Raw genomic sequence first — 115,343 nt, forward strand, 5'->3', positions numbered from 1 at the left:
AACTTGAGTGACTCAAACCTTTTTCTGGCTCAAATTTCTCATTATTTACGCTTTCCTTGACCTCAAGCTTCTGCTGGGGAGCAGCTTTTACAAAGCTAACCATACGATTACGACTAGGATCGCCTGCTCTGATCATTGGAACATCAGCTCCTTTAACACCATAGCCTAAACCGTGTTCTTCTAATTTAGATATCCAATAATCCATCGAGCGGAAGTTTCTAGTTTCCTCCATCTCTTCTTTAACACTGACACCATTTACTGCATTAAAAATCATGTGGGCCATATGAGCCATGCTCATAGACTCATTATCAACTACATCATGATCAACTAATAAGAAACGTCCACCATCACGAAGAACACGTCTTACTTCTTCTAAAAAGTTATCAAGCTCCTCCTCAGGAAAATGATGCAGACCAACATAACAAGTGATCACATCAGCACTGTTATCTGCCAACTCTTTCAGGTTAGGTTTGCTATAATCCAGTTTCGCAAACTGATCATAAGGTCTTGGGAAACCCGTTTGGACATAATCTGTAATTGATGGTGCTTCGTAAACAGCCGCAATCTTTCCAGTTACTTTAAAATTCTTTTTGAAACCATCAACAAAACGCCCAGGGTATCCTATCTCAACCAAGCCATTAATTTCTGTAGTATCAGGCATTAATGCTTTAGCTTGGGCACCAAGATCTTCTTTAATACTGGCAAGAGAATTTAGAATACGACGAAACCCTCCTAACGCTGAGGGCATAACTTCAGGTAACCTATTACATAATTCTGTGTAAATCTCTTCATGCGAGTCATTGTATTTCATCACATCTTCAAGCAATTGATAGAATTTGTTTGTATCTACCCGTTGTAAGACATTTTCCAAAAAGCCAGCAAATTTCTTCTTAGTTTCCTTACTTTTCATTATTTCTTTAAAGTGATTAATCTTTTTTGGTTTTTGGGACAAGTACTTTTGATGAAAACCACTGGTAAACAATCCGTCAGGATCAACTTCATCCTTTGCAAGTTGAGCTTCTTTTGCCAAAGGATAAGCCGCTTCAAAATCTTCAGGTGAAGAAACATGTTGGTAAGGTAGATAATAAGTACCTCCATGTTCAATTGACATATGCTGGGCTTCTCTAAGCCATTTTCTAGCTTTAATAATTTCTGTAGGTTCTAGAGATTGATTGAAGCATAAGACCACTGCAAAACGATCGCCATCGTGAGCATAAGACAAAGGTGATTTATCATGCTTTTTGACAAAGCGTACTGATGCATTGAGAAGTACAACATCATTTTTCATTAAAAGCTTCCCTAAGTTATCTAGGAAAGCAGGCAATTTTTCTTCAGGGAGAAAAAATTCTTGCAACCATTCTGCTTCACTAACAGAGGGATTAAATAGCGCATTAATTGGCGGCTGCATAATTTCATTGGTCGTCATTGGGAGACTATCATTAGCAAGCAACCGATCTCGCTCTCCTTCCCAATATTTTTTTCTGACCCAACTGAACCTGCGTGCTACATTAACCATAACCCGATTAAAACGAGTCCCACCAGGTCCTTCCGCATCCAAATTTTCTGTCTTGCAGGGCTCGCTATCACCTTCTTTCACGTAATCAACAGCTACGCCCGAACCTAACAAATTATTAGGATCTAGCGATAAGCGATACAAATGCATGCGAATGTTAGCATTCGATTGTACGTTGTCACGAAAATGTTTTGCGTAGTCAGCAACAGGAATATCGGAGCCTTTTTCCTTTAATAATTCATTATCAGTTAATCTGATTTTGGCACTAACTATCACACCAAAAAGTCCTAAGCCTCCAGTAACCTGGTGAAACAAAGGATCTTCAGGAGTTAAAGTTTTTAGTTCTCCTTTTGGCGTCATAATATCTATTGAAAGTATCGTATTTGATAAAACACCATCAATATGATCCCAACCATGAATGTTGGTACCAATAGAACCGCCGACTGAAAATACATTAGATGCCTGCATAACGCGCAAGGCTAATTTATGTTCATCCGCCTGTTTTTGTAGATCTATCCAACGAACTCCTGCACCAACGTTAGCAGTTTTTTCTTTAGCGTCGATTTGAATTGTATTGAAATTACTCATATCAATAACAATGCTACCATTTCCCCCTTCAGGCAAAAACTGTTTTCCTTGACTACGGCCAGCGCCAACCGGCATTACTTTTTGGCCTTTACTAGCAGCTTCAAAAAGAATACCTTTCAAATCTTCTTCTGTATCAGGAGTCTTGAGCTCTGCGTTTTCATCACGATGATAACTGCCGCCTGCAGTCACCCCATTTTCTGAAATTTTTTCTGGTGTAAAATAAAACGCAATCAACTTAGGACTAAACAAGCCAAACACAAAAGCCATCAAAGCATAGAGGTTTTTACTAAAAATAGTGGCGTATTTTTTCTGTTGCTCCAGACGTTTATCTTGTAGAGAGTCTGTTGTGAAGAATGCACCAAATGCATAGCGAACACCTAAAGCACCTGCCACAAATAAATCAACAATTGCTAAAGGCAAGAACAATCCTAAATAAGTCAGCCTTATTTGAAAAAATCTCCAAGCCCTGCTAAAAACACCGCCTGATTTTTTAAGATACGCTCTATCTATCATAGCGGCAGGAATAGAAGTAAAACGACCAAGTTCTGGAAGACTATCAACAAATTTTCTAAATCTCGACATTTAATTCTATCCTCTAAAAATTGTGAATAAATTTAACTTTTACGTCAGACTCTGTCTCATTTACAGTCTCACCACAGCTATCAAAATCAGTTAATACTTCGGGTAGTTCCCTGACGGGTACGTCAAATAAACAGACTTTACGGTAGCTATGAATGCGATCGCCGTAGGCGTATAAGGGCTTAGCCTTTGAAACCCCCTTTAGTCTTTCCTCACGATCCTGTAAGGCATTTTCATCAGTCGTGTTAATAAAGCATTTAACCTGAACATGATCTTGACCTGCTATTTTTCTGAGTTTGATTCCATTTTCTGACAACTGGCGAATAGTAGGTTGAAAATCAGCATAACGAGATGTTTTTAATACGGCATAAACTGAGATATAGCTTTTGTTTTTTTCAGGATTCTTTTCCTTCACGTAAAGATGTTCAACAGCATCTTGCTGAACAATCGAAGCATGAAGATTTTCACCTAAATTACGTAATTTCTCTCTAAATTTCTCTTTAGCCAATTCAGGATCATCAATACCTTCAACATTAAGCTTCACTAGCACTTCTGTAGTTGCCTCAACCAGATTGCCCTCTTGATGAAACCAATAGCTCAGGGGTTTGGAGATCCAACGTCTCGCCCAGAGTTCTGCGGAAATACATTTCCAACTAAACCAGTCACCCCAAGTTTTATCTGGACAATCCTGGTATGCTTGAGCAAGTTTTTCGCGATTCTCTTTATATTTATGATCATAAAAAGGAATAGTCTGGAGATCTGCGGAGTATTCAGCATAATAATCTGCCAAATGCCGTTGCATAGTTGAGTTATTCTGTTTATTTAAAAATGGGTACAGGAACAAGGAGATAATTCCTTTAGGGATTAATTCGACCGTAGTGAAAAATCCTATAAAGAGATCCATCATCATGTATTCAGAAAAAAGGATTTGAAATGGACTATTGTATGTTCTGGCAGCAGAATAAGAACGATAAATCACTTTCCAGAGATCAAAGACTTGGCGGAAATAAGGGAATCGAAACATCGATTTTCCCTCTCGCAAAAACTCTGCATATTCTTCGGCCATTTCCACATTTCGCCACTCTGGACCAGTCATAAACGATTGATATTGCTCGCGCTTATAACCTGCCTTATCAACTAACTGAATCTTGCGATCTAGATCTTCAACAAACTTTCCCATCTAACCTCCTATAAATTAGCTGTGAATTATAGGTAATTGAGCGGGGTAATATATCACATAATTGTCTATAAATTAAACACTTTATTTTCTTTAGAATTATGTTGCGCCATTTTTACTCAAAAATATTATTGAAATGATGCTCTTCGAAGATCTTTTGTAAAATTTAATCTATCCTCGTCTATAATTGTGCTTTAGAGAGCTCTTTCACAAAATAAAGGATTATTTTGATAGTAAAAGCAGATCTTATTAAGACCTTTCAGGTCGTACGACAAAAAACAGAAGAGTTATGTCGCCCTCTTTTTGTAGAAGATTATGTCATTCAAGGAATGGCTGATGTAAGTCCGCCTAAATGGCATTTGGCTCATACCACCTGGTTTTTTGAAACTTTTGTGCTACAACCTCACTTGATTGACTACAAAGTATTTGATCTTTCGTTTAACTATCGTTTTAACTCCTATTATCAAACTATTGGAAAACCTTATTTGCGGGCCGCGCGTGGCCTATTATCCCGCCCTACTACAAAGACTATTTATGCCTATCGTGATTATGTTAATAGACATGTTTTGTCTTTAGTTGATCAATTATCTGCAGATAAATTGATAACTATTGAAAACTTAATTATTTGGGGATTGCAGCACGAACAGCAGCATCAAGAATTGCTCTTAATGGATATCAAATTCAATTTTTCACAAGACCCTGACTTCCCATGCTACCAAAACTCATCCCAAATCCTAGAGGAAATGGCCCACGTCAATGCTAATCATTCGATGCTTGAAGTAGCAGGTGGGATAGTAGAAATAGGTCATAATGGAGCAGAGTTTTGCTTTGATAATGAAAGACCTCGACATAAAAAAATTCTCATGCCTTATTTAATATCCCCTCGACTAGTAACCAATGGCGAATATTTAGAGTTTATTAGCGATAATGGCTATGAAGATCCTAGATGGTGGTTAGCTGATGGATGGGACTGGATTCATCAACATCAATGGAATGCTCCCTTGTATTGGCAAAAAAAAGATAACCAATGGCATATTTTTACTTTAAATGGACTAAAACCATTAAATTTCTCCGAAGCAGTTTCTCATGTCAGCTATTATGAAGCAGATGCCTATGCCAAATGGCGAGGTTGTCGCTTACCTACGGAGGAAGAATGGGAGTACTTTGTTAGGAATAATAGGATTTCCCCACAAGAAGGAAATTTTCTTGAGAGCCAGTTATATCATCCTCAAGTGAGCCTTTACTTGGACAAAGCACCTTCACAATTTTTTGGTGATCTTTGGGAGTGGACTGCAAGCCCATATTCCCCCTATCCTGGCTATAAAACTATGGAGGGGACCTTAGGAGAGTACAACGGTAAATTCATGAATAATCAAATGGTCTTAAGAGGTGGTTGTTGCGTTACACCCAAAGCTCATATTCGCGCCAGTTATCGTAATTTCTTTCAACCGGATAAACGCTGGCAATTTAGTGGAATTCGTTTAGCAGCAAACATAGAAGGAGAAGCTAAATGATTGCGAAAATAAAGAATTTGCAAAACCATACAGCCCCAACAGAAGATCAGCAACAATTTATACAGGACGTTTTAGCTGGCCTTTCTCATCCCAAGAAATACTTGTCTTCAAAATATTTTTATGATGAAACTGGATCCGATCTATTTAATCAAATCACTCATCATCCAGATTATTATTTAACCGGCTGTGAGTTGGAGATCCTTTCTCATTATAAAGAAGAATTCTCTCAGTTATTCAAAAATGAAGAGTTTAACCTTATTGAATTTGGGCCAGGTGAAGGTATAAAAACGAATATTCTAATTGATCAATTTATGAAAGATAATTTGTCCTTTACCTACTTTACAGTCGATATTTCAAAAAATTATTTAGTCCATCTCGTTGAAAAATTTAATGAACAAAAGCCTAATTTAAATGTCGTAGCCTTAAATTCAGATTATCTTAGTGGTATAAAGTGGTTAGGATTAAATTCAAGAAAGCAAAAATTTTTATTATTTCTGGGATCAAGTATCGGTAATTGCGACATCCCTACGGCTAGAAAATTTTTGCAAACTATTAGAGCCTCATTACATCAAGGAGATTATTTTTTAATTGGCTTTGATTTACGTAAAAATATTGATGTGCTATTACGAGCTTATAATGATAGTGACGGACTTACGCGTGCGTTTAATTTAAATCTTCTACACCGCATTAATAAAGAGTTAGATGCTGACTTTAATTTTAATTTATTTTGTCATTACGAAACATACAACGTTCATCTTGGAGCAATGGAAAGTTATTTAATAAGTCTTGACGATCAAAGCGTTTATATAGGTGCTCTAGAACAATCTTTCTTTTTCCAAAAATTCGAGCCTATTCATGTCGAGTCATCCTACAAATATGTAGAATCTCAAATAAAAATGTTAGCTCAAGACAGTAATTTTGAAATTATCAAAAATTATACAGACTCTAAAAACTATTTTGTCAGCTCTTTATGGCAAGTTTGTTAGCGACGAAATAGAGAAGACAAAATAAATCCTATACCGCCAGCAACTAATAATGAAATCAATGGTTTTTCATGAACTTTAGTAGCAATTGCATTTGAATATTCTTTAATATTATTTTGAGCTTCGTAAATCCTATTTTTCCCTTCCACATACAATTCATTCGCCATTTTTTTGCTATCGATGATTAAATCATTCGTAGCCTCACCAAGGTGGGACTCTCTTAAACTTTTAGGTCTTGAACTGAAACTGGGGGCACCCTTATTTTTAGCAATTGTTTCTGATTTTTTTGCGTCCATCATAGCCTCCCTTACTCCATGAAAAATTCTTTAAAAATACAACAATACATTACCGCAATAAATGGAGCCTCTATTCTTCTAAGTATAGCAAAATGCTAAATCACCAAAATATTCTATAATTATCTATGAGTTAAGTATTTTTAAATTGTCCTATCTATCTCGATAAATCCTCTCTTTAGCTTAGGGATACAATAAAGGAGAATTTGCATGACAGTAAGAAAAGAGCTTTTATTACATTGGTTACGAGACGCTCATGCCATGGAGAAACAATCTGAGCAAATGTTAAGAACTCAGATTTTTCGACTGGAAAACTACCCTCGTTTAAAAAAACACATGAAAATGCATTTGGAAGAAACCATTTTTCAAAAAGAGCAACTCGAAAAATGCATTAAGCGCTTAGGTAGTCACTACTCTATGCTTAAAGATTTCTCCGCAAAACTTATTGGTTTAAGTCAGGTTGCTGGTAATATGCTATCTTGTGATGAAGTCATTCAAGGAGCCATAGATAGCTATGTTTTTGAAAATCTTGAGATTGCCTCGTATACCATTTTGATTACAGCTGCTGAAAATGCTGACGAAATCGAAATCAAGCAAATTTGTCAACAAATCCTCCATCAAGAAAAAGAGATGGCAGCTTGGTTACTCGATAATTTCACCCCGCTTGCTAAAGCTTTTCTTGTACGCTCTGAATTATTTGTTGAAACAGCTAAGCGATAAAATTTAGCATTTTTATAATTGCTTTATTATGCGTCATGAAACCAATAATCAGCTAGAGCAGTATTTTGATAATGGGATAAATGTTTTGCAAAAAACTGCCCTGCTTTCTCTTGTTGATTGCACTTTAATAGGCTCAGTAAGTAAGTTTGAGTATAAAGTTCATTTTGTGCATCACTACCCCCCAGCTGAATGCAGTTATCTATAATCGGCGACATTAAATTGCAAGCTGACTTATAATCCTGTTGAGCAAATGCTTTAATTCCCTGACACATCGGCAAAGCTATTTTACCCCATAAATCACGGCTTGAGCCTACCGGAAGCACATTGATATAAGATTCCATGGCTTTTAATGATTTATCAGCAAGTTCTAACTCATCGGCCTTTGCTAGACAATAGATAAAGTGGGCGTTGTTAAAACCAATATAATGCTCAAAAGGATGCGTACCAATATGCGATAAAACCAATTTAAATATTTTATTTTGCGGCAATCCAGCCATATCCATTCGCCATAACAATGAAATGGCATCGAGTTGCTCAAGAGCTGTATCAGGTAAGGTACCAAAAATATCCGGGAAAAGTTTCATTGTTGTGGCTTCATCACGATTCGCCAAATGAAATAAGGCTAGGTGCCAGCTATTGTGTCCTCTCAATAAAGACAAAATATTGGCCCAGCTATCTTGTAAGTTTTGTAAACGATTGATGCCCCCTTCTATATCATTTTCTAAAAGATAGGTATGAGCTAAAGTGTGATGAGCCCAAGGGGTGACGCGCTCCATGGAAATTGCTTGCTCAGCCATTGCTTTTGCTTTCTCATACTGGCCACATAGTTCAAGAGCAAAAGAATGAATTGCTAAAAAATGAGATTCATCTTGATTATGTCGTGCGCAGCTTTCACAAAGAGCAAGGAACGTTTGGGCATGAAAAGCTTGTCCGCTGCAGTAAAAGAGCCATTCTGCAAATTTTAACGCCAAGGTATCGCGAGGAAATAGCTCAACAAGACTCGTCAACAAAGTCAATGCTGCTTCGTAATCCAAACGCTGCCAAGCCCGAACCGCTTGAAAGGTTAACTTTTCACGTAAATTTGCCTTTTGTAATTGTTTTTCGGCCTGTAATAGATAATTGGCAGCAATCTCAGTGGCTGCATCTTCCTGTGCATAGAGATAAAATGCAGCCGCATAGGTCTGCAGAAGCAAATTGTGAGGATTCTCATTTACAGCATCAAGTATGATGCTTGCATTATTACCAGAACCTAATATTTGCTGGTGAAAATAATTAATTTTATCAATAACTTGTATTGAGTTAGTTGTAACCTCTAATCCTCTTAGCGTCTCCATACTCTATCACCCAAAAAAACAATTTATAGATCAAATCTTAGCACACTATTTAGCTCCTCTTGTGCCCGTTTTTCCAGAGCTTCAGTTGTAGCCAGCTGCTAATGGTTAGCTATTTTTGATACCGGGATGAGACTCTTTTAATATAAACGTCGCTATGATTAAACTTGCCAAAAAACAAAGAGGCATAACTAGCAATGCTTTGTTGTAACTCTCAACTGAGTAAACTGGAACCCCATTAACCATCGACCAGCTGTTGCTATGGTGTAAAATTACTCCGACCAAGGGTTGGAAAATTGCTCCGCCAACAAGCACGGAAAGATTGTTAAAACCTGAGGCCGTACCCACTAATTCCAGTGGATTATTGTCTTTTACCACGGCAAAACTCACAGTTTGTCCACCAGCCCCAAAACCAAGCATGAACAAGACGACATACATCCAAGCAATTGATACACCAGGTAAGTACAATAATATAAGTGTTGAGCCTAACCCAAATATAGAACTTAAAGCTAATGCTAAGCGACGGCTGTAAAAACGATCACTCACCCAACCAAGTAAAGGACTACCGATACCAATTCCTAGCCATATCATGCTACATAAACCAGAAGCCACAATGACGCTAACTTGATATTTTTGCTGTAAATAAGGGACTCCCCATAATGCAGCAAAAACAGCTATTGGCGTCCAAATTGCAAAAGCATAAGCCCCAGTCAACCAGGTATAAGAACGACGACAGACACTAATAAGACGATGCCATTCATCAATGAATTGACGTTTTGGCGGACTTTGTGTGGGTTGATTTGGATAATCACGTATGACAAACCAAATTAATGCTGCCAGAGCTAGACCAATCAAAGCTAAAATGAAACTTGCATTTCGCCACCCCACCTGTTCAATAAGAGCAGCTAAAGGAACCTCACCAAACATAGCACCCACAGAACTCATCAATTGTGCAATACCTGCCAGAAAAGCAAATTGTTGCGGAGGAAACCAACGTGAGACTAAAACCAATACACCAATGAATGAGAATGCAGAGGCAATACCAATCAGAAAACGCCCCAATGCAGCAGTGAGTAAGCTATCCGTTGAAGCAAAAAAGAAAGAACCAACTGCACATAGTACCAACGCAAAAGTCATTAACTTGCGTGGACCATACCGATCAAATAACAATCCGGCGGGTAATTGCATTGGTGCATAAGCATAAAAATAAAACGCAGATACAATACCAAAACCCGCAGCACTAACCTTAAAAGTTTTCATCATAGACTCAGCCATGACGCTAGGCGCTACCTGTAAAACAAACTCATATAAATAAAAAGACGCGGACAATAAAAAAATCATGTACGCAGTAAATTTTCCAGGGTGTTGATAACTTGATTGATGTGCGTTCAAAATAATTTCTTGTTAAATTGAAACGCACATTACACCCTAAGCTAATTTCCTTTGTCAATGCCTGCAGGGTAGATTGTTCCTAATATTGTTAAACGCTTTGCGCCGGTAATTTGACTCATATCCAAAGGGGTATTTGTCAAGGTTTTTTCAGCGAGCCAGGCAAACATGGATGCTTCTATAAAATCAGGGCTAATGTCAAAGTCACCTGTGCTTTTTACTATCACATTAGGCAACTCCTCCCCTAAAGCGCGTAATAAAGCCTGATTATGCGCACCACCGCCACAAATCATGAGATGCTTAGGTAGATGCTCTTCACTCCTAATGGCTTCAGCAATCGATTTGGCTGTTAACATTAATAAGGTAGCCTGAATATCTGCTGAGGAGTATTCAGGTTGTAAGTAATTTTCAAGCCAAGTGTTTGAAAAATATTCTTTGCCTATACTTTTAGGCTTTGATTTCTTAAAAAAAGGATCTTGCAAAAGAGATTCTAACAAAGGTTCTATCACATGACCAGACACCGCCCAGTCACCATTGCTATCATAGTCATAGCCCAAATGTTGTTTTATCCAAAAATCCATCAGGCAGTTCCCTGGCCCTATATCATAGCCATGAACCCGTGACTCTTCGGCTAAATAGGTTAGATTTGCAATGCCACCAATATTAACAACCGCTAAAGGCAAGTTATAGTCCTTGAATAAAGCTTGATGATAAATTGGCGCAAAAGGAGCCCCCTGCCCACCAACAACTAAATCACGCGTCCTGAAATCAGCAACCACAGTCATGCCAGTCAATTCAGCAATTGTATGAGGACACCCTAACTGTATTGTATAAGGAATATCCGCAGCTGCATCATGGCAAAGCGTTTGGCCATGACTCCCAATAGATTTAATATGAGTTTTAGGGATATGTACTTTGTCCATTAGCTCAAATACTGCTTGAGCAAATTCGCGTCCTAAAATGGTATTTAACTGACTAAAGGTCTTTAAGGTGTGTAACTCGTCCCTCAGTACCCTTTCAAGAAAACATCTTGCATTTTCACTATAAGGCCGCGTAATGCCTGCAATAAATTGGTTTGACTCCAGATCAATGAGCGCTGCATCAATACCATCCATACTCGTCCCGGACATCAAGCCTATGTATAAATTTGCTGTGGATTTTGTACTTATTTCTGTCATACTTTCTTTTAATTCATTTTTTATTTGCAAGCCCTAATCTGCTTTAAGTAGCCTTGGATATCAATTGAAACAAAACCATTATGCAAAGTAAAACTACGAAAACAACACCCTTCTTATTTTTAGGCTCTCTTTCAGCGTTCTCTTTGCTTACTTTTGATTTATATCAACCAGCACTTCCCGCAATAACAACTTATTTTAATACAAGTTATGCACTGGGTCAGTTAACTTTAAGTTTATTTTTTTTCGTTTTTGGGTTCTCACAGTTAGTCTGGGGGCCTTTAATTGATCATTTTGGCCGTAGAAATACTTTACGCATTAGTCTAGTTCTTTTTTTATTGGCAACGTTAGGTTGTATTTTTTCAACAAACATCGAAATGTTGATTATAGCGCGGATTTTTCAGGGTTTTGCAGTATGTTGTTCTCATGTTGTTGCTTTTTCCTCATCAAGAGATGAGGAGGACAGTACAGCGCGTGCTCGTATCTTGTCCTATATCGCCATGATTGTTTCGGTATCACCTATCTTTGCGCCTCTCATAGGCTCGATTATCTTCATTCATTATGGCTGGCAAGCAACCTTTATTCTAATGGGTCTTAATAGCATCATCTTATTTATTCTTGCTGAAAAATTACTCCGAGAGTCACCCCATTGGTTAAAAAGCGATATTGGGTTTTTATGGCAAACCTCATTAAATAACTACAAAAAAATATTCACACATAGACGTTTGTGGTTGAGCATTGTACTAGTTACTGCCTCCTACTCCTGTGTCATGATAGTGATTGTCAATGCAGCTTATTTAATTATTGATAAGCTAAATTTTTCCCCCATCTATTTTTCAATTCTTTTTGGCAGCAATGGCATTATGCTCATCCTTGGGAATTATATTGGTATTAAGTTACGAGAAAAAAAATCTCTTCTTTGGAACATCCGCATAGGCAGTCTTGTGATGATCACAGGCTCTATTTTAATGGCTTTATTTTTTTATATTCAAGGTCTATCCCTAATTGGTCTAATCCCTACACTAATTATTAACTTAGGTGTTAGTTTATTAAATCCACCAGTTTTTGCCTTGGCTTTATCAGATTATCAACATCAGGCAGGCACTGCTACTGCGATTCTTAATACAGTAAGAATGACATGCTCTGCTATTATTGGTGGTGGTATAGGTATTTTAGTAATGAGGCATAGTAGCTTTTTAGTATGGGGCTTATTTTTTTGCTCATTCATTTGTTTGGTATTCAGCTTTTTTATTTGTAAGAGTGACGATTAAAGGCCCGCTTAAGCGAGCCTTTTTAAAAGGATTAAGCTAGGGAGGCGATTGTAACGACAGACTCTTCCAAATTATCAAGTTTTTGCGCACTATCCGTTTTCACGGGGAATAATCCTAATGCACCTTTCCCAGTCGCATAATTTACAATGCCTACACTTAGTACGGAAACGATAACGCTTGCTAAATTAGCAAAAAACTCTTTCCAACCGCGATGCTCTTCCAATTTAGGACGAGCAGCTTCAATAGCATCGCCACACTGTTTTTTAAACTTAGAACGGGAGTCGATACCATGAAAATATCCTTCTCCAGCTGCTTTGAGAGCTTTATATAGCTTCACCGCTTCACCCGCAGCTGACAGCTCATCCTGTTGTTCGCTTTCATCTTCGGTTATACCTTCCCTTGTGCATAATTCTGCAGCTTTCGTTTTGATGATCTCTAATTGCTCATCAAAAAGCATCTCTGCTTGAGACTTACGCTCTGCCGGCTTTTTAGTAGTCTGAGCAGTTTTTTTCTCTTCTTGCTTAACAGAGCTGTGCTCAGAACCATCATCGTTGGTGGACGTTGTAGATACTTCTGCTACATTGGTTTCTTTTGACTTTTTCTCGCCTACTACAAATGCAGTCCTCTTAAGCTCTTTTACTTTAATACCAGGATCTACTCCAATTAAAAGTTTACCCTCATAATCAGGTGTTGCTGCCTCAGCCATATCCTTAACTGTTTGGCGATAATCGGCATCGATAATCCCTGTCCCTTTAATTTCAAAAAGCGGAGTTACTTCTTCCCCACTGTAATGATTTAATTTTAAAGTTACATTTTTAGGAAGCATCTCAGGATTTTCAGAATAAAATTTATTCAACCATTCAAGAATGTCTTCTGTGCGACGAGCCCCCTTGCCCCTGTCATCGAAGAATTCAAATACAATTTCTTCATCAGGATTTTCTTGTGCAATTTTCTGCACCTGTGCATAAATAAGGCTAGCTTTAGTATCATCAAATTTCCATTCAACATGCTGATCCCAAGGGGTATCCGCGTCGATTGCACGATTAAAGGACTCACCCGCAGCTAGATTTCCATATAAATCAGCCATTAGGAATTTATCTAACTCAATTCCTAAATCTTCGACTATTTGCTGAATGGTTACAAAACAAGATTCTTTTCCATTAACCAAATCGATGCTCTTTGACTGTCTGTTTGAACCTACAAAACCAATATTCCTAGTATAATGGCCATTATCCTTTTTTATTGCATCTAAAAATTTACGGTTTGCTTCAAGGACATATTTCTCTTTATCGTTAAAATTATAAATATAACCGCGGTGATATAGACAACCATCAAAATCAAATGAAAGTACACGAATTGCCATAATTTTAGCTTCCTAAGTTAGACTGAAGGCAGTATATCAACAGAAGATTACCAAAATATTAAGCAAAAGCCAGACGGGTTAAATATTAACCTTTTTGTTTATTTAATTGCAGTTTCATTTTATCTTGACAGATTAAAGCAACGATAAAAATTGTCGGTAGTTTGTTGAGCTATTTCTTCATAACTAACCTGTCGCAATTCACTCAATGCCTTTGCGACATATTTAACCAAAGCAGGATGATTTTGTTTTCCACGATAAGGAACAGGAGCAAGATAAGGAGAGTCTGTTTCAATCAGTAGACGATCAATAGGTACTTTTTTGGCCACCTCGTTCAAATTAGTTGCATTTTTAAACGTGACAATACCTGATAAAGATATATAAAAGTTTAAATCCAAGGCACGTTGTGCAATATCCCAATCTTCCGCAAAACAATGCATGACACCACCTATTTCATGAGCTTTTTCTTCTTTCATGACCGATAGGGTGTCCTCTGCAGCTTGGCGAGTGTGGATAATTAATGGCTTAGAGGATTGCAATGCGGCACGAATATGAGTGCGAAAGCGTTCCCTTTGTTGCTCCTGAGCAACAAGACCTTCGACCCGATAATAGTCAAGTCCCGTTTCTCCAATAGCTATGCAGGCTGAGTGTTTAGCTAATTTACATAGTGTACTTACATCTGGCTCATTGAGTACTTCATTATTCGGATGAAGACCAACTGAAATGCTGATATCTGGATAATTTTCCGCAATTTTGCATAAAGCAGGATAATCATCAAGCTCTACACAAACACAAAGAAAATGCTCCACCGAATTTTCTTTCGCGGCAGCCATTACATTCACTAATTCATTATTAAATTCGGTTAAGTCAATAAAATTGAGGTGGCAATGTGAATCAACAAGCATAATTTTTACATCGTATCGGTAACATGTATTGATTTTAGCATGTCAGCTAATTTCGTCTCTATCTTATAACGAAAATCTTGATGATTTTCTCCAAGAAATTGTACGCCTACGCCGGCAGGTTTATTCCCTTGGGCTCCTATAGGTGTTAACCAAATTACTTTTGCCTCTACTTTGTCACTTCCATTTTCATTGTATAAATGAATTGTTAGAAGAACATGAGTACCGACTTTGATGTTTTGATAATTACGAATAAATAAACCACCATTTTTTACGAAAGGCATATAGGCGAGATAAAGAGAATTCTGATCATTGAAAGAACAATTTATTGTTTGCAGCTCTGCTATCATGAGTTTATCCATTAGAAAATCCGGCGTACATTCTATCTTGTTAGAGAGTCTTTGCAAGCCTTTCTTGCCCGTTAGGAGGTTAGGGAGCTCTTTAGCGTTATGCCGTAATGCAATATCCTAATAATAAATTTTCCAAGATCAACAAAGAGTTAACATTACTATTTTGATTTAATTTTCTCATTATATTATTCAATTCATCCAATTGATGGAATAATTGAGGCGGTTGAAAACACTGGGATAATTGATGTAATTGCTGTGTCCAATTCTTTTTATCATTGGAGCAACTAATTAGTTGGTAATGAAGCATTTGAGAATTGATTAAATATATTAGCCAAATCAAATTACTTAATTCATAAGTATTCCATTTTGCAGCCAGCTCACATATAGAAATCTTTTGATTTCGCAAATCTAGTAATTCCTGCAGAATGGTATTGTGTTGAGCAAAAATTTTTCCTCTTTCACTTTCTGCTGCGTACCCTTCCCCAATTGTTAGATAATCAACATTGACAATGTCCGCGTTCGCTAATCGCCATTGCTGACATCGACTTAAAATTGTCGGTAGCATTGTACTAATTTGCTCTGCAATCAAAATAAAATTAATGCATGCAGGAGGCTCTTCTAGAAGTTTTAACAAGGCATTTGCTGCAGCCACATTCATTTTTTCTGCAGGGCGAATAATAATCAGTCGCAGATCACCCAACTGTGGCGAAGTAAAGGCGACAGTTTGTAACTCTCGAATTTGATCAATTTTAATAGTGCTGCCTGATTTTTCAGGCTGCAAAAGATATAAATCAGGATGCTCTTTGGAGTTTAGTAATCGACAAGACTTACACTCGCCACAAGGCTTTATTTCGTGAGAGCAAAGTAATGTCGCAGCCATTTCATAAGTAAAATCAAGGATATCAGCGTGTTCAGGTCCAATCAATAAAAGGGCTTGAGGTAATCGTTGTTTGTCACTGATGGTACGAAACTGCTCCCACCATACCGCATGGGCAGACTTTGATTCATCAAAAGATTTAAGTGATTGCATTATGCGCTATGAAAGTTTTAAGTTGAGTAATTATTGATTTTTGCACCATTTCTATCGGCTGACTAGCCTCAATGCATACCACATTGTCTAGAGTTTTAATTATTTGTTGATAACTATTATAGACATCGGTAAAAAAGGTTAGGGATTCTTGCTCCATACGATCTGCAGCCCCTCTTTGTCTGGCTCGACTAAGGCCTTTTTCAGGTTCAATATCCAAGAAAATAATCAAATCTGGTTTAAAGCCCCGTAAACAAAAAGTAGACAAAGCTGAGATCATACCTTTATCAAGATGCCTTCCTCCGCCTTGATAAGCATATGTTGATAACTCGAAACGATCTGCAAGCACCCAACAGCCCTTATCTAAGGCCGGATAAATCACTTCCTCTAACAACTGGACTCTTGCTGCGTAGAGAAGCAATAATTCAGCACGAGCATCCAGATTTTCACCCTCAACTTTTTCTTTAATAATACTTCTAATCTTTTCTCCCACACGAGTCCCGCCAGGCTCTCTCGTTAGAAGAATTTCAGGCAAGACGCCTTCCAAATACTCTTTAATAGTTTGAATGGCTGTTGATTTTCCTGCGCCTTCGAGGCCCTCTACAACAATAAAACGTCCACGTTTTGTCATGATGATCCTTTGACTTTATAGAGAGATATTGCCTTTTTTTGCTCTTCATAACTGACCGAGAAATGGTGGGTACCATCACCTTTAGCAACAAAATAAAGAAAGTCAGTCATTTGTGGGTGAGCTGCGGCTTCAATGGCATCTTTACCAACCATTGCAATCGGGGTGGGCGGCAATCCGCGATAACGGTAGGTATTATAAGGAGAGGCTACTGCCATATCATCATGCGTTAATTTGCCCTGGTAATTTGGTCCTAATGCATAAATAACCGTAGGATCCATTTGTAAAGGCATGTTTTTCTTCAAACGATTAATGATTACACCTGAGATTAACTTTCTTTCCTCAGGAATTGAGCTTTCCTTCTCCAAAATGGATGCTGCAATGAGTAACTCATAAGGTGACTTATAGGGTAGGCCAGGCGTACGATTCTTCCAACATAAGTCTAGATATTGCCGTAAATTATAGTTAGCCAGTTGCAGTAACTGTTTTGCATCACTACCAGCATCATACTTGTAAGTATCAGCCAGTAAGAGTCCTTCTGCATTCGCGTAATTAGCTCGAATAATTTGCCAATCATAAGCGTCATGTTTTAGGTACTGAGCATTGATTAAATTTGCTTCTACCTGACTGAGGGTCGTCCCTTCAATAATGCTGAACGATTCAACAACTACCTCACCGCTAACTACCTTATCGAGAAATTGCAAAGCCGATTCTCCAGGAAGAATCGCATATATTCCTGCTTTCAAACGAGAAGATAAACCTTTCACCCTTATATATGCCAGAAATAAACGTTCAGATTCTATAAGGTGCTTTGACTTTAAGAGACGAACAAACGTGTAAGCAGAGGTATTTTTATTGATTGAAACAATGATGGGGTGACTCCCCTTGGCTACTAATGGTTTATTGAGTAAACAATAAGTACTATAGCCAATTATTGAGAAGCTCACTAAACTGAGAAGAACACACCCGAGTAAAATTAATTTAAGCGAGCGCCTCATCTACACTCGCTTAAATATTAAACTTCCATTTGTGCCGCCAAACCCAAGAGAATTACTTAACGCAATATTAATGCGTCTTTCTTGTGGGGTATGAGGAACATAATTTAAATCGCAACCTTCATCAGGATTATCTAAATTAATTGTTGGAGGTGCTATTTGATCTTTAATTGCAAGAATACTGAAAATAGCTTCTACAGAACCAGCTGCTCCCAATAAGTGACCAGTCATAGACTTTGTTGAGCTGATAGCTAAATCATAAGCATGATCTTTGAAAAGACGTTTTACTGCTTTAGTCTCATTAAGATCGTTTAAATAAGTTGATGTTCCGTGAGCATTAATATAGTCCACTTCACTAATATTAAGACCAGCATCATTAACTGCTGCGGCCATCGCACGAGTAGCTCCATCGGCATCCTCATCAGGAGCAGTGATGTGATAGGCATCACCAGACATACCAAACCCAATTAACTCAGCATAAATTTTAGCGCCTCGAGCTTTCGCATGCTCATACTCTTCAAGTACCAATATTCCAGCGCCTTCCCCCATCACAAATCCATCTCTGTCCCTATCCCAGGGACGTGAAGCTTTTTCAGGCTCATCATTTCGCTTTGATAATGAGCGAACCGCCGAAAATCCTGCTAGACACAACGGAGTTGTTGTCATTTCTGCACCGCCACACACCATAACATCAGCATCGCCATAGGCAATCATACGACCGGCTAGACCGATATTATGTGTTCCTGTTGTACAAGCAGTCACAATTGAAATATTAGGTCCTTTCAAATTGTGTTTAATAGAAATCTGCCCTGCGACCATATTGATAATTCCAGCAGGGATAAAAAATGGCGATACCTTACGCGGACCACCCGCCATCAGTCTTTCTTGGTTGTTGGTGATAGTCTCGATACCACCGATCCCAGCACCAACAGCAACGCCCGTTCGCAATGAAAGAACGTCATCAATAACCAACCCCGAATCAGCAAGCGCCTCATCTGCAGCCGCAATACCGTATTGGGTAAATACATCCATCTTTCGAGCTTCTTTAAGCGGCACGTGGTTTTCTATATTAAAGTTCTTAACCTTAGCCCAAATTTTTGTCGAATAATCAGTTGTGTCGAATTCTTCAACCATTCCGACACCACTTTTACCCTCTAAAATATTATGCCAAGTTTGCTCTACATTTAGACCGACAGGAGTAAGCATCCCCATGCCAGTAACAACAACACGCCGCTTAGTCAATGAAAACTCCTTGAAGTTATCAAGCTTCTTCTTTGTTAAGATTTGATTCGATATAGTCGATTGCTTCTTGAATTGTAGTGATTTTTTCAGCTTTCTCATCTGGAATTTCTGTCTCAAACTCTTCTTCCAGAGCCATCACTAATTCAACAGTATCAAGTGAGTCAGCACCTAAGTCATCTACAAACGATGCGTCATTTTTCAACTCTTCCTCTTTAACGCCCAATTGCTCAATAACAATCTTGCGAACTCGTTCTTCAACTGTACTCATAACTTGTATTTCCTCTTCGATTAAAAAAATTCCTGTAGGCTAGTTTATTCAATTATACAAAGAACGCAAGCCATTTAATCCATATACATACCACCATTCACGTGAATGGTTTCACCTGTAATATAATTTGCACTGTCAGAAGCCAAAAAAGCCACTGTCTCAGCAATATCCTCTGCCTTACCCAAACGCTTCATTGGGATTCGTTTAAGCATCTCCTCCTTTACCATTTCGGGTAAAGCGCTTGTCATATCCGTATCAATAAAACCAGGAGCAACAACATTGACAGTAATATTTCGACTACCGATTTCTTGTGCCAAGGATTTTGTAAATCCTACAACACCTGCTTTTGCTGCAGTGTAATTAGCTTGACCTGAGTTACCACTAGCTCCAACAACAGAGCCGATACTAATAATACGTCCCCATCGTGCACGAAACATGGGCTTAAGACAAGCCTTGCTTAATCGAAATATAGCACTTAAATTCGTTTCTATAACTTTATACCACTCTTCATCATCCATTCTTAAAAGTAAATTATCGCAGGTAATACCGGCATTATTGACCAAAATAGAAGGAGTTTTTTCCATATCTGCAAGTTGGGTCATTAAATTATCAACACCCTCTTTGCTTGTTACATCAAGAACTACCCCTTCCCCAGTCAAATTCTCTTGAGCAAACAAACTTGTAATATTTTCAGCGCCCGACATTGTGGTCGCTGTTCCAATTACATAAGCTCCTTTTTTTGCCAAGGTTAAAGCAATTGCTTTGCCAATTCCACGACTAGCGCCTGTAACCAGCGCAATTTTACCCTGTAAATTTGCCATGCAAGATCCTCAGTAAGATTTTTCAACCAATTGTGATAAAGCCTGATCCATGCTGGCACTATCATTAACACTCGTTACAGTTAAGGTCTTATCAATTCGTTTGACTAACCCACTTAGCACTTTGCCTGGCCCGCATTCAATAATACGTTCAATACCACGATTTTTTATTAGTTGGATAGTTTCAACCCATCGCACTGGACGATAAAGTTGCTCCTTAAGCATAGTACGAATTTGCACAGGTGACTTATAAATACTCAAATCCACATTCGAAATAACTGCTACTTTAGGGGTCTTGAAGTTCGCATTTGCAAGATATTCCTCAAAAGCATTGGCTGCATCAACTAATAAAGGGCAATGACAAGGAACACTCACTGGTATAATTTTTGCCATGCGCGCCTCAAGTTCTTCAGCGAGTTTTACAGCTTTTTCAACGGCGATAGAATGACCAGCGATAACAATTTGCCCTATCGCATTGTAGTTAGCAGGTGTTACTTGGTACTCTGCATCACTAGCTTGCTTACAAACAAATTCAACTTGGTCGTCTGTTAAGCCGACTATTGCAGCCATAGCACCTTGTCCCAATGGAACATGCTTTTGCATTAATTGGCCTCGTTTAGCAACTAGTTCTGCCGCATCAGCCAGCTCCAGTGCGCCAGAGCATACCAACGCTGCATATTCACCTAAACTATGCCCTGCCATCACCGCTGCTTGTGCGTTACCTAACTTTTCTAAAAGTTTAAATACAGCAACATCTCCCGTTAGCATAGCAACTTGAGTGTTTTCTGTCTGATTTAATTGTGATTCTGGTCCTTCTTGAGTTAATTGCCATAAATCGTATCCAACCTTGTCAGAAACGAGAGAAAATAAATCCTGAACTAAAGAGTAGCGCTCAGCCAAATCCGACAACATGCCGACAAATTGAGAGCCTTGACCAGGAAATACATATGCAGAATTAATCATTCGAAATAAGCTCCAACAAACAATAATACTTAGTAACGTATTACCATAGCACCCCAAGTCATCCCGCCGCCAAAAGACTCCAACAGGAGTAAATCGTCTCGTTTGATACGTTTCTCTCGTATGGAGTAGTCTAAAGCAAGGGGGATCGATGCTGCTGAAGTATTACCTTGTTTTTCAATGGTTACGATGACCTGTGACATAGGGAGGTTTAATTTTTTAGCAATGGCTTGAATGATACGAATATTTGCTTGATGAGGAATCAACCAATTAATGTCGGACTTCTGCAAATGGCAAGTTTGAAGAATCTCATCAACGATATCACCCATTATGTTTACTGCGATTTTAAAAACTTCATTACCACGCATACCTATATACGCTTTATCTTCCAAAGATGCGTAATTCGGGAAAGTTAATAAAGCATCAACATCGTGGGATGCATGAAGCGTACTTGCCAATATACCTGGCTTATCACTAGCACTTAAAACAACAGCTCCAGCACCGTCCCCGAATAGCACACAAGTAGTTCGATCAGTCCAATCCAGTGCGCGAGACATGCTTTCACTACCTACAACCAGAACATGCTTTGCATTACCAGCGTTAATATATTGCTTGGCAACATCCATTGCATAAACGAATCCACTACAGGCAGCACTTACATCAAATGCAGGGATAGGCCGGGTTATTTTTAATGCATGTTGCACATGGCAAGCCATGCTAGGGAAAAAATGATTAGGTGTACAAGTTGCTACTAAAATCAAATCTATATCATTGGCTTCAATATCAGAAGCTTCAATTGCTCTAATAGCAGCTTGAGAAGCCATAAATGAAGTTGTTTCATGCGGAGAAGCCACATGTCTACTACTAATACCGGTTCTTGAGTGAATCCATTCGTCACTTGTATCTAAGCTAACTTCCAAGTCTTTATTGGTAACAAAGCGCTCGGGTAAGTAACTGCCTGTTCCATTAATAACGGCATTTTTCATAGCAACAAACCTTGATTGATGAATTCAGTAATTTGGTGACGTACCAAATCAACCACATTATTTTTTACTTGAAGCATGGCCTCTTCAATAGCACATTGAAAAGCCAATTCACTGGCTCCGCCGTGGCTTTTAACCACAATACCATTTAAACCAAGCATACTTGCACCATTATAACGTGCAGGATCCATGCGATTTTTTAAATGCCCCAAAGCTGGCTTGGCAAGTAATCCAACTAATTTAGTGAGAAAATTTTGAGCAAACGACTCTTTTAGAACAGAAATCATAAGCTTTGCTAAGCCTTCACTTGCTTTTAAAGCAACATTTCCTACAAAACCATCACAAACTACCAAATCTACTTGTCCAGAATAGAATTGATCGCCTTCTACATAACCAACATAATTCATTAAATTACATTCAGCCAGCATATGTGCAGTACGCTTGACCTGATCATTTCCTTTAATTTCTTCAACACCTATATTTAGTAAAGCAATTTTTGGCTTAAGTTTCTTGTCAATTGCCTGAATAAGGGCTGACCCCATAACCGCAAATTGGAATAGGTGTTCTGCACACGAATCAACATTTGCACCAAGATCAATAACACGTGTCTTACCTTGCAGTGTTGGCAATTCAGCAATGATCGCCGGTCTATCAATACCGGGCAGCGTTTTTAAAACAAAACGCGCAGTAGCCATGAGGGCTCCGGTATTCCCAGCACTTACACATGCTTGAGCACGCCCGTCCTTGACCAGGTTAATCGCGACTCGCATTGATGAGTCTTTTTTATTACGCATTGCCTGCGATGGCAACTCATCCATAGCAACAATTTCTGAAGCATGAACCACAGAAAATTGGTTACTCTCAACAACGCCAAATTTTTTAAGATGCGCATTTACCTGACTTTGATCACCAACCAACAACAACTTCAAATCAGGGTTGTGTCGAGCAGCACGAACACAAGCAGGAATCACAATTTTTAAACCATGATCCCCACCCATCGCATCAACAGCAATGGTGATATTTTTCAAGAGATTACTCTTTATCTTCGTAAACGTTATCAGTATCTAAGACTTTTCTGCCACGATAATAACCATCTTCGGTCATGTGGTGACGGCGATGAGTTTCACCCGTAGTAGAGTCCACAGATAATGTGGGTTTAGTTAATGCATCGTGCGAACGACGCATATCACGTCGAGAACGTGATTTTTTATTTTGTTGTACAGCCATTGTATTACTCCTAAACAATTTGCATTCGTTGGGGCGGAATATTACCGATTTTTTAAAGGTAATCCAAGTGTTACAGCGAAAATTTACAATTTCATTGTGCTATCAGCCCCAAAAAAACGATTTATCTCACTATCACAATCGCTAATTTCAGGGTGTAATTCGGGAACATATAGATGTAATTCATCTGTGATTAATTCATTTAAGTTAACATGACCATCTTCAGAGATAACACATTCATATTGTTCCATTAATTTTTCAGCAATTTCATCGGAATGACAAATCGCTAAAGTAGTATTATTAACGTACTGATAGTTAAACTCTTTTAAACAACGTTGACACGTGATGGTTAACATTGAATTGACAGTTAAATTTAACAGATAATAATTGTTCTGGCTTTCAATAGAAAACTGACAATGAGTCACACAAGGCGGATTTATATGAGCAGGCAGTCTTTCATGCAATTCTAATGTTGCTTGTTCTACCCCTGTCTTCGCTGCACTATTTTTTAAATTGATTAACATAATTTTACTTATCACAATAATTCGATTTCTTTGTGTACTTAGCTCGCACCATAAAAACGCGAATAATAACCAAAATAATCATGAAATTATAGAAGGTGTAACCTTATTCGCTATATAAAGGATTTTAAAAATATTCTATTATAGCGTAAAATTAGATTTTTTTTTATACACATTGATAATATATGAAAGCCAAAGTCATTGTTGGTATGTCTGGTGGAGTTGACTCTTCTGTTGCAGCCTGGTTGTTGCGTGAGCAAGGTTACCAAGTTGAAGGTCTCTTCATGAAAAATTGGGAGCAAGATGATACTGACGGTTATTGTGCAGCGGCTGAAGATTTGGCAGACGCACAAGCAGTTTGCAATCAGTTGCGAATACCACTCCACAGCATTAACTTTTCAAAAGAGTATTGGGATCGTGTTTTTGCCCACTTCCTTAGCGAGTATCAACAAGGACGGACCCCCAATCCAGATGTGTTATGCAATAAAGAAATTAAATTTAATGCCTTTTTAAATCATGCTCTCACTTTAGGTGCTGATTATATTGCTACTGGACACTACGCAAGAGTTCGCTCCAATAACAACATCGGTGAACTGTTAAAAGCCAAAGATCGAGAAAAAGACCAAACTTATTTTTTGCACGCGGTCGATCCCAAAGCCCTTGCTAAAACACTCTTTCCTATAGGTGATTACTTTAAAACTGAAATTAGGGAATTTGCCAAACAATTGGGTTTAGTTACGCATAATAAAAAAGACTCGACAGGGATCTGCTTTATTGGCGAAAAGCGTTTTAAAACATTTCTTAAAGAATTTATTTTGGCCAAACCTGGTGACATTAAAAGTAGCATTGGTGAACTATTAGGTAAACATGATGGTCTTATGTTCTACACGTTAGGTCAACGACAAGGATTAGGAATTGGTGGCCGCCAGTCTGCGGCTGATGAGCCTTGGTATGTTGTTGATAAGGATGTAACAACCAATACTTTGGTGGTTGCCCAGGGTAATGATCACCCTATGCTGTACTCGCAAGGTTTGATCTGTGGCCCTATTCACTGGCTCAAGGATTGTAATGAGGAATTACCTCTCACCTGCTATGCAAAAACTCGCTATCGCCAGTTCGAACAGGCATGTGTGGTATCACCTCCTAGCAATAAACAACATTATGTGATGTTCTCAAATCCCCAACGCGCGATAACTCCCGGACAATACATTGTCTTTTACGAAAAAAATCAATGTTTAGGCGGAGCCACCATAGAACAAATTATTCGATAATATTGTACAATTAAGAGATAATTCATCTTAATATAAATTTTAGGGCGATGCCCAAGATCATTTTGGAGTAAATAATGGCTGCGATTAACGCTTCCCCTGCCGCATCGACTGGTATTCATTTTTCCGTGAGTGCAGCTGATAAGGTCGCTTCACTAATAGCCGAAGAAGAAAATCCTAATTTAAAATTGCGGGTTTTTGTGACTGGTGGTGGCTGTTCTGGATTTCAGTATGGTTTTACCTTTGATGAGAAAATTCAGGAAGATGATACAGTTATTGAACAAACCTGTTCAAATGGAGAGTCTTCGGTGCAATTGCTCGTTGACTCTATGAGTTATCAATATCTTCACTCAGCTGAAATTGATTATGTACAAAACATTCAGGGAGAGCAGTTCGTGATTCGCAATCCCAATGCTAAAACAACTTGTGGTTGTGGCTCGTCGTTTAGCGTTGAAGATGATGAAGAAGCCTAAGAATTAAATACAAGACTAGTCGTTAATTCTTCGATTAGCAGCTAGCCTTGCTATCAATAAGGTTGTACCACTACTTTAGTCCCAATTTTTATAAAATTACGATGTAGCCAAAGGGCGTCACCGGGTCTTACGCGAATGCAACCATGACTTGCATTGTAGTTAGGCACATCATAAGAACCATGTATTGCGTAATATTTGCTGAAAAACATGCAATAGGGCATTTTCGCCCCGCCATTTGGCAAAGGATAGCGGCTTGAGCGACAACTAGCACTTCCCTTACTAATAATGCTATAAGTACCCGAAGGAGTGCGACAAGAACGCTTAATATCATGGCAATATTTACTACCGCCAGAAGCTTTTCCTGTCCTGATAACTTTACCGTTTTGTACAGCTTTCCAAGTTAATGAACGCGGGTTAAAAATAAAAGTATTTGATGCGAGAGTTAAGTATGGACCTTGAGAGATTAAGTTAGTTGCATAAAGATCTTTTTCCGCTCCAAAATAAAAAAGAATCAAACCTAAAAAAGTAACAGGCCAATACTTGCGAGCTTTTACTTCTTCCATGATTGTCCTTAAAACTTTGAGTACGCCTGTTTCTAATATAGTTCAAATTTTAAACAATTTCCTCATCAAGGCTCCACAAATTAATCCCTGCCTTTTTTGTTAAAAAAACAATAAAATCTTCGTGCCTCTGGCGCTCTTCGTCTGTAGCAAAAATCACAGGCGAACGGCTTACTAAAGTCTCTAAATTAGTAACAGCACTTTGGCTTGTGGTTCTGACCAGCTCTTCCTCATCACCAAATAGCGTACCTTGACCACCCGTCATTGCTAGATAAACAGAAGCTAAAATCTCGGCGTCTAGTAAAGCACCATGGAGTGTGCGGTTGGAGTTGTCAATTTCATAGCGTTTACAAAGAGCATCAAGGCTATTTCGCTGGCCTGGATGCTTTTCTCTAGCAAGAATTAAAGTGTCACAAACAGAACAAAAATCATTGATAAGAGCAGGCCAATTAAGCAATTTTAATTCAGCATCGAGAAAGCCAACGTCGAAAACGGCATTATGGATAATTAACTCAGCCCCTTTGACAAACTCAACAAACTCATCAGCAATGTCTTTAAACAAGGGTTTGTCTTGCAAAAACTCATTACTTATCCCGTGTACCCGAAACGCTCCTTCATCAACAGCACGTTGCGGATTAATGTAAACATGAAAATGATTTCCCGTCAGTTTACGATCAAGTAATTCCACACAACCTATCTCGATAATTCGATGGCCTAACTCATGACCAATACCAGTAGTTTCAGTATCTAAAACAACTTGACGCATAGCGAGTCCGAAAAAGTAGAAACAGGCAAGATTCTATCGTAAATAGTTGTGAACTGTAACTCTTAAGGATTTCAAGTTAAGATTTTTCGATAACTCAAGCAATTATGAAGTCAACAGCTCAACAATTGCTTGATTCGCCAAGGCATCTGCCCGTTCATTCTCAGGATGCCCTGCATGTCCTTTTACCCAATGCCAATGGATGGTATGCCTTGTTGTTAAAATATCTAATTGTTGCCATAAGTCAGCATTTTTTACAGACTCCTTTTTTGAATTGCGCCAGCCATTTTTTTTCCACTGGGCAAGCCAAGTTGTCATACCAAGCCGCAAATATTGCGAATCTGTATATAAATTTACTTCACATGGGCGTTTTAAAGCCTCGAGGGCTTTAATAGCAGCAGTTAACTCCATACGGTTATTCGTGGTCTGAGGCTCTGCACCATAAAGTGTCTTTTCATGGCCATTATAGCGAAGTAAGGCTCCCCAACCACCCACGCCCGGGTTTCCCTTACAGGCACCATCCGTATAAATTTCAATGGTCATACAAATAAATCTTGATAAGGCTCAACTTTGGGGTCAATAGCATACCTTGAAAAATCTGTAATACCAGCTTTTAAGAGAATTTCTTCATCAATAAAAAATTGGCCTGTCACCATTTTTGCCGGCTGCGTCAAGATCCAATGCGCAGCATCAGCAACAATCTCAGGCTTTCTGCTTGCTTTGTAAATCGCCTCAGGGAAATTCACACGAATAGCAGCAGTACCAATCGTTGTGCGAGGCCACAATGAATTTGCAGCAATGCCGTATGGTTTTAACTCTTCGGAAAGACCTAAAGTACACATACTCATCCCATATTTGCTAATTGTATAAGCTAGATGAGGTGCAAACCATTTACTATTCATCGTTAAAGGAGGAGATAATGTTAAGATATGAGGATTCTTCGACTTTTTTAAGTGAGGAATAGCCGCTTGTGAACAAGCAAAAGTTGCTCTGGCATTCACAGCCTGCATTAAATCATAACGTTTCATTGGGGTTGAGACCGTATCACTTAAACTAATGGCGCTGGCATTATTAATTAAAACATCGAGTTGTCCAAAAGTGGCTACCGTTTTTTCTATAGCCTGATAAATTTGCTCATTATCCCTTACATCAACCATTAAGGGCAAAGCTTTGCCACCAAGTTGCTCAATTTCTTTAGCCACACTGTGTATCGTACCTTCTAGTGAAGGATGTGGTTCATTTGTTTTAGCAGCAATTGCAATACATGCTTTTTCATGAGCTAATCGATGCGCGATTGCCCTGCCTATCCCTCTGCTTCCGCCAGTAATAAATATTACGCTTGTCATCTCTTCTCCTTAAGCTTAATGCCAGCTACCCAACCCAACAGAAATTTAATTAGCTTGCCATGGGGCGGGTAAAACCATTGAACTGTCGTAAAACGCCTTTGCACAAACACCGGCTTCAATTTAGAAAAAATGTCAAATCCTTCTTGTCCATGATAATGCCCCATTCCACTTTGACCGACACCACCAAAGGGTAAGGAATCTATTGCAATATGGGTTAGAGTGTCATTGATTGTCAATGCTCCTGAAAGCGTCCTCTTTTCCAGTACCTCTTTCTCGCTCCTATCATTCCCAAAATAATAAATAACTAAAGGATTTGGTAAAGAATTAATTTTTTCAATAGCATGTGTTAAAGAACTGTAGCTTATAACAGGCAACAGGGGGCCAAATATCTCTTCCTGCATAACTTTCATGGTGTTATTTACATTAAAGAGCAAGTAAAAAGGCATTTTTCTATTTTCTTTCTCATCTTGGCCAATTTGCACAAGGCTGGCTCCTTTCTGGCAAGCATCATGAAGTATTGCATTCAGCCTTTCCTGATGAGCCGTTGAAATAATGCTCGAATAATCCTGGTTTACTGACAATTGTGGGTAGTGACAATTGATAAAATCTTTCACGAAATTTTCAATTCGCTTTTCCCACCCTTTAGGTATCAATAAGTAATCTGGCGCAATACAAGTTTGTCCAGCATTAACAATTTTACCCATAAAAAGACGCGAGAAATGATTCTCATTAATTGTTGTAGATATAAAAGCAGGTGATTTACCTCCTAACTCCAAGGTAACTGGTGTTAAATTTTCAGCAGCCCCCTTCATCACGAGTTTGCCTACTTTCGTTGAGCCAGTAAAAAGCAGATGACCAAACGGCAAAGATATAAATTTTTCCGCCACCTCAACTCCACCATTCACGACAACAATTTGATTATTCAGAGTTGAGTTCTTTATTAACTTACCTAAAATTTCACCCGTTTTGGGTGTCAATTCCGAATTTTTAATCATGACACGATCACCAGCCGCCAACGCATAGATTGATGGCCCAAGTGCGAGCAACACAGGATAATTCCAAGGAACAACCACTCCAACAACTCCTAAAGGCTGCGGCAATAAATAGGCAAAAGCAGGTTTAAAAAGCCAAGAAACATGGCGCTCTCGCGGTTTTGTCCATTTTTTGAGATTTTTTAAACAATAATTGATAGCATTAATCAGAGGAAAGACTTCCAATAACAGCGTTTCATAACGCGCGCGATGGGAAAAATCCTCGTTGACAGCTTTAGCAATATCCTCTGCATGATTTTGTAATAATTTTTTAAGAGTGAGGAGGCTTGTGCGTCGCTCTTTTACTGATGGATACGGGTGTTTTGAGAATTGCTCTTTCAATTGACTAAATACAAGGCTCAGTTCCATCTTTTGTACCTTTCATCCTATGAATTAATACTTGCTAGATATTGAAGCATGAACTTCACGACGTCAATTATTCAGAATTTCTCGTATTGCACGGCTGCAATGCCAGCAAATTTAAATAACATTTTGCATTTATATGAAGACATAAAGCATTCTTATGTCTTCATAGCAAACTCACATTAATACAAACTCCCCACGAAGAATCATTTGTTTAATTACAGCAATATCTGGGGCAAAGTAACGATCTCTATCATAGGGCTCAACTTGACTTCTCACCTTTGCATACATTTTTTGGAGGCGCGGCGAAGTTGTCAGTGGTTTATGAAACTCCAATCCTTGGCAAGCAGCTAAGAACTCTATAGCAAGTATTGTTGCGGTATTATCAATCATTGTTTGTAACCTTCTTGCCGCATTGGTTGCCATAGAGACATGATCTTCTTGATTAGCTGAAGTAGGAATACTGTCCACTGAATGCGGATGAGCAAGTGCTTTATTGTCACTAGCACAAGCCGCTGCAGTAACGTGGGCAATCATGAATCCTGAATTTAAACCTCCATCCTTAACCAAATATGCAGGCAAGCCACTGAAATTTTTATCAATTAATAAAGCAATTCGACGCTCTGCATTGGCTCCAATCTCAGCAATGGCAATAGCCAGATTGTCAGCTGCCATCGCCACAATCTCCCCATGGAAATTTCCGCCTGACAAAATATCCCCTTCTTCAACAAAAACCAGAGGATTATCAGAAACGGCATTTGCTTCAACTTGTAGTGTCTGCCCCACGAACTGCATTTGATGTAAGATTGCTCCCATAATTTGAGGTTGGCATCTTAATGAATAAGGATCTTGCACCCGCGAACAATCCCTGTGTGACTCGCGAATCGCACTTCCTATCAATAATTCTCTATACATCGCAGCTACATCGCGTTGCGTTTGGTGCCCTCGTGCTTTATGAATCCTATCATCAAACGGAATGTCACTACCGCAAGCCGCATCAACTGACAGGCCACCAGCGATAATAGCAGCCTCAAACAGAAGCTCGCTTGCAAAAAACGCGTCTATACACAAAGCAGTGGACGTCTGCAATCCATTCAATAGGGCTAATCCTTCTTTCGGTGCTAATTCTAAGGGCATTAATCCTGCGAGTTTTAAACCTTCTTTAGCACTAATAATTTCTCCTTGAACACGCACCTCTCCTTCGCCTAACAAAGGTAATGCTAAATGAGCAAGTGGTGCCAGGTCACCAGAAGCTCCTACCGAACCTTTTGCAGGAATACAAGGATAAATTTTCTGATTATAAAGGGCAGTTAAAGCATCAATAAGCACCCTCCTGACTCCGGAATAGCCTTGAGATAAATTGTTAATTTTCAATAATAAAATTAGAGCAACTTGTTGATCAGAAAGTAACTCTCCTGTACCACAAGCGTGTGATAGAACAATATTACGCTGTAATTGTTTTAAGTGCTCAGCACTGATTGACTGCTTAGCCAAAGAACCAAAACCCGTATTTACACCATAAACTGTTCGTTCATCATCAAGAACTTGCTGAATTACCTCACAAGATGACTGAATAAGGGGAAGAAAAACCTCATCTATTGCAAGTTCTTTTGACTCTTTGAGCTGAGTTCTAATTTCTTTTAGAGTTAGTTGGCCTGGAGTCAGCACAAATACTTCAGTCATTGTTAAGTCCTCCAATAGACTCCATAGGCAACCACAAGTGATTAGCTTTAGCGCATTGCTTTGCAAGCTCATAACCAGCATCCGCATGCCGCATTACACCCGTTGCCGGGTCGTTATGAAGAACCCGTTTCAGTCTAGCTGCCGCTTTATCAGTTCCATCAGCTACAATAACCACTCCAGCATGTTGCGAAAATCCTAAACCTACCCCACCACCATGATGAATGCTGACCCACGTTGCCCCACTAGCACAATTTAATAATGCATTTAACAAAGGCCAATCTGATACAGCATCACTTCCATCCAACATAGCTTCAGTTTCACGATTAGGACTAGCGACAGAGCCAGAATCTAAATGGTCACGACCAATAACTATAGGCGCCTTTACTTCCTTGTTCCTTACCATGTCATTAAAAGCCAAAGCCAAGCGTGCTCTATCTTTAAGGCCTACCCAACAAATTCGCGCAGGCAATCCCTGAAAAGCGATCTTATCTCGTGCCATATCTAGCCAACGGTGCAAATGCTTATCATCAGGTAGCAGCTCTTTAACTTTTCTATCTGTCTTGTAGATATCCTCAGGATCACCTGACAAAGCCACCCAACGAAACGGCCCAATACCCTCACAAAACAAAGGACGAATATACATAGGGACGAAACCCGGAATAGTAAATGCCCCGCTAACCCCCTCTTCATATGCCATCTGACGAATATTATTGCCATAATCAAAGACAGGAATTCCTTGCTGCTGAAAAGCTAACATTGATTCAACTTGCACAGCCATCGATTTTTTTGCAGCAGCAATCACTTTTTGGGGAGCTGTTTCCCTCATACTTTCAGCTTCTTCTAAAGACCAACCTAGAGGCAAGTAACCATTAAGAGGATCGTGTGCGCTCGTTTGATCAGTCACTAAAGAAGGCTTGACACCTCGCTTAATTAACTCGGGATATATTTCAGCAGCATTCCCAAGCAGTCCCACAGAGATGGGTTTTCTCTGCTGGCATGATTCGTTAATCCAACTCAATGCCTCATCCAGATTGTCTGTATATTTATCTAGATAACGTGTCTTTAAACGTTTCTCAAGGCGAGTTTTGTCACACTCTACAGCGAGAATACTGGCACCTGCCATAATGGCCGCTAAAGGCTGAGCTCCTCCCATCCCTCCTAAGCCAGCGGTCAAGACCCATCGTCCCGACATATCACCTTGATAGTGTTTTTTTGCAGCAGCAACGAAGGTTTCATAGGTACCTTGCACTATCCCCTGGGAGCCAATATAAATCCAGCTGCCAGCAGTCATTTGCCCATACATCATAAGTCCCTTTTTGTCGAGCTCATTAAAATGTTCCCAATTGGCCCAATGGGGTACTAAGTTAGAATTGGCGATTAATACACGCGGCGCATTTTCATGCGTGGTAAATACACCAACAGGCTTTCCTGACTGAATAAGTAGAGTTTGATTTTCTTCAAGATTTTTTAAGACATCTACTATCTTATCGAATGAAGGCCAGTTACGTGCAGCACGACCAATCCCACCGTAGACAATCAATGACTCTGGATCCTCAGCTACCTCCGGATCCAAATTGTTGCGTAACATACGCAGCGCTGCTTCAGTGAGCCAATTTTTAGCCTCCAATTGTGCCCCTCTTTGAGCTGAAATATGGCGCTTTTTATCGTTCATATTCATGATCTTACTCCATCCCAGGATTCCATTAAGTTGCTATCATACTGGCGTCAATGACTAAATGACAAGTCATACTGTCAAAAGAACTAGCAACATGTTAGACTGAAATGATATTTTGACCTTTTTAGAATTTTATCGTGGACCATATACAAGCAAAACATCCACCCTCTTTAGGTATCTTCTTCGCTACTGAAATGTGGGAAAGATACGGCTTTTATGTAGTGCAAACTTTATTAGCACTCTACCTGGCATTTCAGTTTAAGTGGGAAGATGAGCGCATTTATGCCTTAGTGGGTACTTTTACTGCCCTAACTTACCTTTCACCTGTTATTGGAGGTTGGGTAGCTGATCATTTACTAGGTCAAAAAAAAGCGGTGCTAACCGGAGCTGTTTTTTTATTTTTTAGTTACTTATCTCTTTTTTTATTAGCTTCAGATAATACGCTTACAGCCGCTTTAGCAGGAATTGCTGTAGGCACAGGTTTGTTAAAACCCAACATTTCTTCACTATTAGGGAATGAGTATCCTGAAAACTCTCCTAGACGTGAAAGCGGCTTCACTATTTTCTATATGGGAATAACCACAGGGATTATTCTAGGAACGACACTTCCAAGTCAACTTCATTATCACTTTGGTTGGTCAGTCGCTTTTGCAAGTGCAGCATTCGGGATGATCATCGCTTTCTCTGTTTTTGCATTCGGTATTCATCACTATAAAATAGCGGATTACCATCCTTCAGAATTAACTGTCCCAAAAGCTATTCAAGCTTTCTTTATGATGCTTTTGTTATGGGCTGCTGCATACACTATTCTTCATTACCCAGCCTTAGCTGATATCGCATTTGTAGCGGTCATTATTTTATCTTTTCTTTATCTAATTGACGTGATAAGACGAGAAACCTCCAAGCAAGCCAGACAAACCATAGTTATTGGTCTCCTATGTATTATTTCAGTGATGTTTTGGGCATTTTATTTTCAAATGTTCTTATCACTAACTTTATTTATTTCAAGAGTTGTTGAACCCAAGCTGTTTGGAATACTATTCCCACCGCCTTATTATGTGAGTATCCAAAGTATTGGTATGATTATTTTTGGATATTTTATTTCACGCAGTCGCCCACAGCTAAATTCAATCCATAGCGGTATTACAACAGGTAATAAATTTATCCTTGCCATGATTTTTATTACATTGGCCTATGTACTCATTACTTTGGTTTCTAAAAGTAGTCATGGTACAGCCTTGTTGTCACCGCTTTACTTTATCCCTGCGTATTTGTTGATTTCTATCGCTGAGTTACTTTTGTCTCCTGTAGGATTATCAGCAATTACCGTCCTTGCTAGTCGAAAAAAGGTTAGTACTATGATGGGAATTTTCTTCGTATCATTAGGAATTGGGGCATTCTTATCCGGCAAATTAGCTACTTTAACTGCTGTTAAGCCTAATGAAATGTCTATATTGCAATTAAAAGCGCACTATACCCATACCTTTACTCAGCTCTTATATATTCTCCTGGCAGCGACTTTTATTTGCTTTGTCTTAAATCGAATTATTAAGTCTCTCTTAGGATCGTCTTCTCAATAGAAATGCTACAATATTCACGGCCCAGCACCACCCTGACCAGGGTATGTTGGGCTTACACATCAAAATATGTAACACTGTGCTCATTTTGACCATAAAATTGACGCTTAAATGCAGATGTGACATGATCTTTTTACTTTATTTCAGGTTATTATCATGACTTACGCCAAATCTTTAAAATCAATCCTTCCTTTATTTTTAGTGCTGTTTATAGATGGGATGGGATTAGGCTTATTGTTTCCAATATTAAATACAATTTTGGTTGAACCAGACTCTGGCTTTTTGTCCGCCAGTACCAGCCTAGGTCTTCGCGATTTTTATTATGGTTTAACCATCGGTATATTTATGATTTGTTGGTTTTTTGGAGCTGCCATTTTAGGTGATTTGTCTGATAACGTCGGCCGCAAAAAATCATTAATGATCTGCTTAATTGGCTCTTTTTTAGGCTATTCCCTATCTGCTATTGCTATTCTTCTTCACAGTTTTTGGCTACTCATCTTAGGACGAATTATTGCAGGATTCACCTCCGGCAGTCAGCCCATTGCTCAAGCTGCAATTGTTGATGTCAGCACTGAAGAATATAAAGCAAGAAATATCGGGCTTATTTTATTAGCAGTCTCATTGGGATTTGTTTTTGGCCCTATCTTTGGTGGCCTCTTATCCGATAGTCATTTAGTAAGTTGGTTTGGTTTCCAAACGCCTCTTTACTTTGCTGCCTTTTTATCATTAATTAATGCGCTGTTATTACAGTGGTCTTTCGCAGAAACTTTTACTAAAGCTCATGATAAAATAAACATTAAATGGCATCATGCTATAAACATTTTTATCTCAGCCTTTAAACACCCTTCTATCGAAAAATATTCACTAGTACTACTCGTTATGATTTTTGGCTGGTCCAATTATTTTTCTTTCATCTCACTTTATTTATTTCAAACATACCACTACTCAGCACTAGAGAACTCTTTTTTCCTTGCTGTAATGGGCTTAGGTTTTAGTATTGGCTGTGGCTATATCGTAAATTATTGCACAAAACGATATCCTTACGATTCTATTGTTATAGTGGGCCTATTATTGACAGCAGCAAATGTCTTTTTGACACTGGTTATTCCCGTACAATGGGTAGCCTGGGTTGCCACTTTATTGATTGGTATGAGCTTGTCTGTCGCTTATTCTGTATTGTTAACTATTTTTTCTAACCAGGTTAGCGAAAATGAACAAGGTTGGGTGATGGGCGTAACAGGTTCTATCATGGCGCTTTGCTTTGGGTTAACATCAATTTTTACTGGTGTGATTGCTCATGTGGGTGCAGTATTACCTATGTTGCTAGCCACTCTTGGGTTAGTAGGTAGTGCTGGCATTCTGGCAATTGTTAAGCGTTTAAGTGCCCCCGAAATGGCTTAATTGTTGGTGAGCTACCAGAATTTAATTATTAATAATATCAACTTGGAATTAATACAAAGGAAGGAACATGAATAAAATATCTTATTTACCAGAAGGTTACTCCACCATTACCCCTTATTTAATCGTAGCTAATGGTACTAAAGCTATTGAATTCTACAAAAATGTATTTGGTGCTAAAGAAGTTATGCGTATGGAAGGCCTCGATAAGCGAGTAGGCCATGCAGAGCTCACCATTGGTGAATCTAAATTCATGCTTGCCGATACCTGTCCAGAAATGAATGCAAAAGGACCAGAAGCTTTTGGCGGCTCTCCAGTAGGAATCCATGTTTACGTAAAAGATGTTGACGCTACTGCTGAACTAGCAGTCAAGCATGGTGCCAAATTAATTAGGAAAGTAGAAGATCAGTTTTATGGTGATCGTAGTGGTTCTTTAGAAGATCCTTTTGGTCATATTTGGCATATAGCAACTCACATTGAAGATGTTTCTGAAAATGAATTAAAAAAACGCATGCAAGAAATGCAAAAATAAATTGCGTTTGTTGGTAGCATCTAATGGCGATTTTATCGCAACAAGATGCCACCTCGAAATTAATTGTCGACAGGATGACTATTTCTCAAATTTTGCAACCATTTATTTCTGCATGCATTCCCCATATCTGCTTCTTTAATAACATAATGAAGTATATATAACCCGTCTTTCCCTTTCGTTATCATTTGTAGTTCATCTTGAACCATATTCTTAGGCTCAGTAATACGAAATTCAAAAATGACTCGGCTTGGAGATTTCTCAAAATAGCTTACTTCTGGTTTAAACCCAGATTTTTTTAATGAATCAATAATTCCTTCACTAAACTGTAATGGCGTAAGTTTATCCTGAATACCAGGGGCAAATTGACTTGTTATCAGTTCACGCCAATTATCAATATCATCATTACCAGGTACATATTCTACAGTAACAATATTGTCCGTCTTCTGCCCCCATGCTGCTCGCCAGGCACGATCATCAAAAATTATTTTTTGCTTTTCATAGCCAATGATTTGTGGATCAGGTTTTTCAGCATTTGAAGTAGTGGTAATGCAATACAAGTCATTTTTGTAATAAAAATAGAGCACACACTTCGGATTATTGTCTCTAGTAACTTTGACTAATTTCTTTAAGTCTAGAGTTTCTGCTTCAACTACCTCTAGAAAAAAAAGAAAAGAGAGAACAAAAATGAACCTGGCAAATTTATGCATGATGTTCTTCCTGAATAAGGTTCTTTGTTAAGTCTAGCAATTGAATTATGTTTGATTAGCCACGAAAAATAAAAAAAATCCACTTAATATTACCTTAATTTTTACCCCCTCTTTCTTTGATATAATGAACAATGATATAACACTGTGGAAATTGTCATGCCTAAAAAAGTATTAGTTATTAATGGACACGGTTCTAAATTAGCAAAAAAAATACACATAAATGCACAACACGGAATTATAACACCTGGTAATGCAGGAAGTAGTTATGTTGTATCTTTTGATGACAAGGAACGCCATTTAGAGGAAATGACATCGCAAGGGCAAATCTGGCCTATTGTTAACGGCAAAGGGAAACCTATTCAATGGCATCGATATCAAGATACTGATATCCATGATATTACTATCTCACCGTTACAATCAGGTTTTAAATTTAAATTCTTTGCAGATTCTGTATTGAAGAAAAAGACTAAATGGGAAAATCTAAGTAATCCTGCACATGATGTATTAGCTTGTGGCGCCTTGGCCGTAAGAAGAAGCAATGGGCAAATTGATATTTTAGAAAACGAAGCCCTATCAGCGTATCTGACACAAGGAGCACAAGGAACCAATCAGGGAGTACCAATATTTTTCTGTGACAAAAATATTGGTAAAGTAAAACCTTTGGGTGACACATCTCTTTCTGAAATTTATGCAGGCATTGCCCTCATTAAAGAGTTTCAAACCTCGGGAACGGAGGTTATTGTAGCAACGTGCAGTCCAAGCACAGAAAAACAGGAAAATATTATAGTACAGACCTATCAGTCGCCTACAAATTTAACTGACACTGCTTTTGTTAACATTTCATCTTCGACTAAAGAAAGTACGAAAGATTCTGAAGAAGAAGGCATGGAAACCTCTAAAGAAAGTAAGGGTTTGACAGCCTATGTACTTGTCGATCCACAAGGGGATAATTATGTTGACAGTGTTGAAGAAAAAAATGGCACTTACATCATAAAAGGAAGAAATGCTTCTGGTGCACCTCGCTCAATTACCATTGATAAAAATGGAAATGCTACAGGATTTAACGGCTCTCAGGAGCTTGGTGTAGTAGGCCGGCAAATGTATACGCAAAGAGAGGCTATATTTCAACATTTTAATATCAAAGTAGCGAAAAGAATGACTTTGAACGACACACTACAATCAATTGAATCTGCTGTTGGTAAGTTTTCCGACTATCAAACCACAACAGGGCATGGACAAGATATTCCCTTTCCCCAAAAACCTGCACAGCAATTCCTACATGGCTTAGGCGTGCCAAATGTTAGCGTACCCTTATCTAAAAAACCGCATGGGCAAACTCTTCCTCAAACTGGCAATGGCGATGTTACTATCAGCAGTTTTGACCCAAAATCAAGCGATAAATTAGTTATTACTGGTGCTCGTATCGATCGCTTAGTAAAAAGCGCCAAAACCTACGTCAATACTGACATCTTCCCAAAGGGTCACTTTCAAGAAATCCTATCCCCTGAAACATTAACAGCACAAACACAAGAAAAATCATCCAAAACAGGGGTACATCTACAAAATATGGCTGTTGGCCTCTGTCATGTGCAAGAAATTGATTTACTTGCTACACCCATTATCGTTTATGACGGTAAAGCAGTTTTAGGACCAAGAAAAGGTACAATCGATGTCGATGCTCCCGCAATGCTTTTACTTTCTACCCCAGCACTAAATGTTGCCTATGGTACAGGTAAAAACCTTACGAAAGAACAGCAAGTGGAATATATCGAAAGCATGTATCGCCTCCTATTTCACGCTGCTTCCAATGAAGGACGTGAATATATTGCGATGCCAGCTGCTGGCCTGGGTGTTTTTGGTGGCGATCCCGAGATGTATTTTAACGCTCTAATGAATGTAGCCAAAGACTTCCCAAAATTAAACATCATTTACCATTCAGGAAAACCAGGAAACGCTCCTATATTTGATAAACTTTTAAAACAACATGGCCTAGAAAATCTAGTTCGCACTGATAGAGATGTTTTGCTAGTTGCCCATGAATTGACACAACAAGGAAAACCTTGTGCTTTCCATAATCCAAGTGATGCAGATGTCGTGCTTGGCATTAATGATGTAGGCGAGTATTGGAAAAACGGGAAAGGTTCTGGATATGTTGGTGAAGAACATATTGGTGCAATGTCGACAGCACCTCTTAATAGCCGACTACTTAATCCCAATGCTTACCAAAATGTTGTTGAGCACTCATTTCTCAAAAACCCATTGTATACGCTTGTCGAACACTCTGACAAACAAGAAGAGGCCCCTAAAGAACATATAGAGGCTCCTCCTAAGAGCAAAGTTCAGGAAGAGACTCCTAAAGAGCATACAGAACATATTCATCCTAAGATCCATAATACAAAGGCTAAAAACCCTAATGCGTTCTTTAAAGCTCCTCCTCCAAAGACATCAACCCAGGAGAAAACTGATAACCTTACCCAGCAACAGTTTCAAGATATTAGAAAACAAATTGATATTTTGAAAGGCGAGATTAATAGTTGGATCCCTTATCCCAACAAGGATAGGAAACAGCATAAAGTGGATGCATTAGAAGAGTTAATTACTCTTACTAAAACACGATCAATCGAAGAGGCTGTAGAGGAGATTAAAGAAAAATACCCAGATGTTACTGCAGGAAAGTATAGTACACGTACCGCGGACCTATTGGTATCTTTAGTCACTGAAAGTAATAATTTGAAAGCTAATAAATAGATATTTGTTATCCTGATAAGTTTTGCTTGTCAGGATACTGCAAAAATAATCGCGGCAACTTTATGGGAGTCGGAAGACTCTAGTCAAATCAATTAGAAAATCCGATGGTTAGATATCACAATAGTCTGCGTCCAGCATGTTCCCTTAAACCAACGAGACACATATACCTCTAGGCCTATGTCAACTTTCAATTACCCCTCTAACCCACCAAGAACTTAGTTTACTAACTTTGTAATGAACATCTTTGCTTATAGGGTGTTACACTTTACCCGATTGGTGATAATGGCATGGAATGCACTTTTCTTATCCCCCTGAACTACTTCCTGAAGATTGACCCCATTCCAAATGGTAATAACTATTTTCTCATAATTCGTTTGACGAGAGTGAACTCCCTATGAAAAAATACCCCAGCTGATTATTTATTTAACATTATTTTAAATTAACACTCAAGTTGACCGGGAGATACTCAAATGTTTACTAAGATGCCACTAAAATTCAGTCCAACTCTTAGAATTTCTGATGACGTATTTTCATTTATTAAATCACATGCTGCAACTTCAGTCTATGAAATACAAGCTAATGATTATATAGAAAACAAAAGTTCAGTATTAGTACAGATAAATGCAATAATTGAAAAGCAAGCCCCCCCCAAATTTTATATACTAGAGTTTGGTATTCCTTCACGTTTTCCAGGAGAACATACAGCTGCCATAGGACATGCTATAACTGCATTTGTTGATATCCACAATAAAAAAATTATTACCAATGATTCTCTGTATGGCGAAGTTTCAAAATCAGGTGAAAAAATTGACTTCCCCAAAGAGTTAGCCCAGAGTTTAGCTGAGGCCTATCCTGGATATGAGATTCAAGAAGATGTCACTAATCTTCAAAAGCCAGGAGAAATTATTTGCGTATGGCTAACCTACGTGAAGGCGCGTTATTATTCTATGGGAAAAACTCTTAGTCGAGGAAATTTAGCTCAAGAATGGTACAACGATATGCTTGCTGTTAATCAAAACCAATTAACATTAGCCATTGGGAGTTCCTCTGAGCAAAAAATGGACTCCTGGCTCAACGCTATTTATTTATCATTACGTGAGAAACTTACTAAAAAATATAACCTTAGTTCGACAGACCCTTCTTTTTCAAGAGCATTTTATAGACTTTTCTTTGAGGTGGCTGAGCATGCTTTCCAAGCTGTTGAGAATAGCAAAACAAAATTTGAATTAATCAGCAACTTTTATGAGTATGCATACTTTAAAGATTATATACTCTCTCTTTCAGGGAATCATGTTGTTGATGAATTGTATGGAATTTTTACCTCTCTTAAATATAAAATTTTTAGCAAAATTCAATCGAGTCATACACCAACGACAGGCTCACTATTTGCAGAAACATATAAATTCGACGCTCAGGCTTTACAGGAGAATAAAAAGGAGATCATTGAACAATTTCAAGCCTTGATACAAACATTGATAACTGCTCCTCTGATGCTGCAATAAGATGATTTCAAAACCATATGTTGGCAAGCATAGTACCAATGCTTCCAACATTAAGCTCCAATTTTTTTATACTCTTCAAACTGAATATGTTTATCCCACATACACACCACAAGTAAAAAGAGACTTATTGCAAACCTTAAAAGGGTGTATACGAAAAATCGATATTAACCACTTTTCAATCTGACTCATATTTAAAATACTACAAACGTTATTCTTGTTATAACCCAGTCACCATTTTTGTAATTAATATTGCTTATAAATCCTTAATATTTATCTATTAAACTATATAAATTACTAATAGACTCAATGCTTATATGTTATTTATTTATGGAAAAGGAGGTTATTATCAGCCCTACTCCCAAATCCCCAAGGAAACAACCGAAAAATATGCTGGTCTATACTTGTTATTATCACCCTTGGGTGGGATGCTCTCCTCAACCTCTAGCAACTACTATTTTAGCGACTGGGAAAGTGCTGGATAAATGGTATAAAACGCGGCTTGATGGACAATTTTGAATACCGCACAGAAATCTCCACTCGATTCCTCAGACGACTTTGACCATTTATAGGAAAGTCATATTCTATTTGAATCACATACACGCTCTCGCAAGAAGTAACCCACATGTTGTCTACAATCACGTTGACAAGCATATTTATGATTTGTCTTTTGGTGATACCGAACAAAAGTGGCGCGTAAAAAACTCCGTGACAATCAAGAATAGCCAAGATAACATAAATTCTAAGCCCTTCCTCCGCCTAGAGTTTTAATGAATCCATTTGACATTACTCTGTTAAGAAAGGATACACCGGGGTGTGAGCACGTTTTGCATTTTAACAATGCTGGTTCATCTCTTCCACCAAAGCCTGTTATTGATGCCGTTAAACATCATCTGGATTTAGAGGCCACACGAGGAGGATATGAGGCCGCTAAACTAGCCTCTAAGACTATTCAAGAATTTTACAAGCATGCATCCTCTTTGATTAATTGCAACCGAGACGAAATAGCCTTTCTTGATAATGCAACACGAGCCTGGGACATGGCTTTTTACAGTTTGCAATTTAAATCTGGCGATAAAATATTAACGACAGTTTGTGAGTATGCCAGTAATTATCTAGCATTTTTACATCGAGCTAAGAAAACAGGAGTGGTCATTGATGTCATTAAAAATGATGAAACTGGGCAGCTAGATGTTCACGATCTTAAAAGTAAAATTGATGAGAGAGTCAAATTAATTGCCATTACTCACGTGCCAACACAAGGAGGACTAATAAATCCCGCTCGTGATATCGGTAAAATTGCTAAACAATTTAATATTCCCTATTTACTTGATGCTACACAATCCATTGGCCAAATGCCTATTGACGTCCGAGAACTCAGTTGCGATTTTCTTTGCGCAACAGGTCGTAAATACTTGCGTGGCCCTCGAGGCACAGGCTTTTTATATATTAGTCAGGAAATGATTAAAGACTGTGATCCCCCCTTTGTCGACCTTCATGCTGCAACATGGACTAAAGACAATGAATACATACTAAGGGATGATGCGCTGCGTTTTGAGACTTGGGAACAAAATATCGCTGCTAAAATCGGCCTCAGCAAAGCAATTCAATATGCCCTTAAAATTAGCATTCCAACAATATGGGAAAGAATTCAACAACTTGCTGCACAACTACGCCAACAACTATTAGAAATGGGTTGCGTAGAATTGCACGACTTAGGCCTGCACAAATGTGGAATAATTACCTTTTCATCAAAGAACAAATTACCTGAGGAAATTCAGCATTATTTGGCAACTAAAATGATTAACGTTTCAGTTTCTCTTCAAGAGTATGCTCGTTTGGATATGGCAAAAAGAAATTTGCCAGCTTTAGTCCGAGCCTCCGTACATTATTACAATACAGAAAGCGAAATTGATCATTTATGTGCAGAAATAAAAAGATTTTTAAAGGGGTAAACAGCATAGACAAGGTTAAATGAGAGATGATGAATGCTCGAAAGTTTAACCTTAGTCTCATATCCTTTGAGACTTTTATAAATTACTGTTATTATCCCTCCCTTTTGAAGAAGATTCCTACCCGTTATGTCTGAGCAGCCATTACTTTTAAAGCAGCTTCTTAAAGCACTAGATGATAATCAAGCAATCGACGTTGTTACTATTGATGTCAAGCAACAAACTTCCGTAACGGATTATATGATTATTTGTAGCGGTCGCTCCTCGCGTCATGTTAAAGCGATTGCAGAGCTTGTTATTGAAAAAATGAAGGGGGAAGGCTTACCCCCACTTAGTCAAAATGGTTTAGAAACAGGAGAGTGGGTTTTAGTTGATTTCGGTGATTTCGTGTTACATGTAATGCAATCGGATACTCGCTCTTTCTATAATCTAGAAGGACTCTGGCAAAATCCTCCAAAATAAAGTTATGTTAAAAATTACTCTAATTGCGTGTGGTAACAAAATGCCGCACTGGGTTACAGAAGCAGTCTCAGACTTTTCCAAACGCTTACAAGAGTATGCAAACTTTAATTTAGTTGAAATTCCTTTAGCCAAACGAGGCAAATCCAGTGATTTAGCACGCATTTTGGACAAGGAAGCCTCTTTAATTACTGCAGCAATCCCACAGGGTTCGCGAATTATTGCCCTGGATATGAAAGGTGAATCTTTTGATAGTGAAAATCTAGCTCAAAAGATTGAACACTTACAAACTATCGCTAGTCATTTGTGCTTTATTATTGGGGGGCCTGAGGGGTTAGTGCCTGAAATTATAAACAAAAGTCATGAGCGTTGGTCTTTATCAAAACTAACGCTTCCTCATCCTTTAGTACGTATTATTTTATTGGAAACGCTTTATAGGGCTTGGTCTATTCTTCATAATCACCCTTACCATCGCTAAAATTTTACGCTAAGATATGGGGACTTGGCCCTATTGTTTTATTCCTTTATTTTCATAAGCAAATTGAGTATGCGTTTAAACAGATCTGTAAGAAATGACCGCGTCGATTCAAACCTGCAACGCTTTCGATTAAATGTGCTGATTACTATTATTGTTTTATTGACGTTCATGCTGCTCATTCGCCTAGCCTATTTGCAAATATCCCAATTTAAACGCTATCAAACTTTGTCGTTTAAAAATCAGATGAGTATTATTCCTATAGCTCCACCAAGAGGCATAATACTTGATAAACATGGTGTTGTTCTTGCCGAAAATATCCCTGTCTATGTGTTGGAGATTGTCCCGGAACACATAAAAAACATTCCCCAAACATTAGAGAAGCTTAGAAAATTACTTCCTTCAATTACTGATGATGATATCGATAATTTTAATAAGGCTCGCAAGCAAAATCGCTCTTTTGTCCCAATCCCTTTGAAACTTAAATTGGATCAAGAGGAAGTTGCTATCTTTGCCAGTAATCAATATCAATTTCCGGGCGTGAGTATTAAAGCGAGGCTCATGCGTTTTTATCCCTTAGGTGATGTAACAGCGCATATTCTAGGTTATGTAGGACGTATCAATGTTCAAGAGTTACGCCAAGTTGACCCCACTAATTATCGAGCAACAAATTTCATCGGTAAATCCGGCATTGAAAAATTTTATGAAGATATTTTGCATGGTGAGGTCGGCTACCAACAAGTGGAGATTGATGTTAGTGGCAGGGCTGTACGAGTTTTAAACAAACAAAATCCAGTCTCTGGTGAAAAGCTTTATTTAACCATTGATTCTCGCTTACAACAAGCAGCATACCTGGCTCTTAAAGACAAGCGAGGCGCCGTCGTTGCTATGAATACACGCAACGGTGAAATTTTAGCACTGGTGAGTTCACCCAGCTTTGATCCTAATATTTTTGTCAATGGAATTACTGCCAATGAGTATCAAAAATTGGCAACTGCGCAAGACAGACCTCTCTACAATCGTGCAGTCAGAGGACTTTATCCCCCTGCCTCTACAATAAAACCATTTATGGGTCTAGCAGGATTAGAAAAAGGCGTTGTTGACGCAGGATACAGTATTTATGATCCAGGTTGGTTTCGCCTACCTGGAGTAAGTCATGCCTATCGTGACTGGAAAAAAACTGGTCATGGAGTCATTAATTTGAAACGAGCAATTACAGTATCTTGTGATACTTACTTTTACCAGCTAGGGCACAAGATGGGTATTTCTGCCATTGAAGATATGTTGGTACAATTTGGTTTTGGCCAATTAACCCACATAGACTTGAATGAAGAGGCTCCAGGTCTTGTGCCTAATAAACATTGGAAAGTACAAAACAAAGGTGTTTCCTGGTACCCAGGCGATACCGTCATTACTTCTATAGGTCAGGGTTTTATGTTGGTTTCACCATTGCAACTAGCCAATGCAACCGCTTCTTTAAGTCAAAAAGGAAGACGTTTTCGTCCACATTTACTGCAGCGCTCTATTCAGAGTGATAAAGGTGAAACGCATGCTTACAATATCTTAGAAGAATACCCAATGCGACTTAAAGATGAGAGTTACTGGGATATTGTTGCCGAAGGTATGCAAGCTGTAATCACCAGCAATGAGGGAACCGGTTACCGTTTTGGCCGAAATGCCCCTTACTCTGTTGCAGCCAAAACAGGCACAGCGCAAGTTTTTGGCGGTCGACAATATGAAAAAGCACGCTATGAAGATATCCCTGAATACTTAAGAGACAACTCTTTATTCATTGCCTTTGCCCCCGTTGAAAATCCTGAAATAGCATTGGCAGTTGTTGTTGAAAACGATGTTGCTGCTTCTAATGTTGCCCGAAAAGTATTAGATGCTTATTTTGAATTGAAAAAAAATGAAGAGAAATCATGAAAGCACATCATGTACGCCCCGTTTATCGCTTTACCACAAAATCAATTCACATCGATCTACCGTTACTAGGGTTGCTCTTATCATTAATTGTATTGGGTATGCTCATCCTTTACAGTGCTTCCAACCAAAATATGAGTATGGTCATTCGCCAATCCATGCGACTTGTTTTTGCCTTGGGTATCATGATGATCTTTGCAGTGATTCCACCCCATAAATATAAAGCCTGGACCCCATGGATTTATGGTATAGGATTAGTTTTACTGATCGCAGTAATGCTAATGGGCAAAATTGGTAAAGGGGCTCAGCGATGGCTGGATTTAGGTTTATTTCGCTTTCAACCCTCTGAAATCATGAAATTAGCAATTCCCATGATGACAGCTTGGTATTTTGATCGAAAATCACTTCCTATCAATCTAAAAACCTTAATGATTGCAGGAATTATTATTTTTTTCCCTGCAGTCCTAATTGCGAAGCAACCTGACTTAGGTACTGCGATCATGGTTGTTGCGGCAGGCTTAAGTGTTGTCTTTCTTGCAGGCATCAGCATGCAAATTTTATTAACACTTACTATAATGATTGGCGCTACAGCACCTTTACTGTGGCATTTCATGCATGACTATCAGAAACAGCGAGTTTTTACTTTATTAAACCCTGAACATGATCCTTTAGGATCTGGATACCACATTATTCAATCCAAAATAGCCATTGGTTCAGGCGGAGCTTTTGGAAAGGGATGGCTTGAAGGCAGTCAATCCCATCTAAACTTCTTACCTGAACATGCCACAGATTTTATCTTTGCTGTTAGTGGAGAGGAGTTCGGTTTTGTAGGCAGTAGCATTCTGATTATTTTAGTTGTTTTAATTTCTTTGCGCGGTCTTTATATAGCAAGAAATGCACAAACCAGTTTTACTCGATTATTAGCTGCAAGTTTATCCATGACTTTTTTCCTTTCTGCTTTTGTAAATATAGGTATGGTTATGGGCATTTTACCTGTAGTTGGCATCCCTTTACCCCTAGTAAGTTATGGTGGGACAGCGATGGTTACTTTTTTAACCAGCTTCGGGATACTAATGTCAATTAGCTCACATCGTATTTTGTTTAATAAAATGTCTTGGTAACGTCGTTAAGGTTTTCTCAAATATTTTTATCCGCAACGATTAGAAGTATTTCGTCTTGGCTGAACAGATGTGCTACAAAAAAACACATGGAAACATAATAGCTCATCATTATTCCGTTAAAGCAAGAAGTTTAGTCACCGGCGCGAAATTTTTACGATGAAGCGCGCAAGGACCTAGCTCAATTAAGGCTTTCCGATGCATCTCAGTGGCATATCCTTTGTGTGCTGCAAAACCGTAGCCAGGATAGTGTAAATCCATTTCCTCCATTTCCTGATCGCGCAACACTTTAGCCAAGATGGAAGCAGCGCCGATAGACGGAATTAAACCATCTCCATCAATAATAGCCCTGCAGGGGGTAGTCACTTCAGGAACAAACAACCCATCAACCAAAATCTCATCAGGTTGTATTGGTAATGCTTCTATTGCACGCTTCATAGCAAGCAATGTTGCATGGTGAATATTTAACCTTTCGATTTCTTCAACTTCTGCTCGCCCGTAAGCATAACAATGGGCTTCTTCTATAATCCGGTTAGCCAATACCTTACGTTTTATAGGCGTAAGTTTTTTAGAGTCCGTTACACCTTCAATGGGTTTTAGCAAAATGACAGCAGCAGTGACAACAGGACCTGCCAAAGGCCCTCGTCCTACCTCATCCACTCCGGCTATATACCTATCCACTGCTAAGCTCCCTACTTTAAAAAAAGCGATAATACCCATTTAAAATTGATTTATCACCTAAAAAATGATGGCGGGAGTTAAATTAAACTTACAGAATAATTATTGACCTATTGTTATTCTTTTCAAAGTCTAGAACGGCAATTGGCTAAAAATTAACAACCATTTTATTAGTCCTTTTTATGACAAAGGTGACCATATATATTGCAAATTAATAATTCAACATTGAATTTAAATTGATTTATCACCTTGAAAATGCGATCATTCGTGCAAATTATTGTCAATGTTGTGTTTATGAATATGCTACAATGCGCTGTTATTGGAGTAGGATATTTAGGCCGTTTCCATGCTCAAAAATATCAAATGCTCTCCAATGCTAATTTGGTTGCGATTTGTGATGTAAACAAAGAGCTATGCGAAACTGTATCCAGAGAGCTTAATGTTCCTGCTTATTTTGATTATCACGAATTGTTTGGCAAAGTTGATGCGGTAAGCATTGCAGCAACCACAAACAAGCACTATGAAATTGCCAAGGAATGCTTAGCTAATGGCATTCATGTATTAATTGAGAAACCCATTACCGAAACCGTTGCACAAGCAAATGAATTAATCGCTCTGGCCAAACAAAACCATGTTAAGTTGCAGGTAGGCCATCTGGAGCGTTTTAATGCCGCTCGCTTAGCACTCGATGATCATCTCGATCAACCCTTGTTTATTGAGTCTCAGCGTTTAGCCCCTTTTAATCCTCGAGGCACTGACGTCAATGTCATTCTTGATTTAATGATTCATGATATCGACTTGATTCAAGCAATCGTTAAAAGTCCTATTGTCAACATTGATGCTCAAGGTGCACCCATCTTGTCGAAATCAATTGACATTGCCAATGCTAGATTGACCTTTAAAAATCACTGTGTCGCCAATGTAACAGCTAGCAGAATTAGCTTCAAAACTGAGAGAAAGACAAGAATTTTTCAACCTAACTCTTATATTTCGATTGACTACCATAATAAGCAATTCGCTGTTTTTCACAAAGGCGAAGGAGAAATGTTCCCAGGTATTCCAGAAATTGCCCGACACCAATCAGTATTTGAGAAAGGAGATGCCTTATTAGAAGAAATTAAGGCATTTCTGTCGTGTATTCAAAACAATACAGTACCATTAGTAAGCGGCGAAGAGGGACGTGATGCGCTGGAGGTGGCTGCAAAAATTACTTCATTAATCGATAATAATTTAATTTTAAGAAATGCTGCCAACTAAACGGATTGTTATTATTGCAGGAGAAGAATCAGGCGATTTGCATGCTGCAAATCTTGCTCGTCAGCTAATGGCCTGGAACTGCAACCTACAGCTCAGTGGCATTGGTGGACGCCACATGGAAGCCGCCGGCGTTCATCTTGTCAGTGATCTAGCTCGTTTTGGGGTTACTGGTTTAACTGAAGTAATTCGCCATCTTAAAGTCATTAAGAAAGCATTTCATACCATCAAGCAGCATCTTAAAAACACGAAGCCTGATTTGTTAATTCTGGTGGATTACCCTGGTTTTAATCTGCGACTGGCCAAGTTTGCCAAACAAGAATTAGGTATTCGCATTTTATATTACATAAGCCCACAAATTTGGGCTTGGAAAGCCAACAGAATTGAAACTATTCGGGCAAATATTGACAGAATGGCGGTAATCCTTCCATTTGAAAAAGAACTCTACCAAAATGCAGGCGTACCTGTATCGTTTGTAGGGCATCCATTAGTTGAGAAAGTTCAACCCTGTAACAATATGGAAGAAGCTCGTTTCACCTTAAGTATACCCACAGACAAACGTATCATCGCTATGTTACCTGGTAGTAGGAATAATGAAATAGAAAAGCACATGCCTGTGTTAGCTAAAACTGCACAAATGCTTAGTCAAAAATACGACGACTTACATTTTGTGATTCCTATTGCGAGTAGTTTAAATCCCGAGATCATAAAAACTTATTTTAAGAAAAATACGCTTAAAGTTTCTTTTATCCTAGGCAGAGCAACGGAAGTCATTGCCTGCAGTGATTGTGTCGTTGTTGCATCCGGGACAGCTTCTTTAGAATGTGCCCTTTTAGAGAAACCGATGTGTATTATTTATAAAGGATCTTTGCTAAGTTATATCGCGGCCACCAAAGTTATTAAAGTAAAATATTTAGGTCTGTGCAATCTGTTAAAAAACGAAATGGTTGTGCCAGAACTCTTGCAATATGATTGCAATGCTAAAGAGCTCAGTCGAATGCTTATTGAATTGCTTACTGACAATGAATTTACTCAGCGAATGACAACCCGTCTTAAACAACTCAAATTGTCTCTTTCTACCCATGAAGCCGATTGTAATTTGAGCGAGTTGGTTCAGCAAGAACTAAACCTAGTTTAGAGCAAAATTACTAACAAATTTTTTCATAAAAAACCTTCAATTTTTTAGTAACTTCTAGATTATCAATTAACCTTCATGTACAATAAATTTAGCTTTCATAAGATGATGAAAGTATTTGGATAGAATGATTTAACTAGAATAAGGAAGTTATGATGAATGTCATTGAAACACAAGCCTCTTCTCAAAGTGTAAAACAAGATCAAGGTCTTCAAGACTTAGTTTATGGTCTAGTAACCCGTTTTCTTGCTGAGAATAAAAATAAACCCATTGATGATCTCTATGACATGATTCTCTCAGAAGTTGAACCACCTCTTTTACAAGCTGTTATGGAAAAACGTCGTGGAAACCAACTACAAGCAGCCAAGATGCTTGGAATCAGCCGTGGCACTATCAGAAAAAAATTACAGCGTTATTTTGGTACTAAGTATTTTCGTTTAACAGACGAGTAATTAATATCAATTCCGTCGCTTTCGACGACCTCCATTAAATATAATAATGAAGCAGTGATAAGGTTGGGTGGAGCATGCGAAGCCCAACAAAAAAATCTATTTTTCTCTAAGAGCTTCAGGTGTAGATATCATGTGAATATGGGAAATATATAGCTGTGGCCTGTAATAAACTATATTTTACGCAGGCTACTTTAACTTCTTTTTGCCATTAGTTTTTAAATAGAAATTCGCATTTTTACTATCACTTTAATAGTGAAATAATCAGTAATAATGTGAATGCCTATTCTATTAAACTGTAATCCGATCGTGTCGTGAAATATATCTGATTTGTTATTTTTTTAATTATTTTTCAGTGAATAAGTAAAATGAATTTTATGCGACTCCAACCTTAGTGCGCACTAATTTGTAGAGGGTTGTAATATGACGTACAACCCTCAGCTAATTGAATTATGCTTCAAGTAAGAGTTTATTAACCCGACTTACAAAGTCAGCAGGATTTTCGAGTTGTCCACCTTCTGCTAAAACGGCCTGTTCAAACAGCATAATTACCCATTCAGCAAAACGACTATCGTCTTCAATACCATGCAAACGCTTAATGAGTGTATGTTCAGGATTAATTTCGAAAATAGGTTTACTAGTAGGAACTTGCTGTCCAGCCGATTGTAGTATCCGCTGCATTTCTAAGCCCATATCATTTTCATCTGCGATAATGCATGCAGGAGAATCAGTTAAACGATTAGTTAACTGCACATCTTTAATCCTGTCCGCCAAAACATCCTTAATTTGTTTTAGCATCGGAGCCAAAGTTTCTTCTTGCTTTTTGATTTCTGGAGCATCAGCTACATCCAAATCGATTTTACCCTTGCTAATAGATTGTAATTTTTTACCATCAAACTCACTTAAGTAGCTAACTAACCATTCGTCAATCCGATCACTGAGCAGCAACACCTCAATACCTTTTTTCTTAAAAATTTCAAGATGGGGACTATGCTTAGCAGCGTTATAACTTGATGCTGTCAAATAATAAATTTTTTCCTGACCTTCTTTCATACGAGAGACATAATCTGGTAATGTCACATTTTGCTTTTCTGAGTCGCTGTGGGTAGAGGCAAAACGCAACAACTTAGCGATAGCTTCCCTATTACTATAATCCTCAATAGGTCCCTCTTTGAGTACTAAACCAAACTCATTCCAAAATTTTTGATACACCTCAGGATCTTGAGTGCTAAGTTTTTCCAACATAGAAAGAACCCGCTTAGTACAAGCAGATTTAATCGCCTCAACTTGTTTATTTTCTTGTAAAATTTCACGAGAAACATTGAGTGGTAAGTCGCTAGCATCAACTATGCCCTTTACAAAGCGCAGGTATCTTGGCAAAAATTGAGAAGCATCATCCATAATGAAAACACGTTTTACATAAAGTTTTAAGCCATGCTTCATCTCTTGTTGCCATAAATCAAATGGCGCATGCGAAGGAATGTACAATAAACTAATATAGTCTTGTTTTCCTTCCACGTGATTATGTGACCAAATTAACGGATCTTGGAAATCATGGGAAATATGCTTATACAGAGTATTATAGTCTTCATCGCTGATTTCAGATTTTTGTAAAGTCCAAAGAGCTGTAGCTTTGTTTACTGTCTCAAAATCCTTATTTTCCTTGTCGTCCTCATCCCTTTTTTTCATGGCAATTGGCCAGCAAATATGATCAGAGTATTTTGTAATCACATTACGCAAACGCCAATCACTCAAAAACTCATCTTGATCTTTTTTCAAGTGAAGAATTACTTCTGTCCCACGTTCAGCTCGTTTCTCTTGGCCAATGGTAAACTCTCCTTCGCCATTGGATTGCCACACGATACCTTCTTCAGGATTAAGCCCCGCCCGGCGACTCTTCACAGTGACTTTATCTGCGACAATGAAGGCTGAATAAAAGCCTACTCCGAATTGACCAATTAAATGAGCATCCTTAGCCCCTTCGCCTGTTAAGTGACTAACGAACTCCTTCGTTCCAGACTTTGCAATAGTACCTAAATTTTCTACCGCCTCATCCCAACTTAGGCCAATGCCGTTATCTTTAATAGAAAGAGTTTTATTTTTTTCATTAAAATCAATTACGATACGCAAATCAGAATCCCCTTCATATAGGGAGGAATCAGAAAGCGCTAAAAAACGAAGTTTATCTAATGCATCAGAAGCATTAGAAACTAATTCACGTAAAAATATTTCTTTATTTGAATAAAGAGAATGCACCACTAAGTGCAACATCTGCTTTACTTCAGTTTGAAAGCCCATGGTTTGCTGCTTACTCACCATTTATGAATCTCCAAATTTTTACCATCAAGAATTTAACCCCGTCATGCTTGTTACTAGCATTACATGCAATAACATCGGAGGACTATAAAAAACACTTAGACAAAGCTATATGCGGGTGAGCTCTATAAATTTCAAGAGGAGCAGAGTCTTTTTCAATATTTCTGTAAAAATTTCTATTCAAAAACAATGCTATAATTAACCCGCTAGAAAACTACCTATCAATGAAACTTAACATTGTGACGATATCGATTAACATAGGGTCTATGCATGAAAAAAGTAATTGGTTTACTTGTGCTTAACGCCCCGCCCTGCTCATCTACTATCTTCACAATAAACTGATGCTTTCCACGCTCAATCCCCTTTAGAAGAAATGTGCTTTCTTTTTGTTTTTGATTTTCACTATTATCCAAAATTAATTGCAACTTATCTTTGGTACGTAATTTTGGAGTAATGCGAACAATAATCGTAAGCCTACCTTGATTGTTACGAATCGTTGCTTCATCAGTAGGCTGAATGATGACAATTTGATAAGAAGAAAACTCTTGTCTGGGGTCTATCTTTTTTATTTCATACAACAGAGGCAATGAACAGTATTGTACTGCTGACAATTTAATACTTTCCGCTGCTTGATAGGGGTAATCACTAAAATGAGCAATTCCCTGGTCGTCAATCCATTTATAAACTTGCGCAAATAAAGAATTAACCACCAGAAAAAGCAAAAAAGCCAGACAACATTTATTCACTATTAGAGACTGTAATACAACTCAAACTCAAGAGGATGCACCATACTTCTGATTAGCGAAATTTCTGCTTCACGAAGTTCAATATAACTCTTGAGGAAATCTTTACTGAATACATCACCTTGTAACAAAAACTCCTGGTCTTGTTGTAAGTGATATACAGCTTGTTCCAGCGAACTACATACGGTAGGCACATCAATCAACTCTTCAGGAGGAAGATCATATAAATCTTTATCCATAGGCTGACCTGGATGAATCTTCTTCTGAATGCCATCAAGTCCTGCCATCATCATTGCCGAAAAAGCAAGATATGGATTCGCCATCGGATCAGGAAAACGCACTTCGATTCGGCGAGCCTTCGGGCTACTTACATGAGGAATACGAATTGCGGCTGAACGGTTACGCGCGGAATAGGCCAATAGCACAGGAGCTTCAAAACCTGGAACCAAGCGTTTATAGCTATTTGTCGCAGGATTAGTTAACGCATTTAAAGCACGCGCATGCTTGATAATACCACCAATATAATAAAGTGCAGTTTCAGACAAACCAGCGTATTGATCACCAGCAAACAAGTTAACACCATCTTTCATTAATGACTGATGGCAATGCATTCCGTTACCATTATCTCCCACCAAAGGTTTAGGCATAAACGTGGCTGTTTTGCCATAGTTGTGAGCCACATTGTGAATTACATATTTTAAAACCTGAAGCTCATCAGCTTTTTTAGTTAGGCTGTTGAAACGAGTTGCGACTTCACATTGATTAGCGGTAGCTACTTCATGATGATGCGCCTCCACGGGCATACCTAATGCTTCCAGTGTTAGACAAATAGCTGAACGGATATCTTGAGAGGAGTCAACTGGTGGTACTGGAAAATATCCCCCTTTAATGCTGGGTCGATGACCAATATTCCCACCTTCAATATCTTTGTCTGAATTCCACTGTCCTTCTTCAGAGTCAACATCAAAAAAAGCTCTACGAATACTAGTACTCCAACGAACACTGTCAAATAAGAAAAATTCAGGCTCTGGACCAAAAAAAGCCTTATCAGCAATTCCTGTTGATTGGAGATAAGCCTCTGCACGCTGTGCAATAGAACGAGGGTCTCTGTCATAACCCAGCATCGTTTGTGGATCAACAACATTGCATCGAATAATTAATGTATTATCTTGATAGAATGGGTCTGGCAATATTGTGTCTAAATCAGGAATAAGGGCAAGATCTGATTGATGAATTTTTTGCCAGCCTTTGATTGATGAACCATCTATCATTTTTCCATTTTCAATTAAATCGTCATCAACTGCTGATACTGGAATTGTTATATGCTGTTCTTTTCCGCGAGTATCAGTAAATCGCAAATCAATAAATTTAGCATCATGTTCTTTTATTGCCGCAAATACTCTATCTTTACTCATTTTTATCTCCAAGATTGGCCACAGCTAGTCTACCTTAAGTGACTTACTAAACCCAATAGATTAAACTGGATTCTCATTAAACTATTCTTAATTACTATGGGCGCCTATCACTATCAAGCGCTAAATAAAACAGGAAATACCACTAAAGGCGTTATTGAGGCCGACTCGGAGCGCCATGCACGTCAGTTATTACGCGAACGTGGAATGATTCCTACCCAAATTCGTACCTTGGCGAAACAGCAGCAAGCTCGACGCAAAGATAAATTGTCTGCACAAGAGTTAGCTCTTTTGACCCGACAATTGGCTACTTTACTCGCTGCGGGTATTCCTGTTGAAGAATCCTTACGTGGCGTGAGTGAGCAAACTGAAAAAGACAAGGTACGTGAATTAATTATAGGCGTTCGTGCCAAAGTAGTAGAGGGATATGCTTTGGCTCAAGCTATGGGAGAATTTCCGAATGCTTTTCCTGAGTTATATCGAGCAACAGTTGGCGCTGGAGAACAAACTGGCCGTCTAGATTTAGTACTCGAAAAACTTGCTGACTATACTGAAAATCAGCAAGCGACAAGACAAAAAATTCAACAAGCGTTAATTTATCCTTCATTAATGATCTTTGTTTCCACGGCAATTATCAGTTTTTTATTAGCTTTTGTTGTTCCCAAAATTATTGAAGTTTTTACCAGCAGTGGCCAATCTTTACCCGGCATGACGCATGTCCTTATTGTCATCAGTGATTTCATTAAATCCTACGGATTAATTGTTCTTTTAGTGTTCCTCCTACTTTTAGCTGCTTTCAAGAGGAGTCTTGCAAACGTTAACATTCGTACTGCTTGGCATAGAACTCTATTAAAGTTACCAATTACCTCTTATCTGGTAAGATCTGTAAACGTAGCACGTTACATTCATACCTTCGGTATTTTATTTGCTGCAGGAGTTAGTGTTCTTGAAACAATGCGCGTATCAGCCAGCCTTGTTACTAATCTGGTTATGCGTAATGCTTTTGATCAAGCAGCAATTCGTGTACGTGAGGGAACAGCTATTCATCAAGCACTTAAAGAGACAGGTTTTTTAAGTCCAATGGCAACACATTTAATTGCCAGCGGAGAAAAAAGTGGACAAATAGCAATAATGATGGAACGAGCAGCCTCTCATTTAGATAGTGAGGTCAAGCGGTTAATTGATACCGCATTAACCTTACTTGAGCCTTTAGTGATTTTGTTGATGGGTGCTGTGGTGTTGTTTATAGTTCTAGCAACTTTATTGCCTATCTTCTCTATGGAGCAATTAGTCAGTTAAGAAATATTGGTCAAACAATCTAGTTATTAGGAGTTTTTAATGAGTAAACAAAGTGGCTTTTCATTAATTGAAATTATGGTTGTAGTCGTCATTCTTGGCATTCTCGCCTCTATTGTTGTACCAAAAATCATTAGCCGCCCCGATGAGGCAAGGGTTGTCAAAGCCAAGCAGGATGTTTTAGCGATTCAAAATGCACTTGATCTTTATAAACTTGATAACGGCATTTATCCAAGCACAGATCAAGGTCTAATTGCTCTTGTTGAAAAGCCAACCAGCAACCCAACTCCAAGGGATTGGAAACAATATTTACAATCTTTACCTAAAGATCCCTGGGGGCGTGATTATTTATATTTAAATCCAGGTGAACATAGTGAAGTCGATGTTTTTACCTTAGGTGCTGATGGGCAACCTGGCGGGACTGGGATCAATGCCGAAATAGGTAATTGGAATGCGCGCTAAGGGTTTTACCCTCATTGAAATTCTGGTGGTACTGATTATTATTGGTATCACCATTGGTTTTGCCTTGCTTGCTTTCGGCGACTTTGGTACCTCTCGCAGAGCCGTAGTAACGGCAGAACAATTTGCTACTTATCTTAAATTATTACAACAACGGGCAATACTTGAAATGATGCCACTGGGTGTCACTATTAATCCCGATCACTATCAAACATTCCGTTTTGAACAAAATGCAATATGGAAACCTATGCCCGAAAAAAGTGTCTTCCATACACAATATTTTCCCAATAATATCATTGCAAGTTTTCAAAGAGTAAATAGTGCCATTAAAAACCCAGATATTATCATTAATGCTTCAGGTGACATGACACCTTTTACTTTGTATTTTGGTACAACTCAGAAACCTAAGCTCACCACTTTAATTGGTAAGCATAATGGCGAAGTTACTTTACTCTTCCCACAAGCATCATGAAAAAAACACTAGACAATGCTGGCTTTACTTTAATCGAGGTGCTTCTCGCCTTGGCTATTATTGCAATAGCACTCACAGCGCTTATTAAAGCCACAGCTCAAAATGTAGCAAATACCCAACGCATTCAAGAAAAGATGATTAGTCATTGGGTTGCCATGCAAGGAGTTTCTATGGTGCAATTAGGGCTCTTGGCTGTATCAACAAGCCAAGAGACAACGCAAATAACAACTATGTTAGGCCAACGCTGGTATTGGCGTGCTAAGGCTAGTCCTACTCCAATAAAATCCGTACAACAAATTACAATAACCGTTAGCAAGAACCAAGCAGGCCCTTTTGCCAATCCCCTGATCGCCTATCGGTACCGAAATGAATAAAGAGAAAGGTTTTACATTAATTGAAATTCTAATAGCATTGGCCGTTTTTGCTATTCTTGCAACGGTCACTTCCTCAGCAATGTATTATGCATTTAATACCAAGGAGCGAGTGAATCAGCAAGCCGATCGTCTGAATGTAATTCAACTAGCTATCATTCTTATAGAAAGAGATACCACTCAAACTATCGCACGTACCATACGTGGAAATGAGATGCATTTATTCTCTGCTTTTATAGGTCAACCTCAATATTTGGAGTTAACACGACTTGGTATTGAAAATCCTAATAGCCAAGAAAAACGTAGCAACCTACAGCGGGTCGCTTATGTCTGTCATGATAATCAACTGTTGCGTCGAAGTTGGCCTGTGTTAGATCCCACAAATCGTGACAATTATGAAGATAGAATTCTTTTGGATAATCTTTTGGATTGTAAATTTGCTTATTTAGACCACAACTTACAGGTATTATCAGAATGGCGAGAAAATGCCTTGCAACAAAATCAGAAGTCACAACCCCTTCCTAAAGCTCTGCAATTTAATCTCACGCTAAAAGATTGGGGAAAGATGAGTTTACTTTTTATAATTCCTGAGGCTTTGTATGCCGAATAAACTCAATCAAAAAGGAAGTGCACTAATTTCGGCTTTATTCATTATGACCATGGTAGCTATTGCAGCAACCGCAATGAGTACACGTCTACAACTTGATATTTATCGCACTCGTCTAAGCCTCCTAAGCGATAAACTTTATTTAGCCTCACAAGTTGTTTCTTTCTGGGGTCTAAGCGAATTATCAGAGAAAAGGAATCGCTACACTATCAGTGATCGCTACGGCAAAATAATTGATTTTCCCAAAAAATTACAAACGATGTATCCAGAATTAAAAATTAAGGGCAGTTTATATGATTTACAAGCACGGTTTAATGTAAACAATTTAGTTGATAAAACCTATGCATCCACATTTTTGAAACTTTTAGACGTTGTACCCACAAAATTGAATCCTACACAACGAGGGGAACTTATTCTAACCGTTCGTAACTGGATTAGTCCTTACCAGCCTGAGCGCGGTCATGATGAGTTTATTAATTATTACTTGCAACAAAAACCACCTTATTATCCAGGCCAACAATTACTACACCATATCTCTGAATTTCGTTTACTAAAAGATGTGAGCGCAAAACTCTACATGATTTTATCTAGCTATCTCATCGCCCTGCCTGAAACTACTCCTATCAATATTAATACAGCTCCAAAAGAAATTTTGGCCAGCTTAGGTAGCGGTTTAAATAAGGAGCAAGTTAATGAATTAATCACTGCTCGAGGTGATAAAGGAATTCAAGATCTAAAAGACATAGGGCCACTGTTACAAAAATTAAATATTCGCAACGAGCAAATTACTGTTGAAAGTCAGTATTTTTTAGCCGTGGCTTTTGTTTCTAGCGAAGAATTAAATTTAACAACGTATACGATTGTAAAGCGCAGTAAAGACAAGAATGGCAAAATTTCAGTGAGTATTCTCAGGGAAAGTTTAAATTCTCTTTAAAAGTCCGTATGGATTAAGCCTCATCCTTAGACCAATCCTCTTTGATGATTGCATACATCAAAAGGTCATGATCTTGTCCATTGAGAAGTAGTGCCCTGCGCATGAGTCCTTCTTTTTTAAAACCAGATTTTTCAGCAACTCGAATTGAGGCTTTATGCAAATTTGGCATTGTTAACTGGATACGAACGGAGCGTGTTGATTCGAAAAGATAACAGACGCACGCTTTAAGCGCCTGAGTCATAAAACCTTTGTTTCTTGAATGGGGATCAAGCATGATGTAGCTAAGCTCTATACAGTCGCTGTAAATATTGGCTTTAAATACATGGATCATACCAATTAAAAAATCATCATGATCGACAATAGCCATACGCTTTGAATCATCAGTCCAAAAGCCATGCTGGGCAAACTCATCATAAAATTTCTTTTCAGGAATAAAAACAGGAGAGTAAAAATCCCCACGCACATTGGGATTTGTAAATTGCATATAAAGTAGTGCTAAATCTTTTTCCTTGACTACTCGCAGGCATAAATTATTAGCTTTAATCATGATAAGGTTATAGCTTTCCGTGGCTTTCGTTTAATCCTAATCTTATTATTGCAGTTAAGCAAATAGGATTTTACAAACCTTCCTATCATCCTAAATTGCCTTCACTTTATATAAAGATAGGATATACAAGTAGTTAAGCGTCATAAAGCATCTTCAATTGTTGCTTTAATGCATCATAAGCAGCTTCAATATTAATATATACTTTATTTCCCAGATAATAGGATAACGAACCATCATCAGTAGCTTTATTCGCTTGTAAAGCTACATTAAAATGTAAATTCTTCAGTCGATTAAAATCTTGACGTTGCGTTACAAAATAGAAATTACGGTAATTTGATTGAGGAACATAATTTAGAGCCTTGGCATCAGCTGCTAATGAATGCCTGGGTAAATATTCTTTAAGCGAGTAACTACGGTTATTATTATGAACTGCAATCACTTTTCCTGACGGTATCATACAGATAATTTTTCGCGCTAGCTTTCTAACCTCTTGATGAGCCTCAGGGGAATACGAACCAAACTGCTTCAGTGTTTTTGTAATACCTTTATTGGTAAAAATGCGATTAGGATCGAATTCATAGCGCGTTTTCTTTAAATAAAACACAATATTTCGCTTCCCTGAGTGTTTTAACGTAATTAAAGTTCCGCCTTCGCGTTTCACATAAATTTTCGCGGCTTGCAAAGCAGTCACTTCATTTTCATGAAGGTGCACAAATGTTTTTCCACGCCCTGCGTGTTTTATAACATTTACTTTTGTATCACCGAGCTTTACCGTAACAGTCTCAGCATGAATCAGGCTACTTATCATCAAAAGAAGGTAGACAAAATATTTCATGACAAATTTTTATGATTTAGATGAGACAGGCATTATACTTGATTGACTACTAACTTATCAAATATGAGCCAGTTACATCAAAACACAGATTGACTTCTATCAATGGGTACAACGTTCTCACTTGCTGGCGCAAGAAGATTTTCACGAATGAATTGAATGCAGTATGCTAACGGTTCATTCTCAATTAAATTAATTCTCTCAAGATAACTTAATAAATCTGATGTGGTTTTAATTTCTGTATCCATTTGTTGAATTATTGAATCAATTTCTTTCCTATGAGGTTGTCCCCAATGGATAAAGCGAGTTGATTTTGTGTAAGCATTAAGCAAAGCACAGGCTTTTTCTAAATCGGTAGAATAGCGTTCACATAATTTCTTATAACGAAGGAATCGTTTTGACAATCTTGGCTCAGTCAAGTTTTCTTTATTGATATCAACTCCTTCAGCTTGATTAACTATGGTTTTATCCTTTTTGAATAATGCTTTTAGATGGTTTTTAGCCACTCTTAGTAAATCCCTAAAAGTAGGAGCAGGCGTTAAATGATTTTTTTCGGCCTTAAGGCGACAACTCGCGTAAGCATCAACCATTTCTGAGGCTGCAACAGGTTTAACTCCTTTTTTATGAAGAATTTCCTGTATTTCATGAGAAGTATAAGGTGATAAGACCAGCTTAATAAGACGTCTTGCAAGAGCGTTTCCCATAGGAGTTCTTCCAGCCATTGTGATGGGGTTTTGTGTGGCAATCAGTAAAAATCCTGGAACCACGGGGCGTCTTCCTCCCGGCATTTTATTCATTAATATATCATTAAGTAGACGCTCCATCATCGGTGAGCTATTGATTTCATCAACAACAAGAACAGCCCCTTCATCAGCAGCTTTCAGAATTAACCTTTTCTTGTCTTCATACTGCATACTGACAGGCATACGATAAAAAATTTTGCCAGCTGGCTTTTCAGATTGCTTATCAGCATCTTTGGGGTTGAGAACGGCCTCTTTATACCCATGAGCAACCAACGTGGCAATGACTAACTCACTTTTACCAATACCAGGCTCCCCCTCTAACACAATGCCATTAATACCTCCATATTTTTGCGCAGTATTCGTTGTTGTTTGACGAAGTTCACGTAAGTCTAACAACTCTTCCAACTGTTGATGAATGATGTTACGAGAAGGAGTAACTAAAAAATCTGATGCCCCCTTAGAAAACCTACTCTCCAATGAAAAGGATTTTAACAGAGAGACTTTAGGCTCAAATTTTTTCTTATATGTTTTTTCGAGAATTTCAGGCACAAGCGTTTTACCCAATTGATAAGCATAATGTTCAGCCAGTAATTCCAAATCCGTACTTACCCCTTTTTCATAGGCCGATAGCACTAACAAGGCCATCATCTGTACTTCGCGTGGAGAAATCAGGACTTCATCATGGGACTGTTCACAAAGAAAACGATAGACTTCAAGCAATGGTTCAGCGATAGCCAAAGTGTTAGCTTCAAGCTTAGTTCCTTTAAAAATGGGTTTGATTATTTCTTCATAAATAAACTCTTGTGGCATGGGTTCAAACAAAACAGCATTACCATGTCGAGCAAAGAAAGGAGCAAGCTGGCGCTCACCACCATAATTTAACGGATTACCAGCAAAAACCACCTTGTGCTTGTCTGTTAATGGATAATAGACACCATTAATTAATATTCCAGGAGGTTTATTAAAAAGTCCTTCAAACTCACTCCACTGCCTATTCTCAATATTAGCTTCATCAATAAATAAAATTTTTCTTGTATCAGAGATGTCTTTTGCCCACTCAAGCATTTTTGACTCTCCCTGATAAAGGGTATTGTCTTTATCGTCTAAGTATTTCTCAACAAAAGTTGATTTACCTACAGCAGTTAACCCTGTTAAAAATACAAAGGGACTATGCGAGAATACCTGATTGACCGCATGCAAACGTTTCGCGATAAAAGCATCTGACTTTTCTTTGCTATGAGTCGCATCAAAATCAGTCAACTCAATAGCAATAGGTAAACTATAAACGCCTTGCCAAGCACCATCAGTTGCCTGTGAGGGATTATCTCGATGAAAATACATTCTAGCTTTTAATTGACTTAATGGCTCAGTCTCTAATTGCTCTCTTGTTAGGCAATCAAGCTCTTCCTCTAAGAAATGTTGATGCAAACACGCCTCTATTTCCTTGGTGGTTACTTCATGCATTAGAGGATTAAGATAATTGAAAGTACTCATGTCGTTCCCAACAAGGACTAATTGCCCCTCATCTTTTTGTGGACTCATCTGACGCCTAAGTAAGAGCGAACTTAACGAGTCACTAAGCTCTTTAGAAAAAGTTCCCTTTAAAATAACTTTCTGGTTGGCTGCAAGAGCATCTAAAAGAGCTTTTTCTCTTCGATGAAAATCAAAATTCAATCGTTCGGTATTTAAATTACCTTCAAGAGAAACAAGTAAATCAGAGCTTTGGCATTCAGAAACATCAATTATCTGCCAGTCGAGGCTGTCTTTCGTTAGCTGAGCAACTGTCGTGTCTATATCACCGCTGGCAATTGCCATGGTAGAGCTGACATCCCCTTGCCAAACCAGATTAGGTAATGCCTCATTGGCAGGTAATTTATGGGCTAGCGGAGGAATCAAATCAAGTCCAGGTACCACATGACAAACCAATTTTACTTGATGCTTTTGACAAGCCGTTAAAAGCATTGCCCATTCATCCTCTAACAGAGGTGATGTTAAATTGACCTCCAGTGTTTTTTTTGAATAGCTCTCTAAGATTCCAGGGATTTGATCCAAGGTTTTAGACTGATTATCGCATTGGTATTGATTAAAAAATTCGCTAAGACAAGTTGAATTGAGGGTAGAGGAATTAGATTGACAACCAGAGGTGAACTCCACTTGTTGAGCTAAATTTTGCCAGTCATAACCCTCACTTCTTAATAACTGTAAATTTTCAGGGATTTTTATTGTCCGTCCAGCATGATCAATTTTTTTATGGATTTTGGCAGCAAGCCAAAAATTGGCAAAACGCTCATCGTCCCAAGGCGCATTTTGTAATTCGATCGGTAAACCAGATGCCAAAGCCTTAATTAACTCACCCTCTTCAAAATAAAGGTTATCTTTATGTAAGACCCATCGTCCCAAAAGACGCTCTTCCCAGTCCGCTGCATAGTAAAGATTGATCGAAATAGAAGCCCCTGGAATTTGAGATTTTTCTTTTACATCTAATGAAGGTGCTGACTCTTGGAGTAAAACAGGATGCAGTGGACAAAGTTCTACCTTATCAAAGCGTGAATAAAAGTCTTCTCCTTGATAACACCCCGGCTTTTTGGAGTTGATAAGACCAAGTATCTGTGTTGATTCCGGTAAAAGAGTACCATCTGCATGACGAATATCATCAAGCAGTCCATTAAAGCGCACAATTTCATCCGCACTAAAATGGGCATAGTTCACTATCAATACTGGCGAATTATTTCGATTAGCTTGTAAGAAATCATAAAGAGGCCCACCTGGCCCTTGTCGCAATACTCCTTGAATACCTTGACGCTCAATAAACGCTGCGGAACAAATTAAATCATTAGGGGAATTAACATAATAAACTGGGCGTGATGTATGTTGACAGTAATTTTGCAATGACAACTGTAAAGCAGTCACATCTCTATCATCAGACAATTCAATTAAATGTTTCTTTATGCCACCTTTTTGTAATAAATGCTGGCAATAATGGTCTACGGAAGAAAACGATAAGGTTTGTTTGTTCCATGTTTCAAGCAATTTTACAAATGGTTTTTCCTTAATCTCTTGCGGTTTGTGCTTCTCATTGAGAGTTAATTGCGCAGGATAGCCTCCTAAATCACAACGGATCCACTGGTTTTGGTACCACGCCTCAACAAAGGCATGACAGGAGTTATCAACAATACGCACAGGGATTTGGGGGAACGCTTTTTCAGCCCAATCCTTAAAAGCAATAACCCGATGACGGCAAGCCCCTTTTTCTTGTTCCTGGATATAACGCAGATAATCATGACCATTAGGCTTCTCTTTATCTTTCTTCAACTCGCCATCCCCAAAATGGTTATATTGCTCAACCATTTTGCTGATTTCTAATGGCAATGAGGGTATTTGGTTAGGTACTTTTAGCAAAAAATCTATAGCGACTTTCTTAGTCCCTTTAGAGCGAATATAGTATTGATTGTCCCGTAAAGAATATTGGATCTCAACACCAGGAGTATGAGGTTCAATGTGGTAATGGGTCATTTTTTCATGGGGAGATAACGAGGCTAATGCTTGCCACTCCTGACCAAGGACTAACTCCTGCTTCCCATAATACAAAGTGGCATCTTTAGGTCTTTCCAAAGTCTTTGCTAGAGTGAATACATCCTCTGAACATGCTTTGAGTGCAACCGGAGTAAACTCTGGAGCCCCCGACTTAATCATGGTAAAGGCATTATGTAATGCACATGGTGTAGACTCTACATTGATCGTATTAAAAACATCACTTCGATCATAATTAGCTGGAGGTAATGGAACATCTGAATCAATAGGATAAAAAATACGGTCGATATTATAGTTGGTATCAGGATCTAAACGCGTATCCGCATCGACCTTTGCAACAGAATCAATCCCGCTTTTTACAGTTGTTGAGCTAACATTGTCTTCACCAGTATCGCTTAATAGTGCAGAAAATTCTGGTTCACTTACTTTTGGAGCATATAGAGATAACTGTCGCATCCTCAATAGTTGGTCAAGTTCTTCATCAAGTTCTAAATCCTGGCAATCAACCAAGTCCAGCTTTTTTAATCGTGGTGCAGCATGAATTAGACGCTTTAAATCTTCGCAAGTAATATTGCACTCTTGCAAACTGATTGTCTCTAAAGTAGCAAAGCTGACTGTATCGATTAATTTTTCCCACTCTGTATTACAGAGATAGCAAGATAAATTCTTAAGTTTCGGGGTTGCTGAGAGAATGACTTGCAAGTTATGAAAGGATAAATACTCTGAAATTTCCAGAGATTCAAGATTATTACAATATAACTTCTGAAAATCTTCCGTTAAATGGTCACAGAAATTTAAAGTTAATTTTTTAAGATTAGGCGCTTTAGTAAGTAATAATTGCAATTCAACTGAGGAAATATCACTATCAGCTATATGAAGCTCCTCCAGGTAAAGATATCCTGGTAGCGATGATAATGTATATGCACCCAAGTCTGAGGTGCATTTACCGAACTTCAGAATCTGCAAATTAGGTGCTTGGGCAAGTATTTTTAATAAGTTCTCTACAGGAAAATCGCTTCTTAAGCAGTCAAACTCTCTAAGAGCACCAAAATCATTATCATTGTCAAGTTGATCTTGAGGTGTTGTACAGCCACTAAATTTAATAGAACTTAGTTTATTGGATAAAAGTAGTTGTCTCAGCTTAAAACTGCTTAGATCTCCATTAGTACACTCTATTTTCTCAAGCTCAGGTAAATTAACTTCTATTGGGGGTGTTTTTGAGAGTGCTCTGCATCCTAATGTGAGCCTCTTAAGCTTAGGAGTGTTTGCTAAGAGCGCCTGAAGATTAGCATTTTTGATAACGCAGGAATAAAATCCTAACTCTTCCAACTCAGAAAGGTTCTGAGATGAAAGATCACCATTAACCAAGTAGCGACAAGCTAAAAAAGTCAATTTTTTAAGCCTTTCTGGCTGGTTAAGAATTTGATTTAATTCATCTGGTGTAACCAGGCTGTTGTTAAATTTTAATGCCTCTATATTAAAAAGCTGAGTTTTATCAAAAACGACATTATCCATAGTTAAGCTGCCATTTTCTATTAACTCTGCAGCTTGATCTTGCATTAACTGTAGCGAATTAAAGTTGCAAATTGATTGAATCTCAGGAAATTCCTGTTGTACTTTTTGGAAAAGTCGAATCGCCGCATATGAAAACTCATCTTGCACAAACTGCTCTATTTGTGGCTGAGCATAGGTAATTATAGAAGTAATTCGTCTTGTATCTTTTACACTCGGACCAACAAGAGCTGTAGTGTAGAATCGCCTAGGCTCTTCAGAAACTTTTTCGTCTATTAAGCAATCAAGCTGATAATCATCCAGAATATAAGTTGACTCTTTAAGCCATTTTTTTTGCTCAGTAGCTTTAGTTTGAATGTCATTCTGAAGAGTGGGTTTTATGACTAACTTATTAATATCTTTAAGCTTCCCTTTCGTTAGAAGCTCAAATTTGTTGTCTTCCCAGATATAAATTTCGAACCCAGTATCCAATAATTCATTTAATTTTAATTTAACAGCTTGTGTTTTTGAGCTTGACCAACAATGGTTAGTCCAGTCTGCTAAAATCAGTGTTTTCTTTTTAAGTTCTGTAACAGTTTTGTTTAATCGCCAATAAGGTTGGCTCTTAATTAAGTAATTAATATCAGGATAACCTACGGGGGTATAACTATATTGAGATTTTATACGTCTATCCGGGTAATAATAGTTGGCAGATAAATTCGTCATTGAGTTTCAAATAAAAACATAATGGTTAATTATAGATTAAAACGATTTAATTACATTAGAATCCACCATTGATTAAATTTGTTTTCCAAACTTGAATATTCAAATAAGATTACATTTTACATTTGGAAACAGACAGGAACTCTATGACTAAACAGCTATGCATGCACTGTTATATTTCTGGCAAAGTTCAAGGAGTATGGTTTCGAGCCTCAGCGCAAGAAGAAGCAGAAAAGCTAGGTATTACAGGCTGGGTACGCAATTTAGCTGATGGCCGTGTTGAAGTTTTTGCCTGTGGCGATCAAGAACAGATCGAAGAATACGATAGATGGCTAAGGGAAGGCCCTTCTCTCGCCCAGGTAACTGATTATGTTCGCGAAGATTTGGCATGGAAAAAATACACGGGTTTTGACACCTTGTAATCCAAGTCATGTCAGAAAGCAGGTATCTCTGAGCGCATTACCTACACAGTGACTACCTATTGCTGCCTTTGATTTGCTGAAATAATTGATTACCCATTTCTTTTTCTTGAGGAGAAAGCGCGGGCTCTAAACGTGCAAGTTCCTTCGCAGCTTGCTCATTTTTATTTGAAGCTGCCAGTTTTAACCAAGCATAGGCTTTACTAAGATCCTTATTAACGCCCAATCCAGCCATATATAAATAACCTAATTTGCCTTGCGCCATCGCATTACCCTGATCAGCAGATTTTCCAAACCAGTAAGCTGCTTGTTGATAATCTTTATCAATACCTGTGCCACTAAGTAAAAGCTGTCCTAATTCAGCTTGAGCTTGAGCATTGCCTTGCTCGGCAGAGGCATGATACCAATAAGCCGCCTTTTCAGCATCCTGGTCAACCCCTAAGCCGTTTAAATATTGGTAAGCCAGATAAGCCTGTGCATTTTTATGCCCTTGATTAGCAGCACTGGAAAACCAGTAAGCAGCAGCACGCTGATCTTGCGCTATCCCATACTTACCTGTGTATAGTAGCCCTAAACTATACTGCCCCTTTGCATCACCTTGTTCAGCCGCTTTTTCATACCAATATAAAGCTTTTTCCACATTCTTAGGAGTACCATGCCCCGTCATGTATTGATAACCCAGATTAACTTGTGCTCGAGCATAACCTTGCTCGGCAGATTTTTTAAACCAATCAAAAGCCTTTGATTCATTTGCCTCAACACCGTCTCCCACGGCATACATTAAACCAATATTACGTTGCGCAATTGGATTTCCTTGTTCTGCCGCTTTCATGTACCAAAGAAAAGCTTGTTGAAAATCTTGCTTCACTCCTTTGCCATTATCATAAAGAAAACCCAAACTTAACTGGGCGAGTACATTATTTCTTTCCGCTGATTTTTGATACCAATCTTTTGCTTTGGTATCATCCTTAATCACTCCATAACCATATTGATACATGCGTCCTAATAAATACATAGCCTCTTCATTCCCTTCATTGGCGGCTTGTGTTAAATGGGGATAAGCGGTAGTGTAATCACCATTCTCATAAGCAGAAAAACCAACAATCACATCAGCAAAGACTGAATTAACAAAAAGACAGGCAGCGATAAAAAGCTTAATTCGCATTCTGACTCCTAAAATATTCTCTTATCTAAAAGAGTAGAATATTTGTACAACAAAGCCAAATAAGAAAGTCTGTAATTTGTCAATAAATAAAGCGATTTACGGGTATCAATTCAATGGATACTGGAACTACAATTAGTATACGTAGAAGAATTAAGGGAGTGAAAAATGGCGATAGGATTTATTTCGCACCATGATTGCTTACTCCATAAGATGGGAGATTTTCACCCTGAACAGCCAGCCAGGATTCAAGTCATTGAAAATGCAGTATCTTCCTCTAGCTTAAAGAGCAGTTTACTCTATTATCAAGCTCCTTTAGTCACAAAAAAACAATTACTGCGAGTGCATGAACAAGAATATGTGGATTTTATTTTTAAGAATGCTCCTGCTACTGGAGTGATCATGCTAGATCCCGACGTCTTAATGAATCCTTATTCGCTAACAGCCGCATTACACGCCGCAGGCTCAGTCATCTATGGTGTTGAATTAATCATGGCAAAGGAAGTAGATGCAGCTTTTTGCAACGTTCGTCCTCCCGGCCATCATGCTGAGAGAGGCAAAGCCATGGGATTTTGTATTTTTAACAATGTAGCTGTTGGCGTAGCCCATGCTCTAGAGCAATTTAATCTCCAACGCATCGCCATTGTTGATTTCGATGTTCATCATGGTAATGGCACTGAAGACATTTTTCAGCAAGATGAGCGCATTCTATATTGCTCAACTTTTCAATACCCGTTTTACCCTTTTAGCGGGGTTAATACCCATAATGAACACATTATTAACATTCCACTTTCTGCGGGGACAAACGGAAATTTATTTCGCGAAAAAGTTGAAAAGTTATGGCTTCAGAAAATTGAGAAATTCGATCCACAAATGATATTCTTTTCAGCAGGCTTTGATGCTTATTATCTGGATGACATGGCTAATTTATTGCTAACTGTTGATGATTATTTGTGGATTACCCAAAAAATTAAAAAAATTGCCGATAAATGCTGTGAGGGACGCATATTGTCTGTTCTAGAGGGTGGATATAATCTGGATGGCTTAGGAGCTTGTGTTGTAGCACATCTTCAAGGGTTATTAAATTAAAAATAACCTAGTACCTAGATAACGTCCCTGATTTTTTTTGAACACCATTTAATCTTGCGTTGAGTCTAGATTTTTAATTTCACCTCGATTTGCCTCCTCTCTCACACTAGGAGCTTAGTATGGCCTCGAACTATTCGTTTTCTTAAAACTCTTTCTAACCAAAGAATTTTATAGGGGAAGCTTGGGATATCACTCATGTGAATCTGGCACATACTACTATGCCTCCCTTTTAGAGCACGCAATGCAATAGGTACTAATTCACCTATACTTCACATATGCATATTTTTTATTTTCAAGGAATAAAAAATGCAAGAAAAATTTAATGCAAAAAATCGTCCACCTAATTTAAAGGAAATCATTAAGGGACAAGATATAACGCAACATTATTTAGATGAAACGAACAAAAAATTTAAAATTTATCGCTACAATAATACGATCTATGCCGTTCGTTGTGATGAGCAAACATCTCAGCCGATTGATTTTGTAAAAATGTGGAATAGCCATAAAGGCGAGAAGAACAGGATTACTGAGCAGGAAGCATACCTTGGTGCCGGCGTATTTGGTAAGGTATATAAAAAAACAGAAGATAAAGCTGTGAAATTTTCTAACATAGACAAGAACTATCGAGACCATGAGGAAGTAAAAAAGAACCTCGATATTTTAAATACAAAATTTTTGCTTAAAGAGAATAAAATTGAAGAATTTTTTGTTCTAGGTTTATGGAATATTAAAAAAAGGAACAAAGACAGTGATAATAAAGACGATGTATTTTTTTACATGCCCCAGATAAAAAAGTCTCCTACAAACAGTTTGACTGAAAAGACACATAGATTGATGTTTGATAAAAGTATTTGGGCGCTTAAAAAACTTAATGAATTAGGTTATGCACATCCTGATTTGGCTAATGACTGTGAGCATGACAGCTCTCAAAATATTATTGAAACTGCAGAAGGTATGAGATTCATCGATATTGATGATGGCTTTAAATCTAAAGATGGGACTAATGATGTAGTTATTAAAGATCAATGGTTATACGCGTATAATAACAATTATCCTCCTAATAACCTTACTCCAGATAAGTGGAGATCTGATATACAGGAGTGGTATAAAAATAATCCAGGTAAATCCTTATCAGACGATCCATCAACTCTACTCAATTTTTACAATAAAAAATGCTTTCATTACCTAAACGCATTGTAAATGAGTATAATTCTCAACAAAGTGTTAAGCAGTATTTATCTGGAAGTACAACTAATAGAGTGCATTCTTTTCATGAGGTAAGTGCTCAATATAAGGAAGATTATCAGGGAATAAAGGGCGACGCTCTAAAGAGAGCGATTATTAATGCACTTAAAAGTTCTTTAGCAGAAGTAAACTCGATAGAGGATTTCAAAAAAGTAAAATCACAATTTCTTGATTCTCCTGAAATGAAAATTATCGATAAAGCACAAGGTAGGACAACCCATTTATTAGGCGCATTTGGCCTAAAAACTGACTCCCATCGGGCAGTAGAAAAAATCTTCAATGAAGCTGAGGAGGAAATAAGAAAGAATTCACCTAAACCGAATGTTTAAATAACTATGTCTACTCTTTAACTTATCATAATTCCTTCAATTATCTTAACTATGGGGCATTTAAAATAGCGCTCTTTAGATAATCAACTACTGTAAGTTGGCCCTTAACTTTTAAAACAGGTGCAGCAGTAAGTAAAAAAATTAACCTCGTATTGTTAGAGTATCAAAGTACCGAGGAAAATGATTTAAACCACTATTTTGTATTAATGAGCGGACTTCAACAGAAAATTTTATATAGAGAATAAAATTATCAAAGCAAAAGTAGTCACTTCCCAACGTTTAGCTACATTTTCTGCCGTAATACCCATACCATAAGCAATAGCGACATGTTAATCGTTAAATATTGCTGGATTAGTAGTGTACTTGTTGCCCCCTAAAAGCACCATGGATATGCTCTGTAGCCCATCTTCAAGGGTTATTAGATTAAGAGGGAAACCTAGTTATCTACAGTAATCACCGCAGCGCCGGTAAATCTCCCATGACGCAGATCATCTAATGCTTGATTAACCTGTGCCAAACGATAGATATGCACTTCCGTTTTAATAGGAATTTTAGGAGCTAATGCTAAAAATTCCTCACCGTCTTTTCGTGTTAAATTTGCAACGGAGCATAGAATTCTTTCCCCCCAAAGAATTTCATAGGGGAAACTCGGGATATCACTCATGTGGATCCCGGCACAAACAACAATGCCTCCTTTTGTTATAGCGCGTAATGCAACTGGTACCAACTCACCGACAGGAGCAAAAATAATTGCCGCATCAAGCAAGCGAGGGGCAATTTGATCAGAGCCTCCAGCCCAAGTAGCTCCTAATTGATAAGCAAAGTCTTGTGCCACAAGATCACCGGGGCTAGTAAACGCATAAGTTTTTCGCTGTTGATAATTAGCAACCTGAATAAGAATATGGGCAGCTGCTCCAAAGCCATAAATGCCTAAATGTTTAGCATCCCCTGCTTTTAGCAAAGCCCGGTAGCCAATTAAACCAGCACAAAATAATGGAGCAGCTTGATAATCTGGATATCCTTCAGGAATGGGGAAGCAAAACTGTGCATCTGCCACGCAATACTCAGCAAATCCCCCATTAATTTGATAACCTGTAAATTTAGCTTCATCGCATAGATTTTCACGTCCAGTACTACAAAACTCACACACACCACAACTGCTTCCAAGCCATGGCACCCCTATCTTCTGTCCTATTTTAAATGTTTTTACCTCAGCGCCTATTTTTTCTATAGAACCAACTATTTGATGGCCAGGGATGATTGGAAGTTTCGGATGCTTTAATTCACCATCAACCACATGAAGATCAGTACGGCAAATGCCACAAGCTTTAACTTTTATCAGTACCTCATTTGACTTGGGTTCAGGAATACTTACAGTTACCGGTATTAAAGGAGTACTTGGCTGTTTAAGAAGCATCGTATCCATGATTATATACTTCCAAATGGAGTCATTTTTCTAAGTATAGCGTGCATGCCCACTTCACTACCCTGCAACCTTACAGATCACTTTTAATGGTGGGAAAAAAATAATAACAGTCTCCAATAGCTCTCTTTTGTAAGAGTTTCAAAAGAGAGCTATTCAAATGCCCTGAAGATACATAACTCAGCGGCTTTTTTAATTTTTATTAACTATATCGCTTCAAAAATGGCAGCAGCACCCATCCCTGTTCCTATACACATTGTCACCATGCCGTATTTTCCTTTAGTACGACGCAAGCCATGTAGCAAAGTGGCAGTACGAATTGCTCCCGTGGCTCCTAAGGGGTGCCCCAAGGCAATAGCACCTCCTAAAGGATTTACTTTATCACGCGGTAAATCCAACGTTTTAATAACAGCCAGTGCTTGAGCTGCAAATGCTTCATTAAGCTCAATCCAATCTATTTGATCAAGCGTTAACCCTGCTCTTTTAAGTGCTAAAGGAATAGCATTAATTGGACCTATACCCATTACTTCGGGAGCAACGCCTGCAACGGCATAACCTCGCAAACGCCCAATAGGTTGTAAGTCATAGCGTTTTAACGCTTCCTCGTTGGCCAACAGCGCAATTCCTGCGCCATCGCTTGTTTGCGAACTATTACCAGCAGTTACGGTGCCTTTTGCTGCAAATACAGGTCTTAAACGAGAAATTACCTCGTACGAGGTATCCGCTCTTGGTCCCTCGTCATCGCTAATTATCCTTTTCTTGCTAATAACTTCAGAAGTAGTCAGATCAGCATGACGTACAGTAATTTCCATGGGCGCTATTTCGGCCTTAAAGTCACCACGCTGTTGTGCTGCTACTGCGCGGCGATGACTTTCTGCAGCAAACTCATCTTGTTGTTCCCTGGTCACTTCCCAACGCTTAGCGACATTTTCTGCCGTAATACCCATACCGTAAGCAATAGCTACATGTTCATCGTTAAATATTGCTGGATTAGCAGTGTACTTGTTGCCTCCTAAAGGCACCATAGACATGCTCTCTACCCCTCCTGCTAGTGCAAGGGACATATCACCATAAGCAATAGAAGCCGCAGCTGTAACGATACTTTGGACTCCAGATGAGCAAAAACGATTGATTGTCATAGCAGGAACACTTTGAGGCATATCAGCAAGCAAAGAGGCAATACGAGCCACATTCATTCCCTGTTCCGCCTCGGGCATAGCACAACCAATAACAACATCCCCAATTGCTTGCCAATCGACTGACTGATTTCGTTTTTTCAATGTTCTTATTGTGTGGGCGAGTAAATCATCCGGTAGGGTGTGTCTAAAAACACCTCTTGGTGCCTTACCAACAGGAGTACGCAATACATCAACTACATATACATTTGTCATCGTTAGGTCTCCTTAATTGCGCAATGGCTTGCCGGTTTCTAATAAGTGGGCGATACGGGCTTGTGACAAAGAAGTTGCCGCCAATGTCATAAACGCTTTCTTTTCTAAATTAAGTATCCATGCCTCATCAACCATTTCACCCTGGTTGACCTCGCCACCACAGAGAATTTGTGCCAATTGGTTGGCTATAAAATAATCATGCTGAGAAATAAATCCGCCAGCAAGCCAGTTTACCAAGCCAGCTTGTAAACGTGCATGTCCCTCCCGGCCTGCTACTTTAAAGCGAGTTTTAAGCGGTGGTTGATAATTCATTGCTTGCATCGCTTTAACTTGGGCTAATGCCGCATAAAGAACTTCATTAGGATGCATTACCCAACGGTCTTTCCGACGGAGATAACCTTTCTGACGAGCTTCAGCCGCGCTACCTGCCACAAAAGCAGTTGCAATTTGTTGAAAATAAGGTTGCAAGAAAACCAGTAAGTCAGCATCTTGTGCCTTGCATGCAGCACGCATTGCCATTTCCTTACACCCGCCTCCCGCTGGAATAAGACCTACACCCACTTCCACTAAACCAGGATAGGATTCAAAAGCAGCCACAACAGCATCACAATGCATCATTAATTCACATCCGCCACCCAAAGCACGACCACGCAGCGCTGCAATAGTGGGAATTGAAGAATATTTTAAACGCATAGCAACATGCTGAAACTGACTTATCATTGCCTCTAGGGCATCCATCTTATTCGCCTGAATCAGAGAAGCCACGCCTCTTAAATCAGCACCTGAGCTAAAATTACTAGCATCTGCCTGGTAAATAATTAAGCCTTGACACTCTTTTTCAGCTTTATCGATTGCTTGCTGCATACCATCAAGAACAGCTTGACCTATCGTATTAGCCTTGCTTTTAAAATTAAGGACCGCAACATCATCTTTCAGTAACCATAAATGCACACCATCATTCTCAAATATTGTTGGAGCATATAGACTTTTTTCTTTTAAAACACGATCAGGGAAAAATTGACGTTGATAGACAGGTAACTGGCTACGTGAAACATAACTCCCTGTAAGCGGGGAATAGGCACCTGTATCTGTATAAAAATCATTAACTTTTTTAATCCACTCAGGCAGGTTAGCCTGGCTCAAGGTTTCATTCGCTGCCTTAGCTTTTTCAATAATCTCCCGCATAGCTGCTAAACCTGCAACTTGCCATGTTTCAAAAGGTCCTTGCTGCCATCCAAATCCCCAGCGTATGGCCAAATCGACATCACGAACACACTCAGCAATCTCTTGCAGATGATAAGCACAATAATGGAATAAATCGCGATAACAAGCAGTTAAGAAACGGGCTTGTTTATCCTTCGAGCAAATTAGTTGTTGCATTCTTTGTGAGGCATCAGGTGTTTTCATAATGGTCTTTAACTCTTCACTGATCTCACCTTTTGCTGGGCGGTAAGTGCCTGAATTAAGATCATAAACTTCTATCACTTTGCCACTTTTACGATAAATCCCTTGTCCGGCTTTTTGGCCTAAATGCCCTTCTTTAATCAATCCAAGTAACCAGGCTGGTAATTTAAAGTATTGATGCCAAGGGTCATCATTTAGCTGTTGCTCCATGGTATTAACCACATGCTCCATGGTATCCAGACCCACCACATCCATCGTTCGGAAAGTAGCTGACTTGGGTCGTCCTAATAAAGGTCCAGTCAATGCATCAACCTCGTCTAACCCCAAGTTCATTGACTGAGCATGGTGCAAGGTCGCTAACAAAGAGAAAACACCGATGCGATTGGCAATAAAATTAGGGGTATCTTTCGCACGCACTACCCCTTTACCAAGACGGCTGGTTAACCAGGTTTCCAGTTGATCTAGGAGCTGAGGTGTTGTCGTATCAGCAGGAATCAATTCAGCCAAATGCATATAGCGAGGAGGGTTAAAGAAATGAACGCCACAAAAACGCTCGCGAAGCGCTACTGGTAAAACACCACAAAGTTTATTAATGCTTAATCCTGAGGTATTGCTCACTAAAATTGCATGTTGACTTACGTGTGGAGCAATTTTGCGATATAAATCTTCTTTCCAATCTAAGCGCTCAGCTATTGCTTCAATTATCAAATCACAGTCGCCTAAATCTTCTAAATTTTGCTGATAATTTCGCGCTTGCAATAACTCAGCAGTTTGAGCTGTTGCCAAAGGGGCTGGTTTTAATTTTCCCAGGTTAGCAATGGCTTTTTCTACTAAAGTATTACTATTTCCCTCTTTTGCTGCCAAATCAAATAGTAAGGTTTCAATCCCTGCATTCACACAGTGCGCTGCAATTTGCGCGCCCATAACGCCGGCACCGAGAACCGCGACTTTCTTAATGAAAAATGGTTCCTGCATGATTTTCTATCCCTCTAATGTAAAGCATCATTTAGATGCGCTAATGATAGCCTTGATGAAATTTACAGTATCAAGGCTTTTTACAACCAAGTCTCTTGAAAAGCCTAGCTGAGCCTCATTTGTTGAAATGAGACTCAGCGCAACTACTGACTAATCTTAAGATTCCATTGAAATATTAAACCGAATTCCTTGGGCCAAAGGCAGAGCGTTACCCCAATTAATTGTATTCGTTTGGCGACGCATGTACGCTTTCCAAGCATCCGATCCTGATTCACGACCACCACCAGTTTCTTTTTCACCACCAAACGCACCACCAATTTCGGCACCGGATGTACCAATGTTAATATTTGCAATGCCACAATCGCTACCTACAGCACTCAAATAAAGTTCTGCATTTTTCAAATTTTGTGTAAACATGGCAGATGATAGTCCCTGAGGCACTCCATTTTGCAAGGCAATTGCTTCTTCAATGGTATTGTAGGGCATTACGTAAAGAATAGGAGCAAAGGTCTCTTCTTGAACAATATCCCAATGATTTTCAACATCAGTGACTAGTGTAGGCTGAACAAAAGAACCTTTTCCATTGAGAGTCTCACCACCAAAAACAATTTGCCCACCTGCAGTTGTAATACGAGAGATAGCCTCTTTAAACTGCTTAACAGCCTGTTCATCAATTAAGGGCCCCATCAAATTCTTACTGTCTAGAGGATCACCAATCGTAATTTGCTCATAGGCATGTTGCAGATGCCTAATCACTTCTTTGAACATAGACTTATGCACAAACAAACGTCTAGTCGAAGTACATCGTTGACCTGCAGTTCCTACAGCGCCAAAAACTATTGCTGGAATTGCTAGATTTAAGTCAGCGGACTCATCAAGAATAATCGCATTATTCCCACCTAACTCAAGAATAGTTTTACCTAGGCGCTTAGCAACATTGGCAGCAACTAGCTTGCCAACTGCAGTAGAACCTGTAAAAGAAATTAGAGGGATTCTGACATCATTAACCATAGCATCTGCCACAGCATGTGACTCAGGAATGATCAAACCAAAAATTTCAGGGCAATTATTTTTCTGTAAAACTTGGCTGCAGATATGATGAACAGCTATAGCACAAAGAGGAGTTTTGGCAGAAGGCTTCCATAGGGTAACGTTACCACAAATCGCCGCAATAAATGCATTCCAGGACCAAACCGCCACAGGGAAATTAAAAGCAGATATTACACCAACAATACCATAAGGATGCCATTGCTCATACATGCGATGTCTGGGACGCTCAGAGTGCATTGTATTACCATATAGCATCCTTGATTGTCCTACTGCAAAGTCGGCTATGTCAATCATTTCCTGGACTTCACCATCCCCCTCTTGTTTAGATTTACCCATTTCAAGGGAAACCAAACTACCTAGGGCATCTTTATGCTCACGCAATGCTTGTCCGATTTGACGAATAATTTCCCCACGTTGTGGTGCAGGGACCTCACGCCAAGCTAGTGTTGCTTTTTGAGCTCTGGCTATAACTTGCTCATAGTCTTTCATTGAACAAGTTGCCACTTCTGCTAATTTATTGCCTGTTGCGGGGTTAAAAGAGGGCAAACGACTTGAGCCCATTTCACTTTGCCACCCCTGGCCACTAAAAGCACCAGGGTTAACTTCATTAATATTAAGATATTTTAATAAATCCATTGGCTTCTCCTAAGCGTAATACTGGCCAAAACGATTAGCGAGCACCGCAGATAAATGGAAGTTTTCTTGTAAAACCAGGCCACGATATTCGTTAGCTTGTCCCAATACTAAGTCTACTACCGCACATACTCCAGAGGCTGTACTGACTTGAATAGCAGACCACTCTAAACCACGTATTTCCTGGGGATACACTTTTTTGACGTAACTTTTTTCAGTGAGTTCACCTTGTTTCATGCCTTCTACAGTCACATAAACAATGACGATATCCTGATATGTTTTTGGAATGGCTCTTTCTAAAATACGCTTCAAAGTATTGCGGTCTTCATTTAATTTTAGGTCATTCATTAGCAAACGCATTTTTTCGCAATGCCCTGGATAACGCATTGTTTTATAATTTAAACTCTGGATTTTCCCTTCATAAAGCTCAGCCAAACTTCCCAAACCTCCAGAAGTATTGAATGCTTCATATTCACAACCATCAATTTGAATAGACTCTAAGCCCTCTAAAGGTTTCAAAACAATAGGTTTACCTGTTTCAATTCCATAACAAGGATTACCATACTCATTAATTACACCATCAGTAGACCAGGTTAATGAGTAATGAAGTGCATTACTTGCTCGTTGAGGTAATGCCCCTACGCGTAACTTAGCGTGTAAACACTGTTCGAATTCTTTCATTAAACTGTTTGCTGCAATGCTAATAAAACCGGGAGCAAGACCACATTGGGGAACAAATGCTGTTTGCGCACCTTCTGCAATGACCTTCACCGCTTCAGTTACTGAAGTGTCTTCGGTAAGATCAAAATAATGTGCTTTTGCAGCTTTTGCGGCTGTTGCAACATAAGTATTTAGGAAATAAGGAAGACTTGAAATAACTGCAACTATATTATTTTTTACAAAATAACTTTGTGTTGCTTCTTGATCTTTAACATCTAAAGCTACTGTCTTTATTTCAGGCATAGCCTGCAATAAGCGAGTAACATCCGTGCCAGAAAACTCCAAATCCGCTAAATGAACTTGGTAATCACCGCTCTCTGCTAATAAGCAAGCAATTAAACTCCCAATTTTTCCAGCCCCTGTGATTACAACGTTGTACATACATCCTTCTCCTTTGTAAAACGAGTCGTCATCGTACACTAAACAAATGGTGCTTGGATATAGCTCTTTGACAATGATTTATTGTAAAAATCTTGACCTTTAACAATTAGTATTCTATCGTCGCTTTCATTTAAGCGCGTAAATGGTATGACTCAAACAGTCGCAGTTTCCAAACTGACGTTAATTTCAATAAAAACAATAAGCTATGGCCATCTGTTGCGCGCATTCTTGTTTGGCTTAATTTTACCTCTGAGCTTCGCTCCCTTTCATATTCCTGGGGCGGCTATTCTTAGTATTGCTTTTTTCTATGCGCAACTTATTGATGAAAAAAACCCTCATCCTATTTTAAACGGACTCTTTTTTGGCCTGGGTTATTTTGGTTTAGGGATTTCCTGGGTTTATGTCAGCATCCACGAATATGGCCATCTTAACAGCTTGGTTTCAGCATTAATTACTTTATTTTTTCTACTTTATCTCTCTCTTTTCCCGGCATTAATGGCAGGAATTTGTAAAAGATTACTTCATCCTCGCCTACCAATTTATTCCTGTTTGTTATTTAGTGCACTTTGGGTTTTGTGTGAATATAGTCGTTCAACTCTCTTTAGCGGTTTCCCTTGGTTGTTGCTGGGCTTTGGCCAATTTGATGCACCAAGTAAACATCTTCTGCCAATTATAGGGGTTTTTGGAGTAGGTTTTTTAACCTGCTTTGCTGCTTCTTTACTGACCACTTTTACTCAATTTAAAGGAAAACGACGTTTTCTAGCATTAACTATTTTTGTTTTCCTACTTCTCAGCCCTATGCTACTTAAACACATCAACTGGTCTAAGCCTAAAGCAGAGTCTCTTTCAGTCGGTGTTATTCAAGCCAATTTGTCTATGCGAGACAAATGGGATGAAAGCTTATTTTGGCAATTATTACAGCGCTACAAAGATGAGACAGAAAAATTGTTGGGAACACAGCTTATTGTAATGCCAGAATCAGCTATTCCACTGCCCCCCAGTTATGTTGAAGATTTTCTATTGGAAATGCACGAGAAAGCCCAACAGTCAGGCAGTGCAATTCTTTTAGGCATTCCCAAACCCACCATGATTGATGAAAATTCTTATTTTAATGCCCTAATTAGTTTAGGTTCTGCATCAGGCTCCTATTTGAAGCAGCATCTGGTTCCCTTTGGTGAATATATTCCTGAAGCCTTACAAACGGTAAGCGCTTGGCTAGCCATTCCAGATGCCAATCTCATGCCGGGCAAAAAAAATCAGACGTTGGTAAAAGTACAAAAACACCCTATCGCTACTTTAATTTGTTATGAACTAGCTTATGGCGATTTACTCCGTCGTCAATTGCCCAAAGCAGAATTGATAGTTTCTATTAGCGACGATGGCTGGTTTGGGCACTCCTTGGCAATGTATCAACAATTACAAATGGCTCAAGTGCGCTCCCTCGAAACAAGCAGATACCAAGTTGTTGCCAACAATGATGGCTTATCTTCTGTCATCAACCCGCAAGGAGAGCTTGTCGCTTCCTTGCCAGCTTTTAGTACAGGCGTCCTTAAAACCACCTTGGTTCCTACATCAGGAATTACTCCGTGGGTGGCTTTAGGCGATATGCCGATCCTTGTCTTTTGTACGTTAATCGTACTGATTTATGCTGCTTATCGTATAATTACAACCAAACTAAAGCGTTAAACTAGAAAAAGCAGCTAAGTCCGTAACGAACAAGCTTAAAGTGCTTTTTCTAGGTTAAACTATTGCTGCAGAGCACAAGAGGCGCTATCCTTACCAGCCTTACTGAAATATAACTAACGAACTATGGATAACAGCTATAAACCGCGAGAAGTTGAAGAACAAGCCCAGCAATATTGGCATAAAAAACAATCATTTAACGTTTCTGAAGACTTAAATAAGGAAAAATTTTATTGCTTATCCATGTTCCCTTACCCAAGCGGTACGTTGCACATGGGGCATGTTCGTAACTATACATTGGGTGATGTTATAGCCCGTTATCAACGTGCTTTAGGGAAAAATGTTCTACAGCCTATAGGCTGGGATGCTTTTGGCTTGCCTGCTGAAAATGCAGCTATTAAACATGGAATCCATCCAGCAGAATGGACAAAGAAAAATATCGCTTCGATGAAAGAGCAATTCCTACGATTAGGGAATGCCTATGATTGGAAACGAGAAATTGCGACTTGCGATCCTGATTACTACCGTTGGGAACAATGGTTTTTTATTCAACTCTATGAAAAAGGCCTTGTTTACAAAAAAAATGCGGTTGTTAACTGGGATCCCGTTGATAAGACAGTTCTTGCCAACGAACAAGTTGTTGATGGTCGTGGTTGGCGCTCAGGCGCATTGGTTGAGCGTCGTGAAATTTCTCAATGGTTCATTAAAATTACAGCTTATGCCGATGAATTGTTAAATGACCTTGATTTTCTTGATGAGTGGCCAGCACAAGTTAAACAGATGCAGCGAAATTGGATAGGTCGTTCCGAAGGCTGCGAAATCAGTTTTAAGGTATTAAACTTTCCTAAGCGTATCAAAATTTACACAACACGCCCAGATACATTAATGGGTGTGACTTATCTTGCTGTAGCCCCTGATCATCCAATTGCCAAAGAAGTAGCCCACCATAATCCCGAGGTTCAAGCTTTTATCGATAGTTGCCAGGGGGTTCGCATGGCAGAAGCAGATATTGCAACAATGGAGAAACGCGGCATTGCAACTGGTATGACCGCTATTCATCCCATCACAGGACAAGAAGTTCCAATATGGATAGCAAATTTTGTCTTGATGCAATATGGCTCTGGTGCCGTTATGGCAGTACCAGCTCATGATCAACGCGATTGGGAATTTGCTCAGAAATACCACCTCCCCCTTAAAGAAGTCATTGCCCCCGTAGATGGTTCTGCTCATAATTATAAAAAGTCTGCTTTTACTAGCGAAGGCAAATTAATTAACTCAGGTCAATTTGATGGCTTGACTTCTGCTGGGGCAGTTAAAGACATTGCTAATTACCTTGAAAATCATGATCTTGGCAAAATGACCATCAATTATCGCCTACGTGATTGGGGTGTTTCGCGTCAACGTTATTGGGGAACACCTATCCCCATGATTTTATGTGAAGAATGTGGAATTGTGCCAGTTCCGGAAGAAAACTTACCAGTCACCCTTCCCTATGATATTCAACTCACGGGAAGCGGTTCGCCTTTAGCACAATGCAGTGAATTTTTACAAACGCAATGCCCTAAGTGTGGACAAGATGCCACGCGTGAAACAGATACCTTTGATACCTTTGTAGAATCTTCTTGGTATTACGCTCGCTTTGCCTGCAAAGGCCAAGATAATGCGATGTTAGATGATCGAGCAAAGTATTGGACACCTGTCGATCAATATATTGGCGGAATTGAACATGCTGTCATGCATCTGCTTTATGCCCGATTTTTTCATAAACTCATGCGTGATGAGGGTTTAGTCAATTCTGATGAGCCTTTTAAAGCTTTATTGACTCAAGGGATGGTCCTCAAAGATGGACATAAGATGTCCAAGTCGTTGGGCAACGTTGTTGACCCTAACCATTTAATTGACACTTATGGTGCTGATACAGCTAGATTATTTGTAATGTTCGCAGCGCCTCCTGAGCAATCCCTGGAGTGGTCTGACGCTGCAGTAGAGGGTGCACACCGATTTCTGAAACGACTTTGGTCTTTTGCTTTCCAATATCAACAGCAATTTATTGAAGTAAACGATGCCATTTTATGTGGTAATGGCAACGTTGATTGGCAACGTGCAAACTCTCGCCTTAAAAAGTCTCGCTTGGTTGTCCACCAAATTTTAGCTCAAGCAAGCCATGATTATGAGCGTCATCAATTCAATACTGTTGTTTCTGGCTGTATGAAACTCTTTAATGAACTCTCCTCTTATGAGCCTGAAACTGAAGAAGATAAATATTTCTTACATTCCGGAATAAGCATTCTCCTTCGTCTATTAGCTCCCATTACGCCACATATCTGTCATCATTTATGGCAACAATTGGGATTTGAAAAAGCTATTATTGATGCTCCTTGGCCTAAAGTAGATAAAAGTGCGCTCAAAACGGATGAACTAGATTTTGTAGTGCAAATTAATGGTAAATTGCGAGCACAATTTACTGCGAGTAGCGACACGGATGAGCAGCAATTGGTTGAATTAGCTAAACAGCATGCTAGTAGTTTTCTTGAAGGCAAATTCATCAAGAAAGCAGTTGTGGTCTCCCATCGACAATTAATCAATTTGGTTGTTAATTGATGAGGCGACTTTTCCTCTGCCTAATTATTACTCTATTGGCTAGCTGCGGCTTTCACTTGCGTGGAATGGCCGATATACCTAGCTGGCTTAATAATATTGCTATAGTCATTCAAGATGCTCATCGTGATTTGCAAAACTTGCTAAAAGAGCAATTAGAAGCTTATAAGCTTGTGGTTACCGAAGATTCTGCACAAGCTGATTATTTGCTCATTATTGAAAAAGATAGTTATCGACAAGAAATTACAAATATCAGTGCCAGTACGGCTCCAAGACAGTACCTTCTTATTTATAATGTCCAGTTTTCATTAACGCAGGCAAAAGGCAGACCAATCATCTCATCAAGCCATGTTATTGTGACTCGACAAATCACAATAAATAATGACAGAATCTTAGGTTCTGATGCGGAAGAAACACTTTTAAAGAATGAGATGCGTGCCGACGCGGCCATGCAGATAATTAACCGTTTGAGCCAAGCCAAGAACCGTTACGCATCTTCTAAGTCAAGATAATTCTATGCTTATTAAACAACAGGCATTAAATGCCTATTTAGCTCAACATGCTATGCCTGCTATCTACCTTCTCATTGGTCAGGATCATTTTCTCTTGACCGAGGCTGTCACAACAATTAAGCAAGCTTGGCGAAAAAAAGATAATGACATGGAAGAGACAGTTCTGCATATTAGCAATCCTGCGGATTGGTCTCTTGTAAATGAGAAAGCAAACAGTTATACATTATTTTCTACTCATACACTTATTGATATTCGCTATGAAAAGCAAACATTAGATACAGCGGGAAAGAACTTCATCAATACTTATCTGAAGAATACCAATCCATTTTGCTTGCTTCTGATTCGTGCACCTAATTTGCCAGTTAAGCAATTACAAAGTTTTTCCAACTCTTCTCAGTTGCATACTGTACAAATTTTTCCACTCGATGCACCTGCTATACAACGCTGGATTAAAGAGCAACTGCAGCAGAAATGCATTAAATTCGAGCCCGAAATTCCAGCTTTGATTCACCAGTATACACAAGGCAATATGCTTGCCTGTGCTCAAGCTTTAGAAAAAATTCAACTTATTGCTGACGACTCGGTGTTAACAATAGCTACTACCAAAGAGCAACTTATCGATCAGTGTAACTATCAATTGTTTGATTTAAGTGATGCTTGTTTATTGCAAGATACAGATAAAGTAATTCAGCATCTTCGTCATGCATACAATAGTGATGTAGAAGCCACTCTCATTTTATGGCTACTGTCACAGGATATACGGCATTTAATACGATTACACGATTTCACTCAACAAGCTATACCCTTTGCTACAGCTTGTAATCAATTAAAAATTTGGTCTCAGCGCAGTAAATTATATCAGGTCGCTTTGCGACGTGTTCCCAAGAGTCTCCTGATACAATTACTGCAGTTTTGTAAAAAAATTGATGAACAGATAAAATCAAGTCAAAATAGCCAAGTTTGGCCTTCATTAGAAAAAGTCGCACTTTCATTATGTTTAGGTAAACAGGTAGGCTCAATTGCATAATTTAATCATTTATGGCGGTACTTTTGATCCAATTCACAAAGGCCATTTAAATACGGCTATAAATGTTCAAAACCATTTTAATTTTGATCAGTTTATTTTTTTGCCTTGCAAAATACCAGTACATAAAAATGACGCAATTGCTACCACCAAACAGCGAATCGAAATGCTTAAGCTTGCATTGAAAAATCTAAATAAAAACTTCACTATTGATTTATATGAAATTAACCGTGAGTCCCCCTCCTATATGGTAGATACTTTAGAGTATTTTCGTCATCAATTAGGAGCAAATGCTGCGATAACATTATTACTTGGCGCAGATTCATTTTTACAACTCCCCGAGTGGCATCAATGGGAGCGCTTACTAACCTTAGGTAATTTACTTGTAATGAAGCGTGCAAGCACAGACGACACTAGAGTTCCCGCTGCTTTAAAAAAATTATTAATCAGCCATGAAACTGATAACAGCAACACAATTCTCAATAATCCTAGTGGCTTTATTTATCGTTTTGATGCTGGCAATTTTGATGTCTCATCAACATGGATTCGTCAACGCTTGGCCGAAAATAAGGAGATAACAAACTATCTACCACAGGAGGTCTTGCAATATATTAAACAAAATAATTTATATAAAACAGAGCATTAAGCAGTTACGATAGATCTTGAGCTAGTGTCACCCTTTGTAAGCAATCAGCTATATTCAAGCATCTGAAAACTCAAAATCACCAGGCTCATCCAATAAACTTTCTTTATTAGCTGCCGGCATTATTTGCTGTGCGGGAGTTTCCTCCTCAGGTTTTGTATTTGTTTTAGTTGCATTTTGCAGAGATTGAGAGTGATTTTTAGGCAGAGCCAATCCGGGCTTATCAAAAATCTTAACCTGTTTTATAAACTCTGGCATCATGTTATAAAGCCAATCAACAGCCGGGTCAAATTTAGCATATAGCTTTGAATTACTTGAATACTCTTGGTAAGGCAAGGAAGTCATTTTGATCACTACCATGATTAAAGCAACGATAAAAACACCTCGTACAAACCCAAAACCCATACCAAGAATTCGATCAGTACCACTTAAACCTGAGCGTTTTAAAATAAAACTAAGCAGTGCATTGACTATGCCGCCAGCAATTAAAGTCGCTACCAATATTAGGATAAAAGCTGTCACAGTTCTTGCAGTTTTATCTTGAATATACTTTTGTAACCATGGATCCAAGGTTTGTGAGTAGCTAAAAGCTAACCAAATCGCCAAAACCCAAACAGAAAGTGCAATCAGCTCTTTCACAAAGCCGCGAATGAGACCAGTTATAACAGATAAGGCAATAACTGCAATGATTAGCAAATCAACCCAATACCATTGCATTCTTAACTGACTCCTGTAGTGACAATAAAGCCTTTAATTTGCATGACACTGGCCAATTGCTGTTGCAAACGTTGAGCCTGTTCTTTAGGATGTCCTTGCCCAACAATCACTTTATATACAGTTCCTTGAGCGGTGTTCACTTTGTTATAACTTGCCTTGTAACCTTTGGCACGCAGTCTGGAAACCAAGGAATCCGCATTTTGCCGTTTTGAAAAAGTAGCCAATTGCACTGCGTAACGACCTTTGCCTGTCGCCATATTTGCGGTCGGCTTTTTAGCTATAGTTGTTGGTTTTTTAATACTAGCAACAATCTTTGGCTTAACTGATGGCGCTTTTTTGGTTGCTACTTTTGTAGTTGTTGCTTTTGTAGTGGCTGCAGTTATCATTGCAGGCTTTTGCTTCACAACTCGACTTGGTTCAATTTTTGCTTTAGCTACCATAGGTTCGATTGCTTGCTTAACATCATTTAGCTGACTTAAAGACTCTGCCTTTGCAAGTGTTGAATTAGCAATGTCTTCTGGCACGTCTGGTATCTCAACATGAGCAACCTTAACTGTTTCAAACATTTCCTTTTCTTCTGGCATAGCAACCTTAGGTGGCGTTGGTTTTGGCGGCAGTTGAACAGAAACACTCACATTATCATCGATGCGTTGATTCGATTTTTTAATTACTGCGGGAGCAAAAATAGCAGCTATAGATAAAATAACAGCAAGACCTATAAGACGATGCTTTACACGCTCATCCATCACTAATTTCATCATGTCTCCTCAGCTCTGGTAGTATTAGATACGGCGGGCAATACCTGCCCCACGGTAACAAATGAACCATAAACTATGATTAAATCACCTGGGTTAGCCACATTGCAAGCAGCTTGATAAGCTAACAAAGGATCATCGTAACAAAATGACACTATATCATAAATTTGAAAGGCTGCGCCAAATTGTTCTCTTGAAGCAGCGCGTTTACCACTTAAAAGTGCTGGGTACCAATAGTCCACAATACCAGACAGAGGTGCTATTAATGCAGGAATATCCTTATCCTTTAACGCTGAAAATACCGCATGAATGGAACCTTGGCAATGAAAATCTTTGATGTAATTTGCCAGATAGGCTACTGCTTGCGGATTATGGGAAACATCCAATACAGTAGTTACCCTTCCCTCAATGCGATGCAATCTCCCAGGCAAAAATAAATTTTTCACCCCCTGTATAATAGATCGTTGATTGATAGGTAATATTGATTTCAAACTTAAAGTAGCCATTGCCGCGGCAGCAATGGAGTTAGCATGAAGAGGCAATCGTGGTAACTCAATTAACTCATCTTGATGAGCAAATATTAGGGATTGATTCGTCAGATAATAACTATAATCAGCTCCACACACATAAGACATGCATTTTAACAAGGAAGCTTCTGCAATAATACTTTTGGGGGGATTCTCATCTGCATAGATAAAGGGCTTTTCAGTACGCAAAATTCCTGCCTTTTCATAGCCAATGGCTTCCTTGCTCTCCCCAAGAAACTCTTGATGATCGAAATCAATAGTTGTGATGATGGCAAGGTCAGAATCGATAATGTTTGTAGCATCTAAACGCCCCCCTAACCCCACCTCAAGAATTAGGACATCAAGAGGATATTTTTTAAAATACCAAAGAGCTGCTAATGTAGCAGTTTCAAAATAGGTCAAATCTATTGCACCGCGCCCTATTTCGATGGCACAAAAAGCTTCAACTAGATCTTCATCAACAATTTTTTCTTGATTGACCCTTATTCGCTCATTAAATGAAACTAAATGAGGGGAGGTATAGCTTCCTACCTTGTATCCTGCTTCAAGATAAATTGCCTCAAGGGCAGCAACTGTCGATCCCTTGCCATTTGTACCAGCGACAGAAATTACTTTCGCTGTAGTATGGAGTAAATGTAGAGACTCAGCGACTTGCTTTATACGAGTCAATCCCAGCTGAATCTCTTGTTGATGGCGATTTTCAAGAAAATGTAACCACTCATCAATAGTAAAATACTTACATTGCTTCATCAAAAATATTTGCTAAATCGCGGTGAGAAAGTTTAGCTACTAATTCTGCAACAGTATTTCGTAGATTTTTACGCTCGACAATCATATCAATATGCCCATGTTCGAGTAAAAACTCACTACGTTGGAACCCTTCAGGCAACGTTTGCCTTACAGTTTGCTCAATTACTCTGGGGCCAGCAAAGCCAATTAAAGCATTCGGTTCAGCAATAATAATATCACCAAGACTAGCAAAACTTGCTGAAACACCCCCCATCGTAGGATCAGTTAAAACCACGATGAATGGCAAACCCGTCTCTTCAAAACGAGCAAGAGCAGCAGAAGTTTTAGCCATTTGCATTAGCGAAAAAAGCCCCTCTTGCATTCTCGCACCACCGCTTGCAGTAAAACAAATATAAGGCCTTTTCTCTGCAGTAGCAGCATTGACCGCACGAACAAATTTCTCTCCCACGGTAGCCCCCATTGAGCCTCCCATGAAGTTAAACTCAAAAGCACTCACAACCACAGGCTGACGTCTTAATGTTCCTTTTACGACTATCAAGGCCTCTTTTTCACCTGTTGCTTTTTGAGCCTGGCTAATTCTGTCTTTATATTTTTTTGAATCCTTGAATTTTAAACGATCTATAGGTTCTAGATTGCTAGCGATTTCCTCTTGGTCTGCCTCATCAAGGAATTGTGCTAATCTTTCTCGCGCTGATAAACGATGGTGATGATTGCAATTAGGGCAAACAGAAAGGTTTTTAACAAGCTCACTGCGATAAAGCACGGAGCTACAGCCTGAACATTTAACCCATAAACCTTCGGGTACCCCTTTTTTTTGGGAAGTTTCGGTTCTAATTTTTGAAGGTAATAATTTCTTCAGCCAACTCATAATAAGAATCCACTAGTTTTTAAGCGCAATAGTATAACCTGAATTTAAATTAAGGGCTTGTTTTATTATTACAAAATATCTATCTCAAGATGCAACGGGTTCGGCAAATATTTATTGTTGAAGCAACAAAACACCTCCTTATCCTATGTATTATTTTGAATTTGCCCATACACATGCGACTCATCATCGGCTACCAGCCCATGAATTCTTTCATCACGAAATTTTATTGCCTTCTGATTAAATATACTGCACGCAACAAGAGCACCAACCCCTATAATACCGGGGATTACTGTAGGAGCATTTACTCCATCTTTTGGAGGTTTTAAATTCAATCCTCCACCATAAGTACCATTAAATCTTGCAACAATTTCTGCACTTATAGTAGTTAACACATCAATATCTGACCACTTAAAAGTTACGTTTCTTGAGAAATCATAATCTATAGGGATAGAAAAATTATTCACCGGACCTGTATAATATTCACTCAAAGCGTGCAAATTCCCCCGCGCAGGATAAGTGATACTTTTTAGGTCAATTGTGTTGGAGTTAATAACAGCTCCAGTGATGAGACTGCTTAAAGATGTATAAGATATGGAACCAAAAATTGATTTAGCACTTACAAGGCTATATTCACGAATTGAAGGGGAGTCAATGTCAGTAAACCTTGACTTGTCTATTCTTCCCTGATTCCACAGCTTTATATTTTCCCCAAGCAATCTAAGGACAGTACCTGAGGCTATTAAGCCACCGCATATCAACCTAATAGTAGCTGGATGAAGATAATCACTCAAATGAAAAGTAGCTTCGCCATTACGCTCTACATGCTCTTGAAAAGGGATTGTTTCATTCATTTTGAGAAGCAACTGAAGTAATTCCATACTGAGAATTACTTCACCAGTAGCGTCGGTTTCACCAAAATAATCTACATTAAGGGTATTAGCAGATAGATAACTAATACTAAACCCCACTCCTCCCGAAACACAAGCTAGAGTACCAGCAGCATTTAGCATATTTGCAGTCAGATCAACTGCTGTATCATATGCTGACCAAAAATAATCCACCCACGCCATTTTTACACCTTAAGTCAAAATGAAAGCTAGCAAACTACGCTATTAAATAGAGTATCACTTATTTTAATGTTTTATAGCTCCACGACATAATTCATTTGTAAGAAATCATTTGAATTTTGTTGCGGACTCAAGAATGATCAAATTAGGCACACTCTATCAAATTATTATCTCTTGTTCTTGAAAAAAAATCACCAAATTCCCACTAAATGTTTATATAATTATCACACCAATCAATATAATTTTTTATCCCTTTTTTCTTAAAAAATTGATTGAATCACTAAAGTTTTTTTCTCATTTTCCGATAATTGCCATGGGTTCGGTAAATTTAACAAAAAACAGAATTTATCGAGTATGAAGGAAAATCCCCTATCCAGGGATTCAAGGTCGAGGAGATTTTAACCATGGCTCAAGTGATCAATACAAACGTGATGTCGCTTAACGCACAACGTAACTTAAACGGCTCACAAAAAACCATGCAATTAGCAATCCAACGTCTTTCTTCTGGGTTGCGTATTAACAGTGCAAAAGATGACGCCGCCGGACTTTCTATTTCCGAGCGTATGACTGCACAAGTACGGGGAATGAACCAAGCCATTCGTAACGCTAATGATGGTATTTCTCTGTCACAAACTGCTGAAGGTGCGATGCAAGAAACGACGAATATTCTACAGCGTATGCGTGAGCTATCCTTGCAATCAGCAAACTCAACTAACAACTCAGGCGACCGCCAAGCTATACAGGAAGAGGTCAATCAGTTGAAAAGCGAGCTTGATAGAATTGCTTTAAATACTGAATTTAACGGCCAACGCATTCTGGACGGCTCTTTCTCAAGTGCCAGCTTCCAAGTGGGTGCGAACGCTAACCAAACTATCAATTTCGCAATTAGCAGTATTAAATCCTCTTCCATAGGTGGTATTGCACAGGAAACTGGAACAGAAGTATCTGCTGCTGCTGCAACAGATATTACTATTTCAGTTGGTGGTGGCCCTGCTACGACTATTAATTCCAGTGCTAACTTTACGGGTAATGCTTATCAGGATGCCACTTCTGCTTATGCAAAGGCTGCTGCTATCAATGGTGCGGGCATTGCAGGGGTCTCAGTGACAGCAACTACCACAGGAACTCAAACAGTAGGTGCTATTGGTGGTACTGCTGCTGATACCTATAACCTGTCAATTAATGGTGTCGCAGTATTTACCAACGAGGACGTAGCCGTCGCATTAACCAATACACAGCTTCGCGATGCGATTAACTCCGTAAGTAATCAAACGGGAGTCATTGCCAGCCTAAACGGTGGTGATCTCACTCTGTCAGCCAGTGATGGCCGTAATATTGACGTTACTGAGAGTGGTACAGGTTTCACTGCTGGTACTGATGGTTTAACAGTTACTGGCGGGGATTTTGATGGCGTGTTGCGTGGTACCCTTGCAATCAGTGCTACAGACACACTAGCCCTTGGTGGAACAGTTGCCACAATAGGCTTATCTGCTTTAATTGCTAAAGACTCTAATGGTATTGACACGATTGATGTCAGTACTGCTAGTGGGGCACAGTCAGCTATTTTACGACTAGACTCAGCACTAAGTGCAGTAAGTTCTAACCGGGCTGCAATGGGGGCCTTGCAAAACCGCTTTGAATCAACAATTTCAAACTTGCAAAACGTATCTGAAAACCTTTCTGCTGCAAGAAGTCGAATTCAAGATGCTGATTTTGCCGCAGAAACAGCCAATCTGACTAAGGGACAAATCTTGCAACAAGCAGGTACTGCAATGCTTGCTCAAGCTAACAGTCTACCTCAGTCAGTATTGTCTCTACTTGGCAGATAGAAAATAGCTAACACCATGCAGGTTAAACCTGCATGGTGTATTTGTTTATGTCCAAATTAAATGGGCATATGGAGGTTGTTGTCATGAATATTGAAATACCTAAGACCAATGCAGTTTCTTTTGAGTCCTCAAATAAAATAAATAATGAATCGATTGAATTTCAAAAAGAAACCACAACTCCGAGTTCTGCTCCAGGAGACTCAACAACATATAGTGTTGATGAAGCAACTGGAATTTTGCAAGCCATTGTTACGGATAAACTTTCAGATGAAGTTATTCGTAAAATACCGGCTGATGAATACCTACAATTATTATCTTTAATTGACGAGATGATTAGCGGTTCTATTGATGAGCACGTATAGTTTTTTATGAATGCTAATTTTTTTGAGATGTTGGACGATACATTCTATACTGGATAAAAACACAGAGATAAGGAAGTCATTGTGGCCGTAACATCCGTTGGATCTGGACTTGATATCAAGGCAATTGTTGAAGCCCTTGTAAAAGCAGATATTGCCCCTACGCAAAAAAGACTGGATGCTCAGGAAAGTAGTTTTGCAACGCAGCTTTCAGCGCTTGGACTAATAAAAAGCAGTCTTGCCAAATTACAGACATCCATGGGGAAACTCTCTGACATTTCGCAGCTCTACACTCTTCAAAGCACTGTTAGTGATGAGAGTATACTTTCAGCCTCTACTACTGAAAGTGCTACTCCAGGAACTTATCAGGTTGAAGTACAGCAACTTGCAGCAAAACAAAGCCTTGCCTCCGTAGCTTTTGCCAACGCAAATACTACTGTGGGCAGTGGTAGTATTACTATCGATTTCGGAACTTATAGTGCAGATAACACCAGCTTTACCGTAAATCCTGACAAAGCTCCAGTTACAATCAACATTGCACCGGGTACAGATAGTTTAGCGGCAATCAGAGACGCAATAAATAATAGCAGTTCAGGCGTACAAGCAAGTATTGTACAAGATAGCCAAGGTTCACGATTAACGCTTCTGAGCCCTGAAACTGGTAAAGCAATGGCCATGAAAATTTCAGTGGTCGATAATGATGGTAATAATAACGACGCTAATGGTTTATCTCGTTTGGCGTATGACCCTACAGTGGGTAATAACTCATTAACCCAGACCGTGACCGCCAAAGACAGCGAGGTTAGAATTAATGGTCTTTTACTAATACAAAGTAGTAACCAACTCAAAGAGGCTATCCCTGGAGTAACCCTTAACCTTAAGAAAGCTCAACCAGGGACACTGGTCGATTTAAAAATTGAAACTAATAAAACCAATCTCACCACAATGGTTAATGATTTTATTAAACAATATAACGATACAATGACAACTATTAACTCGTTAACCACCTACAACGCAACCACCAAGAAAGGTGGTCCTATGCAAAGTGATGCCGGCATACGGGCTTTAAAATTAAATTTAAGTAAATTAATTAGCGAGCCTATAGGAGACATCAATAATGCAGTACGTACACTTGCTGACATTGGGATTAAAACCAATGAAAAGGGATTGCTTGTCATGGATGCAGACAAGTTTCAAACTGCTCTTGATGAACAGTATGACGCTATAGGTGCTCTCTTTGCAAAAACAGCCACCGCAACTGATAGCAGCGTACGTGTCAAATCAGTCGGTACAGATGTTAAAGCGGGTAGTTATGATTTAGTCTTAAATACATTTAACCCTGGCGTTGACTTATCGGGCACCATAGGGGGCGTTAACGCAACTTCCAGCGATGGGCTTACACTCGTTGGGACAGGCGATTTTAAAGGCTTCTCTTTAGAAATTTTGGCAGGCACTACAGGATCTAGAGGTAAAATTACAATCACCGATGGATTAGCAGTAAAATTTGATGACTTGCTAACCACCTATCTCGATGAAAAAAATGGTGATCTCTCTACTAGAACCAATCAATTAAACAAACGTCTAGAACAACTAGATGGTGAGAGAGAAGAATTAGAGTTTAGGGCTACTATGATTTCCAGACGCTATACGAAACAATTCACCGCACTAGATACTCTGCTAGTAAAAATGCAAGGAGCCAGTGACTTTTTAAGTCAACAACTTGCTAACTTACCGCAATTGAACAGGAAATAGCACCATGAAAACTCCTTATCAACAAGCACTTGAGCAATACAAATCAATAGAGCTGCAAACTCGCATTGAAACAGCAAGTCCTCATGAACTAATTCATCTATTACTGCAAGGAGCACGTTCACATATTGCAACAGCACAAGGAAATATTCAGCGCAATCAAATTAGCGAAAAAGGAGAACATATCGGTAAAACCATTAGCATTATAGAAGGGTTAAGGACTAGTCTTGATCATGAAAACGGCGGTGATATTGCTGCAAACTTAGATAGGCTTTACGAGTACATTCAACGGATCTTGTTAAAAGCCAACCTTGATAACGATATTAATTTACTTGTTCAAGCCAATGCTTTGTTAGGTGAAATTCACCAAGCGTGGCAAGACATTAAAGAAATGGCTCAGAATAAAGCTTAGAGATCTGTTGTAATTCGAAGAACTTTTCATTGCAGCGATATAAAAACCCCTCTTTCATTAAAAGGTTTCATAAGTATCCTATATTAAAGATACAACTCTTTGTAAACAATAGAATATTATTATCCATACCAAGTCTTTACCCCAGTTACTCAATTGGCTAAAGGAGAGTATGGGGTCTAAAATTAACAAATGAAGGGTAAATTTTAAGTCTCAATATTTTATTCCCTTGGATAAAAATAAGCATAATTTGTCATCATTTTCTAGAGGAAAAGGAGGTTAAACAAACTCTAGATCAATAAGAACCAAGTACTTATATAAGTTAGTTATGGAAATTTCGAAACGTTATGGATATCGTAAGGAGGTCGCCATGTTCGGATGGGCACTAACTTTCTTAATCATTGCACTTATTGCAGCAGCTTTTGGGTTTGGTGGAATTGCGTCCGCAGCAGCTGGCATAGCAAAAGTGTTATTCTTCATATTCTTAGTAATATTTGTTGTCTTTCTAATAATGGGGTTAGTCGGCCGAGGCCCGCCTCCCTCTATTTAACTGTGAGGGCAACGCTACTACAAGGTTCTCTGCGTAGAGAGCCTTGCAAGGAATAAATAGAGTAGCTTTTTAAACTTCCAATTTAGGTTTAATAGACAAACAAAAATGTAAAGTTTTTTTACCATATGCCGTTAAAAAGATTACCAGTGAAATAAAGATTGGGATCATCATGAAACTAAGCTTAATGATAATAATAGTGATGATTACGTCACTTCCTACAGCTTGGTCCCATACTAGGTATGGGGAAATATTGTGTAATGACCCAGATTATTTTTGCATTCAAATTAAATCAGGACAAACTTGGAGTAATTTATTCCCTAACAGTGAATCCAGAGATATTGTAAGACGCATTAATCGTATGAACGTTCGCCTTCGTGTAGGCATGATTATCGCCATTCCCAAAAACCTTGATCGCATTACTATCTATGATGTGTCTCCCTTCCCACGATATATCGAATCGGATGGAGAGAAAACTATCTACGTGAGCCAGGAAAAATTAGCATGGGGGGCGTATGATGAAGATGGGGAGCTTTTATGGTGGGGTCCAATTTCCTCTGGGATAGACAAATGTCCGGGAGTAATAGGTGGTTGCTCTACTCCGACAGGCTCTTATCGCATTATTCGTAAACAAGACATTGATTGCATCTCTACAGCATTCCCAAGAAGGGCTGGTGGCAACAATGGCGGAGCCGAGATGCCCTTTTGTATGCATTTTTTTCGTGGTTATGCCTTACATGGCAGTGAAGAGGTACCAGGTTATCGTGCCAGTCATGGATGCGTAAGACTTTTTACTGAGGATGCACGCTGGCTGAATGAGGAATTTGTGGATATCCCAGGCGGTGGCATCAAAGGCACGCGAGTTATTATTGGCTCAGTACATGATCAGTTAAACACCAATACTAACTCTCAGAATTAACTCGAGAAGTAAGGAACAATACTTGAATCAGCAAACCTCGAAATTGCGACTCACCTATTTAGGAATTGATCCTAGCCGTGAATATGTAGTCTATCTTCATCCAGATTGTTTTATTATTCAAATGGAAGGATTTGAACCAGACTGTCAAATATTAGTATCCCATAAAAACCGCTCCATCGTTGCAACTTTAAATATCATTCATTCTAATTTATTAAAAACTGAGGAAGTCAGTTTGTCTGAAAAAGCCTGGAAGCAACTAGGTAGTGCAGAAGGTGATTTTCTCGAACTTTCCCGCTCTGAACCAGTAAATTCTTTAAAGTATGTCAGAGGGAAAATTTTCGGAAAAGAACTCAAATCTCCCCAAATTGATGAAATCATATTTGATATCGCTGCTGGTAAATACTCAAAAGTCCATCTAGCTAGTTTTATCACAGCTTGCGCGCAAAATAATTTTAATCCCAATGAAATTTTATACTTAACACAGGCCTTAGTGAAAACTGGGAAGCGACTAAAATGGGATTATCCTTTCGTTATGGATAAACATAGTGTTGGTGGGATACCAGGCAACCGTATAACACCGATTATTGTTTCCATTGTAGCAGCCGCTGGACTAATAATTCCTAAAACGTCATCACGAGCGATAACTTCTCCAGCAGGAACCGCTGATGTAGTAGAAACTGTGACATCGATTACACTTTCTGCAGCAAAAATCAAACGCGTTGTCAATAAAGAAGGCGGATGTATAGTTTGGGGAAACTCTCTTGGGTTTAGTGCTGCGGATGATAGAATTATTCATATCGAAAGAATGTTAAGGATCGATCCCGTCGGTCCCATGGTGGCTTCCGTTTTGTCCAAAAAAATTGGTATTGGCGCCACACATGTGGTTATTGATATACCTGTAGGCCCTACAGCAAAGATTCGTTGCGAAGATACCTTTAATCAGGTTGAAGAGTACTTTTCTTTTGTTGCCAATGCGCTGGGGATAAATCTCTACATTATAAAATCAGATGGCACACAACCGATTGGTAAAGGAATTGGACCTGCTTTAGAAATGAAAGATATTTTAGCTATTCTGAATAATGAAAAAAATAGTGATATTAATATTAATCTCAAAAATAAAGCATTGGAGTTTGCAGCCATTCTTATCGAGGCAGGCAAAATAGTAAAAGAAGGTGAAGGAGTTAAATTTGCTCGGGAAATTCTGCACAGTGGCAAAGCATTGAAAAAATTTATTGCAATTTGTGAAGCACAAGGTGGATTTCGAGAACCCCCGTCTGCCCCTTACACTTATGAAATAGTAGCGTCTAAGACAGGAATAATAGAAGAAGTTGATAATCGTGATCTATCCCTGGTCGCTAAATTAGCAGGTGCGCCTTATCATCCAGCAGCAGGAATAGAGTTTTTCGTGCTAAAAGAGAATTACGTTGAGAATAATCAACTTCTTTATCGCATACATGCTGAATCCAAAAGTGAGCTTGACTATGCTGTTGCCTACGCTAAAAAAATGCCAATTATTAAAATTGACTCCAAGGAATAAAACGACCTTAATTTTAACCATCAAAAGTAGTGTTGAAAGGTGTTGGCGATTGATAAGTCCCCCTATCCGATTGTAGAACATCATCATTACCTACATCATTTTTTACTATCTCAGTAGTTTTTTCAGTGGCCTTTGACTTTACTTCTTCTGGGGTTTTGGTAGACGAAGGTGAGGGACCACCTAATTTGCTTAGCATAGAGGTTGGAGAAAAGACCTGCTTCTTATCCTCCAAACGAGTATATAAATCATATAAATCGAATAAGCGTCCATTATTTAAAGCGCCATGATGGTCTCGCAAATAAACCTCTTCTCCATTGAGTTTCTTAAGCAGCGCTTTAGCTGCATCTATTTTTTCATCTTGAGAAAAACCAAGACTAAAACGGTTATGGTGTTTTCCTTCATCTGAACGATTATTAATATAGGTTTGTAAGGCTTTTTTAAGAAACTCTGTTTGAACATCGATGTCACATTTATTTATCAAGTTGAACAAAGAGGAATTCTCTTTAATGTCTTCCATTGATAATTTTGTATGAGGTAATAATTTAGGGATTAGATGAGCATGACCATTCATGCAAGCACTCATTAATGGAGTCATCCCATGATCAGACTTTAAGTTACAATCTGCACCATGTTTAAGCAATGAATCCACCATCTCGCCTTTGCCCATAAAGCATGCCAAATGCAAAGCCGTGCGATTGAAATTGTCAACTTTGTTACAGTCAATACCCTTCTCAAGCAAGGTATTTACCAAATTATCTTTGTCACTACACGCAGCGCCTATTAAAGGAGAAACTCCAGTATTGACATCAGCGTCATGTTCAAGCAAGAGTGCAACCATTTTTTCCTTGCCACTAATGCATGCGTGGTAAAGTGGGCTGAAATTAAATTGGTCAACTCTGTTAATATCTTCACCTTGCTCCGCTAACTTATGAAAATACGAAATAGCAGCTTCACTTTCTCCTTCACTAGCCACCACTAATTTAAAGAGAGAACCATCATAAGCAGCTCTCATTGTAGCGCCCAAACGCGGGTGGTCTAATAATTTATCAACAATATGAAAATAGCTCTTTGCTGCTGCCATCGTTATTGGATGACCAATAGATTTAGTCACATCCAATGTTGCAGAGGCTAGTGGATCGTCTAATAAATAATCAATAACTTCTTCTGATGCATTTAAGCAAGCGAAGTCCAAGGCAGTATTTCCCTTATCCCCCCGTTGATTAACATCAATTTTTGAGAAATCTAAACGCTTTAAGGTATCCAAATCATTTTCAATTGCTACACGATGTATGACTGTTTGGCCATTCTTATCTTGAGCCAAACTCGTAATGGGAGCTTTCTCTTTAAGGCTATCAAGCCTAAATGACATGGATTGATTAGTATAAATACTCGTTGTTAAGACTAGAGGTTGTTTTCCTGTTAACCAGCCATGCCATGGTGATTTATTAAAAAAACTCTCATCATTTAATTTTTTTGCCAACTCTTTACTGGTAAACGTTTTGCCATAATCTTCCAGTTGGTTTGTATCTATAATTTGAAACTTATCATCCCCAACTACTCGAACACCTACAGCATGACCATTCGCAGAAAAATGAATTGCTGTATCCGCTTTCCTTTTTAATTGTTGGCTAATAGCGCTCAAATGTGCGGTTAATTTGTCCTGACTATATTGATCCGTTGCCTGAAATGCCCTGGAAAATCCCCCTCTTTCCGCTAAGCTCTTAGACTGAAGAAAACCCGAAACTTCAAGCATATGTTGCTGCTGTAGGCTTTTTCCAAATGTTTCTGCGGCTACATCAGGTCGTAGATAACCTGCCACGCCTTCGAAGAATGCAGGAACATCAAGGAGCATTTTTTGTTGCTTACTTAAATTTTTTGACCCATGCGTTTTGACGTAATCTTTAACTTCATCAATTTGTTTTTTGAGTTCTTTTGGATTATTTGCAAATCCTTCAAGAAATTTTAACCGTTCATTAAACGCCTCTAACTGCCCACTACAAACAGCTTGCGCCCACATCGCTGAGAAGCCGTAGCACAAACCCCCTTCTGTAATGTATTTTTGATAACCTAGGGCATGGGCAAAATTAATTAATTGATAATGCTTCATCTCTCTTGCTTCATCACATCTTTTTTAAGATATAGACTAAACAAGCCAAAATATTCAAAAACAACACTATGTGATTATTATTTTATAATACGATGATGACTGAATTTATGCCGATAATTTCTATTTGCAGCAGCTATGTTGCATATTTTAATTCTTAAGTGAGGCAAGAAAAGCATCAACCTCTTTGATTGATAACTCCATAAAATTTCCGCGAGCCAAAAATCGAGGCATAGTAAAATTTCCATATCGAATCCGAATTAGACGACTTACTTCAACCCCTTGAGATTGCCATAACCGTCTTACCTCTCGATTGCGTCCCTCTGTCAGAGTTACATGGTACCAAGAGTTAGCCCCTTCACCACCTCTAAATTCAATTCGTTTAAACTGGGCAAGACCATCCTCCAACTCCACTCCCTTTAACATAACCTTTATAGCGTCTTGAGATACCTGTCCATGAACACGCACGGCATATTCTCTCTCTAAGCCAAATTTTGGATGCATCAAACGATTTGCTAACTCACCATTATTAGTAAAAATTAATAAACCAGAAGTGTTAATATCCAGACGACCAACCTGAACCCATCGGCCATGTTTTAGATACGGTAAATGATCAAACACTGTTTTGCTGTGTTTAGGATCATGTCGACTTGAAATTTCCCCCACAGGTTTGTGATACATTAAGATTCTTGTTTTTTCTTGTACTTTTAATGGGTTGGCAATTAACCGTCCCTTGACGCTAATTTTGTCTTGTGCGCCAGCCACATCCCCTAATTTAGCAACAGAGCCATTGACTTGTATTAACCCTTGCTCGATCCAACGCTCCATTTCTCGTCTTGAACCAAAACCAGCCTGACTTAATAATTTTTGTAATCGTTCTTTCATTCTTCTACACACTCTTCTTCTAAAGTTTGCTCTTGAGGAACAAGCAAGGAATCACTCATTTCTTGCAGGGCAGGTAATTCATTGAGACTTGATAGATTAAAATAATCAAGAAATGCTTTAGTAGTTACATAAACAGCAGGTTTTCCCGGTATATCTCGATGTCCTGCGATACGTACCCACTCACGCTCAAGTAATGTCTTTAAAATGGAACTACTAACGGCCACCCCACGAATATCCTCAATATCTGCGCGAGTCACTGGCTGCCTATAAGCAACAATCGCTAACGTTTCCAATAACGCTCGAGAATACTTAGCAGGTTTTTCAATATACAAACGACTTACCCAGGTGCTGTATTTTGCCTTTGTCTGTAAGCAATAGCCACTGGCTAGTGATTTTAATTCTATTGCGCTATTTTCATATTCATTTGCAAGTTCAGCTAAAGCATTTCGTAACTGCTCATAGCTTGGTTTTTCCCATTCGTCAAAAACTGTCTGCAACTTTTCAAGTGTTAGTGGTTCACTTGTATGCATTAGCAAAGCTTCAACAATTCTTTTAAGTTCATTTTCATTCATGGTGTATAACCTGCAAATGAATTATTGTAAAAGCACTCGCTTGCGTGATAATGATTAGTGATTGCCTGGCTAATTCTAAAATGGCTAATAAGGTGACAGCCAATCCCATGCGCCCTTCCTCATACTTAAATAATTTGTCAAATGAAACCGTTTTCTCTTGCTGCAAGCGCTCCAACACAGTTGTCATACGCTCTCTAACAGATAATGGTTCACGAGTAATTTGATGATGGCTTCTATGACCTTGATTCTTAAGCAAAGCACGCATAGCCTCTGTTAATGCAAATAATGCTACCTCAGGATGCACAATTGGATTGTCAATTTTTTCTGCATTAATTGAAAACCAAAAAACATCACGCTCACAACGTGGCAGATTATCAAGCGCCACAGCTGCATTTTTCATTTGCTCATAGGCTTGTAATTTTCTTACCAATACTGCTCTAGGGTCCTCTTCAGCATCATCTTCTGATTGCGGTGTTGGCGGTAATAACAGCCGTGATTTTATTTCTGCAAGCATTGCAGCCATTAATAAATACTCAGCCGCCAATTCAAGTCGATGTTCTTCCATGAGTTGAATATATTGCATATATTGTTGTGTGATAAGCGCTATAGGGATGTCGAGGATATCAATATTTTGCCGCCGAATAAGATAAAGCAATAAATCCAGCGGGCCTGAAAAAGAATCCAACAAAACTTCAAGTGCATCTGGCGGAATAAACAAATCACCAGGAACTTCAGTCAATGGCCTTCCTGCAACAATAGCCAGTATAGCCCCAGAAGATTCTGCAAGAGAGGTGCTCATTAATAATCCAAGCCCATCACTTCACGTACATCCCCCAATGTTTTATTCGCTTCTTCCCTAGCAGACTCACTTCCTTCGGCAACAATACGCTTCACAGAACCAAGATCGGCCTCATATTCTTTAATAGCTGTTTGAATTGGTTGCAACTCATGCAAAATTGCATCAACCACCGGGCGTTTACAGTCAATACAACCTATTCCTGCTGTTCGACAACCAGTCTGTACCCAATCTTTAGCTGACTCTGAAGAATAAATTTTATGAAGCTGCCATACCGGACATTTTTCCGGCTCGCCTGGATCAGTACGTTTTACTCTTGCAGGATCCGTGGGCATCGTTAGAATTTTCTTTTCAACTTGCTCAGGCTCTTCTCGCAAACTAATAGTGTTATTGTAAGATTTTGACATCTTCTGACCGTCAATACCTGGCATCTTTGATGTTTCAGTTAACATCGGTTGTGGTTCAGGTAATATTATTTTTCCTGAGCCATCCAGATAACCTAATAATCTCTCCTTATCCCCAATAGAAAGATTATGCTGATTAACAAGCAATGCCTTGGCGGTATTTAATGATTCATGGCAACCATCTTGCTGAAATTGTCGACGTAACTCACTGTATAATTTGCCATTTTTCTTACCCATTTTTTTAATGGCATCTAGGGCTAACACTTCAAAATTAGGCTCACGACCATAAATATAATTAAAACGACGAGCAATTTCTCGAGTCAACTCAATATGAGGAACCTGATCTTCACCCACAGGCACATAGTCTGCTTTATAAAGCAAAACATCAGCACTCTGCAGAAGAGGGTATCCTAAAAACCCATAGGTAGCCAAATCTTTATCATGTAATTTATCCTGCTGATCTTTATACGTAGGAACTCGCTCCAACCATCCCAAAGGGGTAATCATCGACAATAAAAGATGCAATTCAGCATGTTCAGGCACCCAAGATTGAATAAAAACCTTAGACAAGCTAGGGTTAATCCCACAAGCCAGCCAATCAATCACCATATCCCATAGAATTGTTTGAATAAATCCAGGTTCATCATAACGCGTTGTAAGTCCATGCCAATCAGCCACAAAGAAATAACAATCATATTGATGTTGCAATTTAAGCCAGTTTTTAAGTACCCCATGATAATGACCTAAATGTAAACGGCCGCTGGCACGCATTCCCGATACTACACGCTTACTCGCATTAAATATGGCTGACATCAAAATCCTTAACTCTATTATTTAAAAATTACACTTCCTTCATTTTGAATAGCACAATGCCTTCGCGCTCTCGTTCAGAACAATATTGGAAGTGATTTACTATTTAAAAGGCTCAGGGTCTCCTTTGCCTTCACGAAGAATAACAGGATAATCACCAGTTAAATCAATGACGGTGGTTGGTTCATGGCCACAATTGCCACCATCAATAATTAAATCAATTTGATTTCCTAATAAATCTTTAATGGCTTCAGGCTCGCTTAATGGTGCTGTTGCTCCAGGCAAGATTAATGTAGTACTCATCAATGGAGCTTCCAGACACTCTAGTAATGCTAAAGTAATGTTGTTTTCAGGAACCCTTAAGCCCAAAGTTTTTCGTTTTGGGTGGAGCATTAATCTTGGCACTTCATGGGTAGCATTCAATATGAAAGTATAAGAGCCTGGAGTAAACGCCTTTAACAAGCGAAAAATTGCATTTGAAACTCGCGCATAAGTCCCTAATTGCGATAAATCACGGCAGACTAAAGTCATATTATGATTTTTATCCAACTGACGCAGGCGCCTGATTCGTTCTAATGCAGATTTATTACCCAAATTACATCCCAACGCATAACCTGAGTCAGTAGGATAGACTATCAATCCACCATCTTGAATGATAGTTGCAGCCTGCCTTAGCAAGCGAGCCTGTGGGTTATCGGGATGAATTGCGAAAAACTGACTCATAAGGTCCCCTGTTAAATGTTCCATTGATGCCATATTGGCATACAGTTTACCGGGAGTTGCGGTTGTCTTCCAAGAGAAATACGCGATAATGTATCGCCGTGATAATCAGAGCCGGTTGACCCAAGAAGTTGAAAACGTTGGCAAAGCCCCGCCATTTCTTGAATTTGAACCTTATTCATTTCACCAGAAACCACTTCAAGACCATTACCCCCTGCCTCTTTGAATGCAGTGATCAATTGCTGCAATCGTGTGTTAGTCAAAGAGTATTTCAATGGATGAGCCAATACTGCTTGACCATTTGCCTGTACAATCCCTTCCACTGCTTCAGTCAGCGTAAGCCAAGGAGTCCTGACATAGGCAGGCCTTCCTCTTCCTAAAAAACGTTTAAATGCAGCTTGCAGGTCAGCAACAATCTTCTCATTAACAAATACTTGGGCAAAATGAGGCCTACCGACACGTTTATGACCAGCAATATCACAAGCTTTCTTATAAGCATCTGCAACACCACAGGCTTCCATTTGCTTTGCAATTTGTAATGCACGATGAATCCTGCTTTGATTTTGCCGTTCTATTAACGATTGAATTGCCTTATCTGATAAATTAATGTTTAGCCCAATGATATGAACATCATATTTTTTCCAACAAGCACTAAATTCTATACCATTAATGATTTGAATTGCATGTCCTTGTGCTGCTTCATGAAGCGCCTCAAGACCAGCTACGGTGTCATGATCAGTCAATGCCAAAACTTTAACATTTGCCCCAATAGCCTTATTTAATAACTCAGCAGGACTTAAAACTCCATCGGAAAAACTACTATGACAATGCAGATCAATCATGGGCAGGAATAATTAAACAATCAAAAAATATCAATACTACTCGTTGTCTATAGTATACTCGATTACCGATGATAATTGTATTTAATATTTCCGTCCTCTTGTATTCTCCCCTAATTTATTGATTTTTTATTCTTATTTGCTTATCTTAGCCCCTCTTTTTTCTGATGAGTAAGATTATGAAGATTATTTTGGTTGAAGATAACTTTAGTCTTTCGTATACAATGAGTAACTTACTCGCAAAATTAGATTGTGAGGTAAAGCACTTCTCCACTGGAGAAAAGGCCATTGAATACTTTAGTGACCCGGATTCATCTTATGATCTAGTCATTTTGGATGGTAATTTGGCTCCAACTTATTTATCTGGAAATAGCAAGATTTGTAATGGGCCTGAAGTCGCCGCTGTAATACTAAGGCTCAATAAAAAAACTCCCATTATTCCGTGGACAGACGATGCTCAGATGTTAATTCGATTTCAAAAGCTATTTGACTTGTATGAGAAAGGCCCTATACCTCAGTTAAAAAAGCCCATTGTCCCTTCAAATTTAAGAGAGGTAATTACATCTTTTATCAATAATAATGCAAACCTAGAGAATGAGGGAAGCTCACAGTCAAGGGGACGTGCCTTTACTTCACCGCCAGTCTTGCGAAAGTCCTGATTTATGGACTATTCTTATCTTATAACTTATTAATTATTTTGTATTAACATTGAGCAGTAAATTACAGAACGAAAAGCTAAACTATTCCCATCTAAGCTCTCAGCAGTTAGCAAATCTATGCGGTGTTTTTCACGAAAATATCAAATTAATTGAATTATTTTTTAACGTAACGATTAAAATTGGTCACGATGAGGTCAGTTTATTTGGCTATTCCCATCCAGGCTTACTTAAAGCAAAGCAAGTTATCAAGCAACTTCATAAGCTGGCAAATAATCCTATTCAAGTTGAAACCGTTAATTCTTTTTTAGAAAATAAGGATCCCAAAACTGTTATGTCACAATCCATTAAATTAACTCGTAAGACGATATTACCTCGTAATACCAAGCAGGCAGATTATCTCCATAGCATTAGTAAACATGATATTACCTTTGCTGTTGGTCCTGCCGGTACTGGAAAAACCTACCTTGCAGTATCAAAAGCAATTGAAGCATTTGAAAAAGGCGAAGTTCAGCGTTTGGTATTTGTCAGGCCTGCTGTTGAAGCAGGTGAAAAACTAGGGTTTCTGCCAGGGGATTTGGTAGAGAAGGTTCTTCCCTATTTGCGGCCAATTTATGACGCTTTATATGAAATGATAGGCTTTAAAGAAACCCAAAAACTAATCCAAACCGACGTAATCGAAGTGTTACCTCTAGCCTTCATGCGAGGTAGAACCTTAAACGAAGCCTTTATTATTCTTGATGAAGCACAAAATACAACGGTATCTCAGATGAAAATGTTTCTGACACGAATGGGCTTTGGCTCTAAAACGGTCATCACCGGAGACATAACTCAAATCGACTTGCCGAAAGGAACTGAATCCGGTTTATCCCATGCAGTTAAATTACTTGCTTATATTCCTGAAATTAGCATTCATTATTTTACCAGCCGCGAAGTTGTTAGACACCCACTGGTTTCGCGTATTATTGACTCCTATGACACATTAAAAAAGGATCTTAGAGAATGAGTTATCATATTGACTTACAACTAGCCTGTGAAGAAGCTATCCCCGTGGATAAAAATTCCCTTATTTCCTGGGCACAATTACCCCTTATTGAACACTTGGATTCAGCTGAGTTAACATTGCGTTTAGTTGACAAAGAGGAAATTAGACAATTAAATCATACGTACAGAAATCAGGACAAAGCAACCAATGTGCTCGCTTTTCCTAGTACTATTCCTGATAATATAGAACTTGAGTACCCCTTACTGGGCGATGTAATAATTTGCCCTGCTGTTTTACAAGCAGAGAGCATTGATCTCGATAAACCATTGACAGCGCACTGGGCACATATTGTAATTCATGGGGTCTTACACTTATTAGGCTATGATCATATTGAAAATAACGACAAAGAAATCATGCAAGCACTGGAAATAAAATTACTTGCTAAGCTAGGTTTTGCTAATCCATATCAACCAGAGGATAACCATCTTGAGCAGAGAGGATGATAATAGTTCCTTATTTATGCGTTTAAGACAGTTCTTACAAGTCGAACCACAAAACAAAGAGGAATTGATTAATTTATTGCGTGATGCTCATATTCGCTCATTGATTGATTCTGAGACATTAAATATGATTGAAGGAGTCATTCAATTCGCCCAAATGCGAGTAAGGGATATTATGCTTCCTAAAAAGCAAATGACTTATATTCCTCAAGATTTTGAGTTGAAAGAGATTATCGATATTGTCACAAGTTCCGGCCACTCTCGTTTCCCTGTCACAGGTGATCACAAAGATGAAATTATTGGCATCTTACATGCAAAAGATTTATTACGCTTTCAAGTAAATCAACCTACAGAATTTGATTTACATGACATTATTCGTCAAGCCACTTTTGTACCTGAAAGTAAGCGCCTTGATTTATTGCTAAGTGAATTTCGTAATAATCGCAATCACATGGCAATTGTTGTAGATGAATACGGGGCCGTAAGTGGTTTTGTGACAATAGAGGACATTATTGAGCAAATTATTGGCGATATTGAAGATGAGTTTGATATTGATGAGGAAGCTTATATCAAAGCACATGGTGACTCTTACTATATCGTTAAGGCACATACTCCAATAGAGGAGTTTAATGAACAATTAAACGCCAATTTCAGTGATGAATCTTATGACACTATTGGTGGGATTGTTATGACAAACTTTGGACACTTACCTCAACGAGGGGAAACAATTACAATCGAACAATTTGAATTTAAAGTCATAAATGCAGATGCAAGACGGATTAAATTGTTAGGCTGCTTGGATAAACGCCCAAGTAAGGATAAATTAACTGTTCCCTAGCAAATAAAACAGCTCGTCTAAAAATGCAGTAAAATTAAATGTGGGAACACGCTTCGGATTGACTGGTTCTTCCGGAGAGCTGTATTCAATAAGTCAATGTAGTTATAGGTGAAAGGTGCATTTAAGTAGAACAAACTATCGCATTTTCGTCGTTGAAGACGGAATGAAAAACAAAGTGATTCAATATCGAGGACAATTAAGAAATGAACAATAGTATCTTGATTGTAGATGACGACACTGAACTAACTGATCTTTTAGTGCAATATCTGGAACCTGAGGGCTTTAATGTCGTCTGTGCCCATGATGGTGAAAATGCTGTCAAAAAAGCACTTAATCAAGTTTTTGACGCTATTATTTTAGACGTGATGCTTCCTAAATTGAATGGCTTTGAAGTATTAAAGGCTATTCGTGAACACTTGGATACACCCGTCTTAATGCTGACAGCCCGTGGTGATGATATTGATCGTATTGTAGGGCTTGAAATTGGTGCTGATGATTACTTGCCCAAACCTTGCAACCCTCGTGAATTAGTCGCCAGATTACGTGCTATCCTTAGACGCACTCAAAAAATTCCCACTCAGCGTCCTATTATTGAACATCAAGACATCGTCGTTGATTGCTCCAAACGTCTTGCCACGCATCATGGGGAAACAATGGAATTAACCAATGCCGAGTTTAATATTCTTGAGATGCTAATTAAATCACCAGGCCAGGCATTTTCCAAAGAAGAGTTAACCGAATACGCTTTAGGAAGAAAATACACAGCCTATGACCGCAGTATTGATGTTCATATTAGTAATCTACGCAACAAATTAGGTGATAACCAAGAAGGCGAACCATTGGTAAAAACTGTTCGTGGTTTTGGATATATGTTTAATGCGTAGTCTGTATTGGCAAATCTTTTTATCTTTTTGGCTGGCCACCATTCTTATTATTATCACTACGGCCTGGGTTACAAGTGAGATTGCGCAAAAGTCCTCAATTCCTGCCCGTGAGCGCGTGTTTATGGACAGTTATGCCAATGCGGCAGTAGCAACTTTTGAATCAGGTCAGCATATAGCCTTAAAAAAATGGTTAAACCAGATAGGCATGTCCAGAAAAATGACCTTATATTTACTGAGCAGTACCGGTGAAATTATAGGCAATCAAACGCCGCCTGACGTGGTCAAACAAATCTCTAACAACTTAGTCGACGAAGAGTTAGATGATGGTGTTATAAAATTTGGCGATATTATCGTTAGTCATGAAATTCTTTCTACCTCCGGTAGCGCATATCGTTTGGTCGCTGTCAGTGAAAAACCATTGGCTCATTTTGTAGAAATTCCCTGGGCCGGCTTAACAATACGTTTGGCTATTGCCATTATCATTAGCGGTCTCATTTGTTATTTATTATCCGTCTATCTAACCCAACCTCTGCGCTCCTTGAGAATGGCGGCAAAATCAATCGCCACAGGTCAATTAAGTACTCGCGTGGGTCGCATTAAGGGACATCAACGAGACGAAATTGCTGAGCTAAGTGATGAGTTTGACCGGATGGCTGAACAACTCGAAACAATCATGAACTCAAAAGAACGTTTATTGCAAGACATCTCGCATGAGTTACGTTCCCCTCTTGCCAGGTTGCAAATAGCAATTGAATTAGGTCGTAAAAAAGCTAAAAACTTAGCCGAGATAGAGTTTTCACGTATGGAAGTTGAATGTCTACGCTTAAATACTCTGATAGGGGAAATTTTGGAGTTCGCAAGACTTGATAAGTCTTTCACCCAGCTTAATAGAACACTTATCAATTTACCTACTTTACTCAAACAAATCATTGATGATGCCAATTTTGAACTAGGTACTAAGCAATCCGGCGTATTCTTACAAGAGGAAATAGGAAATTGCCAATTATTTCTCGATGAGCGCTTAGTACACCGTGCAATCGAAAATATCATTCGCAATGCCTTAAGATACTCAGCACCAAATCCTCATGTCGATGTGTCTTTACATTTTGATGTTAAACACTCTCAAATCAATATTGACATTGCAGATAATGGCCCTGGAGTCCCAGAAGAACAATTAGAAAAAATTTTCAACCCTTTTTATCGAGTTGACTCTTCAAGAGAGAAGAAAACAGGAGGTTATGGCCTTGGCTTATCAATAGCCCAACAGGCTATAAAACTGCATCAAGGCCAGATTTCCGCGATGAATCGTAAGGAAGGTGGACTTCTAGTGCGAATAAGCCTGCCTTTGTTGCTCAATCCCCCCCTAACTAATTAGGCTGTTGCGATATAAATATCAAAAATTTTTCAAAGCTATTGTTATTCTTTTCTTAAATTCATTAAGATACCTAAATTCAGGCTGAGGTATAATTTTAGTGAGCAATGCGGAAAGACTTGATAGGGCAAGTAGTGTTTGTTTCTTCGCAGGTTTTGTAGTTTCACAACTGCAGCATTCGCCTGTTGCCGTCTTAGCTGCCCTTTCTAACCTTATTACTCTCTTTTTTAATTCACTTGGCTACGGATTATGGTTACTTGCTTGCCAATTGTATCCTGATTACCCTCGAGATGAGAACCATTGGTATGGTTTTACTGAAGTTAAAAATCAACAAAAAATAGCAGCTGTTCTTGGATCTATGGCTATTCTTTGTTGTGTGGTGGGGATTTTCATTTCTCCCTTGCTTTTACCAGCCAGCTGGTTATTTTTTGTAAGTAATTTTATCTGGTGCATTGGCGAGTACCATAAACAACAAAATCCTTTTAAGGAGGACGAAGCCTGTTCACCTGCCCAACAGACAGCTTATGTGCAATACGCGATTATCACCACTTTGATGGCTTTGATTCCTGCAGTAGCAGCCACCGTTTCGATGTTTTTTCCTCCTGCCGCTTTCCTTGCCTTTGTAGTATCTACGACCTTAGGCATCACATTGGGCTCAATAGCTTTTTATTGCTGGTTAGATTACATGATTGATATAGGAGCTCCCCAAGCACAAAGCTATGAGATACTTAGCCGAGATTTAGAAATGACAGAAGAACTCTCTTCAAATGTAACCTATGCTTCGCCCTCACCCTCAGAACAGGCCTGCTATCGACCGTTGTGGAAACAACAACGGTCTTCTGTAGGAAATGATCCTTTGAATCACTCTTCTTCCTTACTGTCATCAAACACCAGGACGTGTCCTTAATTATTGCCATTAAGCAAGACCTTAGTACTTGGTTACAATACCGAATAACAGATTTAGAAACTTATTCTTCCGAAATTATGTCCTTTAGAATTCTTAAAGAAGGCTTTCTTCGTGAGAATGACAATATACTTTCTCGCTTGGAGACTTTGAACAAAAGCATCGATGAACATCAAGCCACCCCAAATGCCAAAGCAATTCATTTGCTGATTAACTCTTACCATCAAGTTTTGCATAAAACTCACACCCCAGAAAGTCGCGCTTTTATTTCCTCATTAGATAAATTACTCAAGACTATGTCCAGACAAACCACCGATGCCATCGTCAGTCAGATGTCAAAAGAATTCGTCGATACGATAATATCTCATTGCTTAGCAGGCTTAAATAGTGATGATAAGTCATATGATTACGCATGCCGACATCTTTTAACAAGCCTTTGCCAACTCCAGTCTGCTTCTAATCATCAAACGTTAGAGCGGATAAAAGCTTATTTAGGTCAACAAGATTTAAATCTCCTGGGTGAGAAACAACTAATTTTAATCGCAAGCGATATTCTTAGTGGTACGGAAAAAGACTTAACCACCTCGACTCTAAATGGGGTATGGATACAACGTCTGTTAACATCCCCACGTTTTATAGCAGCAAGCAATCCCAAAGTAATTCAATCTCTTGTAGATCGTTATCGCTTTATTTCATTAACATTAAAACAAGATGAATTTGAGCGGTTAAATCAGTGGTTAAAGACCAAACTGGCTTTTTATGACCATCACCAGCAAAGTTTAACTCGCGTTGAGAAATCAATACTCGACTCCCCAAAACGTCGGGAATATCTTCTTAAGAAACGTGAGCGATTATTAAGTTTCCGTGCAGACGACAGTATTAGAGCTTTATTTAACCAGCTTGAAGACAACTGTATTGAATTGAGAAAAGACGCTCCTGAGACTGCAGATTCAGCATTAGATGTACTTTATAGCCATTATAATAGCAGCTTAACCAGTTTACGCTCTGATTTTTTATTTAAAGTTGCTGATTTTATTGTTAATCGAGCTTCACGGAATCGTGGAGATATTGATATCGCTCAAGACACACTCTTAGGATGGTTAAGACGCTATTTGCCGTATAAAAATTTTGAACAAAACGAGTTAGCGCGAAAATCCCAAGTATCGCTGTATAATGCTGAGGGGGAGAAAATTGGTTTTATTAACGAGGCCAATCAGGCAATGACCTTCATTGATGATGAACCTTGCTCTCTACTAGAGACCCAAGGAATGTGTCCTGGAATCTCTTTGTATGATAGTAATCGATGTGTGATGGGGACATTAATGCCATCAGGGGAAGTCAAACGTGAGAATTTATTTCAGAAAAGTACCAGCGCCCTATTAATTGCCAAAGTGCTAACTGAGCAACTCACTCAATCTCCGGCTGCTCTTGAATTATTAATGACTGATATTTTTACGGAACATACTTTAGAGCAACTCTATGCAAATAGTGAGACCGAGAAACACCCCTGGATTGAAACGCAAATCAGTTTACACTTTCTTGAGAAACAACAGCCTAAAGAAACCGTTTCTTATAGAACAGAAACACTATCGCCGATAAAAGCACCAAAAAACATCGGATTGTTCTCAAAAACCAGGAATACACAAGAAACTACGCTGGAGTCACAAACAGGCTTAGTCACCGGATAAGTCCGGTTAGAAATCCTCTATTAAAATTAAACTATAGTTATAATAGAGGATTAATTTGGAGAAAAGGTTATGAGATGGACTCTCTTACCCAATATTTTATTGTTTGCCTGTTTATCATTCGCGAGTTTTGCATTTCAGCCTAACAGCACAAGCCCGCAAAATCCAAGTTATCTCTATTACCCTGGTTTACAAAAAGGCCATGAATTAAATCCTTTTAATCGCCCACCTCAAAACAATGTGACTACTGGCAATGACAAATCAACCACTCGCTTTGATCAAAGTGGCTATTTGGATACCACACCAGTTGATGATACAGGTACAGAAAAAGACATTTATCACAAACTACAACCCAATTGGATTGTTCCAGGGCATCAACATCCATCACCGCAGCCAAAGTATCTTCCTAATCCTTAAATCAGTCCTATTAGTTCTGTAATAATTGTATGAATTAAGGATTAGCAATTCTAACGGTCATTGTACTGAATTAGGTTGGCAACGGATTATCCCCGACATGACGGCGATTATCACGTTGCTCTTTTTCTGCTGCCAGTATTTCTGCCATTTTCTCTTTACTAAAAAAATGTAAATTATGCCATTTTTGTCCATACATAGTGTGGAACATCGCTGAACATACAACAACATCGGATCCTTTGACTACATGAGTTTCAACATCAGAGGGGTATTTACCATTATTCTTAGGTGTATATTGTAGAAAAAAATCTTTAGTATAGGGTGGTTTTTTGAAATAAATAGTGATTGCATGAGGCTCCAGATCCTGCCCTATACCAGCGCCTGTTGTCGTCGAAATAGTGATTCTTTCTGTACCTCTCAGTGGCACCGTGACAAAAGAGCTACTCCTTTTTTTTGTCCGTAAGCAATCCTTTATAATATCTTGTAGAAGTATTATTTGTGTATTAGCGTGATTAATTAAAACATCCTTTAATACACCGCTAACGTCTCTTTTGCCCGCAAAACACCAACCTTGAGGAAGAGCTATATAAAGATGAGCCATTAATACCTCCCTAACAAACACAATCACCATTAAAAAAACACATCGTACAATGAAAATTCACCGAACTGCAAATCCAATATGCCTCTTCTGCAACGGCTGATGTTTAGAAACAAGGAAAACGACGGCTTATGATTGATAAGTAGTAAGAATATGGCGATTAGACGTATAGGCTATTTATGCGGGTCATGACTTGTCAGCCTAGTTGATAATGAGTATAGTCTCCAGCCAGATTAGGAGTATTATTTCATGGTTAACCTAGAAAAATCGATGATACATCAAGCCAAACAAGCCTTGGTGCATGCTTATGCTCCCTACTCCAATTTTCAGGTAGCCTCCTGCTTATGCAGTGAAGATGGTAATTTGTATACGGGAGTTAATGTAGAGAATACCTCTTATGGTTTATCCATCTGCGCAGAAGCATCAGCAATTTGTCATATGATTGCAGCAGGAAAAAGAAAAATTAAGAGCCTTGTTGTCCTTAATGGTGAAAATACTCTTTGCTCACCTTGTGGTGCTTGTCGTCAGCGAATTATGGAGTTTTCAACCCCTGATACACTGGTGCATCTATGTGATGAGCAAGCAGTAATAAAAACCATGCGAATTGATGAGTTATTACCCGAAGCATTTAGACTTAAGCCTTAACCAGGATTAAACATGACGAAAACAAACCTAACTGCCGCACATCAGGCAGCACAACAGATAAAAGAAAAAGTTCCAAATTTTAAACCCACTTTAGGCATCGTACTTGGTTCAGGATTAGGAAGTTTTGCAGATGAGTTAGAAGATGCTGTGTCCATTAGCTATGAGCAACTGCCAGGCTTTCCTAAGCTTACTGTGCATGGCCATGGGGGGAATTTAGTTTTGGGGTATTTGTCAGGGGTGGGAGTAGTCTGTTTACAGGGTCGAGCTCATACTTATGAAGGTACCAGCTATGAGGTTATAAAAACCTATGTTCGAACCTTAAAACTATTAGGTTGCGATTACTTCTTTGCCACGAATGCCTCAGGATCGCTTCGAGAAGATGTAGGGCCAGGCGAATTAATGCTCATTACCGATCATATTAACATGCAACCAGGTAACCCTTTGGTAGGGCCTAATGATGATGAATTTGGTCCTCGTTTTGTCCCTTTGGATAACGCTTACGACAAGGGAATGCGTGACAAATTGCTACAAATTGCCCATAAAGAAAGTATATCCTTGAATCAAGGAGTTTATCTTTCAGTATTAGGCCCAAATTATGAGACTGCCGCGGAGATCAGGGCATTTAGGATTATGGGCGCTGATGCTGTCGGTATGTCAACGGTAC

At 38.8% G+C, this 115,343-nt stretch carries 106 protein-coding genes and 1 pseudogene (2 of these 107 cut by a window edge); 52 read left to right on the top strand and 55 right to left on the bottom strand.

The annotated features are described in order from the left end of the window. On the bottom strand, positions 1-2,683 hold the 5' portion of the coding sequence (locus tag Lbru_RS12565; RefSeq protein ID WP_058442473.1) for an FAD-binding protein. 152 nt of this gene lie to the left of the window's left edge; the window shows 2,683 of its 2,835 coding nt (coding positions 1-2,683); it begins with the start codon at positions 2,681-2,683; the stop codon falls past the left edge of the window. 13 nt (positions 2,684-2,696) lie between these two features. Further along, entirely contained in the window at positions 2,697-3,860 is a 1,164-nt protein-coding gene (locus Lbru_RS12570) for a hypothetical protein (RefSeq protein WP_058442474.1), read from the bottom strand. Between the two features lie 224 nt (positions 3,861-4,084). On the opposite strand from Lbru_RS12570, the gene egtB reads away from it, so the two are divergent. Both egtB and Lbru_RS12580 read left to right on the top strand, forming a co-directional pair. After that, positions 4,085-5,371, top strand: coding sequence for an ergothioneine biosynthesis protein EgtB (egtB, locus tag Lbru_RS12575; protein ID WP_202967552.1), 1,287 nt, complete (start codon positions 4,085-4,087; stop codon positions 5,369-5,371). Next, positions 5,368-6,357: an L-histidine N(alpha)-methyltransferase gene (locus tag Lbru_RS12580; RefSeq protein ID WP_058442476.1), complete on the top strand. Its 990-nt coding sequence runs from the start codon at positions 5,368-5,370 to the stop codon at positions 6,355-6,357. The genes egtB and Lbru_RS12580 overlap by 4 nt, the downstream gene beginning before the upstream one ends. Here the strand turns inward: Lbru_RS12580 and Lbru_RS12585 are convergent. Then, positions 6,354-6,653, bottom strand: coding sequence for a hypothetical protein (locus tag Lbru_RS12585; protein WP_131793473.1), 300 nt, complete (start codon positions 6,651-6,653; stop codon positions 6,354-6,356). The genes Lbru_RS12580 and Lbru_RS12585 overlap by 4 nt on opposite strands. Before the next feature lie 204 nt (positions 6,654-6,857). Between Lbru_RS12585 and Lbru_RS12590 the strand changes: the two genes are divergently transcribed. Continuing rightward, positions 6,858-7,367, top strand: coding sequence for a ferritin-like domain-containing protein (locus Lbru_RS12590; RefSeq protein ID WP_058442478.1), 510 nt, complete (start codon positions 6,858-6,860; stop codon positions 7,365-7,367). Between the two features lie 26 nt (positions 7,368-7,393). Here Lbru_RS12590 and Lbru_RS12595 read toward each other — a convergent pair whose 3' ends face one another. From Lbru_RS12595 to Lbru_RS12605, 3 genes are all read right to left on the bottom strand, one after another. After that, on the bottom strand, positions 7,394-8,701 hold the full coding sequence (locus Lbru_RS12595; RefSeq protein ID WP_058442479.1) for a tetratricopeptide repeat protein: 1,308 nt from the start codon (positions 8,699-8,701) through the stop codon (positions 7,394-7,396). 105 nt (positions 8,702-8,806) lie between these two features. Next, positions 8,807-10,039, bottom strand: a complete 1,233-nt coding sequence (locus Lbru_RS12600; protein ID WP_083500915.1) for an MFS transporter — start codon at positions 10,037-10,039, stop codon at positions 8,807-8,809. A gap of 92 nt (positions 10,040-10,131) precedes the next feature. Next, positions 10,132-11,265, bottom strand: a complete 1,134-nt coding sequence (locus tag Lbru_RS12605) for an anhydro-N-acetylmuramic acid kinase (RefSeq protein ID WP_083500929.1) — start codon at positions 11,263-11,265, stop codon at positions 10,132-10,134. An 80-nt stretch (positions 11,266-11,345) separates the two neighbouring features. Here Lbru_RS12605 and Lbru_RS12610 point away from each other — a divergent pair, with 80 nt between their 5' ends. Further along, positions 11,346-12,533: a multidrug effflux MFS transporter gene (locus Lbru_RS12610; protein WP_058442481.1), complete on the top strand. Its 1,188-nt coding sequence runs from the start codon at positions 11,346-11,348 to the stop codon at positions 12,531-12,533. A 31-nt stretch (positions 12,534-12,564) separates the two neighbouring features. Here Lbru_RS12610 and Lbru_RS12615 read toward each other — a convergent pair whose 3' ends face one another. From Lbru_RS12615 to Lbru_RS12680, 14 genes are all read right to left on the bottom strand, one after another. Beyond that, entirely contained in the window at positions 12,565-13,896 is a 1,332-nt protein-coding gene (locus Lbru_RS12615) for a hypothetical protein (protein WP_058442482.1), read from the bottom strand. Positions 13,897-14,015: 119 nt separating this feature from the next. Then, positions 14,016-14,798, bottom strand: a complete 783-nt coding sequence (locus Lbru_RS12620) for a TatD family hydrolase (protein ID WP_058442483.1) — start codon at positions 14,796-14,798, stop codon at positions 14,016-14,018. Positions 14,799-14,803: 5 nt separating this feature from the next. Next, positions 14,804-15,157 carry a PilZ domain-containing protein gene (locus Lbru_RS12625; protein ID WP_065235466.1) on the bottom strand — a complete coding sequence of 118 codons (354 nt, stop codon included), beginning with the start codon at positions 15,155-15,157 and terminating at the stop codon, positions 14,804-14,806. Between the two features lie 85 nt (positions 15,158-15,242). Further along, positions 15,243-16,175 carry a DNA polymerase III subunit delta' C-terminal domain-containing protein gene (locus Lbru_RS12630; protein WP_058442485.1) on the bottom strand — a complete coding sequence of 311 codons (933 nt, stop codon included), beginning with the start codon at positions 16,173-16,175 and terminating at the stop codon, positions 15,243-15,245. Continuing rightward, complete coding sequence (gene tmk, locus Lbru_RS12635; RefSeq protein ID WP_058442486.1) at positions 16,162-16,806, bottom strand: dTMP kinase; 645 nt, start codon at positions 16,804-16,806, stop codon at positions 16,162-16,164. Before tmk ends, Lbru_RS12630 begins: the two co-directional genes overlap by 14 nt. Next, positions 16,800-17,798, bottom strand: coding sequence for an endolytic transglycosylase MltG (mltG, locus tag Lbru_RS12640; protein WP_058442487.1), 999 nt, complete (start codon positions 17,796-17,798; stop codon positions 16,800-16,802). Before mltG ends, tmk begins: the two co-directional genes overlap by 7 nt. Beyond that, positions 17,799-19,037: a beta-ketoacyl-ACP synthase II gene (fabF, locus tag Lbru_RS12645; RefSeq protein WP_058442488.1), complete on the bottom strand. Its 1,239-nt coding sequence runs from the start codon at positions 19,035-19,037 to the stop codon at positions 17,799-17,801. Positions 19,038-19,056: 19 nt separating this feature from the next. Continuing rightward, a complete protein-coding gene (gene acpP, locus Lbru_RS12650; RefSeq protein ID WP_058442489.1) occupies positions 19,057-19,305 on the bottom strand; it encodes an acyl carrier protein in 249 nt (82 codons plus the stop codon). Positions 19,306-19,379: 74 nt separating this feature from the next. Beyond that, positions 19,380-20,126, bottom strand: coding sequence for a 3-oxoacyl-ACP reductase FabG (fabG, locus tag Lbru_RS12655; RefSeq protein ID WP_058442490.1), 747 nt, complete (start codon positions 20,124-20,126; stop codon positions 19,380-19,382). Between the two features lie 9 nt (positions 20,127-20,135). Next, complete coding sequence (gene fabD / locus Lbru_RS12660; RefSeq protein ID WP_058442491.1) at positions 20,136-21,086, bottom strand: ACP S-malonyltransferase; 951 nt, start codon at positions 21,084-21,086, stop codon at positions 20,136-20,138. A 29-nt stretch (positions 21,087-21,115) separates the two neighbouring features. Next, a complete protein-coding gene (locus tag Lbru_RS12665) occupies positions 21,116-22,069 on the bottom strand; it encodes a beta-ketoacyl-ACP synthase III (protein WP_058442492.1) in 954 nt (317 codons plus the stop codon). Then, positions 22,066-23,094 (bottom strand): phosphate acyltransferase PlsX, encoded by a 1,029-nt coding sequence (gene plsX / locus Lbru_RS12670; protein WP_058442493.1) that lies wholly within the window; start codon positions 23,092-23,094, stop codon positions 22,066-22,068. Before plsX ends, Lbru_RS12665 begins: the two co-directional genes overlap by 4 nt. Positions 23,095-23,098: 4 nt before the next feature. Further along, entirely contained in the window at positions 23,099-23,293 is a 195-nt protein-coding gene (gene rpmF / locus Lbru_RS12675; RefSeq protein ID WP_058442494.1) for a 50S ribosomal protein L32, read from the bottom strand. Positions 23,294-23,376: 83 nt separating this feature from the next. Further along, complete coding sequence (locus Lbru_RS12680; protein ID WP_058442495.1) at positions 23,377-23,814, bottom strand: YceD family protein; 438 nt, start codon at positions 23,812-23,814, stop codon at positions 23,377-23,379. A gap of 182 nt (positions 23,815-23,996) precedes the next feature. Between Lbru_RS12680 and mnmA the strand changes: the two genes are divergently transcribed. Beyond that, positions 23,997-25,082 carry a tRNA 2-thiouridine(34) synthase MnmA gene (mnmA, locus tag Lbru_RS12685; protein WP_058442496.1) on the top strand — a complete coding sequence of 362 codons (1,086 nt, stop codon included), beginning with the start codon at positions 23,997-23,999 and terminating at the stop codon, positions 25,080-25,082. A gap of 74 nt (positions 25,083-25,156) precedes the next feature. After that, complete coding sequence (erpA, locus tag Lbru_RS12690; RefSeq protein ID WP_058442497.1) at positions 25,157-25,552, top strand: iron-sulfur cluster insertion protein ErpA; 396 nt, start codon at positions 25,157-25,159, stop codon at positions 25,550-25,552. A gap of 53 nt (positions 25,553-25,605) precedes the next feature. Here the strand turns inward: erpA and Lbru_RS12695 are convergent, their stop codons facing one another. From Lbru_RS12695 to hutU, 7 genes are all read right to left on the bottom strand, one after another. Then, entirely contained in the window at positions 25,606-26,115 is a 510-nt protein-coding gene (locus Lbru_RS12695) for a L,D-transpeptidase (RefSeq protein WP_083500916.1), read from the bottom strand. Positions 26,116-26,164: 49 nt separating this feature from the next. After that, entirely contained in the window at positions 26,165-26,878 is a 714-nt protein-coding gene (dnaQ, locus tag Lbru_RS12700; RefSeq protein WP_058442498.1) for a DNA polymerase III subunit epsilon, read from the bottom strand. Positions 26,879-26,980: 102 nt separating this feature from the next. Further along, complete coding sequence (gene rnhA, locus Lbru_RS12705) at positions 26,981-27,418, bottom strand: ribonuclease HI (RefSeq protein ID WP_058442499.1); 438 nt, start codon at positions 27,416-27,418, stop codon at positions 26,981-26,983. Next, entirely contained in the window at positions 27,415-28,221 is an 807-nt protein-coding gene (locus tag Lbru_RS12710) for an SDR family oxidoreductase (protein ID WP_058442500.1), read from the bottom strand. Before Lbru_RS12710 ends, rnhA begins: the two co-directional genes overlap by 4 nt. Then, positions 28,218-29,621, bottom strand: a complete 1,404-nt coding sequence (locus Lbru_RS12715) for an aldehyde dehydrogenase family protein (RefSeq protein ID WP_058442501.1) — start codon at positions 29,619-29,621, stop codon at positions 28,218-28,220. Before Lbru_RS12715 ends, Lbru_RS12710 begins: the two co-directional genes overlap by 4 nt. A gap of 171 nt (positions 29,622-29,792) precedes the next feature. Beyond that, a complete protein-coding gene (gene hutH, locus Lbru_RS12720) occupies positions 29,793-31,298 on the bottom strand; it encodes a histidine ammonia-lyase (protein ID WP_058442502.1) in 1,506 nt (501 codons plus the stop codon). Continuing rightward, positions 31,291-32,976, bottom strand: coding sequence for a urocanate hydratase (gene hutU, locus Lbru_RS12725; protein ID WP_058442503.1), 1,686 nt, complete (start codon positions 32,974-32,976; stop codon positions 31,291-31,293). The genes hutH and hutU overlap by 8 nt, the downstream gene beginning before the upstream one ends. Before the next feature lie 134 nt (positions 32,977-33,110). On the opposite strand from hutU, the gene Lbru_RS12730 reads away from it, so the two are divergent. From Lbru_RS12730 to Lbru_RS12740, 3 genes are all read left to right on the top strand, one after another. After that, the gene (locus tag Lbru_RS12730; RefSeq protein WP_274519611.1) at positions 33,111-34,553 is read left to right on the top strand and encodes a peptide MFS transporter; all 1,443 of its coding nucleotides are present in this window, start codon (positions 33,111-33,113) and stop codon (positions 34,551-34,553) included. A 153-nt stretch (positions 34,554-34,706) separates the two neighbouring features. Continuing rightward, a complete protein-coding gene (locus Lbru_RS12735; RefSeq protein ID WP_058442504.1) occupies positions 34,707-35,951 on the top strand; it encodes an MFS transporter in 1,245 nt (414 codons plus the stop codon). A 67-nt stretch (positions 35,952-36,018) separates the two neighbouring features. Then, positions 36,019-36,480 carry a VOC family protein gene (locus Lbru_RS12740; protein WP_058442505.1) on the top strand — a complete coding sequence of 154 codons (462 nt, stop codon included), beginning with the start codon at positions 36,019-36,021 and terminating at the stop codon, positions 36,478-36,480. 59 nt (positions 36,481-36,539) lie between these two features. Here Lbru_RS12740 and Lbru_RS12745 read toward each other — a convergent pair whose 3' ends face one another. Continuing rightward, positions 36,540-37,187 (bottom strand): hypothetical protein, encoded by a 648-nt coding sequence (locus Lbru_RS12745; RefSeq protein ID WP_058442506.1) that lies wholly within the window; start codon positions 37,185-37,187, stop codon positions 36,540-36,542. A gap of 156 nt (positions 37,188-37,343) precedes the next feature. On the opposite strand from Lbru_RS12745, the gene Lbru_RS12750 reads away from it, so the two are divergent. The 7 genes from Lbru_RS12750 to rodA all read left to right on the top strand — a co-directional run bounded on the left by Lbru_RS12750 (position 37,344) and on the right by rodA (position 47,364). After that, complete coding sequence (locus Lbru_RS12750; protein WP_058442507.1) at positions 37,344-39,935, top strand: hypothetical protein; 2,592 nt, start codon at positions 37,344-37,346, stop codon at positions 39,933-39,935. A gap of 470 nt (positions 39,936-40,405) precedes the next feature. After that, the gene (locus Lbru_RS12755) at positions 40,406-41,437 is read left to right on the top strand and encodes a hypothetical protein (protein ID WP_058442508.1); all 1,032 of its coding nucleotides are present in this window, start codon (positions 40,406-40,408) and stop codon (positions 41,435-41,437) included. Positions 41,438-42,204: 767 nt separating this feature from the next. Next, complete coding sequence (locus Lbru_RS12765; protein ID WP_058442510.1) at positions 42,205-43,389, top strand: aminotransferase class V-fold PLP-dependent enzyme; 1,185 nt, start codon at positions 42,205-42,207, stop codon at positions 43,387-43,389. 126 nt (positions 43,390-43,515) lie between these two features. Next, on the top strand, positions 43,516-43,848 hold the full coding sequence (gene rsfS, locus Lbru_RS12770) for a ribosome silencing factor (RefSeq protein ID WP_058442511.1): 333 nt from the start codon (positions 43,516-43,518) through the stop codon (positions 43,846-43,848). A gap of 4 nt (positions 43,849-43,852) precedes the next feature. Continuing rightward, complete coding sequence (gene rlmH / locus Lbru_RS12775) at positions 43,853-44,323, top strand: 23S rRNA (pseudouridine(1915)-N(3))-methyltransferase RlmH (protein ID WP_058442512.1); 471 nt, start codon at positions 43,853-43,855, stop codon at positions 44,321-44,323. Positions 44,324-44,392: 69 nt separating this feature from the next. Next, positions 44,393-46,246 (top strand): penicillin-binding protein 2, encoded by a 1,854-nt coding sequence (gene mrdA, locus Lbru_RS12780; RefSeq protein ID WP_058442513.1) that lies wholly within the window; start codon positions 44,393-44,395, stop codon positions 46,244-46,246. Further along, the gene (gene rodA / locus Lbru_RS12785; RefSeq protein ID WP_058442514.1) at positions 46,243-47,364 is read left to right on the top strand and encodes a rod shape-determining protein RodA; all 1,122 of its coding nucleotides are present in this window, start codon (positions 46,243-46,245) and stop codon (positions 47,362-47,364) included. Before mrdA ends, rodA begins: the two co-directional genes overlap by 4 nt. Positions 47,365-47,472: 108 nt before the next feature. On the opposite strand, the gene rnhB is transcribed toward rodA, so the two are convergent. Then, complete coding sequence (gene rnhB / locus Lbru_RS12790; protein ID WP_058442515.1) at positions 47,473-48,081, bottom strand: ribonuclease HII; 609 nt, start codon at positions 48,079-48,081, stop codon at positions 47,473-47,475. A 252-nt stretch (positions 48,082-48,333) separates the two neighbouring features. Between rnhB and Lbru_RS12795 the strand changes: the two genes are divergently transcribed. From Lbru_RS12795 to Lbru_RS12805, 3 genes are all read left to right on the top strand, one after another. Next, entirely contained in the window at positions 48,334-49,296 is a 963-nt protein-coding gene (locus tag Lbru_RS12795; protein WP_058442677.1) for a Gfo/Idh/MocA family protein, read from the top strand. Next, positions 49,283-50,431 carry a lipid-A-disaccharide synthase gene (gene lpxB / locus Lbru_RS12800; RefSeq protein WP_058442516.1) on the top strand — a complete coding sequence of 383 codons (1,149 nt, stop codon included), beginning with the start codon at positions 49,283-49,285 and terminating at the stop codon, positions 50,429-50,431. Before Lbru_RS12795 ends, lpxB begins: the two co-directional genes overlap by 14 nt. Positions 50,432-50,583: 152 nt before the next feature. Continuing rightward, positions 50,584-50,880 (top strand): helix-turn-helix domain-containing protein, encoded by a 297-nt coding sequence (locus Lbru_RS12805; RefSeq protein ID WP_058442517.1) that lies wholly within the window; start codon positions 50,584-50,586, stop codon positions 50,878-50,880. 447 nt (positions 50,881-51,327) lie between these two features. On the opposite strand, the gene htpG is transcribed toward Lbru_RS12805, so the two are convergent. The 3 genes from htpG to glnA form a co-directional block, all read right to left on the bottom strand. Beyond that, positions 51,328-53,196 (bottom strand): molecular chaperone HtpG, encoded by a 1,869-nt coding sequence (htpG, locus tag Lbru_RS12810; protein ID WP_058442518.1) that lies wholly within the window; start codon positions 53,194-53,196, stop codon positions 51,328-51,330. Between the two features lie 218 nt (positions 53,197-53,414). Then, positions 53,415-53,939, bottom strand: a complete 525-nt coding sequence (locus tag Lbru_RS12815) for a DUF4124 domain-containing protein (protein WP_058442519.1) — start codon at positions 53,937-53,939, stop codon at positions 53,415-53,417. 2 nt (positions 53,940-53,941) lie between these two features. Then, positions 53,942-55,351 carry a type I glutamate--ammonia ligase gene (gene glnA / locus Lbru_RS12820; RefSeq protein ID WP_058442520.1) on the bottom strand — a complete coding sequence of 470 codons (1,410 nt, stop codon included), beginning with the start codon at positions 55,349-55,351 and terminating at the stop codon, positions 53,942-53,944. Positions 55,352-55,447: 96 nt separating this feature from the next. Between glnA and lspF the strand changes: the two genes are divergently transcribed. The 6 genes from lspF to gspK are packed head-to-tail and all read left to right on the top strand — an operon-like array spanning position 55,448 to position 59,487. Next, positions 55,448-56,647: a GspF family T2SS innner membrane protein variant LspF gene (gene lspF / locus Lbru_RS12825; protein WP_058442521.1), complete on the top strand. Its 1,200-nt coding sequence runs from the start codon at positions 55,448-55,450 to the stop codon at positions 56,645-56,647. 39 nt (positions 56,648-56,686) lie between these two features. Beyond that, positions 56,687-57,106: a GspG family T2SS major pseudopilin variant LspG gene (gene lspG / locus Lbru_RS12830; protein ID WP_058442522.1), complete on the top strand. Its 420-nt coding sequence runs from the start codon at positions 56,687-56,689 to the stop codon at positions 57,104-57,106. Further along, a complete protein-coding gene (gene gspH / locus Lbru_RS12835) occupies positions 57,096-57,575 on the top strand; it encodes a type II secretion system minor pseudopilin GspH (RefSeq protein ID WP_058442523.1) in 480 nt (159 codons plus the stop codon). The genes lspG and gspH overlap by 11 nt, the downstream gene beginning before the upstream one ends. Beyond that, on the top strand, positions 57,572-57,949 hold the full coding sequence (gene lspI / locus Lbru_RS12840) for a GspI family T2SS minor pseudopilin variant LspI (RefSeq protein ID WP_058442524.1): 378 nt from the start codon (positions 57,572-57,574) through the stop codon (positions 57,947-57,949). Before gspH ends, lspI begins: the two co-directional genes overlap by 4 nt. Next, complete coding sequence (gene lspJ / locus Lbru_RS12845) at positions 57,942-58,556, top strand: GspJ family T2SS minor pseudopilin variant LspJ (protein ID WP_058442525.1); 615 nt, start codon at positions 57,942-57,944, stop codon at positions 58,554-58,556. Before lspI ends, lspJ begins: the two co-directional genes overlap by 8 nt. Next, complete coding sequence (gene gspK, locus Lbru_RS12850) at positions 58,546-59,487, top strand: type II secretion system minor pseudopilin GspK (protein ID WP_058442526.1); 942 nt, start codon at positions 58,546-58,548, stop codon at positions 59,485-59,487. Before lspJ ends, gspK begins: the two co-directional genes overlap by 11 nt. Before the next feature lie 13 nt (positions 59,488-59,500). Here the strand turns inward: gspK and Lbru_RS12855 are convergent, their stop codons facing one another. The 3 genes from Lbru_RS12855 to Lbru_RS12865 all read right to left on the bottom strand — a co-directional run bounded on the left by Lbru_RS12855 (position 59,501) and on the right by Lbru_RS12865 (position 67,357). After that, complete coding sequence (locus Lbru_RS12855) at positions 59,501-60,034, bottom strand: GNAT family N-acetyltransferase (protein ID WP_058442527.1); 534 nt, start codon at positions 60,032-60,034, stop codon at positions 59,501-59,503. A 133-nt stretch (positions 60,035-60,167) separates the two neighbouring features. Then, positions 60,168-60,869: a protein tyrosine phosphatase gene (locus tag Lbru_RS12860; protein WP_131793469.1), complete on the bottom strand. Its 702-nt coding sequence runs from the start codon at positions 60,867-60,869 to the stop codon at positions 60,168-60,170. A 77-nt stretch (positions 60,870-60,946) separates the two neighbouring features. Then, the gene (locus Lbru_RS12865; RefSeq protein WP_058442529.1) at positions 60,947-67,357 is read right to left on the bottom strand and encodes a DUF5617 domain-containing protein; all 6,411 of its coding nucleotides are present in this window, start codon (positions 67,355-67,357) and stop codon (positions 60,947-60,949) included. 143 nt (positions 67,358-67,500) lie between these two features. Between Lbru_RS12865 and Lbru_RS12870 the strand changes: the two genes are divergently transcribed. Next, on the top strand, positions 67,501-67,776 hold the full coding sequence (locus tag Lbru_RS12870; RefSeq protein WP_058442530.1) for an acylphosphatase: 276 nt from the start codon (positions 67,501-67,503) through the stop codon (positions 67,774-67,776). A gap of 52 nt (positions 67,777-67,828) precedes the next feature. On the opposite strand, the gene Lbru_RS12875 is transcribed toward Lbru_RS12870, so the two are convergent. Further along, positions 67,829-68,938 (bottom strand): tetratricopeptide repeat protein, encoded by a 1,110-nt coding sequence (locus Lbru_RS12875; protein ID WP_058442531.1) that lies wholly within the window; start codon positions 68,936-68,938, stop codon positions 67,829-67,831. 165 nt (positions 68,939-69,103) lie between these two features. On the opposite strand from Lbru_RS12875, the gene Lbru_RS12880 reads away from it, so the two are divergent. From Lbru_RS12880 to Lbru_RS16960, 3 genes are all read left to right on the top strand, one after another. Continuing rightward, positions 69,104-70,024, top strand: a complete 921-nt coding sequence (locus Lbru_RS12880; protein WP_058442532.1) for a histone deacetylase family protein — start codon at positions 69,104-69,106, stop codon at positions 70,022-70,024. A gap of 306 nt (positions 70,025-70,330) precedes the next feature. Then, positions 70,331-71,224 (top strand): hypothetical protein, encoded by an 894-nt coding sequence (locus tag Lbru_RS12885; RefSeq protein WP_058442533.1) that lies wholly within the window; start codon positions 70,331-70,333, stop codon positions 71,222-71,224. Next, positions 71,197-71,598, top strand: coding sequence for a hypothetical protein (locus Lbru_RS16960; protein ID WP_058442534.1), 402 nt, complete (start codon positions 71,197-71,199; stop codon positions 71,596-71,598). Before Lbru_RS12885 ends, Lbru_RS16960 begins: the two co-directional genes overlap by 28 nt. Before the next feature lie 263 nt (positions 71,599-71,861). Here Lbru_RS16960 and Lbru_RS17955 read toward each other — a convergent pair. The 6 genes and pseudogenes from Lbru_RS17955 to Lbru_RS12915 all read right to left on the bottom strand — a co-directional run. Then, positions 71,862-71,996: pseudogene (locus tag Lbru_RS17955) on the bottom strand (acetyl-CoA C-acyltransferase); the annotation flags it as partial. Positions 71,997-72,034: 38 nt separating this feature from the next. Further along, on the bottom strand, positions 72,035-73,015 hold the full coding sequence (locus Lbru_RS12895) for a zinc-dependent alcohol dehydrogenase family protein (protein ID WP_238583891.1): 981 nt from the start codon (positions 73,013-73,015) through the stop codon (positions 72,035-72,037). Between the two features lie 212 nt (positions 73,016-73,227). Further along, on the bottom strand, positions 73,228-74,412 hold the full coding sequence (locus Lbru_RS12900) for an acetyl-CoA C-acyltransferase (RefSeq protein ID WP_058442536.1): 1,185 nt from the start codon (positions 74,410-74,412) through the stop codon (positions 73,228-73,230). A gap of 12 nt (positions 74,413-74,424) precedes the next feature. After that, positions 74,425-76,791: a 3-hydroxyacyl-CoA dehydrogenase/enoyl-CoA hydratase family protein gene (locus Lbru_RS12905; protein ID WP_058442537.1), complete on the bottom strand. Its 2,367-nt coding sequence runs from the start codon at positions 76,789-76,791 to the stop codon at positions 74,425-74,427. Positions 76,792-76,947: 156 nt separating this feature from the next. Continuing rightward, complete coding sequence (gene amaB / locus Lbru_RS12910) at positions 76,948-78,477, bottom strand: L-piperidine-6-carboxylate dehydrogenase (protein WP_058442538.1); 1,530 nt, start codon at positions 78,475-78,477, stop codon at positions 76,948-76,950. A 9-nt stretch (positions 78,478-78,486) separates the two neighbouring features. Continuing rightward, positions 78,487-79,575, bottom strand: coding sequence for a saccharopine dehydrogenase family protein (locus Lbru_RS12915; RefSeq protein ID WP_058442539.1), 1,089 nt, complete (start codon positions 79,573-79,575; stop codon positions 78,487-78,489). A gap of 147 nt (positions 79,576-79,722) precedes the next feature. On the opposite strand from Lbru_RS12915, the gene lnt reads away from it, so the two are divergent. The 5 genes from lnt (at position 79,723) to nadD (ending at position 86,038) form a co-directional block, all read left to right on the top strand. After that, on the top strand, positions 79,723-81,261 hold the full coding sequence (gene lnt, locus Lbru_RS12920; RefSeq protein WP_058442540.1) for an apolipoprotein N-acyltransferase: 1,539 nt from the start codon (positions 79,723-79,725) through the stop codon (positions 81,259-81,261). A gap of 123 nt (positions 81,262-81,384) precedes the next feature. Then, positions 81,385-83,859: a leucine--tRNA ligase gene (gene leuS, locus Lbru_RS12925; protein WP_058442541.1), complete on the top strand. Its 2,475-nt coding sequence runs from the start codon at positions 81,385-81,387 to the stop codon at positions 83,857-83,859. Next, complete coding sequence (locus Lbru_RS12930; protein WP_058442542.1) at positions 83,859-84,368, top strand: LPS-assembly lipoprotein LptE; 510 nt, start codon at positions 83,859-83,861, stop codon at positions 84,366-84,368. Before leuS ends, Lbru_RS12930 begins: the two co-directional genes overlap by 1 nt. Positions 84,369-84,372: 4 nt before the next feature. Beyond that, positions 84,373-85,395 (top strand): DNA polymerase III subunit delta, encoded by a 1,023-nt coding sequence (gene holA, locus Lbru_RS12935; RefSeq protein ID WP_058442543.1) that lies wholly within the window; start codon positions 84,373-84,375, stop codon positions 85,393-85,395. Continuing rightward, positions 85,388-86,038, top strand: coding sequence for a nicotinate-nucleotide adenylyltransferase (gene nadD / locus Lbru_RS12940; RefSeq protein ID WP_058442544.1), 651 nt, complete (start codon positions 85,388-85,390; stop codon positions 86,036-86,038). The genes holA and nadD overlap by 8 nt, the downstream gene beginning before the upstream one ends. A gap of 54 nt (positions 86,039-86,092) precedes the next feature. Here nadD and Lbru_RS12945 read toward each other — a convergent pair whose 3' ends face one another. The 5 genes from Lbru_RS12945 to Lbru_RS12965 form a co-directional block, all read right to left on the bottom strand. Beyond that, positions 86,093-86,752, bottom strand: coding sequence for a CvpA family protein (locus Lbru_RS12945; RefSeq protein ID WP_083500918.1), 660 nt, complete (start codon positions 86,750-86,752; stop codon positions 86,093-86,095). Between the two features lie 2 nt (positions 86,753-86,754). Continuing rightward, complete coding sequence (locus tag Lbru_RS12950) at positions 86,755-87,513, bottom strand: SPOR domain-containing protein (RefSeq protein ID WP_238583886.1); 759 nt, start codon at positions 87,511-87,513, stop codon at positions 86,755-86,757. Continuing rightward, positions 87,510-88,784: a bifunctional tetrahydrofolate synthase/dihydrofolate synthase gene (gene folC, locus Lbru_RS12955; RefSeq protein WP_058442546.1), complete on the bottom strand. Its 1,275-nt coding sequence runs from the start codon at positions 88,782-88,784 to the stop codon at positions 87,510-87,512. Before folC ends, Lbru_RS12950 begins: the two co-directional genes overlap by 4 nt. Then, on the bottom strand, positions 88,771-89,652 hold the full coding sequence (gene accD, locus Lbru_RS12960; RefSeq protein WP_058442547.1) for an acetyl-CoA carboxylase, carboxyltransferase subunit beta: 882 nt from the start codon (positions 89,650-89,652) through the stop codon (positions 88,771-88,773). Before accD ends, folC begins: the two co-directional genes overlap by 14 nt. A gap of 143 nt (positions 89,653-89,795) precedes the next feature. Next, positions 89,796-90,713: a hypothetical protein gene (locus Lbru_RS12965; RefSeq protein WP_131793468.1), complete on the bottom strand. Its 918-nt coding sequence runs from the start codon at positions 90,711-90,713 to the stop codon at positions 89,796-89,798. 410 nt (positions 90,714-91,123) lie between these two features. On the opposite strand from Lbru_RS12965, the gene Lbru_RS12970 reads away from it, so the two are divergent. The 7 genes from Lbru_RS12970 to Lbru_RS13000 all read left to right on the top strand — a co-directional run bounded on the left by Lbru_RS12970 (position 91,124) and on the right by Lbru_RS13000 (position 98,068). Then, positions 91,124-92,548: a flagellin N-terminal helical domain-containing protein gene (locus Lbru_RS12970; protein WP_058442549.1), complete on the top strand. Its 1,425-nt coding sequence runs from the start codon at positions 91,124-91,126 to the stop codon at positions 92,546-92,548. A 47-nt stretch (positions 92,549-92,595) separates the two neighbouring features. Then, complete coding sequence (locus Lbru_RS12975) at positions 92,596-92,910, top strand: flagellar protein FlaG (protein WP_238583887.1); 315 nt, start codon at positions 92,596-92,598, stop codon at positions 92,908-92,910. Between the two features lie 81 nt (positions 92,911-92,991). After that, entirely contained in the window at positions 92,992-94,659 is a 1,668-nt protein-coding gene (fliD, locus tag Lbru_RS12980; RefSeq protein WP_238583888.1) for a flagellar filament capping protein FliD, read from the top strand. A 4-nt stretch (positions 94,660-94,663) separates the two neighbouring features. Next, positions 94,664-95,068 (top strand): flagellar export chaperone FliS, encoded by a 405-nt coding sequence (fliS, locus tag Lbru_RS12985; protein WP_058442551.1) that lies wholly within the window; start codon positions 94,664-94,666, stop codon positions 95,066-95,068. Between the two features lie 367 nt (positions 95,069-95,435). Further along, positions 95,436-95,615, top strand: coding sequence for a DUF1328 domain-containing protein (locus Lbru_RS12990; protein WP_058442552.1), 180 nt, complete (start codon positions 95,436-95,438; stop codon positions 95,613-95,615). 169 nt (positions 95,616-95,784) lie between these two features. Next, positions 95,785-96,531, top strand: a complete 747-nt coding sequence (locus tag Lbru_RS12995) for a L,D-transpeptidase (RefSeq protein WP_058442553.1) — start codon at positions 95,785-95,787, stop codon at positions 96,529-96,531. A gap of 22 nt (positions 96,532-96,553) precedes the next feature. After that, positions 96,554-98,068, top strand: coding sequence for a thymidine phosphorylase family protein (locus tag Lbru_RS13000; protein ID WP_058442554.1), 1,515 nt, complete (start codon positions 96,554-96,556; stop codon positions 98,066-98,068). A 13-nt stretch (positions 98,069-98,081) separates the two neighbouring features. Here Lbru_RS13000 and Lbru_RS13005 read toward each other — a convergent pair whose 3' ends face one another. From Lbru_RS13005 to Lbru_RS13035, 7 genes are all read right to left on the bottom strand, one after another. Then, complete coding sequence (locus Lbru_RS13005; protein ID WP_058442555.1) at positions 98,082-100,175, bottom strand: ankyrin repeat domain-containing protein; 2,094 nt, start codon at positions 100,173-100,175, stop codon at positions 98,082-98,084. A 147-nt stretch (positions 100,176-100,322) separates the two neighbouring features. Further along, entirely contained in the window at positions 100,323-101,057 is a 735-nt protein-coding gene (gene rluB / locus Lbru_RS13010; RefSeq protein WP_058442556.1) for a 23S rRNA pseudouridine(2605) synthase RluB, read from the bottom strand. Further along, positions 101,054-101,629 (bottom strand): SMC-Scp complex subunit ScpB, encoded by a 576-nt coding sequence (scpB, locus tag Lbru_RS13015; RefSeq protein WP_058442557.1) that lies wholly within the window; start codon positions 101,627-101,629, stop codon positions 101,054-101,056. Before scpB ends, rluB begins: the two co-directional genes overlap by 4 nt. Continuing rightward, positions 101,622-102,428, bottom strand: a complete 807-nt coding sequence (locus Lbru_RS13020; RefSeq protein WP_058442558.1) for a segregation and condensation protein A — start codon at positions 102,426-102,428, stop codon at positions 101,622-101,624. The genes scpB and Lbru_RS13020 overlap by 8 nt, the downstream gene beginning before the upstream one ends. Beyond that, on the bottom strand, positions 102,428-103,642 hold the full coding sequence (locus tag Lbru_RS13025) for a tryptophan--tRNA ligase (RefSeq protein WP_058442559.1): 1,215 nt from the start codon (positions 103,640-103,642) through the stop codon (positions 102,428-102,430). The genes Lbru_RS13020 and Lbru_RS13025 overlap by 1 nt, the downstream gene beginning before the upstream one ends. A 99-nt stretch (positions 103,643-103,741) precedes the next feature. Further along, the gene (locus tag Lbru_RS13030) at positions 103,742-104,362 is read right to left on the bottom strand and encodes an L-threonylcarbamoyladenylate synthase (protein ID WP_058442679.1); all 621 of its coding nucleotides are present in this window, start codon (positions 104,360-104,362) and stop codon (positions 103,742-103,744) included. An 11-nt stretch (positions 104,363-104,373) separates the two neighbouring features. Continuing rightward, on the bottom strand, positions 104,374-105,201 hold the full coding sequence (locus tag Lbru_RS13035; RefSeq protein WP_058442560.1) for a PHP domain-containing protein: 828 nt from the start codon (positions 105,199-105,201) through the stop codon (positions 104,374-104,376). A gap of 176 nt (positions 105,202-105,377) precedes the next feature. Between Lbru_RS13035 and Lbru_RS13040 the strand changes: the two genes are divergently transcribed. From Lbru_RS13040 to Lbru_RS13080, 9 genes are all read left to right on the top strand, one after another. Beyond that, positions 105,378-105,857, top strand: a complete 480-nt coding sequence (locus tag Lbru_RS13040; protein WP_058442561.1) for a response regulator — start codon at positions 105,378-105,380, stop codon at positions 105,855-105,857. A 49-nt stretch (positions 105,858-105,906) separates the two neighbouring features. Beyond that, positions 105,907-106,860 (top strand): PhoH family protein, encoded by a 954-nt coding sequence (locus tag Lbru_RS13045; RefSeq protein WP_058442562.1) that lies wholly within the window; start codon positions 105,907-105,909, stop codon positions 106,858-106,860. After that, entirely contained in the window at positions 106,857-107,342 is a 486-nt protein-coding gene (gene ybeY, locus Lbru_RS13050; RefSeq protein ID WP_058442563.1) for an rRNA maturation RNase YbeY, read from the top strand. The genes Lbru_RS13045 and ybeY overlap by 4 nt, the downstream gene beginning before the upstream one ends. Further along, positions 107,326-108,177 (top strand): HlyC/CorC family transporter, encoded by an 852-nt coding sequence (locus Lbru_RS13055; protein ID WP_058442564.1) that lies wholly within the window; start codon positions 107,326-107,328, stop codon positions 108,175-108,177. Before ybeY ends, Lbru_RS13055 begins: the two co-directional genes overlap by 17 nt. A gap of 203 nt (positions 108,178-108,380) precedes the next feature. Continuing rightward, on the top strand, positions 108,381-109,061 hold the full coding sequence (cpxR, locus tag Lbru_RS13060; protein ID WP_058442565.1) for a two-component system response regulator CpxR: 681 nt from the start codon (positions 108,381-108,383) through the stop codon (positions 109,059-109,061). Beyond that, the gene (gene cpxA, locus Lbru_RS13065; protein WP_058442566.1) at positions 109,054-110,436 is read left to right on the top strand and encodes a two-component system sensor histidine kinase CpxA; all 1,383 of its coding nucleotides are present in this window, start codon (positions 109,054-109,056) and stop codon (positions 110,434-110,436) included. Before cpxR ends, cpxA begins: the two co-directional genes overlap by 8 nt. Before the next feature lie 97 nt (positions 110,437-110,533). Further along, the gene (locus Lbru_RS13070) at positions 110,534-111,340 is read left to right on the top strand and encodes a hypothetical protein (protein WP_058442567.1); all 807 of its coding nucleotides are present in this window, start codon (positions 110,534-110,536) and stop codon (positions 111,338-111,340) included. Continuing rightward, on the top strand, positions 111,331-113,025 hold the full coding sequence (locus Lbru_RS13075) for a hypothetical protein (RefSeq protein WP_058442568.1): 1,695 nt from the start codon (positions 111,331-111,333) through the stop codon (positions 113,023-113,025). The genes Lbru_RS13070 and Lbru_RS13075 overlap by 10 nt, the downstream gene beginning before the upstream one ends. A gap of 69 nt (positions 113,026-113,094) precedes the next feature. After that, positions 113,095-113,439, top strand: coding sequence for a hypothetical protein (locus Lbru_RS13080; RefSeq protein WP_058442569.1), 345 nt, complete (start codon positions 113,095-113,097; stop codon positions 113,437-113,439). Between the two features lie 70 nt (positions 113,440-113,509). Here Lbru_RS13080 and Lbru_RS13085 read toward each other — a convergent pair whose 3' ends face one another. Beyond that, positions 113,510-114,037 (bottom strand): hypothetical protein, encoded by a 528-nt coding sequence (locus Lbru_RS13085; protein WP_058442570.1) that lies wholly within the window; start codon positions 114,035-114,037, stop codon positions 113,510-113,512. Between the two features lie 246 nt (positions 114,038-114,283). Here Lbru_RS13085 and cdd point away from each other — a divergent pair, with 246 nt between their 5' ends. After that, positions 114,284-114,679, top strand: a complete 396-nt coding sequence (gene cdd, locus Lbru_RS13090) for a cytidine deaminase (RefSeq protein WP_058442571.1) — start codon at positions 114,284-114,286, stop codon at positions 114,677-114,679. Between the two features lie 12 nt (positions 114,680-114,691). Next, positions 114,692-115,343, top strand: partial view of a purine-nucleoside phosphorylase gene (locus Lbru_RS13095; RefSeq protein WP_058442572.1) — the 5' portion only. It continues 179 nt past the right edge of the window; only the first 652 of its 831 coding nucleotides appear in the window; it begins with the start codon at positions 114,692-114,694; the stop codon falls past the right edge of the window.

The organism is Legionella brunensis (genome assembly GCF_001467025.1).
GTDB classification, from domain to species: domain Bacteria; phylum Pseudomonadota; class Gammaproteobacteria; order Legionellales; family Legionellaceae; genus Tatlockia; species Tatlockia brunensis.

Coding starts and splice junctions, on each gene's coding strand:
- Lbru_RS12610 (WP_058442481.1), top strand. CDS start 11,346: ATGCAAAGTAAAACTACGAAAACAACACCCTTCTTATTTTTAGGCTCT.
- lspG (WP_058442522.1), top strand. CDS start 56,687: ATGAGTAAACAAAGTGGCTTTTCATTAATTGAAATTATGGTTGTAGTC.
- Lbru_RS12870 (WP_058442530.1), top strand. CDS start 67,501: ATGACTAAACAGCTATGCATGCACTGTTATATTTCTGGCAAAGTTCAA.
- lspF (WP_058442521.1), top strand. CDS start 55,448: ATGGGCGCCTATCACTATCAAGCGCTAAATAAAACAGGAAATACCACT.
- accD (WP_058442547.1), bottom strand. CDS start 89,652: ATGAGTTGGCTGAAGAAATTATTACCTTCAAAAATTAGAACCGAAACT.
- rluB (WP_058442556.1), bottom strand. CDS start 101,057: ATGAAAGAACGATTACAAAAATTATTAAGTCAGGCTGGTTTTGGTTCA.
- acpP (WP_058442489.1), bottom strand. CDS start 19,305: ATGAGTACAGTTGAAGAACGAGTTCGCAAGATTGTTATTGAGCAATTG.
- Lbru_RS12665 (WP_058442492.1), bottom strand. CDS start 22,069: ATGAAAAATGCCGTTATTAATGGAACAGGCAGTTACTTACCCGAGCGC.
- lpxB (WP_058442516.1), top strand. CDS start 49,283: ATGCTGCCAACTAAACGGATTGTTATTATTGCAGGAGAAGAATCAGGC.
- Lbru_RS12715 (WP_058442501.1), bottom strand. CDS start 29,621: ATGGAACTGAGCCTTGTATTTAGTCAATTGAAAGAGCAATTCTCAAAA.
- gspK (WP_058442526.1), top strand. CDS start 58,546: ATGCCGAATAAACTCAATCAAAAAGGAAGTGCACTAATTTCGGCTTTA.
- Lbru_RS12885 (WP_058442533.1), top strand. CDS start 70,331: ATGCAAGAAAAATTTAATGCAAAAAATCGTCCACCTAATTTAAAGGAA.
- Lbru_RS12975 (WP_238583887.1), top strand. CDS start 92,596: ATGTCCAAATTAAATGGGCATATGGAGGTTGTTGTCATGAATATTGAA.
- Lbru_RS12755 (WP_058442508.1), top strand. CDS start 40,406: ATGTTTACTAAGATGCCACTAAAATTCAGTCCAACTCTTAGAATTTCT.
- cpxA (WP_058442566.1), top strand. CDS start 109,054: ATGCGTAGTCTGTATTGGCAAATCTTTTTATCTTTTTGGCTGGCCACC.
- erpA (WP_058442497.1), top strand. CDS start 25,157: ATGGCTGCGATTAACGCTTCCCCTGCCGCATCGACTGGTATTCATTTT.
- Lbru_RS12735 (WP_058442504.1), top strand. CDS start 34,707: ATGACTTACGCCAAATCTTTAAAATCAATCCTTCCTTTATTTTTAGTG.
- Lbru_RS12620 (WP_058442483.1), bottom strand. CDS start 14,798: ATGCTTGTTGATTCACATTGCCACCTCAATTTTATTGACTTAACCGAA.
- folC (WP_058442546.1), bottom strand. CDS start 88,784: ATGAAGCAATGTAAGTATTTTACTATTGATGAGTGGTTACATTTTCTT.
- Lbru_RS12875 (WP_058442531.1), bottom strand. CDS start 68,938: ATGCGAATTAAGCTTTTTATCGCTGCCTGTCTTTTTGTTAATTCAGTC.
- ybeY (WP_058442563.1), top strand. CDS start 106,857: ATGAGTTATCATATTGACTTACAACTAGCCTGTGAAGAAGCTATCCCC.
- Lbru_RS12585 (WP_131793473.1), bottom strand. CDS start 6,653: ATGATGGACGCAAAAAAATCAGAAACAATTGCTAAAAATAAGGGTGCC.
- Lbru_RS16960 (WP_058442534.1), top strand. CDS start 71,197: ATGCTTTCATTACCTAAACGCATTGTAAATGAGTATAATTCTCAACAA.
- Lbru_RS12805 (WP_058442517.1), top strand. CDS start 50,584: ATGAATGTCATTGAAACACAAGCCTCTTCTCAAAGTGTAAAACAAGAT.
- Lbru_RS12855 (WP_058442527.1), bottom strand. CDS start 60,034: ATGATTAAAGCTAATAATTTATGCCTGCGAGTAGTCAAGGAAAAAGAT.
- Lbru_RS12630 (WP_058442485.1), bottom strand. CDS start 16,175: ATGCAATCACTTAAATCTTTTGATGAATCAAAGTCTGCCCATGCGGTA.
- Lbru_RS12950 (WP_238583886.1), bottom strand. CDS start 87,513: ATGATGAAATTAGTGATGGATGAGCGTGTAAAGCATCGTCTTATAGGT.
- rnhA (WP_058442499.1), bottom strand. CDS start 27,418: ATGACCATTGAAATTTATACGGATGGTGCCTGTAAGGGAAACCCGGGC.
- Lbru_RS12995 (WP_058442553.1), top strand. CDS start 95,785: ATGAAACTAAGCTTAATGATAATAATAGTGATGATTACGTCACTTCCT.
- cpxR (WP_058442565.1), top strand. CDS start 108,381: ATGAACAATAGTATCTTGATTGTAGATGACGACACTGAACTAACTGAT.
- Lbru_RS12680 (WP_058442495.1), bottom strand. CDS start 23,814: ATGTTAATCAATTTAAAAAATAGTGCAGCGAAGACAGGGGTAGAACAA.
- Lbru_RS12970 (WP_058442549.1), top strand. CDS start 91,124: ATGGCTCAAGTGATCAATACAAACGTGATGTCGCTTAACGCACAACGT.
- Lbru_RS13025 (WP_058442559.1), bottom strand. CDS start 103,642: ATGTCAGCCATATTTAATGCGAGTAAGCGTGTAGTATCGGGAATGCGT.
- Lbru_RS12595 (WP_058442479.1), bottom strand. CDS start 8,701: ATGGAGACGCTAAGAGGATTAGAGGTTACAACTAACTCAATACAAGTT.
- Lbru_RS12600 (WP_083500915.1), bottom strand. CDS start 10,039: ATGATTTTTTTATTGTCCGCGTCTTTTTATTTATATGAGTTTGTTTTA.
- Lbru_RS12905 (WP_058442537.1), bottom strand. CDS start 76,791: ATGCAGGAACCATTTTTCATTAAGAAAGTCGCGGTTCTCGGTGCCGGC.
- Lbru_RS13035 (WP_058442560.1), bottom strand. CDS start 105,201: ATGATTGATCTGCATTGTCATAGTAGTTTTTCCGATGGAGTTTTAAGT.
- Lbru_RS12880 (WP_058442532.1), top strand. CDS start 69,104: ATGGCGATAGGATTTATTTCGCACCATGATTGCTTACTCCATAAGATG.
- Lbru_RS12590 (WP_058442478.1), top strand. CDS start 6,858: ATGACAGTAAGAAAAGAGCTTTTATTACATTGGTTACGAGACGCTCAT.
- Lbru_RS12605 (WP_083500929.1), bottom strand. CDS start 11,265: ATGACAGAAATAAGTACAAAATCCACAGCAAATTTATACATAGGCTTG.
- fliS (WP_058442551.1), top strand. CDS start 94,664: ATGAAAACTCCTTATCAACAAGCACTTGAGCAATACAAATCAATAGAG.
- lspJ (WP_058442525.1), top strand. CDS start 57,942: ATGAATAAAGAGAAAGGTTTTACATTAATTGAAATTCTAATAGCATTG.
- Lbru_RS12580 (WP_058442476.1), top strand. CDS start 5,368: ATGATTGCGAAAATAAAGAATTTGCAAAACCATACAGCCCCAACAGAA.
- Lbru_RS12900 (WP_058442536.1), bottom strand. CDS start 74,412: ATGACAAATGTATATGTAGTTGATGTATTGCGTACTCCTGTTGGTAAG.
- Lbru_RS13030 (WP_058442679.1), bottom strand. CDS start 104,362: ATGAGTCAGTTTTTCGCAATTCATCCCGATAACCCACAGGCTCGCTTG.
- Lbru_RS12765 (WP_058442510.1), top strand. CDS start 42,205: ATGAATCCATTTGACATTACTCTGTTAAGAAAGGATACACCGGGGTGT.
- Lbru_RS13005 (WP_058442555.1), bottom strand. CDS start 100,175: ATGAAGCATTATCAATTAATTAATTTTGCCCATGCCCTAGGTTATCAA.
- htpG (WP_058442518.1), bottom strand. CDS start 53,196: ATGGTGAGTAAGCAGCAAACCATGGGCTTTCAAACTGAAGTAAAGCAG.
- scpB (WP_058442557.1), bottom strand. CDS start 101,629: ATGAATGAAAATGAACTTAAAAGAATTGTTGAAGCTTTGCTAATGCAT.
- hutH (WP_058442502.1), bottom strand. CDS start 31,298: ATGACTGAAGTATTTGTGCTGACTCCAGGCCAACTAACTCTAAAAGAA.
- Lbru_RS12710 (WP_058442500.1), bottom strand. CDS start 28,221: ATGACAAGCGTAATATTTATTACTGGCGGAAGCAGAGGGATAGGCAGG.
- Lbru_RS12570 (WP_058442474.1), bottom strand. CDS start 3,860: ATGGGAAAGTTTGTTGAAGATCTAGATCGCAAGATTCAGTTAGTTGAT.
- glnA (WP_058442520.1), bottom strand. CDS start 55,351: ATGAGTAAAGATAGAGTATTTGCGGCAATAAAAGAACATGATGCTAAA.
- hutU (WP_058442503.1), bottom strand. CDS start 32,976: ATGAATATGAACGATAAAAAGCGCCATATTTCAGCTCAAAGAGGGGCA.
- rsfS (WP_058442511.1), top strand. CDS start 43,516: ATGTCTGAGCAGCCATTACTTTTAAAGCAGCTTCTTAAAGCACTAGAT.
- Lbru_RS12990 (WP_058442552.1), top strand. CDS start 95,436: ATGTTCGGATGGGCACTAACTTTCTTAATCATTGCACTTATTGCAGCA.
- Lbru_RS13080 (WP_058442569.1), top strand. CDS start 113,095: ATGAGATGGACTCTCTTACCCAATATTTTATTGTTTGCCTGTTTATCA.
- lspI (WP_058442524.1), top strand. CDS start 57,572: ATGAAAAAAACACTAGACAATGCTGGCTTTACTTTAATCGAGGTGCTT.
- gspH (WP_058442523.1), top strand. CDS start 57,096: ATGCGCGCTAAGGGTTTTACCCTCATTGAAATTCTGGTGGTACTGATT.
- amaB (WP_058442538.1), bottom strand. CDS start 78,477: ATGGATTTATTAAAATATCTTAATATTAATGAAGTTAACCCTGGTGCT.
- cdd (WP_058442571.1), top strand. CDS start 114,284: ATGGTTAACCTAGAAAAATCGATGATACATCAAGCCAAACAAGCCTTG.
- lnt (WP_058442540.1), top strand. CDS start 79,723: ATGACTCAAACAGTCGCAGTTTCCAAACTGACGTTAATTTCAATAAAA.
- Lbru_RS12745 (WP_058442506.1), bottom strand. CDS start 37,187: ATGCATAAATTTGCCAGGTTCATTTTTGTTCTCTCTTTTCTTTTTTTT.
- mrdA (WP_058442513.1), top strand. CDS start 44,393: ATGCGTTTAAACAGATCTGTAAGAAATGACCGCGTCGATTCAAACCTG.
- Lbru_RS12945 (WP_083500918.1), bottom strand. CDS start 86,752: ATGCAATGGTATTGGGTTGATTTGCTAATCATTGCAGTTATTGCCTTA.
- fabG (WP_058442490.1), bottom strand. CDS start 20,126: ATGGCAAATTTACAGGGTAAAATTGCGCTGGTTACAGGCGCTAGTCGT.
- holA (WP_058442543.1), top strand. CDS start 84,373: ATGCTTATTAAACAACAGGCATTAAATGCCTATTTAGCTCAACATGCT.
- rnhB (WP_058442515.1), bottom strand. CDS start 48,081: ATGGGTATTATCGCTTTTTTTAAAGTAGGGAGCTTAGCAGTGGATAGG.
- Lbru_RS13040 (WP_058442561.1), top strand. CDS start 105,378: ATGAAGATTATTTTGGTTGAAGATAACTTTAGTCTTTCGTATACAATG.
- Lbru_RS12750 (WP_058442507.1), top strand. CDS start 37,344: ATGCCTAAAAAAGTATTAGTTATTAATGGACACGGTTCTAAATTAGCA.
- Lbru_RS12795 (WP_058442677.1), top strand. CDS start 48,334: ATGAATATGCTACAATGCGCTGTTATTGGAGTAGGATATTTAGGCCGT.
- Lbru_RS12615 (WP_058442482.1), bottom strand. CDS start 13,896: ATGGCAATTCGTGTACTTTCATTTGATTTTGATGGTTGTCTATATCAC.
- Lbru_RS12865 (WP_058442529.1), bottom strand. CDS start 67,357: ATGACGAATTTATCTGCCAACTATTATTACCCGGATAGACGTATAAAA.
- rpmF (WP_058442494.1), bottom strand. CDS start 23,293: ATGGCTGTACAACAAAATAAAAAATCACGTTCTCGACGTGATATGCGT.
- Lbru_RS12915 (WP_058442539.1), bottom strand. CDS start 79,575: ATGTACAACGTTGTAATCACAGGGGCTGGAAAAATTGGGAGTTTAATT.
- Lbru_RS12695 (WP_083500916.1), bottom strand. CDS start 26,115: ATGGAAGAAGTAAAAGCTCGCAAGTATTGGCCTGTTACTTTTTTAGGT.
- mltG (WP_058442487.1), bottom strand. CDS start 17,798: ATGAGGCGCTCGCTTAAATTAATTTTACTCGGGTGTGTTCTTCTCAGT.
- Lbru_RS12930 (WP_058442542.1), top strand. CDS start 83,859: ATGAGGCGACTTTTCCTCTGCCTAATTATTACTCTATTGGCTAGCTGC.
- rodA (WP_058442514.1), top strand. CDS start 46,243: ATGAAAGCACATCATGTACGCCCCGTTTATCGCTTTACCACAAAATCA.
- Lbru_RS12895 (WP_238583891.1), bottom strand. CDS start 73,015: ATGCTTCTTAAACAGCCAAGTACTCCTTTAATACCGGTAACTGTAAGT.
- Lbru_RS12860 (WP_131793469.1), bottom strand. CDS start 60,869: ATGAAATATTTTGTCTACCTTCTTTTGATGATAAGTAGCCTGATTCAT.
- fabD (WP_058442491.1), bottom strand. CDS start 21,086: ATGATTAATTCTGCATATGTATTTCCTGGTCAAGGCTCTCAATTTGTC.
- mnmA (WP_058442496.1), top strand. CDS start 23,997: ATGAAAGCCAAAGTCATTGTTGGTATGTCTGGTGGAGTTGACTCTTCT.
- Lbru_RS12625 (WP_065235466.1), bottom strand. CDS start 15,157: ATGGATAAACTCATGATAGCAGAGCTGCAAACAATAAATTGTTCTTTC.
- Lbru_RS13085 (WP_058442570.1), bottom strand. CDS start 114,037: ATGGCTCATCTTTATATAGCTCTTCCTCAAGGTTGGTGTTTTGCGGGC.
- rlmH (WP_058442512.1), top strand. CDS start 43,853: ATGTTAAAAATTACTCTAATTGCGTGTGGTAACAAAATGCCGCACTGG.
- leuS (WP_058442541.1), top strand. CDS start 81,385: ATGGATAACAGCTATAAACCGCGAGAAGTTGAAGAACAAGCCCAGCAA.
- dnaQ (WP_058442498.1), bottom strand. CDS start 26,878: ATGCGTCAAGTTGTTTTAGATACTGAAACTACTGGTATTGGTCATGAG.
- Lbru_RS12740 (WP_058442505.1), top strand. CDS start 36,019: ATGAATAAAATATCTTATTTACCAGAAGGTTACTCCACCATTACCCCT.
- Lbru_RS13020 (WP_058442558.1), bottom strand. CDS start 102,428: ATGAGCACCTCTCTTGCAGAATCTTCTGGGGCTATACTGGCTATTGTT.